This window comes from Desulfobacula sp., assembly GCF_014237455.1.
Taxonomy (GTDB): Bacteria; Desulfobacterota; Desulfobacteria; order Desulfobacterales; family Desulfobacteraceae; genus Desulfobacula.
The window spans coordinates 1-115,343 of the sequence record NZ_JABZFL010000041.1 but is presented as its reverse complement, the minus strand read 5'-3'; the positions used below and the strand labels follow the sequence as shown (position 1 = coordinate 115,343).

Annotated in this window: 93 protein-coding genes and 1 riboswitch (1 of these 94 running past the window's edge); of the genes, 56 read left to right on the top strand and 37 right to left on the bottom strand. The window is 42.5% G+C overall.

The features are described from left to right. Window positions 1-550 carry the 5' portion of a TRAP transporter TatT component family protein gene (locus HGJ91_RS06375; RefSeq protein WP_291346875.1) on the bottom strand. It extends 350 nt beyond the left edge of the window, so 550 of the gene's 900 nt are visible here — the first part of the coding sequence; the start codon lies at window positions 548-550; the stop codon falls past the left edge of the window. Between the two features lie 113 nt (window positions 551-663). Beyond that, entirely contained in the window at window positions 664-1,503 is an 840-nt protein-coding gene (locus HGJ91_RS06370; protein ID WP_291346874.1) for a DMT family transporter, read from the bottom strand. Between the two features lie 115 nt (window positions 1,504-1,618). Here HGJ91_RS06370 and HGJ91_RS06365 point away from each other — a divergent pair, with 115 nt between their 5' ends. The 5 genes from HGJ91_RS06365 to HGJ91_RS06345 all read left to right on the top strand — a co-directional run bounded on the left by HGJ91_RS06365 (window position 1,619) and on the right by HGJ91_RS06345 (window position 6,098). Further along, on the top strand, window positions 1,619-2,554 hold the full coding sequence (locus tag HGJ91_RS06365) for a LysR family transcriptional regulator (RefSeq protein ID WP_291346873.1): 936 nt from the start codon (window positions 1,619-1,621) through the stop codon (window positions 2,552-2,554). A gap of 6 nt (window positions 2,555-2,560) precedes the next feature. Beyond that, window positions 2,561-3,418: a DMT family transporter gene (locus HGJ91_RS06360; protein WP_291346872.1), complete on the top strand. Its 858-nt coding sequence runs from the start codon at window positions 2,561-2,563 to the stop codon at window positions 3,416-3,418. Between the two features lie 120 nt (window positions 3,419-3,538). Then, window positions 3,539-4,000, top strand: coding sequence for a CBS domain-containing protein (locus HGJ91_RS06355; RefSeq protein ID WP_291346871.1), 462 nt, complete (start codon window positions 3,539-3,541; stop codon window positions 3,998-4,000). A 178-nt stretch (window positions 4,001-4,178) separates the two neighbouring features. Further along, complete coding sequence (locus tag HGJ91_RS06350) at window positions 4,179-5,531, top strand: sigma-54 dependent transcriptional regulator (RefSeq protein WP_291346870.1); 1,353 nt, start codon at window positions 4,179-4,181, stop codon at window positions 5,529-5,531. A gap of 21 nt (window positions 5,532-5,552) precedes the next feature. Further along, complete coding sequence (locus HGJ91_RS06345) at window positions 5,553-6,098, top strand: archaemetzincin (RefSeq protein ID WP_291346869.1); 546 nt, start codon at window positions 5,553-5,555, stop codon at window positions 6,096-6,098. On the opposite strand, the gene HGJ91_RS06340 is transcribed toward HGJ91_RS06345, so the two are convergent. Next, on the bottom strand, window positions 6,082-6,999 hold the full coding sequence (locus HGJ91_RS06340; protein WP_291346868.1) for a glycine cleavage system protein H: 918 nt from the start codon (window positions 6,997-6,999) through the stop codon (window positions 6,082-6,084). The genes HGJ91_RS06345 and HGJ91_RS06340 overlap by 17 nt on opposite strands. 17 nt (window positions 7,000-7,016) lie before the next feature. Next, window positions 7,017-7,922, bottom strand: coding sequence for a glycine cleavage system protein H (locus HGJ91_RS06335; RefSeq protein WP_291346867.1), 906 nt, complete (start codon window positions 7,920-7,922; stop codon window positions 7,017-7,019). Window positions 7,923-8,314: 392 nt separating this feature from the next. Here HGJ91_RS06335 and HGJ91_RS06330 point away from each other — a divergent pair, with 392 nt between their 5' ends. From HGJ91_RS06330 to HGJ91_RS06315, 4 genes are all read left to right on the top strand, one after another. Next, window positions 8,315-9,517 (top strand): ATP-binding protein, encoded by a 1,203-nt coding sequence (locus tag HGJ91_RS06330; protein WP_291346866.1) that lies wholly within the window; start codon window positions 8,315-8,317, stop codon window positions 9,515-9,517. A 22-nt stretch (window positions 9,518-9,539) separates the two neighbouring features. Next, window positions 9,540-10,022, top strand: a complete 483-nt coding sequence (locus HGJ91_RS06325) for a pyridoxamine 5'-phosphate oxidase family protein (RefSeq protein ID WP_291346865.1) — start codon at window positions 9,540-9,542, stop codon at window positions 10,020-10,022. A 125-nt stretch (window positions 10,023-10,147) separates the two neighbouring features. Beyond that, complete coding sequence (locus HGJ91_RS06320; protein ID WP_291346864.1) at window positions 10,148-11,200, top strand: efflux RND transporter periplasmic adaptor subunit; 1,053 nt, start codon at window positions 10,148-10,150, stop codon at window positions 11,198-11,200. Beyond that, window positions 11,201-14,323, top strand: a complete 3,123-nt coding sequence (locus tag HGJ91_RS06315; RefSeq protein WP_291346863.1) for an efflux RND transporter permease subunit — start codon at window positions 11,201-11,203, stop codon at window positions 14,321-14,323. Between the two features lie 32 nt (window positions 14,324-14,355). Here the strand turns inward: HGJ91_RS06315 and HGJ91_RS06310 are convergent, their stop codons facing one another. Beyond that, a complete protein-coding gene (locus HGJ91_RS06310) occupies window positions 14,356-14,643 on the bottom strand; it encodes a DUF503 domain-containing protein (protein ID WP_291346862.1) in 288 nt (95 codons plus the stop codon). Between the two features lie 224 nt (window positions 14,644-14,867). Between HGJ91_RS06310 and HGJ91_RS06305 the strand changes: the two genes are divergently transcribed. The 8 genes from HGJ91_RS06305 (at window position 14,868) to HGJ91_RS06270 (ending at window position 22,274) form a co-directional block, all read left to right on the top strand. Further along, window positions 14,868-15,119, top strand: coding sequence for a hypothetical protein (locus tag HGJ91_RS06305; RefSeq protein ID WP_291346861.1), 252 nt, complete (start codon window positions 14,868-14,870; stop codon window positions 15,117-15,119). A gap of 468 nt (window positions 15,120-15,587) precedes the next feature. Further along, on the top strand, window positions 15,588-16,562 hold the full coding sequence (gene wtpA / locus HGJ91_RS06300) for a tungstate ABC transporter substrate-binding protein WtpA (protein ID WP_291346860.1): 975 nt from the start codon (window positions 15,588-15,590) through the stop codon (window positions 16,560-16,562). A 9-nt stretch (window positions 16,563-16,571) separates the two neighbouring features. Further along, the gene (locus HGJ91_RS06295; protein WP_291346859.1) at window positions 16,572-17,357 is read left to right on the top strand and encodes an ABC transporter permease; all 786 of its coding nucleotides are present in this window, start codon (window positions 16,572-16,574) and stop codon (window positions 17,355-17,357) included. Between the two features lie 3 nt (window positions 17,358-17,360). Beyond that, entirely contained in the window at window positions 17,361-18,410 is a 1,050-nt protein-coding gene (locus HGJ91_RS06290) for an ABC transporter ATP-binding protein (RefSeq protein WP_291346858.1), read from the top strand. Between the two features lie 357 nt (window positions 18,411-18,767). After that, complete coding sequence (locus tag HGJ91_RS06285; RefSeq protein WP_291346857.1) at window positions 18,768-20,228, top strand: NfeD family protein; 1,461 nt, start codon at window positions 18,768-18,770, stop codon at window positions 20,226-20,228. Window positions 20,229-20,244: 16 nt separating this feature from the next. Further along, window positions 20,245-20,721: an NfeD family protein gene (locus tag HGJ91_RS06280; protein ID WP_291346856.1), complete on the top strand. Its 477-nt coding sequence runs from the start codon at window positions 20,245-20,247 to the stop codon at window positions 20,719-20,721. Window positions 20,722-20,736: 15 nt separating this feature from the next. Next, the gene (gene floA / locus HGJ91_RS06275) at window positions 20,737-21,717 is read left to right on the top strand and encodes a flotillin-like protein FloA (RefSeq protein ID WP_291346855.1); all 981 of its coding nucleotides are present in this window, start codon (window positions 20,737-20,739) and stop codon (window positions 21,715-21,717) included. 65 nt (window positions 21,718-21,782) lie between these two features. Beyond that, window positions 21,783-22,274 carry a hypothetical protein gene (locus HGJ91_RS06270; protein ID WP_291346854.1) on the top strand — a complete coding sequence of 164 codons (492 nt, stop codon included), beginning with the start codon at window positions 21,783-21,785 and terminating at the stop codon, window positions 22,272-22,274. A gap of 17 nt (window positions 22,275-22,291) precedes the next feature. On the opposite strand, the gene HGJ91_RS06265 is transcribed toward HGJ91_RS06270, so the two are convergent. From HGJ91_RS06265 to HGJ91_RS06230, 8 genes are all read right to left on the bottom strand, one after another. Beyond that, window positions 22,292-25,603, bottom strand: a complete 3,312-nt coding sequence (locus HGJ91_RS06265) for an AAA family ATPase (protein WP_291346853.1) — start codon at window positions 25,601-25,603, stop codon at window positions 22,292-22,294. A gap of 36 nt (window positions 25,604-25,639) precedes the next feature. Then, a complete protein-coding gene (locus HGJ91_RS06260; protein ID WP_291346852.1) occupies window positions 25,640-26,629 on the bottom strand; it encodes an SPFH domain-containing protein in 990 nt (329 codons plus the stop codon). Between the two features lie 212 nt (window positions 26,630-26,841). Further along, entirely contained in the window at window positions 26,842-28,257 is a 1,416-nt protein-coding gene (locus HGJ91_RS06255) for an aminotransferase class V-fold PLP-dependent enzyme (RefSeq protein ID WP_291346851.1), read from the bottom strand. A gap of 39 nt (window positions 28,258-28,296) precedes the next feature. Further along, window positions 28,297-29,301 carry a methyltransferase gene (locus HGJ91_RS06250; protein WP_291346850.1) on the bottom strand — a complete coding sequence of 335 codons (1,005 nt, stop codon included), beginning with the start codon at window positions 29,299-29,301 and terminating at the stop codon, window positions 28,297-28,299. 137 nt (window positions 29,302-29,438) lie between these two features. Continuing rightward, the gene (gene nadA / locus HGJ91_RS06245) at window positions 29,439-30,485 is read right to left on the bottom strand and encodes a quinolinate synthase NadA (RefSeq protein ID WP_291346849.1); all 1,047 of its coding nucleotides are present in this window, start codon (window positions 30,483-30,485) and stop codon (window positions 29,439-29,441) included. Between the two features lie 2 nt (window positions 30,486-30,487). Then, entirely contained in the window at window positions 30,488-31,102 is a 615-nt protein-coding gene (gene metW / locus HGJ91_RS06240) for a methionine biosynthesis protein MetW (RefSeq protein WP_291346848.1), read from the bottom strand. Next, complete coding sequence (locus tag HGJ91_RS06235; protein WP_291346847.1) at window positions 31,092-32,258, bottom strand: homoserine O-acetyltransferase; 1,167 nt, start codon at window positions 32,256-32,258, stop codon at window positions 31,092-31,094. The genes metW and HGJ91_RS06235 overlap by 11 nt, the downstream gene beginning before the upstream one ends. A 3-nt stretch (window positions 32,259-32,261) precedes the next feature. Continuing rightward, entirely contained in the window at window positions 32,262-33,515 is a 1,254-nt protein-coding gene (locus HGJ91_RS06230; protein WP_291346846.1) for an aminotransferase class I/II-fold pyridoxal phosphate-dependent enzyme, read from the bottom strand. A 174-nt stretch (window positions 33,516-33,689) separates the two neighbouring features. Here HGJ91_RS06230 and HGJ91_RS06225 point away from each other — a divergent pair, with 174 nt between their 5' ends. Further along, the gene (locus tag HGJ91_RS06225) at window positions 33,690-34,112 is read left to right on the top strand and encodes a universal stress protein (protein ID WP_291346845.1); all 423 of its coding nucleotides are present in this window, start codon (window positions 33,690-33,692) and stop codon (window positions 34,110-34,112) included. Here the strand turns inward: HGJ91_RS06225 and HGJ91_RS06220 are convergent. Genes HGJ91_RS06220 through HGJ91_RS06210 form a run of 3 tightly spaced genes read right to left on the bottom strand, consistent with a single transcriptional unit; the run spans window position 34,083 to window position 37,884 of the window. Continuing rightward, window positions 34,083-35,318: a nucleotide disphospho-sugar-binding domain-containing protein gene (locus tag HGJ91_RS06220; protein WP_291346844.1), complete on the bottom strand. Its 1,236-nt coding sequence runs from the start codon at window positions 35,316-35,318 to the stop codon at window positions 34,083-34,085. The two genes, HGJ91_RS06225 and HGJ91_RS06220, sit on opposite strands and share 30 nt — an antisense overlap. 49 nt (window positions 35,319-35,367) lie before the next feature. Next, entirely contained in the window at window positions 35,368-36,000 is a 633-nt protein-coding gene (locus tag HGJ91_RS06215) for a LysE family translocator (protein ID WP_291346843.1), read from the bottom strand. A 15-nt stretch (window positions 36,001-36,015) separates the two neighbouring features. Next, window positions 36,016-37,884, bottom strand: coding sequence for a bifunctional acetyl-CoA hydrolase/transferase family protein/GNAT family N-acetyltransferase (locus HGJ91_RS06210; RefSeq protein ID WP_291346842.1), 1,869 nt, complete (start codon window positions 37,882-37,884; stop codon window positions 36,016-36,018). A gap of 338 nt (window positions 37,885-38,222) precedes the next feature. Here HGJ91_RS06210 and HGJ91_RS06205 point away from each other — a divergent pair, with 338 nt between their 5' ends. The 3 genes from HGJ91_RS06205 (at window position 38,223) to HGJ91_RS06195 (ending at window position 40,489) form a co-directional block, all read left to right on the top strand. After that, window positions 38,223-39,065: a restriction endonuclease gene (locus HGJ91_RS06205; protein WP_291346841.1), complete on the top strand. Its 843-nt coding sequence runs from the start codon at window positions 38,223-38,225 to the stop codon at window positions 39,063-39,065. Between the two features lie 102 nt (window positions 39,066-39,167). After that, window positions 39,168-39,632: a GNAT family acetyltransferase gene (locus tag HGJ91_RS06200; RefSeq protein WP_291346840.1), complete on the top strand. Its 465-nt coding sequence runs from the start codon at window positions 39,168-39,170 to the stop codon at window positions 39,630-39,632. After that, window positions 39,629-40,489 (top strand): DMT family transporter, encoded by an 861-nt coding sequence (locus tag HGJ91_RS06195; RefSeq protein ID WP_291346839.1) that lies wholly within the window; start codon window positions 39,629-39,631, stop codon window positions 40,487-40,489. Before HGJ91_RS06200 ends, HGJ91_RS06195 begins: the two co-directional genes overlap by 4 nt. A 2-nt stretch (window positions 40,490-40,491) precedes the next feature. Here HGJ91_RS06195 and HGJ91_RS06190 read toward each other — a convergent pair whose 3' ends face one another. From HGJ91_RS06190 to HGJ91_RS06180, 3 genes are all read right to left on the bottom strand, one after another. Continuing rightward, window positions 40,492-42,222, bottom strand: coding sequence for a YcaO-like family protein (locus HGJ91_RS06190; RefSeq protein WP_291346838.1), 1,731 nt, complete (start codon window positions 42,220-42,222; stop codon window positions 40,492-40,494). Window positions 42,223-42,246: 24 nt separating this feature from the next. Continuing rightward, on the bottom strand, window positions 42,247-42,681 hold the full coding sequence (locus tag HGJ91_RS06185) for an MOSC domain-containing protein (protein ID WP_291346837.1): 435 nt from the start codon (window positions 42,679-42,681) through the stop codon (window positions 42,247-42,249). Between the two features lie 147 nt (window positions 42,682-42,828). Continuing rightward, on the bottom strand, window positions 42,829-43,716 hold the full coding sequence (locus HGJ91_RS06180; RefSeq protein WP_291346836.1) for a cation diffusion facilitator family transporter: 888 nt from the start codon (window positions 43,714-43,716) through the stop codon (window positions 42,829-42,831). 196 nt (window positions 43,717-43,912) lie between these two features. On the opposite strand from HGJ91_RS06180, the gene HGJ91_RS06175 reads away from it, so the two are divergent. Next, window positions 43,913-51,658 carry an autotransporter outer membrane beta-barrel domain-containing protein gene (locus HGJ91_RS06175; RefSeq protein WP_291346835.1) on the top strand — a complete coding sequence of 2,582 codons (7,746 nt, stop codon included), beginning with the start codon at window positions 43,913-43,915 and terminating at the stop codon, window positions 51,656-51,658. An 80-nt stretch (window positions 51,659-51,738) separates the two neighbouring features. On the opposite strand, the gene mutY is transcribed toward HGJ91_RS06175, so the two are convergent. Both mutY and HGJ91_RS06165 read right to left on the bottom strand, forming a co-directional pair. Then, on the bottom strand, window positions 51,739-52,839 hold the full coding sequence (mutY, locus tag HGJ91_RS06170) for an A/G-specific adenine glycosylase (protein WP_291346834.1): 1,101 nt from the start codon (window positions 52,837-52,839) through the stop codon (window positions 51,739-51,741). A 34-nt stretch (window positions 52,840-52,873) separates the two neighbouring features. After that, window positions 52,874-53,455 (bottom strand): hypothetical protein, encoded by a 582-nt coding sequence (locus HGJ91_RS06165; protein ID WP_291346833.1) that lies wholly within the window; start codon window positions 53,453-53,455, stop codon window positions 52,874-52,876. A gap of 187 nt (window positions 53,456-53,642) precedes the next feature. Here HGJ91_RS06165 and HGJ91_RS06160 point away from each other — a divergent pair, with 187 nt between their 5' ends. The 8 genes from HGJ91_RS06160 (at window position 53,643) to HGJ91_RS06125 (ending at window position 60,655) form a co-directional block, all read left to right on the top strand. Further along, complete coding sequence (locus HGJ91_RS06160) at window positions 53,643-54,776, top strand: HAMP domain-containing sensor histidine kinase (RefSeq protein ID WP_291346832.1); 1,134 nt, start codon at window positions 53,643-53,645, stop codon at window positions 54,774-54,776. Beyond that, window positions 54,769-56,109 carry a sigma-54 dependent transcriptional regulator gene (locus tag HGJ91_RS06155; RefSeq protein ID WP_291346831.1) on the top strand — a complete coding sequence of 447 codons (1,341 nt, stop codon included), beginning with the start codon at window positions 54,769-54,771 and terminating at the stop codon, window positions 56,107-56,109. The genes HGJ91_RS06160 and HGJ91_RS06155 overlap by 8 nt, the downstream gene beginning before the upstream one ends. 205 nt (window positions 56,110-56,314) lie before the next feature. Further along, window positions 56,315-56,824 (top strand): heavy-metal-associated domain-containing protein, encoded by a 510-nt coding sequence (locus HGJ91_RS06150; protein ID WP_291346830.1) that lies wholly within the window; start codon window positions 56,315-56,317, stop codon window positions 56,822-56,824. Between the two features lie 14 nt (window positions 56,825-56,838). Next, entirely contained in the window at window positions 56,839-57,309 is a 471-nt protein-coding gene (locus HGJ91_RS06145) for a DUF2318 domain-containing protein (RefSeq protein WP_291346829.1), read from the top strand. A gap of 167 nt (window positions 57,310-57,476) precedes the next feature. Continuing rightward, a complete protein-coding gene (locus tag HGJ91_RS06140) occupies window positions 57,477-57,917 on the top strand; it encodes a hypothetical protein (RefSeq protein WP_291346828.1) in 441 nt (146 codons plus the stop codon). Next, complete coding sequence (locus tag HGJ91_RS06135) at window positions 57,904-59,064, top strand: FtsX-like permease family protein (RefSeq protein ID WP_291346827.1); 1,161 nt, start codon at window positions 57,904-57,906, stop codon at window positions 59,062-59,064. The genes HGJ91_RS06140 and HGJ91_RS06135 overlap by 14 nt, the downstream gene beginning before the upstream one ends. Window positions 59,065-59,084: 20 nt before the next feature. After that, window positions 59,085-59,765 (top strand): ABC transporter ATP-binding protein, encoded by a 681-nt coding sequence (locus tag HGJ91_RS06130; RefSeq protein ID WP_291346826.1) that lies wholly within the window; start codon window positions 59,085-59,087, stop codon window positions 59,763-59,765. A gap of 83 nt (window positions 59,766-59,848) precedes the next feature. Beyond that, entirely contained in the window at window positions 59,849-60,655 is an 807-nt protein-coding gene (locus HGJ91_RS06125; RefSeq protein WP_291346825.1) for an alpha/beta hydrolase, read from the top strand. Between the two features lie 53 nt (window positions 60,656-60,708). On the opposite strand, the gene cobT is transcribed toward HGJ91_RS06125, so the two are convergent. The 9 genes from cobT to HGJ91_RS06080 all read right to left on the bottom strand — a co-directional run bounded on the left by cobT (window position 60,709) and on the right by HGJ91_RS06080 (window position 71,280). After that, window positions 60,709-61,770 carry a nicotinate-nucleotide--dimethylbenzimidazole phosphoribosyltransferase gene (gene cobT, locus HGJ91_RS06120; protein ID WP_291346824.1) on the bottom strand — a complete coding sequence of 354 codons (1,062 nt, stop codon included), beginning with the start codon at window positions 61,768-61,770 and terminating at the stop codon, window positions 60,709-60,711. 85 nt (window positions 61,771-61,855) lie between these two features. Continuing rightward, window positions 61,856-62,033, bottom strand: a riboswitch (cobalamin riboswitch). Between the two features lie 44 nt (window positions 62,034-62,077). Beyond that, window positions 62,078-62,695, bottom strand: coding sequence for an FmdE family protein (locus HGJ91_RS06115; protein ID WP_291346823.1), 618 nt, complete (start codon window positions 62,693-62,695; stop codon window positions 62,078-62,080). Between the two features lie 22 nt (window positions 62,696-62,717). Continuing rightward, window positions 62,718-63,488, bottom strand: coding sequence for an ABC transporter ATP-binding protein (locus tag HGJ91_RS06110; RefSeq protein WP_291346822.1), 771 nt, complete (start codon window positions 63,486-63,488; stop codon window positions 62,718-62,720). Continuing rightward, window positions 63,485-64,555: an iron ABC transporter permease gene (locus HGJ91_RS06105; RefSeq protein WP_291346821.1), complete on the bottom strand. Its 1,071-nt coding sequence runs from the start codon at window positions 64,553-64,555 to the stop codon at window positions 63,485-63,487. The genes HGJ91_RS06110 and HGJ91_RS06105 overlap by 4 nt, the downstream gene beginning before the upstream one ends. A 12-nt stretch (window positions 64,556-64,567) precedes the next feature. Then, window positions 64,568-65,677, bottom strand: a complete 1,110-nt coding sequence (locus HGJ91_RS06100) for an iron ABC transporter substrate-binding protein (RefSeq protein ID WP_291346820.1) — start codon at window positions 65,675-65,677, stop codon at window positions 64,568-64,570. Between the two features lie 350 nt (window positions 65,678-66,027). After that, window positions 66,028-68,406, bottom strand: a complete 2,379-nt coding sequence (locus tag HGJ91_RS06095) for an adenylate/guanylate cyclase domain-containing protein (protein WP_291346819.1) — start codon at window positions 68,404-68,406, stop codon at window positions 66,028-66,030. 79 nt (window positions 68,407-68,485) lie between these two features. Further along, window positions 68,486-69,598 (bottom strand): branched-chain amino acid ABC transporter substrate-binding protein, encoded by a 1,113-nt coding sequence (locus HGJ91_RS06090; protein WP_291346818.1) that lies wholly within the window; start codon window positions 69,596-69,598, stop codon window positions 68,486-68,488. 412 nt (window positions 69,599-70,010) lie between these two features. Then, complete coding sequence (locus tag HGJ91_RS06085) at window positions 70,011-70,193, bottom strand: hypothetical protein (protein ID WP_291346817.1); 183 nt, start codon at window positions 70,191-70,193, stop codon at window positions 70,011-70,013. Window positions 70,194-70,287: 94 nt separating this feature from the next. After that, window positions 70,288-71,280 (bottom strand): YhdH/YhfP family quinone oxidoreductase, encoded by a 993-nt coding sequence (locus HGJ91_RS06080; RefSeq protein WP_291346816.1) that lies wholly within the window; start codon window positions 71,278-71,280, stop codon window positions 70,288-70,290. A gap of 174 nt (window positions 71,281-71,454) precedes the next feature. On the opposite strand from HGJ91_RS06080, the gene HGJ91_RS06075 reads away from it, so the two are divergent. From HGJ91_RS06075 to HGJ91_RS06050, 6 genes are all read left to right on the top strand, one after another. Beyond that, window positions 71,455-72,609 carry an MFS transporter gene (locus HGJ91_RS06075; RefSeq protein ID WP_291346815.1) on the top strand — a complete coding sequence of 385 codons (1,155 nt, stop codon included), beginning with the start codon at window positions 71,455-71,457 and terminating at the stop codon, window positions 72,607-72,609. Window positions 72,610-72,621: 12 nt separating this feature from the next. Then, window positions 72,622-73,512, top strand: coding sequence for a DUF4438 domain-containing protein (locus HGJ91_RS06070; RefSeq protein ID WP_291346814.1), 891 nt, complete (start codon window positions 72,622-72,624; stop codon window positions 73,510-73,512). Window positions 73,513-73,541: 29 nt separating this feature from the next. Continuing rightward, window positions 73,542-74,747: a class I SAM-dependent RNA methyltransferase gene (locus HGJ91_RS06065; RefSeq protein ID WP_291346813.1), complete on the top strand. Its 1,206-nt coding sequence runs from the start codon at window positions 73,542-73,544 to the stop codon at window positions 74,745-74,747. A gap of 24 nt (window positions 74,748-74,771) precedes the next feature. After that, a complete protein-coding gene (locus HGJ91_RS06060; protein ID WP_291346812.1) occupies window positions 74,772-74,939 on the top strand; it encodes a hypothetical protein in 168 nt (55 codons plus the stop codon). A gap of 263 nt (window positions 74,940-75,202) precedes the next feature. After that, on the top strand, window positions 75,203-75,670 hold the full coding sequence (locus tag HGJ91_RS06055; protein ID WP_291346811.1) for a mobile mystery protein A: 468 nt from the start codon (window positions 75,203-75,205) through the stop codon (window positions 75,668-75,670). Further along, window positions 75,670-76,251: a mobile mystery protein B gene (locus tag HGJ91_RS06050; RefSeq protein WP_291346810.1), complete on the top strand. Its 582-nt coding sequence runs from the start codon at window positions 75,670-75,672 to the stop codon at window positions 76,249-76,251. Before HGJ91_RS06055 ends, HGJ91_RS06050 begins: the two co-directional genes overlap by 1 nt. A 122-nt stretch (window positions 76,252-76,373) precedes the next feature. Here HGJ91_RS06050 and ctlX read toward each other — a convergent pair whose 3' ends face one another. Further along, a complete protein-coding gene (gene ctlX / locus HGJ91_RS06045) occupies window positions 76,374-77,339 on the bottom strand; it encodes a citrulline utilization hydrolase CtlX (protein WP_291346809.1) in 966 nt (321 codons plus the stop codon). A gap of 317 nt (window positions 77,340-77,656) precedes the next feature. Beyond that, entirely contained in the window at window positions 77,657-78,778 is a 1,122-nt protein-coding gene (locus HGJ91_RS06040) for an ABC transporter substrate-binding protein (protein ID WP_291346808.1), read from the bottom strand. A gap of 604 nt (window positions 78,779-79,382) precedes the next feature. On the opposite strand from HGJ91_RS06040, the gene HGJ91_RS06035 reads away from it, so the two are divergent. After that, the gene (locus tag HGJ91_RS06035) at window positions 79,383-82,406 is read left to right on the top strand and encodes a PEP/pyruvate-binding domain-containing protein (RefSeq protein ID WP_291346807.1); all 3,024 of its coding nucleotides are present in this window, start codon (window positions 79,383-79,385) and stop codon (window positions 82,404-82,406) included. Here HGJ91_RS06035 and HGJ91_RS06030 read toward each other — a convergent pair. Next, the gene (locus tag HGJ91_RS06030) at window positions 82,393-83,340 is read right to left on the bottom strand and encodes a threo-3-hydroxy-L-aspartate ammonia-lyase (protein ID WP_291346806.1); all 948 of its coding nucleotides are present in this window, start codon (window positions 83,338-83,340) and stop codon (window positions 82,393-82,395) included. The genes HGJ91_RS06035 and HGJ91_RS06030 overlap by 14 nt on opposite strands. A gap of 189 nt (window positions 83,341-83,529) precedes the next feature. Here HGJ91_RS06030 and HGJ91_RS06025 point away from each other — a divergent pair, with 189 nt between their 5' ends. The 11 genes from HGJ91_RS06025 (at window position 83,530) to HGJ91_RS05975 (ending at window position 97,872) form a co-directional block, all read left to right on the top strand. After that, the gene (locus HGJ91_RS06025) at window positions 83,530-84,567 is read left to right on the top strand and encodes a proline racemase family protein (RefSeq protein ID WP_291346805.1); all 1,038 of its coding nucleotides are present in this window, start codon (window positions 83,530-83,532) and stop codon (window positions 84,565-84,567) included. Continuing rightward, window positions 84,567-86,177 (top strand): amidohydrolase, encoded by a 1,611-nt coding sequence (locus HGJ91_RS06020; RefSeq protein ID WP_291346804.1) that lies wholly within the window; start codon window positions 84,567-84,569, stop codon window positions 86,175-86,177. Before HGJ91_RS06025 ends, HGJ91_RS06020 begins: the two co-directional genes overlap by 1 nt. Further along, window positions 86,167-87,573, top strand: coding sequence for a sigma 54-interacting transcriptional regulator (locus tag HGJ91_RS06015; RefSeq protein ID WP_291346803.1), 1,407 nt, complete (start codon window positions 86,167-86,169; stop codon window positions 87,571-87,573). Before HGJ91_RS06020 ends, HGJ91_RS06015 begins: the two co-directional genes overlap by 11 nt. A gap of 310 nt (window positions 87,574-87,883) precedes the next feature. Then, window positions 87,884-88,753, top strand: a complete 870-nt coding sequence (locus HGJ91_RS06010; protein ID WP_291346802.1) for an ABC transporter permease — start codon at window positions 87,884-87,886, stop codon at window positions 88,751-88,753. A 12-nt stretch (window positions 88,754-88,765) separates the two neighbouring features. Next, window positions 88,766-89,566 carry an ABC transporter permease gene (locus HGJ91_RS06005; RefSeq protein WP_291346801.1) on the top strand — a complete coding sequence of 267 codons (801 nt, stop codon included), beginning with the start codon at window positions 88,766-88,768 and terminating at the stop codon, window positions 89,564-89,566. A gap of 69 nt (window positions 89,567-89,635) precedes the next feature. Then, entirely contained in the window at window positions 89,636-90,796 is a 1,161-nt protein-coding gene (locus HGJ91_RS06000; RefSeq protein ID WP_291346800.1) for an extracellular solute-binding protein, read from the top strand. Between the two features lie 90 nt (window positions 90,797-90,886). Beyond that, window positions 90,887-91,990 carry an ABC transporter ATP-binding protein gene (locus HGJ91_RS05995; protein WP_291346799.1) on the top strand — a complete coding sequence of 368 codons (1,104 nt, stop codon included), beginning with the start codon at window positions 90,887-90,889 and terminating at the stop codon, window positions 91,988-91,990. Then, complete coding sequence (locus tag HGJ91_RS05990; RefSeq protein WP_291346798.1) at window positions 91,990-92,322, top strand: hypothetical protein; 333 nt, start codon at window positions 91,990-91,992, stop codon at window positions 92,320-92,322. The genes HGJ91_RS05995 and HGJ91_RS05990 overlap by 1 nt, the downstream gene beginning before the upstream one ends. Window positions 92,323-92,411: 89 nt before the next feature. Further along, a complete protein-coding gene (locus HGJ91_RS05985) occupies window positions 92,412-94,871 on the top strand; it encodes a 4Fe-4S cluster-binding domain-containing protein (protein ID WP_291346797.1) in 2,460 nt (819 codons plus the stop codon). Between the two features lie 12 nt (window positions 94,872-94,883). Further along, complete coding sequence (locus tag HGJ91_RS05980; protein WP_291346796.1) at window positions 94,884-95,549, top strand: peptidoglycan DD-metalloendopeptidase family protein; 666 nt, start codon at window positions 94,884-94,886, stop codon at window positions 95,547-95,549. Window positions 95,550-95,673: 124 nt separating this feature from the next. Beyond that, on the top strand, window positions 95,674-97,872 hold the full coding sequence (locus tag HGJ91_RS05975; protein ID WP_291346795.1) for an acetate--CoA ligase family protein: 2,199 nt from the start codon (window positions 95,674-95,676) through the stop codon (window positions 97,870-97,872). Window positions 97,873-97,923: 51 nt separating this feature from the next. On the opposite strand, the gene HGJ91_RS05970 is transcribed toward HGJ91_RS05975, so the two are convergent. Next, window positions 97,924-100,899, bottom strand: a complete 2,976-nt coding sequence (locus HGJ91_RS05970; protein WP_291346794.1) for an insulinase family protein — start codon at window positions 100,897-100,899, stop codon at window positions 97,924-97,926. Window positions 100,900-100,915: 16 nt separating this feature from the next. Next, entirely contained in the window at window positions 100,916-101,278 is a 363-nt protein-coding gene (locus HGJ91_RS05965) for a hypothetical protein (protein WP_291346793.1), read from the bottom strand. A 289-nt stretch (window positions 101,279-101,567) separates the two neighbouring features. Here HGJ91_RS05965 and rsmA point away from each other — a divergent pair, with 289 nt between their 5' ends. From rsmA to HGJ91_RS05945, 4 genes are all read left to right on the top strand, one after another. Further along, window positions 101,568-102,407, top strand: coding sequence for a 16S rRNA (adenine(1518)-N(6)/adenine(1519)-N(6))-dimethyltransferase RsmA (rsmA, locus tag HGJ91_RS05960; RefSeq protein WP_291346792.1), 840 nt, complete (start codon window positions 101,568-101,570; stop codon window positions 102,405-102,407). Between the two features lie 56 nt (window positions 102,408-102,463). Further along, window positions 102,464-103,708, top strand: a complete 1,245-nt coding sequence (locus tag HGJ91_RS05955) for an LL-diaminopimelate aminotransferase (protein WP_291346791.1) — start codon at window positions 102,464-102,466, stop codon at window positions 103,706-103,708. Then, entirely contained in the window at window positions 103,705-104,931 is a 1,227-nt protein-coding gene (gene glp, locus HGJ91_RS05950) for a gephyrin-like molybdotransferase Glp (RefSeq protein ID WP_291346790.1), read from the top strand. The genes HGJ91_RS05955 and glp overlap by 4 nt, the downstream gene beginning before the upstream one ends. Window positions 104,932-105,036: 105 nt before the next feature. Continuing rightward, a complete protein-coding gene (locus HGJ91_RS05945) occupies window positions 105,037-106,986 on the top strand; it encodes a molybdopterin biosynthesis protein (RefSeq protein ID WP_291346789.1) in 1,950 nt (649 codons plus the stop codon). Between the two features lie 158 nt (window positions 106,987-107,144). Here HGJ91_RS05945 and HGJ91_RS05940 read toward each other — a convergent pair whose 3' ends face one another. Further along, window positions 107,145-108,308: an OmpA family protein gene (locus tag HGJ91_RS05940; protein WP_291346788.1), complete on the bottom strand. Its 1,164-nt coding sequence runs from the start codon at window positions 108,306-108,308 to the stop codon at window positions 107,145-107,147. A 197-nt stretch (window positions 108,309-108,505) separates the two neighbouring features. On the opposite strand from HGJ91_RS05940, the gene HGJ91_RS05935 reads away from it, so the two are divergent. From HGJ91_RS05935 to HGJ91_RS05920, 4 genes are read left to right on the top strand one after another with little or no spacing between them, the layout of a single operon-like run. Then, window positions 108,506-109,333 carry an undecaprenyl-diphosphate phosphatase gene (locus HGJ91_RS05935; protein ID WP_291346787.1) on the top strand — a complete coding sequence of 276 codons (828 nt, stop codon included), beginning with the start codon at window positions 108,506-108,508 and terminating at the stop codon, window positions 109,331-109,333. Between the two features lie 10 nt (window positions 109,334-109,343). After that, window positions 109,344-110,702, top strand: a complete 1,359-nt coding sequence (locus HGJ91_RS05930; RefSeq protein WP_291346786.1) for a phosphomannomutase/phosphoglucomutase — start codon at window positions 109,344-109,346, stop codon at window positions 110,700-110,702. Between the two features lie 42 nt (window positions 110,703-110,744). After that, entirely contained in the window at window positions 110,745-112,607 is a 1,863-nt protein-coding gene (locus tag HGJ91_RS05925) for an ATP-dependent helicase (RefSeq protein ID WP_291346785.1), read from the top strand. Continuing rightward, the gene (locus HGJ91_RS05920) at window positions 112,595-113,785 is read left to right on the top strand and encodes an MFS transporter (protein WP_291346784.1); all 1,191 of its coding nucleotides are present in this window, start codon (window positions 112,595-112,597) and stop codon (window positions 113,783-113,785) included. Before HGJ91_RS05925 ends, HGJ91_RS05920 begins: the two co-directional genes overlap by 13 nt. A gap of 491 nt (window positions 113,786-114,276) precedes the next feature. Here the strand turns inward: HGJ91_RS05920 and HGJ91_RS05915 are convergent, their stop codons facing one another. Continuing rightward, window positions 114,277-114,939 carry a LicD family protein gene (locus HGJ91_RS05915; RefSeq protein ID WP_291346783.1) on the bottom strand — a complete coding sequence of 221 codons (663 nt, stop codon included), beginning with the start codon at window positions 114,937-114,939 and terminating at the stop codon, window positions 114,277-114,279. Window positions 114,940-115,343 lie beyond the last annotated feature (404 nt).

Genomic DNA, 115,343 nt, shown 5'->3' with positions numbered 1-115,343 from the left:
CAATATGTGACATGTCTGCAATGGCATTAAAGTCATTTTTATTGGTCATGATCCAGCCGGCCCAGGCATTGCCGAGAGCAAAAAGGGCGGGGACATGTTTTTTTTCCATAGTTGACATAATTTTTTCAAAGTCTTCAAATGTTCCTGATTTAAGCATACAGGCATTCTTTTTTTCAAGACAAATGGATCGATTGGCATAATTCAAGGCTTTGGCAGCCATTTTTCGGGATCGATCAACATCTTTTACAAACAGATCTGCATAGGCAGTGTACAACATGCTAGCTGTGGACAGCATGTTTTCATTCTTCGGGTCTTTGCTGATCAGGCTGTCGATCATCAGCAAATAAGCCGGGGCACCGGTTTTTACCAGGGTTAAATCGTCATTGTTTAAAATCGTGTCGGAAAGATGTTCCATCATGTCTGATGTGGCGGATGATATGATGATCGCGCATCCTGACGAGAGAAAGAGACTGATGATACAAAAAGTAAAAATAGCAGCAGATGATACGGATTGTTTGAAATTATGGTTCACCACCCGAAGAAGAATCATCAATAAATCAAATCCTTTATCTGTTTGGGGATTTTAATAACACCAATTTATTATTCAGATTGAAAATTAACTTGTTTGATAAAAAAAAGCAACTATGGATTCACGGTAAATCATTAAAATGCAGATATAAGTGCGATACCTGTTATGGCGAGAAGGACTCCGGAAAACTGGATTTTCCGTATTTTTTCACCTGCGATCATCATTGAAAGAATAATAGTAACTGCAGGATACATGGAGCTTATGACAGCAACTTGGCTGAGCATTCCTTTTGAGGTTGCCAGGGCAAAGCAAAACGCAGCCATGGTGTCCATAAAGCCCATTAGAAGAATATAGGGCAGTTGAACTTTTCCGACGTTAATACTGACGTTTGCAAAAAAGAGCGCAGGGATCAAAATGATGAGTGCGGATGATCTCATGATCATGGATGCCCAGATCGGGTGATGGGTGCAGGCCTTGTCCATTGTTATGAAATAGAATCCCACTAAAAATGCCGAGCCGACAGCAAGCCCGACTCCTTTGGTAAGTTTTTTTCCGGTTTTTTCCGAAGTGTTCTCCATGACAGCCATTAATGACCCCAAAATAGCAATGACAATACCCAACATGCTTAAACCGGATAGAGTGTCTCCAAAAAAAATTCCCCAGATGACCGGCAGAATAACGCCTGTTGCACTAATGGGAGCCAGTATGGACATGGTCCCCACAGCAAGGCTGCGGTATAATAGAAATATGGCGACAACCCCTATCAACCCTGCCGGGATGGCCCAGAAAAGTAGCGGATCATCGGGCAGGGGCTTGTTCAACAAAAAAAGAATACCGCCAAGAAGAAAAGTCCCCATCAGGGAGGAGATCATCAAAATGCTGAGTGTGGGCAGGTTACGGCTTTTAAGCCCTCCTATAAAATCTGCGATGCCCCAGCCGAAACAGGCAAATATGGATAATGTAATCGGTAACACTTTCTGGCCTTCACGGGTGTTTGTAATTAAATAGTTCTTTTGCTTGTTTTAAAAGTAGAGTAAAGTTATAAATTAGTAAAATTAATCTTTGTTATCGATTGGATAAGTATTAATTATGCTACCTGATTTAAACAGATTAAGAGTATTTTACCATGTCTATTCATTGCAAAGCATTAATATGGCGGCAAAAAATCTTCATCTTACCCAGCCGGGCGTCAGCCAGCACATAAAAAAACTTGAATTTGAAATAAAAACTCCTTTGTTTATCAGACGTCACAAAAAAATTATTCCCACCTGGGCAGCAGATAAGCTGTTTGCCATGGTCAAACCATTTATGGAAACCTTAGGCAGTGAAATCAAAAATATTTCAAAACCAATGGATCACCCCTATGGACTGCTCAGAATTGGTGCGCCTCTTGAATTTGGAAAGACATATTTTCCGGCCATTTGTCAAGCCTTTAGGAAAAAATACAATCAGGTGACCTTTAAAATAAGACTTGAAGAACCGGACCAGCTCTTGGATATGTTAAATAAAGGGATACTTGATTTTGTGGTGATTGATTATTTTTCAGCCAAAGACCAGTTTTTTGGAAGACCGGAACAATACAAAATAGATTCCCTGGCAGAAGAAACCTTTATTCTGGCAAGTTCAAAAGAGTATTTTGAAAATATGATGGGAAAAAATATTTCTTTTGAAACCCTTATGTCAATGGATTTTATTACAGACGAACATGAACCCTTTATTTTGAAACACTGGTTCTGGCATTATTTCAAAAAATCGATTTCAAAATTTAATATCATTATGGCCATTGAAAGCCACCAGGCACTCTTAAATTGTGTCAGGCTTGGAATGGGGCTGGCCATTACGGCAGATCATCTGATCTGGAATGAGATTGAAACAGGAAAAATAGTTCCGATTTTTCCTACTAAAGAAAAAGTGCTTAATAAAATTTCTTTAGTGCAACTCAGAGATAAGAAAGCCACACTGACTGAGGAAACGTTTCAAACTTTTTTTAAAAAACAGATAAAAGCAAAAGAGAATTTGAAATAATCAAATATGGGTCATTTGCTGGGAATAGGGTTAATATTGATTTCAGCGGCATCCTTTGGTGCCATGGCCATTTTTGCAAAGTTCGCATACTTGTCCGGGATCAGTACCCACTCCCTGCTTTTTTTCAGGTTTGTCATTGCAGTGATGGTTATGCTGCCCATTGCAGTGTTACAAAAAAGAAAATTTCCAAAAGGAAAAGACCTTTATACGCTCATTGCCATGGGCGCCATAGGATATGCGGGGCAATCCTATTGTTATTTTAAGGCACTGACACTCATTCCACCGTCGCTTGTGGCAATTTTGCTCTATTTATATCCGGCCATTGTTGCGATTCTGTCTGTTTTCTTCCTGGATGAAACCTTAACAAAAAACAAACTTTTTGCTTTATGTATTGCCATTTCAGGGACCATACTGGTCATCGGGGTTGATACCAATGGAAATATGAAAGGAATCATGCTCGGGGTCGGTGCTGCATTGATTTACTCCGTTTATACCATTGCCGGAGCCAAAGTGATGAAAAGAAATGACACATTTACATCCAGTCTTGTTGTCATTGCTTCTGCTGCATGCTTTTATCTTCTCTATAATATAAAGGCAGGGTTTTTCTTTCCAACGGCAGAGTTCTACTGGATGAATATCATGGCCATTGCCATTCTTTCAACCGCGGTTGCCGTATATGCCTATTTTCAGGGAATAAAATTGTCCGGTGCCATTAATGCATCCATGCTCTCCACCTTTGAACCGGTAACGACAATGGCCCTTGCATCACTTTTTTTAGGACAGTATATCGGCTGGTTACAAATGGCAGGAACAGTATTGATCTTGTTTTCTGCCGTCCTTGTAGCCCTACAGTTAAAATCTTAATAAAAAATTGACTTTCCCCAAAAAGATTTGATTTTACAATAATGGACTTGCTATTTTAATATACTATGCATTATATAGTTGCGCATAATAGAACGTAGGTTAATATTCGCGGAGGAAACCATGAAAATATTTGTTAAAGATATTATGGTCACTGAATTTGATACAATCCGTTCTGATGAAACTGTTGAAAAAGCCATTCAAATGATTTTAAATGGCAAAGTTAGAGAAACAGGTGATAAGACCGCCAGCCTTATGGTACTTGATAAAGTGATGATGTTTGTGGGGATAATAACAATGGCTGATATTCTTTATCATCTGCGGCCCACTTTTTTAAATTATGGGATAAGCGGGGAACAAGTATCATGGGATGAACAATTTGATATAGCCATGAAAAATCTTAAAGGAAAAGAAGTACGTCAGCTTATGAGCATCAATATAGTTGGCGCTTCAGTTGATGAACATCTCATGGTTATACTGGATCGTATGGTAAAAAATAACTACCATAGACTTCCCGTATTAAAGGGTGGCAGGCCGATTGGTATTGTATATATCTCTGATATTTATTTTCATTTTTTTTCATAGATTTAAATTTATCCTAAGACTTGTGTTTGATTTCTGCTACACTGGACATACGTCAGGCAAGACGGAATAGTGTTGGATCGCCAAGACAATTTGTTTGACAACAACCATTTAATATTTATATACTTTCTTTAAAATTTGTCTTTATTTTCAAATCGTGTCAACAAAGAAGGAGACTTGGATGGAACAAACAAGAATTCTGGTCGTTGATGATGAGTTGATTATTCGCGAATCCCTTTCCGGCTGGTTGAAAAGAGACGGGTATCATGTCAGCAGTGTGTCAAGTGGTGAAGAGGCCCTTGAAACGCTAAAAATTAATAGCTTTGACATCCTTTTACTGGATATTCAGATGGATGGCATCAGTGGAATGGATGTTCTTACGCATGTAAAGGAAGACTATCCTGATATTGACGTGATTATGATCACGGCTTTTGGGTCCATCCCTTCAGCAGTCCAGGCCATGAAATCCCATGCCTTTGATTATCTTCTCAAACCGTTTGATCCGGATGAACTCGGGGTGCTCATCCAGAAATTAATTGATCACAGGGCCAGAATAAAAGAAAACCTGTTTTTAAAGGAAGAGTACGAGCAAAGGACCCGGTTTGAAAGTATGATCGGTCAGTCCAGGCCCATGCAGGAAATTTTTAACCTGATAGAAGATGTCAAGGACACGGCCACAACGGTTCTGATCACGGGTGAGACCGGAACGGGAAAAGGCCTTGCCGCAAAGGCCATTCATTCCAACAGCAGGGTTTCCAATGGCCCGTTTGTCAGTGTGAATTGCGGCGCCATTCCTAAACATATCATGGAAAGCGAACTCTTCGGTCATCAGAAAGGGGCTTTTACAGATGCCAAAGAAACCCGGAAAGGCCGTCTGGAACTTGCCGGTGGCGGGACATTATTTCTGGATGAAATCGGTGAGATCAGCATGCGGATGCAGATTGATCTTCTCCAGGTTCTGGAAGATAAAATATTTTACAAGGTTGGGGGAACCCAGCCCATTTCGGCCGATTTCAGGGTGATTGCGGCGACCAATGCGAGTCTCAAACAGGCCATTAAAAATCGAACATTCCGGGAAGATCTGTATTATCGCCTGAATGTCATTACTTTTACCATGCCGACGTTACGGGAACGAAAAGAAGATATCCCCTTGCTGGCCGAACATTTTTTGATGAAGACCACCCAGGAAATTAACAGGGGAGTGGAAAGAATCAGCAGGGATGCCATGGATGAACTCATGCTCTATGAATGGCCCGGAAATGTAAGGGAACTTTCCAATGCCATTGAAAGAGCGGTGGTGGTCTGTAAAACCGGTACCATTACCCCCTTGGATCTTCCCATTGTAAAGACGTTGGAAAACGAACTGAAAAAGAAGTATTTCTCACTGACTGATGTGGAAAAACATCATATTACCAAAATTTTGGATGAAACCAGTTGGAATATTACCAAGAGTTCCGCCATCCTTGGTGTTGACAGATCAACCCTGTACAATAAGATCAAACGATATGGCCTGAAAGACTATCGTGACAAATAGCTATGGTCACAGCATTGGCAAATGAATAATATTGACACCATTATTGTTTCGCCCATTGGGGATATCCCGCCCTGGATGAGTGACACCATTGCAACGGATGTAGGGAAGTTTTTCGGATTCAAGGCCTGCGTGGAGAAGGTTTTAGACGATATTTTTTTTGCATATAATGCAGAGCGCAACCAATATCATTCAACGAAAATCCTTGAGAAGCTTTCGAAAAATGCACCAGATGATTGCATCAAGGTTATTGCCGTGACCAAAGAAGACCTTTTTATTCCTATTCTCACCCATGTCTATGGTGAGGCCCAGCTTGGGGGAAAAGCCTGCATCATATCGATCTCCAGGCTGATTGCCGATCTTGAAATCGAGATAGTTAACAAGGGGTGCAAACGGATTGTAAAGGAAGCCATCCATGAACTCGGGCATACCTTTGATCTTCGGCATTGTGAAGATGAAAAGTGCATTATGCATTATTGCAGAAGGGTTGAGGATGTTGACAGGAAATCAAGCCGGTTTTGCCGGTATTGCAACATTTTTTTGGCCGACAGCATCAGGAATCTTTGCTGATAAAGAGTTTTAAGAGCCTGTTCCAGGAAATTTCTGGCAGGTTCCCGAAAAGATCGGAACCCAGCCTTCCACCGTCGGCTGCCATCAGTTGAGTCTCTTTTTCTAAAAATGAATACAGCCTGTCTACTTCCTTGTTCATGAATGATTTGTTAGACTCCATGAACATCAATTGTTTCAGGTCTTGTTTCAGGTTCGGGCAATAAAGACTTAATACCCATCCGTCTATATACGGATCATGGTTGATCAGACCCGGGTTCCCACGCACCTGTGAATTGGCTTCGGTGATCACTCCACTGACAGGGGATAAAAATGATGCCTTATGCCCATTCCTGGATATATGAATGGCATTTTCCCCCTGGAAAACCTGTTTGCCCATCAGAGGGGTTTTTATGGCGGTAAATTTTCCCAGAACCCTTGAAGCAAAGTCATCAATCCCGATACGAACAGTGTTGCGGTCTTCTATTTTCACCCATGTATGTCCCGAATGGAGATAATATCCCACAGGCAGAGATACCCCACTGATATCATTGAACTCTACAGGTTTTAAGACCGTATATACCTTAAACTGATCATGGAAGTATTGGTCAAATTCACAATCAATACAATTATAGGCTTTGGGGCAGCTTTTAAAATCAATATGGCCTTTCATATGATGGATGCACGGCCTTCCGGCCAGATGCTGATTTTTAAGTCTTTCCTGCCAGAAAACAAGCGTCCCCCTTTTTCCCTTTAGGGTCATGCCCTGTTTTTGAAGAAGTTCATTTTCATGACAGGCTTTTCTCAGGGCCCGGTCAAATTTACAGGTCGTACAGGAAAAATCTTTATAACACATTTTTTTATTTACGACCCCTGCCTGCATCCAGAGACAGGCAGGAGTTTTTTCTTTTAATCTTGTTTCCATTTGTTGCATCCTTATCTTTAAGTTTTAAAAAAGGTGCGGGTCAGGTTGTGCCAGCCAAGGGTCGGCAGGTTTCCGTAGACATCCGCTTTTAAGAGACCGCCGTCTGCGCTTAAAGGACCTGTTACTTTTTCAATCATGTTTTCAAGGGTGGTCACTTCCTCTCCCAGCCATTCTATGCTGTCGTTGTCGGCCATAAGATTTTTTACGGCTCCCTTTATATCGGAGTTATGAATGGTAAAGAGCCATCCATCGCCATAAGGATCGGTTTTTGAAAGATCCGGCGATTTCCTGATAGTGTTGTTAACCTCGGTGATGACCCCATTTACAGGGGAGAGAATATCGGCCAGATTTTCTTTTCTTTTCAAGCCCCAGCCCTTCTTGTCTTTGTTCAGTTCCTGGCCGGTCAAAGGCAGATCAAAGGCGTCCGGACCGCCCAGCACCTTGAAGGAGAAGTCATCAAGCCCGATACGGATAAAGCCGCCGCTGTCGATGCTGGCCCATGTATGACCGTTGTGAAAATAATATCCGTCGGCAATATCAAAGCCTTTGACATCTTTCATAACCACCATGGAATGACCGGTTTTCGGGGAAAGGGTGTCTTCAAAATATTGATCAAAATCACAGCGCTGACAATTGTAGTTCATGGGGCAGATCCTATTTTCGGTCCTGCAGGTCAGCGCATGCCTGCAGGTTCTATCTTTGCTGTCTCTGTTTCTCATCGCCTCCTGCCAGGAGATGTGTTTGCCGGCCTTTGCCATTTTGGCCATGGAATCATCATACTTGCAATGGGTGCAGTCATAAAAATTATTGCAGTTTTTTTTCTTTGCAACGCCTGCCTGCATCCAGATGCAGGGATGATCATTTTTATCTTTTTTGGCTTTCCAGATGTTTCCGGATTTTTTGGTTCTCATTAATTGTGTCATTGTCTTTTCTCCTTTTTAGGAATTATTGTTTTCTCCTTTTGCCAATTTTTAGAAGAGCAAAAAGGATACCAGATCGGGAAAAAGGAGAAATATAATATTGATACCCGCGCAAGTTGCGGGATTTGAGATTCGATGACAGGATGGATGCTGCAGAGTATGGGAATTTAAATTGTAGAATTTTACCACAGCTCATAATACTCTTTGTGAATCAAGGCGATGAAATTGACTCATCAGCAGGTATCTTCAAATCTGTTGAATTTTCCAACACACGATTCTAATTTTCCAACACCTTATTTTTTTTCAGGACCTTGCTTTCATAATTCATCCCATGGTAGAAATTAATCATATTTTCGATTGCTTAGAACTTTTTTTAAAAGGATGTGATTGTAAAAATGCCTCAAAAAGAGTTACAAACCATTCTCAGTGGTATCAAAGATTTCGTATTAATCATATCCCCGGAAAGGGAGATCCTGGAAACAAATGCGGCGTTTTTAAAACATATGAGATGTTCCAGAGAGGATGTCATCGGTCGCAAATGCTTTGAAGTGCTAAAAGAGGATAAAAGAAAACCCAGCAATTGTCATAATATATGTCCCCTTGAAGAAGTCATCAAGAACAAAAGACGTTGCCAGGTTGAGCTGACAAGGCTGGACAGTAATAACAAACCCCGGTACACGGAGCTGACCATATTCCCCATCTGGGAAAAAAAAGGAAAGATTGCCAAATTCATTGAAATCAGCCGGGATATTACCCAGCGCAAACTGGACGAAGATTATCTTGTCAGCATGGTGGAGGAAAGAACCCGCCAGTTAAAAGAAACCCATGAAAGACTTCTTCATCAGGATAAGATGGCTTCTTTGGGCAAATTGTCCTCGTCTGTTGTCCATGAAATCAACAATCCCGTTGCCGGCATATTAAATCTTGTGATACTCAGCAAACGGATATTAAAAGAAGACACAATTGATCAAAAAATGATTGATCTTTTTTTACAATACCTGGAACTGATGGAGATCGAAACACGGAGGGTTAGCCGTATTGTCAGCAATCTTCTGGTGTTTGCGCGTCAGTCAAAAATTGAACTGGTCAAGTTTGATGTCAACGATTTGATCGAACAGACCTTGATATTAAATTCCAATCTTCTAAAAATAAACCACATCCGTATTATAGAAGAGCTTGAACATAACCTGCCTTTGGTCAACGGTTCTGAGGATCAGTTAAAGCAGGTGCTGATGAACCTGATTTCCAATGCCGTAGAAAGCATGTCAACCTCCAGGACAAAGTACCTGACCATTAAAACCTTTAGTAAAAAAAATCAAAAAGCCATTGGACTGCAGATTAAAGATACCGGATCTGGTATTCAAAAGGGAACCGAATCAAAAATTTTCGAGCCTTTTTTTACCACAAAGAAAAAAAGCAAGGGTGTGGGACTGGGCCTTTCCGTAGTATATGGGATTATCCAGGAACACGGTGGGAAGATTTATGTGGATTCTGTACCCGGAGGGGGAGCCTGTTTTTCAATCACTCTTTACCAGGAGCTGAATCCCCAAAAAATAAAATCAAGCCTCCCTTTGTCCACGGGGAACGCCACCGGATAAAAAGACCACCGAATGGTGAAAGATGGAAAAAAAAATTAAAGAAAAAGCAAGGCGTCTGATCAATGAAACAAGGGTCATGACCCTTGCGGTTTCAGATAATGATATCCCGTGGTCATCCCCGGTCTATTTTGTGTTTCATGACAATGCCTTCTGTTTTTTTTCCAATGAAAATTCCAGGCATATACAATACGCAAAAGACCGGAAAATCATTTCTGCTTCTATTTTTCATGACTCAGACCAGATGGACCAAATTTTTGGATTCCAGATGTCAGGAAAGCTTGAAAAAATATCAAGAAGGGCTTTATATCTCACGGTTGTTAAAAAATATATTACCAAGTTCAGTTTTTTAGAACAGATATTCGGTCCCCAGATTATTGAAAACAAACATTTTTTTTTAGAAAAATTCAAATCACATCTTTATTGTTTTCATCCGGATAAAATTTTTCTGTCAGACAATTCCAAGACAATATCTTTTAATCTTGACTTTTATTCCGGTAAAAAATAACTATTCTAAATTGATTTATACTTTGTTTCAAGTTCGTGGCGGCAGGTATTATCCCGGTCAAAAGCCGGTTCAAATAATATGGGAACGATGGAAAGTGAAATCTTAATAGTATAATGAGAGGATGTATGCGTGTTTTTCAAGCTTTGTTGATTCTGGCCATCATTAATGGCTCAATGGTTTATGCCCGGGAGCAGCCCCCTGCCAGGGTGGTCATTTCAAAAATTGTTTTCCAAAAGGTGGCCCAGAATCGGTCTTTTATCGGTACGCTCTATTATGAACGAATCAGTCATGTCTCTTCAGAAGTCTCCGGTCTGGTAACCCAAATTGATGTCAGAGACGGAGATCAGATTCAAAAAGGAACGCCTCTGGTATACCTGAATACTGAAATTCTTGAAAAAGAAATTTTAATTCGCAAAAACCAGATTGATCAGGCTGAGCTTCATATAAACCATTCAAAAAAGAATTATCAACGAATGGAGTCTTTATATAAAAAAGGCGGGATCAGTGAAAAAGGTTATGATGATGCCAGGTTTGTTTATCAAGAGGCCCTTTTAAAAAAAGTGTCTGCCAGGACAATCCTTGAAAAATTGCTGATTCAAAAAAGAAAAAGTGTGATTAATGCGCCTTTTGATGGCATTATTCTTGAAAAAAATGTGGATTCAGGAGACTGGGTTCAGCAAGGGAAACAGTTGATCAGTATCGGGTCCGTCAATGATCTTTTTATAAAAGTACCGGTGGCGGAAACTTTGTTAAAGTTTGTTGTTGTCGGACAGAAAGTGCCGGTAATTATTAATGCCTATAATAAAGAACTGACCGGAATCATTGATAATCTGTCTCCCATCGCAGATGAAAAGACCAAAAATATTTTCTTAAAAATACGGATTCCCATGTTAACCAAGGTGGCCCAGAACATGTCGGCTACTGTGTTTATTCCCACGGGCAACGGGCAAAAGATGGCCATGATACCAAGGGATGCAGTAATCAAATTTCAGGGCAATGATGTTGTCTATACGATCAAAGAAGAAAAGGCGGCCATGCTGCCGGTCAATATCGTGACTTATCTGGGCAACACGATCGGCGTGGATAATGAGCATTTTATTGAGGGTATGCCGGTAATCGTTGAAGGGAACGAACGGTTGCGCCCTGGTCAGTCCGTTACCATTGTTGGAGAAAAATAGATGGACATCATCCGTTTTTTTATCCATAAACCGGTAACTGTAGCAGTGGGTGTCATCCTCACAGTCATGTTCGGGCTGATCGGGTTTCAAAAGCTTCCTGTCCAGTTGACACCGGATGTTGAAACCCCATTGATTACCGTGAATACAGCCTGGTATGGTGCCACACCCTATGAAATTGAAAAAGAGATCATTGAAAAGCAGGAAAAAGTTCTGAAAGGCCTTCAGGGACTCACAAAGATGGAGAGTTCCAGTTACAATGGTTTGGGTACGATCACCCTGTCTTTTAAAATCGGAACTAACCTTGACGAGGCTCTGCTCAGGGTATCTAATAAAATGTCTGAGGTCGGTAATTATCCGGAAAACGTCACCAAACCCACCATAGAGTCATCCGGAGCCAACAGCTCGCCGATTATCTGGATGGTCCTAAAGACAGTGCCAGGCAATCGCGGACACATCAACCAATTCAGGACGTTTTTTGAAGATAATGTTCGTCAGCATCTGGAGCGAATTAACGGTGTAGGCGCCCTTCTAGTTTTTGGTGGTACCGACACAACCCTGGATGTGGTCATTGATGCCGGAAGAATGGCTCGTTATAATGTGTCCATCAAGCAGATTATTACATCCATCCGCAGAACAAACCAGAATATTTCCGCAGGCATTCTGGGCATGGCTAAGAAAAATTATCGTATCCGGACCATCAGCCAGTTTCAAACACCTGAGGATGCCCTTGATGTGGTCATCTTTGATGATGGAATAAAGCGGGTCTACCTGCGGGATGTGGCCCAGGTTAAAAAAGGGTATAAAAAAGAAGCTGCTTCGGTTCTTCACAATGGCGAACAAGTGATTGTGGTTGCTGTCAGAAAGGAAAAGGGAGCCAACGTTCTGGATATGACGGATGCAGTGGAAAACGTGGTTCATGAGTTGAATAAAACTATTCTTGCCCGCAATAAATTGGCCCTGGAAATGGTTTCTGATCAGCGTCCCTACATTAACACGGCAACCTATCTGGTGAAACGCAATATCCTCATCGGCAGCATGCTGGCAATCTGTGTTCTTCTGCTGTTTTTAAGAAGTGTACGGACAACATTGATCACCGGCATTGCCATTCCCATTTCAGCTATTGGCTGTTTTGTTTTTCTCTGGCTGCTGGGAAGAAACCTGAATGTTGTGAGTATGGCAGGGATTTCGTTTGCCGTGGGTATGCTGGTGGACAACTCCATTGTCATTCTTGAGAATATTGACCGCCACCGCAAGACGGGTAAAAGCGCTTTTGATGCCGCCTATGAAGGGACAAAAGAGGTGTGGGGGGCAGTTCTGGCTTCTACTGCAACCACAGTGGCTGTGTTTTTACCGGTCATTTTTATCCAGGAAGAGGCCGGACAATTGTTCCGTGACATCGCTATTGCCATAACGTCTTCTATTTTTTTGAGCCTTATTGTTTCCATTTCCGTGATTCCCACCCTGTTTCATCTGTTTTACAGAAAAAAAAACAACATCAAGACCAATAGGCTGCAAAAGAGTATTATTGGTCCATTTCTGGCCGACAATATATTGAAATTCAGCAAATTATGCATGAAAAATACCGGTACCCGGCTGTCAGCGGTTATTCTGTTTACCAGCCTCTCCATTGGTTTGACGTCCTGGCTGCTGCCAAGTGCTGAATATCTGCCCCAGGGAAACAGAAACCTTATCCTGAATATTCTTATTCCGCCCCCTGGTTATTCTGTAGCCAAACTCAAAAGCATGGGCAAGGATATATACAAAGCGACCGAACCTTATTTCAAGGAAGATGGAAAAGACGGTTTTCCCCAGATTCAGGGTATGTTTTTTGTGGGGGCTGACCGCATCACGCTTTTTGGCGGAACCAGCACCCATGAAACCCGTGCCCGTGAACTGATCCCTCTGTTCAGGCGGGTAATGGGCTCCATTCCAGGGGTTTTTGGTGTTAGTATCCAAACGGGACTTTTCCAGTCCGGTATCGGAAAAGGCAGAACCGTGGATGTCAATATTTCAGGAGAGAATATTCAGGATATTATCCAGGCGGCATATGCCCTGTTCGGAACCATCACCGCAAAGATGGAGCGCACCCAGGTTCGCCCGGTACCCTCCCTTGAAGCCAGTTATCCGGAAGTAAAAATAATTCCAAATAAGGAAAAGCTGGCTGCCAATGGCCTTACAGCAGAAGATTTGGGGGTCTATGTCGATATCCTGATGGATGGCCGCAAAATTGAGGAATACCGTCCTGAAGGGATCAAACAGGTTGACCTGGTACTCAAAGGCCGGGATTCTTTTGGCAGTTCGCCGGAAGATATTTTGAACTCCACCATCGTCAACAGCTTTGGAGACCTGATCCAGGTCAAAGATGTGGCAGGGATCTCATACGGTGAGGGCATGCCTCAGATCAATCACCTGGAGCGGGATCGTACCATTACCCTTCAGGTTACCCCGCCTGCCGATCTGGCCCTGCAGAGTGCCATGGACCTGATTGAAAATGATATTATCCCCTCATTGGAAAAGACAGGAAAACTTACAAACGTCAGGGTGGGCGTCGGCGGTAATGCAGATAAACTCGTGGAAACCCGGCAGGCCCTTCAGTGGAATCTTCTTCTGGCATTGGTCATCACCTATCTGTTGATGGCAGCCTTGTTTGAAAATTTTTTGTATCCCTTTATCATTCTTTTCACCGTCCCCCTGGCTGCTGCCGGTGGTTTTGTAGGTCTTTGGGCCGTCAACACCTTTATTGCTCCCCAGGGCTTTGATGTCCTGAGCATGCTGGGGTTTATCATTCTAATCGGTACAGTGGTAAACAATGCTATTCTCATTGTTCATCAATCATTAAATAATGTCCGCTATAACGGCCTCGTTGGGAAAGAAGCAGTGGCAAATGCCGTTGAAATCAGGATCAGACCTATTTTCATGAGCGCCACCACCAGCCTTCTGGCCATGATGCCCATGGTATTGTCTACCGGTTCAGGCAGCGAACTGTATCGCGGACTGGGATCGATCCTGCTTGGCGGTCTTGCCATGTCAACGGTTTTTACCCTCTTTGTGATCCCTTCCCTGCTGGTTTTTGTTATTGGTTTTGAAACAGCTAACCGTATAAATCCGGACAGACCAGGCTAATGTATGATAAAAAATTATTCTTAGTTCATAATTTATAGATGAATGATTTCCATTTGAGTGTCTGTAATCTGTGCAAGACCCATATCATCGGCCAGATTAAAGACCTTGTCCAGTTTTGAATTCACCACCCTTGAATCGTTGCCGATGATTGAAAACCCGATTTGAGCCCACGAATGACTGTCATTATAGTCAGTTTCCGCAATGGAAATATTGAACTTGTTTTTAATTCGGTTGATAATGGATTTAACGACCCTGCGTTTTCCCTTCAAAGAACTGACACCATACAGTTTAAATTTGATTTTGCCTGTTCCGACCACCATGAATATTTCCTTGAATAGGGTTAAAAATTCAGACAACCAAGATCTGTTTGTTTTTTAACCATAAACAAGAGGTTGATTTTTTTCAATCTTTTTTCAAATGATCATTTTATGCAAACAAAAAAAATAAGAGATTTTAACGAAAATAATGTGATGTAAAAAGATTTTCAAAGCAGAATTCTGATTACTCCAATAAAATTTACTGTTGCGCTTGGGGGAAATAAATCATGGAAATAACCGTTTGTAATATTGCCAAAAGCAGGCTTGAGACAATTGATATAAATATCACCCAGGATAATACGACCCGGTTTGATTATAGTGAAGAAAACACAAAGATCCATATGCTGACCGACATTGAACATGGATTATTAATCACCGAACATAACTTTAACTATCCTGTTCTAATATATGACGTCACAAGAAAAGATATTGGCAATGATACAGACAAAGCCTGGAAATTAAAGGAATCATACATGTGAAATTGACAAAGCCATTGGGGTGGTCATGACCACCCCAATGGCTTTCCCCAAAGCTGAGACAGGCTCAATTTTGAAAAATATTTTTTTAATCAAGGTGGGTCAAATTTGGGTTGTAAAAGGGTCAATTTTCGGTTGTAAAAAACAAACAATTAATGGATAGACTTGATCATGCTATTTTGGATGTAATTGACAATCAAAAAAACAATCAAAAAATGGCTTCAATCGGAAAGTTATTTTGAGAATCGCTATATATTCGAAATCAGTTTTTTATTACCTCAACTCTTTAATCTTTTAAATAAATTAATAACAAATTTAATTGATGATTTTCTATCCGACATTCTAAAAAAATAATTTATGGTTTGTTTTAGTTAGTATTGGTAAGTATTTGCTTTCTTTTATTAATTGATTGACATAAACAGAGTCATAAAGTATAAGCGCTGGGGATTAATTATACTAAAAGGAGAAAAAATGAAAAAAACATTTATCTTAAAACTGATTATCACATTTATTGTAATGACTCTGCCATTATCCGTTCAGGCAGGATCAAAAAATAAGCTGACAATATTCCATGCAGGAAGCCTGACGGTTCCATTTGCAAAAATTGAAAAGGATTTTGAAGCACAACACCCTGATATTGATGTGCAGAGGGAAGCAGGTGGAAGTACTAAAATGGCGCGTATGATATCAGAAGTTGGTAAGCCTGCAGATATAATGGCTTCGGCAGATTACAAAGTCATTGATAACAACTTAATACCAAAATTTGCAAATTTTAATATAAGATTTGCCACCAACCAGCTTGTTCTGTGCTATACAGATCAAAGCAAAGATAGTGATAAAATCAATAAAGACAACTGGCATGAAATATTACAAAAAAAAGGGGTTAACTGGGGGCATTCCGATCCCAACCTTGATCCATGCGGATACCGCAGCCTTATGGTGCTCCAGCTTGCTGAAATATTTTACAATATTGACGGGCTTTATCAAAAAATTGTTGATAACAGACCAAAAAGAAATATCAGACCTAAATCTGTCGAACTTGTCAATCTGCTTAAAACAGGGAATATGGATTATGCCTGGGAGTATTTATCAGTTGCCATTCAGCACAATTTAAAATTTATTAAAATGGATGAGCATATTAATCTTGGTCATTATCAATATGATGTTTTTTATAAACAGGCCAAAGTAAAAGTTACAGGTAAACAACCTGGAACCTGGATTACAAAAAAAGGCAAATCATGCACCTATGGAGTTACAATGATAAAAGATGCTCCAAACCCTGAAGCCGCTAAGCTGTTTCTTGCATTTCTTTTGTCTCCGGATCATGGTTTGAAAACATTAAAAACAATGGGACAGCCGCCATTTATTCCCTGTCGTGTACCAACACAAAAAATGGCAGATTTTATCCCAACTGATTTTGCATCTTTTGTACAGGTAAAAGAGTAAAAAAAGCAGATGAAAAAAACTGAGCCTTTAACATGGCTGTTTGCTCTACTCAGCCTGCCATTGATTCTTCTGTTAACTTTGCCTCTTTTAAAGATGACATTTGAGCCTTCTATGGCGATGTTACTGGAAACAATATGCGATAAAGATGTGCTTGCTGCCATGGGAAGATCCATTGGCACAGCTTTAAGTGCATCTTTTATTGCATTTGTATTGGGTACTCCCCTTGCTTATCTGCTGGCAAGAAAAAAACTTTTTGGCAAAAAAATTATCGAAGGTATTATTGATCTTCCAATCATGATACCTCATCCTGTGGTTGGTATTGCTATTTTAAGCCTTGCTGGTAAAAATCATCCCATTGGCAGGTTTATTTCTGACCTTGGAATACAGATAATGGGCACTAAAACAGGCATTATTCTGGTACTTTTATTTGTTGGAATGCCTTTTTATATCAATACAGTAAAAGCAGGATTTGAAAATGTGCCAGTACGTCTTGAAAAAGCTTCCCGTACCCTTGGAGCAGGAGCGTTTTCAACATTTTTACGTATTACATTCCCCTTAACCTGGAGACATATGATACTTGGATTTATCATGTCCACGGCAAGGGCAATAAGTGAATTCGGGGCAGTGGTGATTGTGGCATATCATCCCATGACAGCTCCTGTCATGATTTATGAAAGGTTTACAGCCTATGGGTTAAAATACTCTCAACCCATAGCTGTCTGGTTGATTGTTCTATCGTTTATTCTGTTTATTTTTTTGCGACTGTTTTCAAAATCAGTTAACAATTATAATTAAGATATGATTCAACTTGAAAATATAAAACTCTCTTTTGCTGATTTCAGCCTTGATAATATTTGCCTTGATATTAAGAAGAATGATTTTTTTGCTTTAATAGGCCCCACAGGATCAGGCAAATCTTTACTGCTTGAAACAATCGCAGGACTTCTTCCAATTGATGAGGGGAAAATTTTTCTTAAAAATAATGATATTACAGATTTTTCAGTTGAAAGACGTAATATTGCAATTGTTTATCAGGACTTTGCTCTTTTTCCACATCTCAATGTTACAAACAATATATTATATGGTGCCAGGTATCATAATATCTCTAAAAAAACTGTAATGGAACGATTTGACATGCTTGTCAATACTCTCGGGATTGGGAAAATTATCAAAAGAGGCACTACAAATTTAAGTGGTGGTGAAAAGCAGCGTATCTCCCTTGCCAGAGCTTTAATATTAAAGCCGAGCCTCCTTCTTCTTGATGAGCCTTTATCAGCACTTGACCCTATATTTCATGAAGAGGCAAAAGAGCTTTTAAAAAAAATACATCAAGAATTTGAAATTACAACGATAATGGTCTCCCATAATTTTTCTGATGTTCTCTATCTTGGGAACAGGGGGGCAATTATAAAAAACGGCAAAATAATGCAAAAAGGAGAAATTGAGGATATATTTGAAAGACCAAACTCTATTTTTACAGCTCAATTTGTTGGGATGAAAAATATTTTTCCTCTCTATACAAACAAGGATAAAATCTTTATTCAAACTAATGGTAAAGATATTGCGATTGTTTTAAACCGAAATTTAAAACAGACTCATACTCATATTGGCATTCGCCCTGAAGATATCTCCATTATTGATACAAACAGTGATAAATATGAAAATATATTTAATGGTACAATTGAAAAAATTTCAAGCTATGGGATATATTTAAATGTCTCAGTTGTAACTAATAACAGTTTGAATTTTGATATTATTGTGCCCAGAATTTATATGCGCGATCATAAACTTGAAATCAAAAAAGATATTGTTTTTGGATTCCCTTCCAATATAGTCCACTCCTTTTGAGGTGGCTCGACTTAAAAGTCAAGTTTACTTGCATTGGCCATCAACCACATCAAACTAAACAATACAAATATTATTCATAAAAATAAATTTGATCGCCAGTGCAGAATACTTGCCAGTCCGGGGTTTTTTGAATCAAAGCCCTACACAAGATCTTGTGGTTGGAGGAAAATTTTATTTGTCACGCAGATAATCAACCCTTTATATATAACACCTCCTGTAGAAATGCTTCAGTACACCTGAGATTTTATAAATTTACTTGCAATCACCCTGTTAACTCGGAACAGTTCTCTTGACCTTAAAGACAAAATTATTTATTCTGTAAAATAAGATAGTCTTTATTTAAAGAGAACGGCTTAAATGAATCAAAAAAAATATTTAATCTTTATCCTGATCAGCTTTTGTCTGCTTTTTTCGGCAAGTATGCTGTATGCGTCGCAAAACAAGCAAAAAGTTTATATCATCCCTGTTTCAGGGCCAGTGGAGCCGGGCATGGCAGCCTATGTCAAAAGAGCACTGGAAGAGATTGAAAACGAAACAGACGCTGTTTTTGTGTTTAAAATGGATACATTTGGCGGCAGGGTGGATGCAGCCCTTGATATCGTGGACACGATTTCCAATGTTCCAAAAGGAAAAACCATTGCATTTGTGGAAAAAAGAGCCATTTCCGCAGGTGCCCTGATTGCTTTGTCTTCAAATCTGTTGTTTATGAAAGGAAATACCATTATCGGGGATTGCGCACCCATTATCCAGACCCAGGAAGGCCAGAAAATGGCCGGAGAAAAAATTCAGACGGTTCTCAGGGCAAAATTCCGGGCTCTTGCAAAGAAAAATAATTATCCCGTAGTACTGGCAGAATCCATGGTCACCATTGATATGGAAGTCTACCAGGTGGTGATGGACGGTCAAAAAAGCTTTATGAGGAAAAAAGCCTATGATGATCTGACAGAAGATGAGAAAAAAAAGATCAGTGCTAAAAAGACCATCGTTGCCAAGGGAGAACTTTTAACCATGGACGATGCAGAAGCCGTTGACTTCGGGTTTTCCCAAAAAAGCGTAAAAGATATAGAAGAAGCATTGTCATTATTAGGTTATGAATCAACCGATATCATTACCATTGAAGAATCCTGGTCTGAAAGCATTGTAAGGTTTCTACAGCCCTTTTTACCCATGTTGATGCTCATCGGAATCGGTGCCATATATACGGAAATAAAGGCCCCCGGATTTGGCATACCCGGGATTGTCGGCATTACATGTCTTGGACTGGTATTCTTTAGTCAATATCTGGTGGGCCTTGCAGACTATACGGAATTACTGCTCCTTCTCATCGGTGCCCTGCTCCTTGGCGTAGAGGTGTTTGTCCTTCCCGGGTTCGGTGTTGCAGGTATTACCGGACTCTTGATTATTGCAGCGGGTCTTGTCCTTTCTTTCCAGGGGTTTGTCATCCCTGACCCTTCATTTCCCTGGGAAGGCGCGTTGTTGATGAAAAACCTGGCACTGGTACTGGGCTCTTTTATGTTTGCCTTCCTCATATCCTTATTCATGATCCGGTTTGTTCTGCCGCAGTTGTCAAAAATTATGAAAGGGCCTTATCTTGATGCCACTCTTGAGCACTCCCATGTGGATGCCACAGCAAAATTAGCGGTGAAACCGGGAGATACGGGGATTGCCCACTCATTTCTCCGCCCGTCAGGAAAGGTAATGATACACAATAAAAAGATCGATGCTATTACCCGGGGTGAATTTATTGACCGGGGAACACCGGTTCTGATTGACAAAATAGAACAGAATCGAGTAATAGTTAAACCCAAGATATCCTGAAATATAAAGGTTTGGAATGAAACTCTATCTCTTACCCCTTTTTCTTCAAGTGATCGGAATTCTGGTCATCATTGCTGAAATTTTTATTCCGTCGCTGGGGTTGTTATCCGTTATCGCGCTGGTCACTTTTTTTTATTCCTTATACCTGGTGTTTACAACCATATCCACAACCGCCGGGATGGTCCTTGCAGGTCTGGATATCGTCCTGGTTCCTGTGTTGATTATTTTGGGGCTGAAAATACTGGCCAGGTCGCCTTTGACACTAAAGCGGGAGTTATCAAAACAGGATGGAGTGGTTTCCCAAAAAGAGAAGCTTGAAGCATATATAAATATGAAAGGAAGATCTGTCACTGATCTTCGCCCGGCAGGAATGGCACAGATTAATTCACAACGCGTGGATGTGGTGACGGATGGAGAATATATTGATGCGGATACGCCCATTGTTGTAACAGGTGTGACCGGCAATAGAATTATTGTAGAAAATTCAGAATAAAAGGAGAAAATTTCAATGAATCTTATGTATATTTTGTTTATTATTGCAGGCATTATCGCCCTGGTGCTGTTTTATTTTATTTTTTCATACCTGGCCTTATGGCTCCAGGCATTGGTGTCCGGCGCAAAGGTAGGGCTGATCAATATTATTTTCATGCGGTTCAGGAAAGTTCCGCCCAAGCTGATTGTTGAATCCAAAATCATGGCGGTTAAAGCCGGCATTGAAATTCCCACGGATGACCTTGAATCCCACTTTCTCGCAGGGGGCAATGTCAGCCGTGTTGTCCAGTCACTCATTGCAGCCGACAAGGCCAATATCGATCTCGCCTTTAACCGTGCCGTGGCCATTGATCTTGCAGGAAGGAATGTGCTGGAAGCTGTTCAGATGTCTGTTAACCCGAAAGTCATTGAGACCCCTCTTGTGGCTGCCATGGCAAAGGACGGTATTCAATTGAAAGCCATTTCAAGGGTCACGGTCCGTGCCAATATCGACCGTCTGGTCGGCGGAGCCGGAGAAGAAACCATCCTTGCCAGGGTGGGAGAAGGTATTGTAACCACCATCGGGTCAGCCATCACCCACAAAGAAGTGCTTGAAAATCCGGATTCGATATCAAAAACAGTTCTGAAAAAAGGGCTGGATGCAGGTACTGCCTATGAAATTTTATCCATAGATATTGCTGATGTGGATGTGGGTAAAAACATAGGAGCAGAACTTGAAACCGATCGGGCCGAGGCAGACAAGAAGATTGCCCAGGCAAAAGCCGAGGAGAAGCGTGCCATGGCCTTTGCCCAGGAACAGGAGATGAAAGCCCGTGTCCAGGAAATGCGTGCCAAGGTAGTAGAAGCAGAGGCCCAGGTGCCCCTGGCCATGGCAGAGGCTTTCAGAAGTGGTAATATGGGTATCATGGATTATTACAGGATGCAGAATATTTCCGCTGATACTAAAATGAGAGACCAGATTGCCACCCCGGAGTCAGACTCAGATCCTAAACTATAACTCAACCAAGCCGGTCCCTTCACCTTTTCAAAGGCAGGGACCGGTGAGCAACAAAGGATTGATCCATGGATTTTGATTCAATCATAATGTTTCTTTTTATTATGGCTTTTTTTGTTTTGCCTTCAATTTTAAAGCAGATTCAGGCTAGAAAGAAAAAAACCGCAAAACCAAAAAAAACCAAGAAGATGCCATCCATATTTGGCCGGATCGGTGAACGGATCCAGCAATTTGTTCAGGAACTTGAAAATCAGGCTAAACAGCAGAAAAAGGAAGTCCGTGAGCAGGAGATTATTTGGGAAACGCTTGCAGAAGATGAAGATTCATCCCCTGTCTTTGAAAGTGTTGAGGATGCTGCTGATTTCAGTGAGCCTGAACCTAAAGAAGTAGAACGCCCACTAAAAAAGAGGATTCACTCTCGAAGATCCGGACAAGAACCTTACATTAAAGAGCCTTTGTATCCTTTGCAGGAAAAGTATTGTTTTAAGTCTAATCCATTACAAAATGCTATTATCTGGTCTGAAATCCTGTCCAAACCCTTGGCATTGAGGGATAAATAGAAAATTTTTTCGGGACGTTATCTTGCCATATAATTTTTAAATATTTTTTCATGGGCGATATATATTTCCCTGTCTGGATCAGTCAGATATTTGCGAATGGCATCGACCCGTTTTAACATTTCACCTTCTGCCCGTTTCCTCATTTCCTTTTTTGTCTGAATAATATTTTCTTTAAGATTTGGTGTTCTTTTTCCGGCATAGTATTTTTCTTTTTTCAGCTTTATCCTCATTTCAATCAAATTTTCCCGCTGTTGGTTATGATTTTCATCCAGGAACAGGATTTCAGGCATTAAATCGGCGAAATGGGTGACGGCAATAATATCTTTTTTGCGTTGCCAGTAGCCTAATAAAAATTCAGGTTCAAGATCTTTATAGTTTTGTAATGGCATGTACATTCTTCTTAAATATAAAAGAACTTTTTCCGTTTTTTTCCTGTGGCCGCCGATAATGACGGAACCGCCGACCTCATCTTTTCTGACGCCTTTGGTCCAGGGAGCGCCGGTGATACCGAAATCAATGCATAAGGGAATCCTTAAAAGTGCGGAAAGTGTATTCAGGGCAAGGGCATAACCGGCTGAGGGCCCGCCCACATTATATGAAGCGGAAAGCAATTGATGGTGAAGGGAATATCGCTGTAAAAAATCACCAAAAATCCAGGCAATACTATAATTAGGATTCAATTCCTGGATATAGTTTTTTACCATGGTTAATGCTTCCTGGGCAGATTGTTTTGTCATTTGAACGGCCATGTCAAGCTCAGCCGTACTTGCTGAAGAAGAAGATACGGCTCCGGTAACAATAATGGGAGATCCTTCCACTCTCCCGGTCAGGCTGGTGGCAATGGGCAGCAGCATTCCTGTAAGATCATTGGCACCTACACCAATGATAAACCCGACCTGGGGTTCTTTGCTCAACTCTGTTTCAAGAAATTCATTGAGCTGGATAGATCCTTTTCTTACAGGACTTTGGGATATCTCTCTTCGGGCGGACTCAAGATGGGCTTCTACAAGCGGGTAAGCTTTTTCCGAGGTGATATGATCCACATAGACCAGGATCTGATCATAATGCTCTACAAAGTTTTTTAAATCATTTTTGATTTTTGATTTGATCAAGGGTGGGGCTTTGACAGCATCAAGAATGCCTATGAGGGTTTTAAAATTAAGTTTGATAAAATCATATTTTTCCTGCTGGGTGGATTCTTTAAGCTGCCGAAGTTTTAACAATACCTTATATTCCGTACTGCAAAGAGCAATGGCTTTTTCCGTGAACGATGTGTAATCAGCCGGTGTGTTACAGATCTCCTGGGCAGTCTCAATAATCTTTTCAATTTCAAACTGGCGTTTATGGGGGATCTTTTCAAATTGTTTTTTTATAATATCAAAAATATCTTTTTGTCTCATATGACCTGATATTTCAAGCGTTTTCAGTCGTTTTGATCGGATCAGGGCAGGGTCTAAGATGTCCAGGCGGTTGGTGGTCAGCGCTGTAAAGACCTTATTTAAGGGAATTTCTCCATCAATAATATTTAAAAATTTATTGGTCAAAGCATCTGACGGTTGGCCGCCTGTGGCACTTCTTCTGGGTGCCAGAGCATCACCTTCATCAAAGAAGATGATGGTGGGGGCGATCATTTTTGCAATATCATAGACCTTTTCAAGATTGGAAATTGCCCCGTGAACCGGGCTTGACGGGTCTTGAAGTGCAGAAGGACTTGTGGCAATATCATGAACCTTCAGGTTGGAGGAAAGCCAGGTTCTGACAAGAAAGGTCTTTCCACTGCCCGGAGGCCCTGTCAGAACAACCCCCTTATCCTCGCTGATACCGTAGCTGAAACAATTGTTGGCCATTTCTGAGAATTTATCTTTTATATTCCCCACATACTCATCCCATTGAACGTCTCGATCCATGCGATCAACAACTTTGTCGTATAATTCACCGTATACGTTTTTGGCCACCAGTTGAAAAGCACTTCTGACCAGGATGCTGTTATCCAGGAAATCAAGGATGAAATCTCCCCGGATGTTAATAACGGATTCGATGAGTTTTCTGACATAGGCAGGGCTGATTTTAAGGCTTCTTTCTTTAAAAATGGCATATATTATTTTTGCGGCTTCATCAAGGCTTTTGGAATCCTGGTGATATTTTGTGGGAATCTGATGGCGTTTGATTTCAAGGAATATGATTTTTTTAAGATTATTCGGATTCATCCAGTACTTGGACATATCAATGATACACCCTTTTTCCACAAATCGTCTGTATATGGCTGAATCAAATCGACGGGTCTGGTCACTGGTGGCAATGATAAAGCAGTCCCTTCTTCCTTCAATTATTTCATCCAGGACGATATTGGAGGTGTCAATCAGGGTCCTCTGCTGTTTTTCAATCCCTCCGCTGTGGCTTCCTTCAGATTTTCCAAAAGCGGAATGGGCCTCTTCTATGTGCCGGATGGACGTTACTTTGGGGTGGCCCATGGCTCGTTTAAAATAATTACCAGGCTCGCCTGATAAAGCGGTCTGATAATCATTGGGTGTGATAATAGAGGAATCAACGGTGATCCCCCGTTCTTCAAAATAAGTCAGGTTGTTCATAATTCGTTTTTTCATAATACGTCTTAAAATCGGAATTCGGGCAAGACGGTTGTAAAATGCCTGTTTCCGCTTTCTTGTAATTTTTATGGCAAACTCGGGATCTACCTCTTCGAGGCTTGTGAAAAGAGTGTGATGGGCAAGAATTTTTTCTTTTTTCTTTTTCCAGTCAACCATGGGGATGATTTCATTTCTGAATACCACTTTTTCAAGTGTTTCTCTGACCGTAGCACTTTTACCACTGCCGGATGTGCCTTCTATCAGAACAATCGGAGCTTTGGGAACATCCGGATCTTCAATATGTTCCTTCCTGATATGGGCCCTGTATATTTTTTCAAAAGTTTCTTCAAGTTCCATGGGAACATGGAGGTCTGTCAGCTCCTTGTCCAGTACGGCGATCAGATAGTGGTATTCCGACTTTGTCAGTTCTTTTTCAATAATGGTATTCCAGGAAGCCCCGGGATTGATTTCCCCTGAGTATAAAAATCGTTTTTTCCAGTCCCTGAGGATTTCAGGGTTGTTTAACACATTCATTTTTCTTTTTTTCCATTTCATAAAAAAGAAAAGGAAAAAGGATTCTTTCAGGAGTGAAATCAAGGGATGGGGCGGTTTGTACTGATTCAGACGGGATCTGACAAAGGCTTTGGTGTCATAACTCCATGTCGCCACAAGCGCTTCTATTTTTTTTATGGAGTCTTCAGGAAGCCTGATAAATGTCTTTTCTTTTGTGGTCCTTTTTGCCATACCCAACTCCTGAGGCAAGATAAAGTCAGCTTGCAGTTAAGGTGATATTAAAATGGCCCGTGGTGAAGTCTCCTCTTTGTTGTTTATCAAGGGGGCGTTCATTTTTTTTTGAAACAGAGGAGGCAGTGTTAGAGATGGCGGCTGCCCTGCTCCATGAAGGACAAATGTTTTTTGCTCTGACTGGTTCTTTTCATAGGCAGTGGCCCATTTTTGCTGGGAAAGAAATTCAAATAATGCCGGGTTCACGTTCTGTTTATCAGATCCTCCCAATGCAAGGTGAAGGGATTGGATGCCTTCAAGATATGCCCTATACAGTTTTTTGATTCTGTCAGCTTCCTGGTCTGCTGCATAATTGTCTGCTTCTGCAATAAGCTGACGTCGCTTTTTTTCCTCTGTTGCTTCAACCAGTTTGTCGCCGAAGCGGGTTTCGTTGAGCACGAAACTGACTACCTCAATGCCGTATTTGCCTTCAATGGTCGGGCCGTTTTTGTTGATGGGGCGATTTTTCAACGCCTGGAAAATTTCTTCTTTTATTCTTTCTCTTTCACTGATCAGGTTATTGACTTTTTTGGCCTGCAGGGTGTCTTTGGCAATACCGTCAAAGTCCCCCTGAAGTAGAATTTCAGGAGAAAGGTTCTCAATTCCCCAAACCTTTAAATCTTTTATTTTAAAGGTCATCAAAGCAGAAGTCCAAAGGGCCACGTTTTCTTTAGAAATAATTTTTATGGGGGCGGAACTTCCACCCAGATACAAGTTCTGATTCATTAAAGGAACTTCTTTTTCAAGCTTTGTAAAAAAGGGAAGCCTGAAATGCCAGCCAACATCTGTTACCGCCTGTCGTTGCCCGCCGAACTGCTCAAGGATAACCGCATAGTTGAGCTTGACCTTATAAATGACTTTGGTTGAATAAACAACAGCAGCCAAAGAGTAAAAAAGTGCGACAATAAAACAGATAAATGCCATTCTTCTGATTAAAGTCATCACCCTGGCCCGTTGAAGAAATACCTGCGAAGACTGATTCTTCATAACTGATCCTTTCTTATTGATAAATGCCAGGTGTTGTATAAAAAACTGGTGAACTTATAAAATATTAACGCTTGAAGTTATTACTGAATTTGAGATCAAATGAAAAAATAATAAATATAGCAGGAAGCTCAATATATAACGCAAGTATACATCAAGACATATAACTAGTCAAAAATTATTTACAGTAATTCGTTTAAGAAAGAAGAGGAAAATTAAGCTGCGGCCGCACTTCGGATTGATAAGACCAGTTTTTTGATATCACTCATTTTTGTTGCAGGATTGATAATAACAATTCTAAGATACCGTTTAGCATTTAATTCAGTGGAGGAAATATAAAAATTGCCCTCTTCAATTAAATGATCCCGCAGCATGATCTGGACATCATCAGGCGCCTCAAATCTGAAACAGAGAATATTGCTTTCAGGTCGCACAGGCACTTCAAAATCAGGTTGTGCACTTATATAATCAAACGCCTGCCGGGTAAGATCATATGTGTTGTCAATATAGGCTTCCATTCCTTTTTCACCAATGGCTGCAAGTGTCATATAAAATTTTAAACCAAGTCCCGCCTTTGTACATTCAATCACCTGTCCGATAAAATCAAACCCAGGCTGTTTTTTTTCATGAAAAAGATAGCTTGCCTTGTGTTCAAATGTATGGTCCAGGGCAGCAGCATCTTTTACCAGCAAAGCAGCACATATGCCAGGGGTTCTTAACATTTTATGCGCATCAATGATCATGGAGTCTGCTTTTAGGATGCCATGAAGATAGGGTTTGTATTTATTGGAAAAAAGCGCGCTTCCGCCATGGGCACCGTCAACATGGAACCATATCCCTTTTTCTTTACAGAAATCAGCAATTTCATCAATGGGATCATAAAGGCCCGTGCCTGTGGAACAGGCATTGGCAACAAGGGTGACAATCCGTTTTCCATTGTTGACAGTTTTTTGAAAGGCGTTGTCTAATCTTGAAACCATTACACGGCCATGGATGTCTGTCTCAAGGCGAATCACGTTATTTTCACCAATTCCGATAATCCCTGCCGCCTTTGCGATTGAGTAATGGGAGGATTCAGGGGCAAGGATAACAAGATCAGATGGATTGCCGTTTTCTCTAATGGTGTTGTCCAGATGATTTCTGGCGGTTAAAAGTGCGGTCATGTTAGCAAGAGAGCCCCCATGGGTTAACACGCCGCCACCGTGAAAAAAGGTCAGTCTTTTTTCAATATCAGTGGGCATGGGTTTCCACCCGATTTTTTCCAATAAATAGTTGATCATAAAAAATTCAATGGCCGCGGCTGCCGGACCCATTTCGTAGATGGCCATGGCATTGTTGGTAAATCCGTCAATCAATGATCCAAGAGCTCCGGTTGGATGGGATATCCCTACCTGGTGGGCCAGATACCCCGGATGGTGCAACCTTGTTGTATTGTCAAGATAGTCTTTCAAAAAAGAATCAAGCCTTTCACCGGACAAGTCCCCGTTTTTCAAGGAGGCGGCAAGCCCAAATTTTTCATGAAGTTCACTGATGGTCAGCTGTCTGATGACCGGTCTTTCTATATTAATACTTTGATTGTAATATTCATCAAGGTGGCTTAAAACATTTTTCCCGTCTTCATAGAAACTCATAGTTTATCCCAATTTCTTCATTTTTTATCACGTTTTTCTTTATGAAGTGACACCGCTTAAAATACCGGATTGCGTCGGCCCCTCAAAAGAAAGCCGTTTAATGTTTTTTACTCCGTGTGCCTTGAGCATGTCTGAAATCTCAGTTTCGCTGTATGACTGGCCTTCTGGTGTTCCCAGATACATATTGATGGAAAAAAGAGCTGGAAATAACGGGCCGTCCATATTGTCATTCAAGATAAAATCATGGATATAAATTTTGCTTTTGGGTTTTAAAGCCGAAACTGCCTTTTCAATTATTTCTTGAGCCTGTTCCGGCCCTTCCCCATGGAGGATGTGGGAGAGCCAGGCAGCATCAAACGAATCAGAGTAAGCAAATTCATCTTCGATATAATTTCCTGATATGAAATCGACCCGGTCAGAAACATTAAATTTATTGATTGTTTTTTCAGCAAAGGGACGGGTGGTCTCAAGGTCATAGACAGACGCGCTTAATTCAGGGTTGGCAAGGCAGAAATGAATGGCATAGGTTCCAGGGCCTCCGCCAAAATCAAGAAGCCTTTTACAACCGGACAGGTCAAGCTCTTTTGACAGCCCGGGCGCAACAGCCATGCCGATATTGAACATACCCATTAAAAAGCTTTCACGCCGTTCTTCATCGGAAAAAGAAGACCGGCTTCGGGTTGGTCTGCCTTCAATAATGGCTTTGTCCATTTTATGCCATGATTCCATGAGATGATGGTGGTGCATGATCATAAACCCGATATACTGTTGTGATCCTTTTGAAAGAAAGGTTAAGGCAGGAGGTGAATTGGAATATTTTTTATCTTTTTTCACAAGAAGCTCTAATGCAGACAGGGCATTTAAAAGCATGGAAAGGCCTCGTTTGTCTACTTCCAGCTTTTCATTGATATCATCAACAGATAAGGCATCCGATCCGATAACTGTGAAAATATCAAGCTTTACACCGGTATGAAGTGCGCAGGTTTTCCAGTAATATCCTGACATTTCAAGAAGACTTCCCGGATTCCAGTTAAACTGTTTCATATGTCCCCCTTTTTTAAAAAACCATGGGTTATCAACTATGTTAATCCCGATGATTGCTTTGTCATAAGAATGGTGCAAAAGGATTATATCGGACAACCCGGATTCAAACAAGACAGAATGTAAAGCTCTTTATAATCTTACAAGTTCAGCATATTCTCAAGTGCAATAGAGGCATCCTTTTTTATGGTTTCATCAACCGTGATAATGTTTGTTTTTCCAACATTTTCAAGGCAGGTTAAAAGGTTTTTTAAATTGATTTTATACATGTTTGGGCACAATGATTCTTTTAACGGGAGTATCTGTTTGTCTGGATATTCCGTGGCAAGCCGTTTGATTAAATTGATTTCCGTGCCAATGATGATCGTGGAACCTGTCGGGGCATCGGCCACATAGGTGACGATAAAACTTGTAGAACCTACTGCATCAGATGCTTTAACAACTTCCTGTGTGCATTCCGGGTGCACAACAATTTTTGCGGCAGGAAAGTTTTTTCGAACGGCTTCCATGTCATCGGTGGTAAACCGTGTATGAACCAGGCAATATCCTTTCCATAAAAAGACTTTGGCCTTTTTAATATCTTGTTCAGTATTGCCGCCCAATGGTTTTTCAGGGTCCCAGACAATCATCTTGTCCTCCGGGATACCGAGATGGTTTCCTGTATTTCTGCCAAGATGCTCATCCGGGAAGAAAAAGATTTTTTCTCTTTGTCTGAAGGCCCATACAAAGGCTTTGGGCGCGTTGGAAGAAGTACAGACAGCTCCCTGGTTTTTCCCGCAATGGGCCTTGATAAAGGCGTCAGAGTTCATATAAACCAAGGGAGTTATAGTATCGTTTCCCACAATGGCGGTAACATCATTCCAGGCCTTTTCAACCAGGTAAGAATCTGCCATATCCGCCATCCAGCAACCGGCAGCCATATCAGGGATTTGTACGGTCTGGTGGTCTTTGGCAAGAATTGCTGCACTTTCTGCCATAAAATGGACTCCGCAAAAAATAATGTATTGAGCCCTCTCATCCCTGGCCGCCTGCTGGGAAAGGCCAAAAGAGTCTCCCCGGTGGTCTCCGAGATCAACGATCTCTTTTCTTTGATAATGATGGGTCAAGATGATAAGTTTGTTTTCAAGTTTCTGTTTGATTTTGATGATTTTATCAATTATTTCTTTGTCTGGTTTAGTGTTTTCCATGTTTATTCCTTACCGATTAAAAAGATGCCATAGGTGGCAAACAGGTTGGGCAGAAAATTTACCATTTTGCCTTGGCGATGGTTGTTCTTTGTATTAATGGCAGCCCTTTTCAGAATTTTAAATCCGACCTGACTGGAAAATTTTTCAAAATCATTCAGGCTTAAGACCCGGATATTAGGGGTGTCATGCCATGAATAGGGAAGCTCTTTTGTCACCGGCGCTCTGCCGGTAAATGCCAATTGCATCCTGACCTTGATATGTCCAAAATTCGGGAAACTGACCACACCCATTTTTGCCACCCGCATCATGGAATGGATCAGGCCTGGCGGTTCATAGACCTGTTGAAGGGTCTGGGAACAGATGGCATAGTCAAAGGCATTGTCCGGGTAATCTTCAATTTCCTCATTAATGTCTCCCTGTAAAACCGAGATTCCCTTTTCAATACTTTTTGCGACTTTTGACTCTTCTATCTCTATGCCCCTTTCCTTGACATTTTTTTCTTTTTTAAGCCAGTAAAGCAGATCTCCTTCTCCACAACCAAGACCTAATATTCTGGAGTCAGGCTTGATCCATGAGGCAATGATTTTTAAGTCATATCGTAAGCGATCAGGTGTCATGGGATGCACTCCTTAAAAAGCCCTTGATCAGGTTGTCGAGTCTGTCGCTGGGAAGTAAGAATGCATCATGCCCCCACTGGGCATCAATTTCGCAAAAGCTGACATCCAGATTATTTTTTTTCATGGCTTTGACCATTTCTTTTGATTGATAGGTAGGGTAGAGCCAGTCAGAGGTATAAGAGACGACAAGAAACTTTGATTTGCATTTTGAAAAAGCCTTAACAAGAGATCCTGAACCATATTGTCTTGCCAGATCAAAATAATCGGCAGCCTTGGTGATATATAAAAAAGAATTGGCATCAAACCGTTCAATAAATTTGTTGCCCTGGTGTTGAAGATAACTTTCCACCTGGAATTCAGCACCGAATTCAAAACTTAATGCAGACCTGTTTTGAAGCTTCCGGCCGAATTTCAGGCGCATGGACTCATCGGAAAGATAAGTGATGTGTCCGATCATTCTGGCAATGCTAAGACCCATATCCGGTTTTTTGCCTGAATAATAATGCCCGCTGTTCCAGTTGGGATCAGCCATGATGGCCTGCCGTGCAACTTCATTAAAGGCAATGGCAAGGGCTGAATGTCGTGTGGTTGTTGCGAGGGGAATGGCGGATTTGACCATATCCGGATACCGGACACACCATTCAAGAACCTGCATGCCCCCAATTGATCCACCAATCATTGATAAAAGAGATTTGATTTCCAGGTGATCGATCAGGGCTTTTTGAGTTTCAATCATATCGCCAATGGTGATGAGGGGGAAATCGGTTCCATATGGTTTAGTGGTTTCAGAATTTGTGGATGAGGGGCCTGTTGATCCGGCGCAGGATCCGATAATATTGGAGCAGATCACAAAATACTTGTCCGTATCTATCCCTTTTCCAGGACCCACCATGATATCCCACCAGCCCGGCTTGGTATCTTCAGGATCATAATATCCTGCCATGTGGGAATCGCCTGAGAGTGCATGCAGGACAAGAATAACATTAGTTTTGTCCTTGTTCAGGGTGCCGCAGGTTTCATAGGCGATGGTGAGAGGACCGATGCTGGCACCGCCTTCAAGCTTCAGTCTGTCAGGCGGAGCAGCAAAGGTAAAAAATTGTTTTTCAACAATGCCCACACTAGTTCCGGTCTGATCCCGGTCGATATACTCACTCATCTGTCAAACAGCCTCCAGCGCCTGTGCCAGATCATTGCAAATATCCTGTGCATGCTCAACGCCGAGGGAAAGTCTGAGTAGCCGGGGATCGGCAAGTTTATTTTTCAAGTCTTCGGGAAAGGAGATGTACTGTGATGAGTAGGGATGGATAATCAAGGTTTTGCAGTCCCCGAGATTGGCCAGGTTTAAAATTATATCAAGATGGTCGATGAGCCTGAAACATAATTTCTGGTCTTTTAGCCCGAAAGTAAGCATGGCACCGTAACCCTTGTTCTTAAACTGAGTTCTGGCGATTTCACGGCATTTGTGGTCTTTAAACCCCGGGAAATTAACCCATTCAACCTTTGGCTGTTTTTTTAGAAAGTCGGCAACCTTTATCGCATTATCCATGTGGCGTTCCATGCGAAGGCCTAATGTGTTTAATCCAATGGCGGTAAGAAAAGAATGAAACGGAGCTGGAGTGGTGCCAAGGTTGATATGATACTCTTTGAACAGTCTGTGCAGAAATGCAAGATTCCCTTTTTGTTCAACAAAGGGAGCAAAATCAGAGAATTTTTCCCGGGCCCAGTCAAAGTTCCCGCCGTCCACCACCACACCCCCCAGGGCTGCACCATGACCTGACAGGTACTTGGTTGTTGAATGCAACACAATGTCTGCACCCAGTTCAATGGGTCTGCAAAGCCAGGGTGAAGCTAATGTATTATCCATCAGAAGCGGGATACCCCTTTCATGGGCAATGCCGGCAATGCTTTTGATATCGGTAATTTCCATTCCCGGATTGGTAATGGTTTCCATATAGACAAACCGGGTCTTTTCGTTGATAGCCTGCTCAATTTCATCAGGATTCAGCGGATCAACAAGCTTTACACTGACGCCGTATTTTTTAAAAATAGTTGTAAACAGCGTATATGTAGACATGAAAAGGGACTGGCTGGCGACAAATTCATCTCCGGAGGAAAGCAGGGTCATGCAGGCATTGTTAATGGCTGCCATGCCGGAGCCGGTCACAACAGCGCCTGCTCCTGATTCCAGGGAGGAAAGTTTCTGTTCAAGAAACCGATTTGTAGGATTGCTCAACCGCATATAAATATGATCCTGGGTCTGGCCGGCAAATGTTTTGCTCAAGCTGTCCGCACTCTCATGGTAATGGGCAGCAGTCTGAAAAATAGGAGGGAGAGTGGCGCCTTCCCAGGGAGTATCTTTTAACCCTTCATGAATCACTCTTGTTTCAAAATGGTAATCTCCTTTTTTGCTCATGATTGTTTCCCTTAATTCGGAAGGTTGTTTAAAGGGATTCTAAGTATCACATTGTGGTAGGCATTGTCAATATTTACTTTGTTTTTTAATAAATTAAGTGACATCGTGTTAGGACAATAGTATACTTATCCTATATCTATGCCAGCCTGACAACAGGCTGGAAAGGAGGATATGATGGAAATCAAAATAATACTGAACCCTGTTGACGGGTCAGACCATTCAATCCGTTCAACCGAGTATGCCATTAAACTTGCAAAACTTTTAGATGCCAGGATTGTCCTGCTGCATTGCCATGCCAGGTTCCCGATTGTCTTGGCAGAACCCTATTTCCAGCAGGCGATTAATGAAATCAACAAAGCATCTGAAGAGCTTGTTGAACCGTTTATAAAAATCCTTGAGCAGGGAGAAGTGAAGTTTGATGTACGGATTCTTGAAGGGGCTCCGGGAAACCGAATACCTGATGTGGCAAAAATTGAGAAAATCGACCTGATTGTTATGGGGTCAAGAGGGATTACGAATTTTACCGGATTGTTTCTTGGCAGTGTTGCTCACCAGGTGCTTCATAAATCAGAGTGCCCTGTTTTTATAGCAAAATGACCGCTCAATTGTTTTAACGGTTAATTGTAAAGATTTGTTCCGATTAATTGATTCTCCTGTTTTTTTAGCAGCTTGTTTAATTTTTGGGTTGGAAAGGCAATTTTCCAGAGCCGAGGCTAATTTATCTGCGGTTAATTTTGAACGCCAGATAGGTTTTGCTCCCATATTGGATCTATAAATTTTTTGTCCGTGAAAGTATTGATCCAGGATATGTGGGATAATCACTTGAGGAACACCTGATATGGCTGCGGCGGCAGTTGTCCCGGCACCTCCGTGATGGATGACTGCGGCTGTTTTGGGGAAAAGTTTTAAATGGGGATAGTTTTTAATAAAAAAGACATCCCGGGAAAATTTATGTTCTGACAAGTTTTCCCAGAACTTAGCAATAATAATTCGTTTGCCAACGCGCTTTGCTGCGGTTACAAGCAAAGGGATATTTTTGGCCTGGTCTTTGGGGGGCATACTTCCAAATCCGGCATAGATTGGCTTTTCTCCCTTTTTAAGAAATCTGTCAAGCTCCGGTTGGGTTTCGGCGGGTAAGTCCAGGTGCAGATATCCGGTTTGAACAAAGGTCTTTTTAACATCCAATGGCACCTTGGCAACCTCTTCGTCGCAGGCAACAATGGTATGGTCTCCTAAAATATGATCCCATGCAGTATCAATGGGTGCCAACCCCATTTTTTTTCTGTACCGGTTTATCAAAAAGGTCAAGTTGAACTTGTCCAGCAGGGTGGCAATTTTCCAGGACATTCCATTGCACCAATGAGGAAGCATTTGAGTTTTTATGGTTAAAAACGGATGATACGCGGAGGGGAAAAGCTGCGGGGTAAAGGCCACAAAACGATACTTTATATTCATGGCCTGCGCAATTGAGGACAAAGCAAACATTAGCGATGACCCAATGACCAGATCTGTATTTCTTATGATTTGGGGCAGGACTTTAAATTGAGAATGCAACTCCTGCCGTACTAAAAAAAAAGAAGCAATGTTCGTACGAAGGCTGACAGCATCCTTCATATCGTTTAAAATAGCGGTAATATCCGCGCCGAATTTTTTGTATGGACATCCCAGTTGCCTTGCCCACAGAGCTTTTTCCGGGGGGCCCACAAGAAGAACATCATGTCCTGCAGATTGTAAAGCCAGGGAAAGAGCGATCATGGGCTGAACATCTCCTCTGGACCCACAGGTTGCAAGTACTATTCTCATTTAAGTCACCTTTAGGATTTGATATCCGTATTATTACCCAGGAAGAACTTCAGTCCTTTGATGCTGTGGCGAGCAATACTCCAAAACTAATAAAAACAGATCCCGTGACTTTTCTAAATAGATTTATCCTTGAGGGGTCTATTAACCAGTCTTTTATTTTGTGTGCGACAATGGCATAGAACATTAAAAAGCAGAATGAAGAGGTCATCAGCACAGATACCAAAATGAAAAACTGCGGGGCCAGAGCTTTACTTACATCAAGAAACTGTGGGAATAAGGCGGTCAAAAATATAATGGCTTTTGGATTGCTGATAGCAACACCTAATGCCTGAAAAAAGATTTTCTCGGATGAAACAGGCTTTGCGGGTAAGGGAGTGCCTGCCAGGGCATTATCAGAGTTTTTGGTGAAAAATTGTACCAATCCTAAATAGATCAGGTAGGCGGCACCTGCGAATTTTACCATATCAAATATAATCGCAGACGTTTTCAAAATTGCCCCAAGACCAGTGACTGCAATAATCCCAAGGCAAAAAAGACCGGTAATATTTCCAAGTGCAGCAAAGCCTGCTTTTTTCCATCCATATAATGTTGATTTTGTCATGATAAAAAATACAGCAGGCCCAGGTGTGAAGGTTGCCACAAAGACCAGAGTCAGGTAAATCAGCCAGGATTGCAAGGTCATTTTTATTGTCCTATTCTAGTTTTTTGGGGTGGTTAAATCAATGGTTAATGCATAAACACCTTGTTCCACTTTGGCCTGAACCGGGAAATCGCCTTTTTCAAATACTTTGAGCATGGCCCGGTTTGATGCGAGAACATCAGCGGTCATGCCCTGTGCACCCCTGTCTTTCGCCAATCTTGCCAGCATCTGATACAGGTAGGTGGCAATCCCGTATCCCTGATATACCTCATCAACGACAAATGCAATGTCCACAAGAGGTTTGTTTTGATGCTTGGCAAATCTGGCTTCGGCAATAATGGTCTGTTGTCCCGGTTCACCTACAAGGGCAACAATGGAGAGTACATCCCGATAGTCAACATTTACGTATTCCTGCGTTTTTTCATGGGGCATGGTTTTTATGGGGCTGAAATACCGGTAGTAGATGGCCTTATCGGAAAATCTATAAAATAATCGTCTCATCTGGTCTTCATCAGACGGTTTAATGGCCCTGAAACGGATATTAATATTATTTTTGAACATATGCCGGGTCTCAATATCGGCAGGATAAAAACGAGTGCTGTCTGCTAGAAAGATTTGATCCTTATACAGGATATTTATTTTTTTTGCCCCTTCAACCAGTTCGGGCCGGTCCTCAGGGTGGGCAATTTCAATAAGGGCCTGGGCTCGTTCTCTTAAGGTTTTCCCCCGTAAATGGGCAATTCCCTGTTCTGTTGCCACAAGATCAATGGATTCGGGAAGGCTTAGTAAGTCAGGAGAGTCTTCTACTGAGAGGCGGATATTGGGAGTTCCCTGACGATTTTGGCTGGGAAGGGCTATAATGGTGTAGCCACCCTGGGAGATTTCAGCGCCATTAAAAAAGTCTGCCATCTGACCGGGACCTGCCGTAACATTTCCTTTGCTGTTATGCAGGGTGACACGGCCTGAAAGATCAACGCGTCTTGCCGGGATAATCAGTACAAATCGATGATTCTGTCCAATCTCCATGGGGTTGAAGACTTTGTCAATGCTTTGAAATTCAACAATGGGGTTTTTGTCAAGAAACTGCATCAGCTCTCTGCTGCCAAGGGCATAAGCTGTTAAAGACCTTCCCTTGAAAAGGCCTTTTTTCCGGTTGCTTACCGCACCACTTTTAACCAGTTCCATTAATGCATCTGTAAAAAACGGGGTATGAATTCCCAGATCTTTTTTATCTGCAAGGTGTTTGGGCAGGGCCTCGAAAATCGGGCCAAACGTAAAGGCAAGGCAGCTGCCGTCCTCAATGACCGATGCAACAGTGGCAGCCAGCTTGTCAAAGACAGGGTCCACCGGGAACCGGGGGAAATAAAACGGAGGATCAATGGATTCAATGATCATGTCAAATGCATCAAAAGGAACAAAGGTATCTCCAAAAGTAAAAGGGATTTCATGGTTGACTTCACCCACCACAAGATCAGCCTGTGCCATTGCCCTTCGGGCCACATCAACTCCTACACCCAGACTGCAATAGCCGGCCCGGTTGGGAGGTGTTATCTGAACAAAGGCAATATCAATGGGAATCTGTCCTTCCTTCATGAGCAAGGGGATGGCTGAAAATCTTGAGGGGACCAGATCCACCTGGCCGGCTGAGATGGCTTCAGCCGATACCCACCCGGAGAAAAAGGTTTTAAGGCGGTATCTTTTAGATTGTAATGCCTTATATGAAATGGCATCTCCGAAACTGACAAGCTGGATCAGGGTCAGATCCTGCAGCCCGTATCCTTTGGTATGCATGAGGCAGTTCACAAGGGTTCGGGGTTCTGCAGCACCCGTGCCGATGAAGATGTTCATTCCCGGTTCAATTTTTTTTAATACATCGCCCGGAGAGACAACCTTTTTTTTCCATGAGGGTGTTTTTTTAAGCATCATATATCCTCTGTCTTTACAAATTCAGACCTTTAAACTCGACTTCATGACGTGATATCTCCATTCCCGGCCCAATCTGAGATTGCAGAATCTCCCGGTTCTGATCCATCGATTTGAGCTTTGGATTGGAACGAAATTTTGATTTGTTTTCCATGCCGAATATGATAATAGCATGATAAATGGAAAAAATAAGTAAAATTTTATAGCGCCATATAATTCTCCATATTTTTGTCATTATTATGAAAATAAGTGGAAAATTATAGTATCTATTACAACCAATATCATGGAAAGTTTTCCATTTATTAACGCCGTTAAATGTCTAAAGCTAAAGGAATTTCAAAATGTCTATTTTTAAATACAAATATGATGACCTTTACAACCCATTGCTGAAAGCTCTACATCAGTTAGGTGGGTCTGGTACAAATTCGGAAATTGAAGAAAAGATAGCTGAAATCCTGAAACTTTCTGATGAAGAAGTTGAAGACATTCATCGAGGGAATAGAAGCAAATTAACTTATAGGACAGCATGGGCGAAAAACTATCTCAAACGATTTGGGCTCATTGAAAATTCTGCAAGGGCTGTTTGGGCGCTGACTTCAAAAGGACGATCTATTGAAATTGTCAAAAAAGCAACGGTTAATCGCTTTGTAAAGAATCTTGATGATTCAAAAACTGTTATTGAAAAAATTGTATCGGAAAAAATTGATAATTCTGTCGAAGAATTGGGCTGGGAAGAAGAGTTAGTGTCCGTTTTGAAGTCGGTTGAACCGGATGCTTTTGAAAGGTTAAGCCAGAGACTTCTTCGTGAGTTGGGTTTTTCCAATGTTGAAGTTACCGGAAAATCAGGAGATGGGGGCATCGATGGTGTTGGTGTTATAAAAATGGGAGGAGTTCTTTCCTTCCATGTTGTCTTTCAATGTAAAAGATATTCCAAACCAGTGTCATCATCTGCTATCAGAGACTTTCGAGGTGCAATGATAGGGCGCGCAGATAAAGGCCTTTTTATAACAACTTCCTCTTTTACAAGAGGTGCTAAAGCTGAAGCTCATAGAGATGGCGCACCTCCAATAGATTTGGTCGATGGTAATGAATTTGCCCAGAAGCTAAAAGAATTGACTTTAGGTGTCGCAATCGAAATAGTTGAAAAGGTCCAAATCAATAAGTCTTGGTTTGCCGACATTTAACCCTTTCATTGCAGCGGACCGCGGGGAGCGGCTTTGCCGTCCCCATTCCCTTCCGTGGGTCGGCGGTCCCTGAACTCAACCGTTAGGAGTTGTGAGTATATCATGAAACTAAACATCAGGCCATTTGTGCTGTCAGATGAAAAAGCCGTTGTTCAATTGTGGAGTGACTGCGGTCTTGTTGTTTCCTGGAACAATCCGCATCGTGACATACAACGAAAACTCAAGGTGCAGTCAAACCTTTTCCTTGTCGGCTGTTCCGGGGACCATATCATTGCCACCGTCATGGCCGGATACGACGGTCATCGTGGCTGGATCAACTATCTTGCTGTCCGTCCACAGGATCAGCGTACAGGGATTGCCAGGCAGATGATGGATAAAGCAGAAGCCGGGCTTCGGGCACTGGGCTGCCCCAAAATCAATCTTCAGGTCCGACGTACAAATGCCGGGGTAATCGAATTCTACAAAACCATCGGGTTTAAAATTGACGATGTCGTGAGTTTTGGCAAACGTCTGGAACCAGATCAAAGGTTTCCTTTCATAAAAATGAATGATAATAAAATGGAATGAACTGGTTTGTTCTTGCGTTTATATCGTCCATCACCCTGAGCTTAAGGGAAGTTGCCGTAAAAAAGGCCGGGAAAGACCTTTCTTCAGCATTTATGAGCTGGGGGCTTAATTTTTTCATGTTCCTTATTATTTTTGCCCTTAATGTTATTTTTTTGAATTGTCATACCGTCACAATATCGTTTGTAGGGATTTTGATTATTGCAGCCATTCTGGATTCCCTGGCAACCGTATTATACCTTTGGTCCATTAAAACCGGTGATTTGTCAAAAACTATTCCCATGCTGTGTTTCATTCCAGTGGTTCAGCTGTTTGTAACACCGGTACTTGTCCATGAAAATTTATCATTGACCGGTATTTCAGGCGTCCTGGTAGTGGTGTTTGGATCTTATATCCTCAATATGGAAACATGGGATGGGTTTTTATCTCCGGTTAAGAGCGTTTTCAAGGATAAAAGTTCCATGGTGATGCTGGCGGTAGCCTGTATCTGGGGTGTGAGTTCAAGTTTTCATAAAATCGGTGTGAATCAGACCGATGCTTTGTTCTGGGCGGTGTCTGAGACTGGCCTGATTTCCCTGCTTTTATTTCCGTTTGCTGTCTGGTCGGATAAGGGCAATTTTTCTTTTTTTAAATTAAAAAAGACCCTGTGGCCGGCTTTTTTCAGCACATTAACTGTTTTATCATACTATACTGCCATAAGCCTTGGGCCGGTGGCATATGTCTCTTCGGTAAGGCGGCTGGGCGTATTGTTCACTATGTTGATCGGCATTCTGGTGTTTAAAGAGAACATCAAAACGCTTGGTTTTGCCGGCGGCATTATCATGATCACAGGGGCTGGAATTATCAGCCTGTTCGGATAAAGCTATTTAGTTTTCAATTTTTTAATATTATCTCTGGCAAATGTAATGGATGGATCTATTTTCAGGGCCATTTCATAGTATTCAACAGCCAGCTTGATGTCTCCCAGTTCCCTGTAATTTGAACCGATATTGGCATAGTTGATGGCAAGGGAGGGGTCCACTTCAAGTGCATTTTCAAAACAGGTGATGGCGGTTTCATGGTTTTTCAGCATAAAATGGCAGACGCCCATGGTGTTAAATATATCCGGCCGCTGTTCGTCAATTTCAAGGCCTTGTCTGCATATTTCGATAGCTCTTTCATATTGTTCAAGATCTTTTAAGCATGCCCCCATGTGAGAACAGATATCCGGCAGGTTTAATTTTTCAGGGTCTCTTTCCAGGGCAGTTTCGAATTCTTCTAAAGCGCCCGCCTGGTCATAAATGGCGTTGAGCATCAGGCCCTTGTAAAAACTTGTATAGTATTTTCCGGGTAAGGCCTTTTCCAGATCATCCAGTCTTGACAGGGCCTGTACAGGATCAAAACTTTCCGTAATTAATCTGGCGGAAAACATACCCACGCTGGCGGCAGCCGCTCTTTCTCTGAAATGTGCCCCGGGAATGATGGCATAAAAAGCCGGAACCTCAAGTGTTTCATGCAGGGTGCTGATGGCAAGAACCTGATATCCTTTTTTATCCAGTGTCTGGATCAGGGTTTCCACCTCGGTTTTAATATTATTGTCTGAAAGGTCAGGTAATGTATTTATGTTGATCATTTTTTCAGGACGGGTGATAAATCGGGCATTTTCAATGTTGGTGAATTTGGGTAGACCGCTGGCCACATAATTGGCGCCTGAATTAAAGTCTCCGGCAAGCTGGGCTGTTTCCGTAAGAGCACGGCTCATGGCCTTTTCGGGGTCGGGCGATGTTCCGGCAGTCCAGACGATTTCACTCATGTCAGGAAAGGTGGCAGGGTCCCAGGCAAGAACACCAATGGTGGGTATGCCTGTATCCAGAGAAAAATCAGACGCATAAACCTTTATGCCTTCTTTTTTATAATTGTTCAGCATTTCAATGACCAGAGGATCGGTAAAAGAATCAAGGTTGATTCCGGGAACAGTTAAGGTCTTATGGCTGATAAGGGAAGAGGTATGACGTTCGACCAGTTCGCAAATCCCCTGGCTTAAAGCTTCTTCCGTACAATTTCCGGCACTGGGTCCATTAAATTCATTAATCATGTAGAACCAGTTAAAGGGAATCAGGACGTCTTGTTTTTTTGTCAGATTATATCCTCTGGTCCATTTTAAGGGCAGGCTATCAAAGATTTGTTTTACTTTTAATGCATCTTCTTTGTTGTCATGAACAGATTTAATGATCTGTTCGTAGGAAAGTGCTTTTTCTCCCAACTCCTTTGAGGTAGAATAAAAGAAGTTTTTCTCTTTTTTCATAAAAGAAAAAAAGCTGAACCGTTCTGCAAGTTCCATCACTGCACTGGCTTCTGCCTGCTCGGGTGTCCCGCCTTTACCCATCTGTTTTTTGGTTCCGACCACATTTTGGGCGTCAGTGCCGCATTCACTGAAAAAAACCGGTATGCCCAACCGTCCGTTATCAATCCTCCGGGTCCGGTTTAAAATATCAAGATTCAGTTTGGCTGTTTTTTCTTTAAATTTTGCCACCGTCTCTTCAGGAGACACGATCTTGTCCTGGTCATATGTATAGCCTTTGAGGGCATCCTTCAGCTCAATTTTATAATCCATGAATTGTCCTTCACACGGTTTCCTTTATTTGTTGACCCGCTTTATTTTATCCCCGACCTTAATTGTTCCGCCTTTGAGGATCTTAGCGAATACACCTTCTTTGGGCATAATGCAATCCCCGGTTCGATAATATATGGCACATTTTTTATGGCATTCTTTTCCGATCTGGGTAATTTCGGCAAGCGCTTTTTCCCCGAGTTTGAAAACCTGGCCGATGGGCTGGCTTTTCCAATCAATCCCGGTTGTGGCAATATTTTCAGCAAAATCTCCAAAGTTTAATTTAAACTCCTCGCTGCTGGCATTTTTAATGCTTTCCGAAGCCAGAAAGCTTAACTGCCTGTGCCAGTCGCCTGCGTGGGCATCATCTTTGATCCCGTGGTTTTCAATTAGTTCAGCTTTTTCAATACATTTTTTGGTTGTGCCTTTTTTTTTGCTGATGGCTATGGAGACTATCTTCACCTGTCTTCTCCTGAAAAATAATTAAATTAATAAATTTTAACATAGGGGTGTGTTTATATCACATTGTAGTATAAAGATACAATATAAAACAAGTCGGACAAAAATTCGCAAAAAACACCTTTGAACGTATGGTGGGAAAAACCCAATTTATTCTAAATCGGATGAATTTCTTTCAGGTTCCAGATGAATCATGACATCGATGATTTTCGGATTGTTTTGAATAAGCGTCTGTTTTACCTCTTCAGATATATCATGACCCCGGATAACAGACAATTCCCCGTCAACTTCCAGGTGAAGATCAATATAAATATAATTGGCAAGTTTCCGGGTTCTTAATTTGTGAACCCCCCTGACATTTTGTATCGTGTTTATGGTTTTTTCTATTTCAATAATTTTTTCCTTTGAAATTCCAGTGTCCAAAAGATCATTGATATTGGTGAAAAATATTTCCAGGCCTATTTTAATGATAAAAGCCGATACTACGATGGCACCGATATGGTCCAGAAATCCTAATCTTGGATCTATTAAAGATGCAACCACTGCAACAAGGACGGGAATGGAGGACAATGCATCGGTTCTATGGTGCCAGGCATTGGCTTTAAGGGAAGAAGAATTGGTTTTAATTCCAACCTTGTATGTTACCCTGAAAAGGAGTTCTTTTATAATAATTGAGATAAGCGGACCGATAATGACGATCCACTTTAATTGATGCTGGTTTCTTTCCTGTAGTGAAATAATACCGTTATATCCAATTGTGCAGGCCACAAGAATAAGGATAAGCCCGATAATAATGGTAATAAAAGATTCAATTTTCTGATGTCCGTATGGGTGGTCGTCATCCGGAGGAGCAGTCCAGTATTTTACCCCGAACAAAATGACCAGGTCGGAAGTTGTGTCTGAAAAGCTGTGCAGGGCGTCTGCCACAACCGCCTGGCTGTTGCCAAAAAATCCAATTAAAAATTTAATGGCGGAAAGGAGAATATTTACCACAAGACCTATCAGGGTGATATTTTGGATTTGGATTTTTTTATTCATTTAAATAGTATAGTCCAAAAATAGGCTTAAATAAAGTGGCTTGGTTAAAAAGGTTTGATCTTGAAAAGATATTATATCGGTGCTATTTAGAACTGAAATAAAGGCGTTGAGAAGGACTGTAGGTGATTTGATCGGATGCAGTTTGACAAGATGATTTTCTTTTATTCCAGCCCTATAGCCCTGCCTCGGAGCATTTTTGCTTTTCTATAAACAGCAGGCTTTCCATAAAGGAGAAAGCGATATGAAGATGTTTTGTCTTTCGCTACTGTCGTTGTGTATTTCCTTTTATTCTATTATTTTTTACTTACCCGTCAGCTATGCAGAAATTCTGCACGGTACCCCACAGGACGATACTATTGTCAGTACAAGCATCCATGAAGGTATCATCAGTTATGAAGGCGATGATACAATTTTAATTGAAGGCAGCTCTCAGATTATAGGAGATAGCTTGCAGACATCTGAATCGACTGCTGATGCAGATGTTACTGCGGTTGATGCCGGAATTGGGGATGACCAGATTACAAACAATGGTGCGGTCAGCGCGAATGCTGATGCAGTTGCATTGCCCGTATCGGAAACCGCATCGACTGCCACTTCACGAGCAACCGCAATCAATACCGGAGACGGCGTGGACGGAGTGGAAAACACCGCGATCATTGAAGTGACTTCAACTGCCACTGCGACCACAGATGATATGGTCTTTACGGCTGCGGGTGATAACAGCGTGGATGTCAGTGCCAGCGCCACGGCCGCTGCAACTGGAATAGGCAGTGGTGTTGGGAGTCTTACGATTACCAACATTGATACGCTTACAGTCAGTGCAGAAGCGAACGCTTCTGCAGGAGAATTTACGACGCAGCTCGTGGACAAGGCCAGTATGGATGCGGGCGTCACAGCAGAAGCAACATCAATAGGAATTATAGGCGGTCCTGGCGAAGATGATGGTGTTAGTCCTTCCGATATCATTACTAACGAGGGTTTGATTAAATCAACCGCTACAGCAAAGGCCGATAACTCAGATTTCAGAAATGAGGTGATGGACTGGTCGGTCGCAGATACAACTGCATTAGCCAGTGGCGAGGCCATTGGAATAAAAACAGGTTTGAAAAACAACAGCGTTGAAAACCATGGGACGATTGAATCCACTGCTACAGCGCAGAGCGAACTTTGGAAAGTTGAGTTTAATATTACAGACTGGGGTCTTGGGTCTTCCGGCCTGACGGTGGAGTCGAAAGCAACCGGAATCGAGGGCAACGACGGAGCAGATCAAATCACCAACACCTGGTCCATTACTTCCACTGCGACATCCGGGGTGGACAAGGTGGGCATAAATTTCACTTTCGTTGATCTCACTGTCGGTCCCGGCTTCTGGGGGGAGCTTCTGGGCACCAGTGCGGGCAGCGCGGACACCCTGTCCACGGCGACTGCGGTGGGGATAAGCGGTGAGGGGGGAGATGACACTATCTCCAATACAGGTACAATAAATGTTTCGGCCACTTCAACTCTTGAAGGAACTACAGTTTCAATTGGTGCCGAAGGTATCCCGAGCTCTGTCATTGATGTCCTTCAAGGAAAATCGCTCGCCAGTGCCAGCCCAACAGCCGAGACTTCCGCCATTGGAATCCGTGGTGGGATTGGCATAGATACCATCATCAATGAAGGCCCAATCACAGTGCAAGCCAATTCGACTGCTGAAGATATCAGTGTGAATCTGAGCCTGCCTATTCTGGAACCGGTAATGGATATGCCCTCTCCGGCATTTGCCTTGGGAGGAGCGGGGGTTACTGCTTTGGCAGAGTCAGCAGGGATTGAAGGGGGCGAAGGAGACGATAACATCACCCATAATGGGAATCTGATCGATGTTGACGCAACGTCAACGACGACGGGGGTGACTGTTTCGGCTGCTCTTCAGGGAGTATTCGATGATATCGATAAATTCGACCTTCAGGCCTCGGTTGCAGATACTTCTATAAAATCAGAGTCCGTGGCCGCGGGCATAGATGGTGGGGAGGGGAACGATACCATTTTGATTACTGATTTGCGCACACTAAACTCTGATGCAACAGCCACTGCAGCGAGTACTGCAGTATCCGCAGGGGTCCAGGGGAAAATTGATGGGGCGCTCAATGTTGGAGTCTCGATGGCAAGGGCGGATACTACGGCCTCTGCTATTGCAGCGGGTATTGAAGGAGGTGAAGGTGACGACACGATCGATACTGCCGGAATAGTGACAGTTACCGCTGATCCTTCCTCAACAAGTACAGAAGTCGTCGCTGAAGTTCAGTTGTCCGTAAAAGACTCTGCCAGTGTGAGTGGCGCTATAGCTGATACCTCGACACGGGCAGCAGGTGAAGCAGCGGGAATCATTGGCGGTGAAGGAGATGACAGCATCACCAACTCCGGCCTGCTCAGTGCAACCGCTACGCCGGAAGCAGAATCTAAGGATATTATTGTCGATTTTCAGAATGTTGACCAAGGACTGGTGGCCGGATTGACCTATATCGATGCTGAAACACGGGCGGAGGCAGAAGCTGTAGGCATCGAGGGGGGCAAGGGGCAGGACAGCATCACAAACACAGCTACAGGACAGATCGAGGTTAATGCGGATTCAAAAAGCACCAGTACATCTGTAGGAGTGACGGCCGCAGTCGGTTTCACCAAGGAGATGAACGCAATCTTCGGTGGTTCGGTTACCGACGGCACCACCACAGCTGTATCAACCGCGATCGGGATTGATACAGGTGATGAGGATGATACGGTTAACAATTATGGCCTGATAAAGGTCCAGGCCAACGAAGAGGGAGGCGATCCGGACGCCGATTCCACTATGGTATCAGCCACTGTAACTGGAACCCGAGAAGGACTTACGGCCGGATTCAGCTATGCTGATGCTCAGACAAAGGCCGAGGCGACAGCTATTGGTATAGACACCGGTAGTGGTGATGACACAATCACAAATGCAAATATGGAGCTTGAAGACGGATATTCATTGGACAGCTCTGCTTATGCAGTCTCTTTGAGTGATACTGTGGCGGTCACTGTCAGTGGAGCGTGGAAGGGAGTTGCCCTTGGTGCATCATTGGTTGACACCAGCACTTTGGCCACTGCCAGAGCTTCCGGAATAGATGCCGGAAGTGGAAACGACAAGATTACAAGTGAGTCGGCTATCCGGGCAAATGCCGAGGCAGACGTATCTTCAACCAACGTTTCCGTTGACGTGGCCGTTGCGATAAAGGGCGTTAGCGCCGGAGCGGCAATATCACTCGTGGAAACAAATTCGGAGGCCGTTGCTGCTGGTATCGACAGTGGTGACGGGGAAGATCAGGTCACCAATCGATCAACAGTTGAAGTATCGGCCGAAGCAACAACCAAAACAGATACGATCACGATCAATATCTCTACGGCCGGAGCCGGTATAACTGAAGCTTCTTCAACGGCCAGTTCTGAAAGTGTAGGCATAGACGGTGGCCTGGGCGTTGATACTTTAAAAAACGAGGGTGACATCAATGTTGAATCGACCTCGACTGTTGATGGTTTGGGAGCAACCGCCAATTTTTCGGGTTACGCATCCGGAGATGTCAGCAATACAGCTCTTTCAGGAGCCGTTGGTATACGTGGAGACTATGGAAGTGACGAGTTGGCATCAGGTGACACAATATCCAACCTCTCCGGCGGATCTGTTACAGTAGATTCTCACGCCAAAATAGATGCCGAAAATTATGTAGTACAAGGCGGTGGGGCTTTGTTTGCAAAGTCTGTGTCAACAGTCGATGCGGATGCAATCGGTATTGCCGGCGGTATGGGATCAGACACATTATTGAATGAAGGGAACATAGATGTAGCATCAGATGCAGTGGCTGATGTAGTAGGTCTGAATTTTCAGCTTTTAGGGGTAACCCTGGCAAGTGCTGGAATAAATTCAGACGCAAGCGCCACTGGTATTTATGGTGGCAACGGCAGCAACGAGATTACCAACAGCAAGGACGGTGTCATAAAGGTAGTGGCCGAAGTTGATACCCTGGCTGGCTCGGTGAGTGCAGGATTCAGTGCCGGAGTCGATCTTACGGGTGTTACGGCTAAAGCAATTGCTACAGGAATTCAAAGTGGTGATGCAGAGGACGACATCAAAAACCACGGTGACATCAACGTTACTACCAGTGCTTTAGGAGAGGCAGGCAATGGAGCCATCGGGCTTGCCTATCTGACCAACGCGACCTCGTTTACTGAGGCAATCATCCATGGGATAAGCAGCGGTGGTGGCAAAGACTTGATCGTAAACACCGGATCGATGACCATTGGGTCTGTTGAACCGGCCAGCGGACCTCTGGCCAAGGCAGACAGCGAGAGTTTTGCAGCCAGTTTATTCTCATTTACCATCTCCAGCATGGGAGCCAAGGCGCAGGCAACAGGCATCTCAGCCGGTGATGGCGATGACACGGTTCGCAATTCAGGTAACATAGATGTCGGGGATCCGGTCAACTGGATGGTCGAGGGAGAGTCGTTAGGATATGCAGGTATGTTTATAGGGTTAGAGGTTGGAGTTGCCGGCACCTCGGTATCAGTGGACTCTTTCGGTATTGACGGCGGCGAAGGGAATGATGTGATCATCAATGAAAAAGTTGATGAAATAGCTGGCAAGATCGATGTACATGCCCGCGGATACGCATACGCTGATGCGGAAGCAAAGGTCAGTACAATTGGTGGTGGAGGGGCAGATAGTAAATCGGTAGCAAATACCTCTGCGACAGGCATTTCAGGCGGGATAGGCAACGACAGCATTGAAAATAACGGCGAGATATCGGTGGATGCATACGGTCGGGCTGAAGGTGAAGCTACTGTTTGGATTGGGTGGGGTGGACCTGAAGCCACGATGAAAGCTGAAGTGAACGCCGATGCATTTGGTATTGATGCAGGAGCCGGTAGCAATACTATTTCCAATTTTAGTACCATTGACGTTCATTCAGGTGGCGATACATGGAGTTATTCCGAAGCAGATACAGACATTGGAGACAACAAATCCATTGCAACCTCGGACATGACAATTAACGCCTTCGGTATTGCGGCAGGAAATGACAATAATACGGTGACAAATTCGGAAACAGGAACTATTGATGTCACAGCCCGTGCCGGCAAATCACCCATTGCAACCGTCGTTAAATCTTATGCAGACGAGGATTCGACCGCCTCAGCTATTGCCCATAGCAGCAGCGCCGGTATATCTTTGGGCGACGGCGGCAACACGGTGGTCAATAATGGTCAGATTACCGTGGCATCTGAGGTGATTCAGAAATCCCACGGATTAGCAAAATCTGTTCCATCCGATTCCTTTGCCAGATCAAAGACCGATGCCTCGGCAGATGCCGCAGGGATCAAAGCAGGGAATGGAGATAATTCAATAATAAACACAAACACCGGGACAATTACAGTGACTGCCGTAAATACGGGTATCGCGCTATCAGACTATCCCTCTGCGCACCTCATGAATTCGTTGGCATACGCCGGCATGGAGGACACCGCGCTGACCTCCAATGCTGCGGGTATTTCAGCTGGAGACGGTGTCAATATTATTGAAAATCATAACAATATTATCATATCATCCTCCGTCGATGCTGACGCTTGGGCATATGCCAATACAGCAGGCGCCACAAACCATGCTGAGGCATATGCGGGGGGAGATGCAAAGGCTGAAGGAATTCTCGTTGGAAATGGTCAAAACATACTCAGGAATTACGGCAATATGACTGTTAGTGCTGCAGCAGATGCCTATGCATATGGCCACGGGGAGGATTATGGCTGGGCATTCATCGGAAGTGAAAGTTCACCGGGTGTCAGTGCTGAGGCGCTCGGGATTTCAGCAGGTCAGGGTATAAACGAGATCATCAACTACGACACCGGCACCATAGAGGTCAATGCCACCGCAATCGCCCATTCGTATGGCTATGCCGATACGTATGCCGATGATCCCCATGGAAAGGCCATTGCCAATTCCTATGCGACTGCAATAGGAATCCAAACAGGAGACGGAGGGAACACCGTCAAAAATTACGGCACGATTAATGTAACTGCGGATGCAGATGCCACGACGGCTTTGCATGTTGATTCGACCTGGGGTGATGAACATCGATATAGATTTTCTTTTGCAGACACCTGTGCCATGGGGATTCAGACAGGCGATGGGGATGATATGATCACGAATGAAGGCACAATCAGCGCGACAAATATTAAAAACGGCATTTCAAGTTTACGAGTGGGTATCACCTCGGGCGGCGGTAACGACTGGCTTTTTCTTATAAACGATTCTGAGACGAATGGGCACATTGATTTGGGTGAAGGAGACGATAGGCTGACACTTTCCGGCACGCCACTGGTTGTGGGCGACGTAACAGGAGCGGCTGGAATTGATACGTTAATATTTGACGGACTCGGCAGTATTGATTTTGTTCCCACGGCCTTTGAAAATGCGGTTAAACAGGGCGCTGGAATCTATTCTGCGACAAGTCTCCCAACCATGCAGCGAATCGAGGTCAATCAGGGAACCCTTCAAATAGACAGCAATTATGCCATGGCAGATGATGCCAGCTTTAAGACATATGTGAATGGGGATGGAAGTCACGGCCAGTTGAACGTGAACGGCAAGGCGCAATTGAACGGGGAGCTGAATGTGGTCAAAGAACCGGGCGTTTTCATAAACGGAACCCGGTACGATGTCGTATTGGCCGACGACGTTGATGGAGTATTCAGCAGTGAAACGCTGCCGGAGGATAAGCCGCTGCTGAGTTTTCAGGCATTCACCTATTCTGACCGAGTGGAAGTCGAAACCTTGGCTAAGAGCTTCACCACCGTAGCTGACAATTCTTTGCAAAGGACAATCGCGCAGCATCTGGATGATATCACACCTCATGCTAACGGCGACATGTCGCTGATCCTAGGAGAGTTTCAGTCTCTGTCAGAATCTGACTTCAACAAAGCGTTTGCCAGCTTAAGCCCCGATCTTTACAATAACTCCACCAGAACTACCCTCAGCAGCACACAGCAATATATTAAAACTATTCAGCAACGCATGCACAGCCTGCGTGCCAGCCTGAAGACGGCCGCAGCTGAAACCCGTCCCGGATATGGCGTGTGGATGCAGGGGTTCGGACAGTGGGGTGACCAGGACGGTGAGGATGGTTTCATCGGATATGACTATGAGCTTTATGGCGGGACGCTCGGGGCAGACCGTTTTTTGAATGATCATATGCTTTTCGGCATCAGCCTGGGCTTTTCAAGAGCGGATATCGATTTTGAGCACAACATGGGTGACGGTGACATCGATGCTTCCATGGTCTCGCTATACGGCAGCTGGTTCACCGGGCGCTATTACCTGGATGCCTCCCTTTCCTATGGCTACCAGGAATATGATACCATCCGCAACATTACCATCGGTGACATTGAGCGCACCGCTGCCAGTGATCATGACGGAACCATTTTTTCCGGTTACCTGGAAGGGGGATACAATTTCAGCTTTGATCGCTGCATGCTGGGGCCGTTCGCCGCGTTGAACTACCTTTCTCATAGTGAGGACAGTTTTACAGAATCGGGAGCAGGTGCTCTCAATCTGAGGGTGGACGATCGCCGGACTGAGGCATTATTTTTCCAGATAGGTGCTGTAGCGGCCAGACGACTGACGTACGAGAACTTTGAACTGATGCCGGAGCTTCGCCTGGCCTGGAAGCATGATTTTGCCATTGATGACCAGGTCATCACCGGGGCATTTGCCGGTGCACCTGGTACCAAGTTTTCAATTGATGGCCAGAATATAGACTCAAACAGCCTTTTGCTCGAAGCCGGGGCCACATTTTTTTATAAAAACGGTCTATCTTTCCCGATCAAGTATACAGCCGAGTTCCGAGATGGTTACATGGCACAGGAAGTGTTTTTCCTGATCCGCTATGAGTTTTAAAAGAATGAGCACAGAAAAACCCTATAAATTCAACATCTGGCCGGTGGGATCACCTGTGGTTTTTTTAAATCTACAGGTGATCACTGTTCTTCTTCAATCATGGGAATGAACTTTAAGTTGGCTTTTGGAAATGCAAAAGTATCAATATCTTTGAGCCTGATCCATTTAAAATCAATGGGTCCGGTTAAGTGAATCCTGCCGGAGATATAGCGGCAATAGAAAATGTCCATTTGAATTTTAAAATGGGTGTAGGCATGGTGTATGGTTGTCAGATGAGATTCTATTTGGGTGGTAATACCGGTTTCTTCCTGTAGCTCTCGGATGCAGGCAGATGAGGCATCTTCATGTTTTTTAAGTTTTCCCCCTGGAAATTCCCACAATCCTCCTAAAAGACCCTCAAGCTTTCGCCGGGTGATCAGGATTTTTCCATTTTTCCGGACAATTCCAGCGGCAATATGATAGGTGGGAACCTTTTTGGCCCTAACCCGCCTGGGGAACGCATTCACTTTATCAGACAAAACTGCTTTGCAAAATTCAGAAACCGGACAGGTGTTGCATTGTGGGTTCCTTGGAGTGCATAATAATGCGCCCAGCTCCATCATGGCCTGGTTAAATGTTCTCGGTTCGTTTTTATCAAGAAGACTGTCGGCATAATCTTTGAACTGTTTATGGGAAGAGGGTTTATTGACAGGATATTTGATACAATACAGTCTTGCTAAAACCCGTTTGACATTTCCATCCACCACAGCAAATGGGTGACCAAAAGCAATACTCTGGACAGCCGCACCAATATAGTCCCCTACTCCGGGCAGCTTTTTAAACTGATAAAAGTCATCCGGGATGGCACCGTTTAAGTCATTTGTGATGATAGCAGCAGCTTTATGAAAATTTCTGGCCCGGGCATAATACCCTAGTCCTTCCCACATTTTGAGAACCGTTCCAAGATCAGATTCAGCCAGATCCTGAAGGGTGGGGAAATGATCGATAAAATTTAAAAAATAGGGGATTACCGTTTTGACCTGGGTCTGCTGGAGCATGACCTCTGATATCCAGATACGGTACGGGTCATGGCTCTCCCGCCAGGGAAGCTTTCGATGATGTACCTGATACCATTTTGCAAGGTTTGCTTGAAACCGGCAGATGTCTGTTTGTTGTTTCAGATGGAATAATACGTCTTTCACTATCCGGTCAGGGTAGCGGATAAAATAGGTTAACTTAATTTATGGGCGTAAATGAGAATTTTTGTCCGCCAATGGATACTTCATACATCAACCCCCCCAGAGTGTGGACAAATATGGCCATTCCTTTAGTGTATTTGGTTTCTGCCTGGGTGCCGGTGGCGGGTCCTATGCTTGCCCCGGCTGTAGTACCCTGGGTACTTGCCTGTGCCTGGGCTGCCGCTGTGATGACGACGGCAGACGCAGAACCGTCAAATTCAAAGTTTCCGCCTGTAAACTCATTATAGGCGCGTTTATCCTGGAAGAAAATGATTTGACTGAAGGCCTGTCCTCCCAGTTGGAAACCAATACTTATTTTCATCAGCGTGGCTGTACCTGAAATTTTTGCCTGTTTGTATACTCTGCCTGAACCATAGGCGCCCCCCAAACCAATTCCACCCTTTCCAACAGTTGGAAACACGGCATATCCATATGCCTTATTAAAAAATGGTTTTACAGCATCCGACTTATTAAACACGTTAATGGCATCTGAATATTTGTCTGCCATTGCATTGTTTGGAACGAATAATAAAAGAATAGCAAAGAACAAAGATAAGCTTAGTTTAATCAATTTCATCATCTGCCTCCTTGAGGGTTAAATGTTATTTGTTATAGTTCTTTTTTAACAGTATTATTGTTTTAATTCCAGTTATTTTGGATGTTCTGAGAATAAAATAACAGCTTTTTATTAAGGAAAAATATAAATTGGTTCTTGAAAAGTTCATATTTGATAAATATAATACGACTTTGACCCCCTTGGATTTATTATGAAACCAAATATGAAACGCCTCTTATTTTTTTTGCTGCTGGTTTTTGTTGTGGTGATTGGTGTCCTTCACACCCTTACCCCTGGACACATGATTTTTTACCATGATACTTATCGGAGGCTATGCTATTTTCCCATTGCTATCGGTGCCATTTTGTATGGTTTACGGGGAGGGATTTGTCTTGCTGTTCTTTCCTGTATGGCATTTGTCCCTCATCTTTACATGTTCTGGGCAAGGGGACCGGAAGCTTACTACAGTGAATTGTCGGAAATATTATTTTATCTTGCTGCCGGGGTTGTGATCGGGCTTATTTCAAGCAGGGAGAATAAATTAAAGGGAAAATATAAGAATCTTTCGGAAAAATTGGCTGGATCGTATAAACGTCTTCACGATCAGGCTTCCCAGCTTGTAGAAGCAGAAAAACAATTGGGAGAAAGTCAAAAGCTTTCCCTGCTGGCCCATGTGTCGGCATCTCTTGCCCATGAAATAAAAAACCCTTTGGCTTCCATAAAGGGGGCAGCTGAAATCCTGGCAGATGAGGTGCCTGAGAATCATCCAAAACATGAATTTATTGAAATTATGCGCTCTGAAATTTCAAGGCTGAATCATTCAGTGGAAGATGTCCTGAAATATTGCAGGGGCCAACAGCAACATGACAAAGTGAGAAAGGAACCGGTTGGAAAAATTATAAACCAGGTGGTCTTACTGCTTGAAGCGGGACTGGAGGAGAAATCCATCCGGGTTTCCATTCAGACGGAACCCGAAGAGAAGGAGTTTGTGACAGACGAAGCCGCCATGATTCAAGTTTTGATGAATATTATGATCAATGCCGTTGATGCCGTTGAAAAAAACGGCAGAATCATTATTGAACTTGGTAAATATGAAAGGGGGTGTCTCATTCGTATTTCAGATGATGGACCCGGGATAGATGAAGGCTTGTTTGAAAAGGTGTTCCAGTCATTTGTGACATTCAAGGAAGAGGGAACAGGGCTTGGACTTTCTATTTCAAAAAGGATAGTTGAAAGCTTAGGGGGAAAAATATTTATTGAAGAATCAACCCTTGGCGGTGCAGCTTTTTCAATATTTTTGCCTGAAAAAACACTTGGAAATAATGAGAGTATCAAACATGTCTGAAGTCATATTATTAATTGATGATGATCAAAGTTTAAGACGGGTCACAGAATACAACCTGACCGAAAAAGGGTTTAATGTTGTAACAGCAGCTTCGGGCGGACAGGGGCTTGAATATTTTAAAACAACCTCTCCGGATCTTGTGGTGACTGATGTTAAATTAGGGGATATGAACGGGCTTGATATTCTAGGAAAAATAAAAGAAGACGCACCCGATATCCCAGTGATTATCATGACGGCATTCGGATCCATTGAAATGGCTGTTCAGGCTATGCATAAGGGCGCTTTTAATTTTATCACCAAACCGTTTGATCGGGATACCCTTATTTTGTCCTGTAAGAAGGCACTGGAACTTAAGAAGTTACGTTCAAAAACAAAGCTGCTGGCAAATGAAATTAATCGCCTTACCGGTACGGAAGGCATTGTGTCAGCCAGTTCAGTCATGAAAGAGTTGCTGGATACGGCATCCAGGGCTGCAAACAGTGAGGCAACGGTTTTAATTACCGGTGAATCCGGTACCGGTAAAGAAGTTCTGGCACGGTTGATTCATCAGAACAGCCCCCGAAGTAATGGCCCCATGGTTGCTGTCAATTGTGCGGCTATTCCGATAGGATTATTAGAAAGTGAGCTTTTTGGTCATGTGAAAGGATCTTTTACCGGTGCCATAAAAGACAGGAAAGGCCATTTCCAGACTGCTTCCGGCGGGACACTTTTTTTAGATGAGATAGGAGAGCTGGCAACCGATATCCAGGTCAAATTATTAAGGGCTATTCAGGAAAAAGAAGTCCAGCCCGTGGGATCGGAAAGGGTAAAGACTCTAGATATCAGGATTGTTGCAGCCACTAACCTAAACCTTCAAAAAAAGATTGTCCAGGGAGAATTCAGGGAGGATTTATATTACAGGTTGAGTGTGATCCCTTTATTTATCCCGCCGTTAAGGGAGCGAATCGAAGACATTCCTGCTCTGGTAAAGCACTTTTTAAAGAAATTTGATGCGCCCCGGGATGTTTTTTTCTCTCCCAAAGCCCTGGAGGTACTAAATGCTTATCAATGGCCGGGGAATATCAGGGAGATGCAGAATATTGTCGAACGATGTATTATTTTAAGGAAAAAGACGGTGATTGAGCCTGAAGATCTTCAGTTGCTTGATCATAAATCATTGGTGTTACCCCTTACTCCTGTAATTCCTAATGAAGGGATTGCTCTGGAGGATATTGAAAAAAGTTATATTTTAAAAGCCCTTGAAAAGGCTGGGCAAAATCGGTCGGAAGCTGCCAGATTGTTAAAAATTCCCAGACACGTTCTTTTATACCGACTGAAAAAGTATGGCCTGTAAGATTGTAGACTATTCTACATTTGTATGTGGAATAGTCTTCGAATCAATTTTTTCTTAGGTGGGCTTTTCTCGCTCACAATCAAATAATTTCTTATCTTTTCAATCTGTTAGAATTTAATCCAATCAAATTGAACCATTGGCACGGGTCTTGATTTATAGGTGGAAGTAGATTGCTAAAAAAACACTTAAACACTTGGAGGATAATGTGAAAAAAACAAAGCGTATTATCTTTTGTTCTGTTGTATTGGCTCTGGTTTTAATGGCAGGATGGGTCATGGCAGAAAAATCCCAGATCCGAAATTTAAGCCGGGTAGTTCTGAAAATAGACAGTCTGTCCTGCGGGGGATGCTTTCCCACGATCAATGCAGGGCTTACGCCTTTGGAAGGGTATTCAGGCATGGGCGCAAATTTATTCAGAAAATTGATTGCAGTAGATTTTGTCGCACCGTTAACGGCTGAGAAAATAACCCAGACACTTTTTGACATCGGTTATCCTGGGAAACTGGAAACGGTTGATGCCATCTCACAAAAAGAATCTTTTGCCTATATTGAATCCAAAAGAACCGGGTTTTCATCTGGCGGCGGCAGTTGCTGCAGTGCCGGTGGGCTCCCTCCAAACAGCAATAACAATCAAGGTTCACCCGGCCGGATAGCACCGCCTTCCGGCTCATGCTGTTCACTTCCGGGCGTTTCTCAACCAACAGAAACTCTTTAATCCTAAGGAAAAGAATGATGAAATTATATCAGAAAATACTCGCTGGATTTATGATCCTTTTGATACTGCTTTTAGCAGGTTCAAATGCTTATGCACTTTTTGGGAGCAAATTCAAAACCTTGAAGCCCAAAGATGGAAATGTCTATATTCCTATAAATGAAGTGAATGACGGAAAGGCGCATTATTTTAAAACAAAGTCAGATGACGGGACCCTGGTAGACTTTTTTCTGGTTCAAAGTACTGATGGGGTAATCCGTGCTGCCATTGATTCCTGTGATGTCTGCTATCGCTCCGGTAAAGGATATGTCCAGGATGGCAATGTCATGGTCTGTACCAATTGCGGCAGACGGTTTGCCACGGACAGGATCAATGAAGTCAAAGGCGGATGCAACCCGGCTCCGTTAATGCGGGTGGTCGATGGGGATAATCTTGTGATCTCTATGCAGGATATTAATACTAACGCATGGTATTGCAAGTATAAATAGTGCCCATCGAAAATCGCCAATTTCCCCGATTACTGCGTTGGCTTTTAATTTTTATCCTCGAAATACTAAATGTATTCCTCCGGTAAAAATTAAAAGCCCGCCTTGTACTCGGAAAAATTTTCAAATTTTCGATCAGGCACTAAATGGCTTAGATAAAGGGTGTTTATATGGCATATGATCCGGAAAAATATCGAGAGAAAAGAGAGAAAGTCCTTGGGATAAGGAAAAGAGGCTTGGGATTTGGCACCATCGCAGTGATCGTATCTTTGGTTATTATCGTGGGACTGAGTGTTGTGACGGTTCCCCAGGCAATTTCTTATATGGCTACGCGTCATTTGGATGATGCGATTTTTAAGCTGGAATCGGATTCAACCTGGCCTGAGAGTGTTATTACAGGGATCAATACGATTCAAGGGGTGAAAAACACGGTTACAAACAAGCATACCACACGTCTTGTTGTTACCTATGATCGGCGTCTGGTCAACCTTTCCAAGATCACGGCAAAGTTTGAGCAGCCTAATTTGAATGTAACCCTGCTCAATCAGGTCAACCATCGTCAGCATCAGAATACAATGAAAAAAGAGGAGGAAGAACTTGAAGCTTCATAATATCTCTTTTGGAAATATTAAACGTAGAAAAGGAAAAATGTTTTTTCTGGTGTTGGGTCTTGTGATCGGTATTTCAACGGTTGTCACTCTTCTTTCCATTACCCAAACCATGACCCGGAATATTGAGGAGCGTCTCAATCAGTTCGGCGCCAATATTGTCATGGTTCCTAAAAGTGAGAACCTGTCACTCAATTACGGTGGTATTGATGTGGGGGGTGTCAGTTACAAGGTCCGAGAATTTGACCAGGAACAGCTGGAGGACATCAAAACCATAAAAAATTATAAAAACCTTTCTATTATAGCGCCTAAAGTTTTGGGGCCTGTCACGGTAAATGGTAAAAACGTTCTGTTAATGGGAGTGTTGTTTGAAGAAGAACTGGCCTTGAAAACCTGGTGGCATAAAACCGGCGGCACCTTTCCTGAAAAAGAAAACGAGGTAATGCTGGGGTCTCAGATAGCAACCCTTTTGGGGTTTAAAACAGGTGGTATCATAAATCTTTCAGGCAACTCCTTTAAAGTGGCAACGATTTTAAAACCCACAGGTGCTTCAGAGGATGATGCCATTATTGCAAGCTTAGGTGCCAGTCAGAGACTTTTAGGAAAAGAGGACAAGCTCTCAATGGTTGAGATATCTGCCTTTTGCCAGGGATGTCCCATCTCGGAAATGACATTACAGATTGCAGAAAAATTTCCCAATGCAAAAGTGACCGCCATGAAGCAGGCCGTCATGTCCAAAATGCAGTCCATTGATATGTTTAAATCCTTCAGCCTGGGTGTATCTATTATTGTGATTCTCATCGGCTCATTGCTGGTCCTGGTCACCATGATGGGATCGGTTAACGAGAGAACAAGGGAAATCGGAATTTTCAGGGCCATCGGGTTCAGAAGTGGGCATGTTATGCAGATTATTTTGCTGGAAGCTATGCTGCTGGGTATCATTGGCGGTATCCTGGGATTTGTCATCGGAAACCTGATTGCATACGGTATTATTCCCGTTATGATCAAAGATGGTGCGTTTGCCGGAATTAACGCAAACTTAGGGATCGTCTCCATATTTATGGCTGTGGCTTTAAGCCTTCTGGCAAGCCTTTACCCTGCCTTTAAAGCCAGTAACATGGACCCGAGCGAGGCATTAAGAGCGCTTTAAAAATTAGAAAGAAAATAAAAATGACACAGGTTAATCATTTAATCGAAATTCACGGATTGAAAAAAATATATCAAAGTGGCGACATCAAAGTAGATGCCATTAAACAGATGGATTTTTTTATTGATGATGAGGAATTCATTGCCATTATGGGACAGTCCGGCTCAGGTAAGAGTACGCTGTTATCCATCATGGGGGCGCTTAATCACCCGACAGAGGGCCAGATCCTTGTGGATTCCCTTGATCTCTATTCTTTAACCGCTGAACAGCGGGCTGATTTCAGGAGTGAGTATATTGGATTTATTTTTCAGTCTTTTCAGCTCATACCCTATCTGACAGTGCTGGAAAATGTTAAACTTCCCATGGCGGTCACAGGTCAGAAAAAGAAGATCAAAAACCAGATGGCCTTAGAAATGATTGACCGGGTCGGGCTTGGGGCCAAGTCCCATCGGCTGCCGGATCAACTGTCAGGCGGAGAGCAGGAAAGAGTGGCTGTTGCAAGGGCCATTGTCAACAAACCTCCCATTATCCTGGCAGATGAACCCACAGGAAATCTGGATTCAAAAACTGCCGAAGAGATTATGCTGCTGTTACAATCTTTAAATAAAGACGGGCATACGGTTATTGTTGTAACCCATAATCAGGACATTAAGGCCTATGCAACCAGAAGTATCAAGGTCCAGGACGGAGAATGCTTTGCATGAAATAATTATTTTTTTTGATGGCAGGGTTAAATGGTTTTAAATCCTTGTTGACAACACGGCTATGATTGCAATAGAAATTGTAAATGAAATTAATCATACAGGTAATCAGCTTTGGCATCGTGTGCTACAGTCTTATTCTGGTTGTACTCTATTTTTTTCAGGACAAACTTTTATTTTTCCCCGGCCCCACCCCATTTGGGAACTGCCCTGAAATGGAGCAGCGCAATGCCAGGGCAGAAACAGTCGGGGATATCCGTTACTATCTTAAGACAAAATCAGATCCTGACTCCTGGATTATCATTTTCCACGGAAATGCCGGCAACGCATGCGATAGGGTCTATTTTCTGGATTTTTTAAAGGAGTTTAATTCCAATCTGGTTGTATTTGAATACCCTGGCTATGGGAAAGATTTAAATACGCCTGGTGAAGCCATTTTTCTTAAACAGGCGCTTGAGCTGATTTTTCATATCAAAAGAAAGGATCAGGAGAACCTGTCCGTATATCTTATGGGGGAGTCCCTGGGAACCGGAGTGGCCACATGGATAGCAACCCGAACCGATATCAAAGGTTTGATTCTTATTTCTCCATATACCTCCATTGCACAGGTTGGCCAGCATCATTATTTCTGGCTGCCGGTTAAATTTTTAATGAAACATAAATTTTTAGCTCACACCTGGGCCGGACAAACCCGGACACCGGCCATCCTCTTTCATGGCATTAATGATGATATTATTCCGATTCATTTTGCCCGTCAGCAAATTTTGAATTTCAAAGGAGAAAAAGAACTGGTTGAGATAAAAGATTGCGGGCATAACGATATTATGGATACAGGAGAAAAGATCCTTCAGGGGAAAATCCACGATTTTATATTAAAGGCCAGGGGTAATTAAGGCCTGAATATCAGGCCATGACAGACATTGCCATGGCTTGATACTGTTAATTCTTATTGGGCGTCATTGATTCCCACTTCTTCAAAGGTTTTAATGTCTGCCAGAATTCTTGTAGAAAGATCCATAAGCTCCATGCAGACCGCAGCACCCGTTCCTTCTCCCAGTCTGAATTTTAAATCAATCAAGGGGTCAAGTCCAAGTTTTTCATGCATGAACCTGTGACCCATTTCCACAGATTTGTGGCTGGCAAAGAGATACTTTTTTGCAGCAGGTGCAAGTTCGCAGGCAATCAAGGCCCCGGCAGTGGAGATGAACCCGTCACAGATGACGGGAATGCCTCTGGCAGAAGCTCCCAGGACAAGACCGGCAATGCCGCCGATTTCAAGGCCGCCGACTTTTGACAGAACATCAATGGGGTCATCGGGATCAGGCTGGTGAAGGGAAAGGCCTTTTTTTATAACGGCAATTTTGTTTTTCAAGGCCTGATCATCTATGCCGGTGCCGCGATCCGTAAGTTTTTCAACTTCAATGCCGGAAAAGGCTGCAATGATGGCAGAAGACGGGGTTGTGTTGCCGATCCCCATGTCACCGGTTCCCAGGAGATCAACAGGAGTCTCTGCATCAAGTTCATTTACAATTTCAATCCCCGCTTCAATGGATAAAATAGCCTCTTCCCGGGTCATGGCAGGTTCTTTTGTAAAATTGGCTGTCCCATATCTTACTTTTTTATGAAATATGGGAAGGTCGGGTTCAAAGTCATGGTTAACCCCCAGATCAGCTGCTTTTACAATGGCTCCAGCATGCTTTCCAATCACATTGACTGATGCTCCGTTGTTTGCAAAATTATATACCATCTGAGGGGTGACTTCAGACGGGAAAAGACTGACCCCTTCCTGGGTCACCCCGTGGTCACCGGCACAGGTAACGATTCTCTTATTGGAAAGTTTCACATCAATGGTGCCTTTGATGGCTGCAAGCCTTGCAGAGATATCTTCCATGACTCCCAGGCTTCCGGCTGGCTTGGCCTGGTTGGCAAGTCGTTCCTTGGCCGCATGGAATGCGTCCTCATTGAGTGTTTTAGAGATAGATTGGATGGTCTGTTCTAATACTGTCATAGTCTCCTCGCTATTGGACCTCTTGCAAAATCAAAAAAGGGTTTTGCAAGAGATGAATTCTTACAAAACCCTTTGCCATTGGGTTTCACAAAGATTGTTACCTGGCTCGTCTTCTGACTTCCGGCATTAAATCTGTTTTTTTGGCCTTCCCGCTTTCACAGTGGCTATAGCAAAAAACAGATGTTTCCGATCACAGCGGCGGGACCGTCACGGAGTTTCACCGTATTCCGTTGGCCAAGGCAACCATAAAAAATTACGATAATTATTTACAAAACAAAGGAGATCAAGTCAATATTTTTTTGTAAAACTAAATTTTTTGTTCCACATTCTGAAAGCAGGGGATACACAGGTTTTTGTCATCAAACAGCCGGATGCGGGATTCCATCGTTGTTTCACCACAGGAGTCACATTGAATGCTTTTCAGAATCCGGGCAGGTCTTACCGGAGGGGTGTCCACATCTTCTGTCAAAAAAATATTTTTTAAATCAGCCTGAAGTATCCGGTTGATTCGGTCGTTCCGTAATTTTTGAAGCTGTTCTTCTTCTTGCTTTGTGGCATTGCCTTGGATCATTTTTTTCATTAATACTCTTGTGTCATCCGTTTGCTTTTCATCATCAGCAAAATTATCCATGAATACGGCTCGAAAACCTTTTTGAGAATCTCTGTCATAAAAGGTAAATGCGGACTTGCCGTAATCTTTGTGGATCAGGTTGCCCTTGCCATAAGAACATCCTGTCAGAAACTGGATGGCATCCACACCGCACATGTCTGTTTCAGTAACGCATACAGGTGCTTTTGCATTTTGGATATCAAGTTTTTCCATTGCAAGTTCGGATACCCGAATGCCTATAGCCAGGCCAGGGCAACTATGGCCGTGAAACTCTATCGTTTTTTCAATCACTTCTTTTTTAATTGAACACGTCATTTGTAATCTCCTTTTTTTCAATTCAGGCTGCTTTTTTATTCTCAATGGGGATGACCAGGGGGAATCCTTTGTGATAAACGATTTCAACGCTGACGCCATAAACGGCTTCTATCATTTTTGCGGAGATTTTATTTATTTTTCCAGCCCCATAAATTGTTTTATCCTTTAAAAATAAATACTGATCTGAAAACCGCAAGGCTGTATTCAGGTCATGCATGGTCATTACCGCAGCAATATTATGTCCTTTTACAATATGTTTTATCAACCCGAGAATATCTGTCTGGTTTTTCAGGTCAAGACTGCTTGTGGGTTCATCCAGCAACAGAAGGTCTGTCTGTTGGACAAGGGCCCTTGCAATGGATACTTTCTGCAGTTCTCCCCCGCTCATCTGATCCAGGTATTTCAGGCACAGATGGGAAAGATCCAGCCTTTTTATGACGGCATCTACTTTTTTTAAATCATCGGGCCTTGTTTTATAACGGATATGGGGATGTCTTCCCAGGAGAATGGCGTCAAATGCCGTAATCCTTGCCGTTTCATTCTTTTGTGCCACATAGGAGATTTCTTTTGCGATTTGGTTAATATCCATTGCCCTGATGTTTTTGTCCTTAACAAGGATATCCCCGTTCTGGGGAGTAAGGATGGAATTCAGGCATTTAAGCAGGGTTGTCTTGCCAACACCATTGGGCCCGAGAATCACGGTTGTTTCACCCCGTTGAATAGAAAAACTGACATTTTTCAGGGTTTTATGGCTATTATACTGAAATTCAAGATCATTCACTTTAAGAATCATTTTCTATATCCTTTGATGATGAGATAAATAAACACGGGCGCTCCAAGGAATGAGGTAAAAATAGAAACAGGAAGTACATGGGGTAAAAGGACCAGCCTTGCCACAATATCAGCAGACAGCAAGATCAAAGCACCCACAAGAATGGAGGCCGGCATGAGAAACCTTTGATCATCACCGATCACCCGCCGGACAATATGTGGGGCCACAAGCCCTATAAAACTGATAATACCGATAAAAGAGATGATTACAGATGTAGCAAGAGATGCCGCCATCATGGCTGAAAGCCTTACCATTTCAACCTTTACGCCCAGTCCTTTAGCTGTTTCATCTCCCATATCCATTGCATTGTAATTTTTTGTGTTGGCCAGAAAATAGACCAAAAGACAGAAGGTTACCCCGGAAAGGAAGTAAAAATCCTTCCAGTCTGCCCTGGCAACATCTCCAAATGTCCAGAACACCATGGCAGCAAGTTGAACATCATCGGCAAAGAATTGAAGGAGCATGGTTCCGGCCATAAAAAGTGAGCCTAATGCAATCCCCGTCAGCACCATGATTTCCGGAGAAGATCCCCTGATCTTTGAGATGTAGGTGATAATGCAGGCCGTTACCATGGAAAAGAAAAAGGCAGATGATAAGGTAATCACGGGGTTTGAAATATTTAAGGCATCATTTAAAGAGCTTGCCATTACACCCGTCCCAAGGATCATGACGGAAAAGGCAGCACCAAATGCAGCGGCATGGGCAATGCCAAGGGTAAAAGGTGATGCCAGAGGATTTCTCAAGACAGACTGCATGACAGCACCGGAAGCGGCAAGACCTGCACCGGCAACCACGGCTGTCAGGGTCTGGGGCAATCTTATGTTCCAGATGATCAGCTCAAATTGCCTGGAATCGGAATTGTTCAAAAGAGTTTTAATAACTTCAATAAAGCCTATATGGACTGACCCAAGAGATATGCTGATAATAATCATCAGGATAAGGACAATAAAAACCAGGAAAATAAACACCGTTTTTTTTCTTATATAAGCAGAATATTCCTCTGATATCTCACCATTTTCAAAATGCATTGTTTGCAGCCTTTAATTTATATCCACGGGTTTAAAAACCATGTTTTTGAACAAGGAATTCATTGAATCAAAAACAGGCTTTGAAACAAGGAATTCATAGATATCATCAGCTTTTTTTTCAGGGTCTGTATCGGCAAACCTGTCAGGATATAATATTTTTCCAATATACCAGGCATCCGCAAGGATAGATCCAAAATTTTGAGTGTACCAGTTATAGGGAAGTACGCCGTATACATTATTAGTGGTTACAGCAGTCAGTCCCTTGTAAACCGGGTCATTTTTGAGTTCATGAAGACCGCCATGATCTTCTCCCATCTGAAGGGTGGATAGATCCAGAAACAGGATATCAGGGTCAGCCTGTAGTATTTTTTCTTTGGAAAAGTTGCTGTGATGGAAACTTTTACCTGTCATATCTCCGGTTGAGGCAATATTTTTTGCATTGATAAATTGAAAAGGAGGGTAAGAGGGCTCTGTGGATTGAAACCCATGGGGACCCTTGAATGCAATTCCCCCGATAAAGCAGGTCTTTTTATCAGCAATATTTTTAGTCCTATTTTCAAGCTCATGAATATGTTCATTAAAAAAATAGATCAATTCTTTAGCCCGGGATTCTTTTTGCAATACCTGACCGATGATATTCAGTGCATTGAAAAATTTTTTCCTGCCTTTGAAAAGGTCGCCATATTCAAGGATGACAACTGGAATCCCGGTTTTTTGTTCAAGCTCAACCGGATCATATCCCATGGTGGCGTATGTTTTAAAAATAACCTGGGGGAAATTTTTTAATCCCAGTATTTTTTCAGGATCATCATACCCTCTGAATCCCCCGAAAACAGGAAGTTCTTTAAATTGTGGATTGGCCAGAAAATAAGGGCGGGCATCAAATTTCCTCTTTTTTGTTTCCATATCATCAACAGCCACAACAAGATCCTGGGCATCGAAATAGGTGATCAGCCTTAAACTTCCTGGGCCGGAACAGATTATCCGGTCAATTTTCTGGGGTAAGTTGACTACTCGCAGGTTGGCATCTGTTACCTGTCTTAACGGCTGAGCAATGGCAAGACACGTAAAGACAGCCAAAAACAGAAAAGTAAATAATGGGGTAAAATATATTTTTTTCATCGTCCTCTCCTCTAAAAATAAAAAAGCCACAAAGGTATAATCCCTCTAAAAAAGGAATTACTAGCCTTCATGGCTTAATTTTAATATTATATTTTTACAATTTTATTTTTTGTCTTCAGACAAAAGTTTTATTATTTTTATTAGATTCCTGCTTTATTGTCAAGACAAGACAAGTTCTTTGCTATTTCAGATCAATCGCATGTAAATTGAAATATTTTTTCATCTCTATTTATATCATAAATCAAAACGAAGAAAGGGTATTGATGGATCCCAATCAGAATTTAGTGAAATGATCAAAGGTGGTCAATTATGATGGAGAAGTTACTCCAATCTGACCGATATAGAAAATTTCAAGATTCAGGAGCTATTTCCACTTCAGGCTGTAGAACACGGTAAGTCTGAATGGGATAGTGGAACCCTTTAACCTCAATAGTGCCGACTTCCTCGCAAAGGATCTCATCGTTAACCAAGGCCCACGAGGCATGTGATAGATATATCTCACCTGGTTGACAGGCTTGTTCCAAGCGAGAAGCAAGATTTGTATTAAGGCCGATGGCTGAATATTCCATAAATCCTTCAGAACCATAATTGCCCACATTGGCCATACCCGTATGAATGCCGCAGCGAATTTCGAAGGGAAATTGGACACCCTGGTTCCACCATTTCTCTCGAATAGATTTCATTTTCTTTTGCATCTCCAACGCCATACGTAAGCACGCTAAAGCATCTTCTCGCTCTCCCTTTGAATCCGGTGCCCCAAAGATTGCATAAATGCTGTCCCCGGTAAATTGCGGGATGGTTCCACCCCATGTACGAACTATCTGGGCCATCTCCCCTAAATATTCATTTAGCAACTTTGCCACGTCTTCAGGATCGGCAGCGTCGGTAAATTGGGTGAAATCCTTGATATCGGAGAAAAACATGGTCAGCTTTTTTCGCTGGTGAGATAACTCAGCGGTAAATTCACCTTTAAATATTTTTTCCGTCACATGCGGATCAATGTACTTCGAGATTTGTACTTGAGCTTTTTTTAGTCTCTCGTTGGTTTCTTCCAAAGCGTTTGACTTAGTGGTGAGCTCCTCCTCGCGACGCTTCAGGTCTGTAATATCGGAGTAAATTGCAACAATTCCGCCATCCCCGGTTTTGCGTTCAGTGATCAGAATCCACTGACCACCACTACGTTGCTGAATCCTTGGTTCACCAGGGTCATGATGAAACGCCATACGATCTGCAAACCACTCGTCTATACGGCCCTCTGCGTCAACAATGTTTCCATTTTCGGCAGATCTTCGAATGATAGTTTCAAACGCCGTTCCCGGTTCAATGTCGATGTCCGTATTCGGGAAAAGTATTTCCTTATACCTGGTGTTACAAAGCACCAAACGGTCATCAGGATCAAAGAACGCGAAGCCTTCAGATGAATTTTCAATGGCATCGACCAGCCTTCGACGCGCCGTTTCAATGTTGCGCAGATTGTTTTCTTTAACTTCGATCGCAGTATCACGAAAGACGACCAGAGACTCTGCCATCCGGCCGATCTCGTCACTGCTGCCGGAATCCGGCAAAGGCGCTTTGAGGTTACCTCCGGCAATCGCGAGCATGCTATCACTGAGTGCTGTTAGCCTGGCAATCAGGTTACGCCCAACATAGAGCCACACGATGAGGAAAGAGCTTAAGAGACTCAGAGCGGCGATGCCGATCAAAATATTTCGGTTGAGCACCTGGATCGCTACAGCTTGAATGTTCGATTTCTCAATATCCGAACTCGCACTATTTACCAGGAAGTCTACCCTGTTAGTCAAAAAGTTTGACAATTTCACGTTGACAGCCAAGAGCGCTTCGGCTTGGGCGATGACGGTCAATTCATTCTTTCTGATCTCCGAGAGACTCTTTTGGCCGAATGTCAGGTCCTCAAGTAAAGCGACTTTCCTCGCCAGACGTCTTTTCGCTTGTTTTGAAACTACTAGAGAAACCTCATACAGTTCCTTGAGATATTTTTTCAGAGGAAATATCAAGACATCAATCCGTTCAGTGGTGTCAGCGTCTGTGATTTTCAGGAGGTTGTTGTGAATTGAGTCGACCAGAAGCACGGCCCTTTGTTGTGGAATTAAGCTGATTATCGAATTCACAAGATCTGACTTTTCGGTTGATAATTTGTTTGATTCGGCCGCTTCCTGAATCCTGTTCAAATCCGCCATCTGGGCATCGAGTATTCGCTCACCAGGTGCCAGCATTCGCTTGGCTATACTATTGGCCCTTGATAGGTCGCGAATCCGTTTTCCTTTGAACGCGACAATGGTAAGCCTTTTTTTTACAAGCTCATCCAGGCTTAAGAGATTTTGAGCCATATCGGCAAACAAATTCAAGACATTAGCCATTGCTGTCTTTTCATCTTCTGTCTCATAGCTTCTGCTTTGATGCAGAAACGGCTCAAGCTGAGAAATTTGTGAGGTGATTTCTTTCGAAATTTCTATCCGTGCGCTATCGGTGTTCACTGCCAGCAAGGCAGGTGCCGCGTGCACGACACTTTCCACGCGCCGTGACAGCTCCAACCAAGACAAAGCTTCGGGCACGCGTTGCTCAGTTATCTTGTTGAGTGCGCTACCAACCTGCGTTAGGGAATACAAACCGGAGGCCGCAGCGACCAGTGAGAACATAGAGATTCCCAGAAACGCAAGCAGCAGCCGCCCTCGAACACCCATTGATGCAAATTTGTATGGTTCATTCACTCGTCATAAATTCCCGTGGTCAGCATCTCGATGGATTACAGCACCTATATGGAACTGGGTGAGCTACTATTCAATCCGCTCATTTAGCCAGCGAGTAGTCTTCCTTGTCGAAGACATACCAAACAAAGGTGCTGATACCCGTAACGTCACCCTTTTCATCAAAGCCGATCTTACCCAGCACGGTGTCAAAGCTGTTTGTTTTCAAGGAATTAATGACAGCTTCAGGTTTCAAGGAGCCCGCTATGATAACTGCCTGTGCCCAGGCCTGCACAGCGCCATAACTATACAAGGTATAACCTTCTGGCTCGTAGGCATCTTCTTCCCGAATGGCAGCAACGACGTCTCCGGCCTCCGGCTTCAAGCGCATATCCGGGCCAAAGGTAAAATAGGTGCCTTCACTTGCTTCGCCCGCGACGAACATGAACTGGGCATTTACCAGCGAGTCGCCGGAAAACAAACGAAGATTGGGTAGCTCCTTTTTGGCCTGGCGCAGAATGATTCCAATATCGCCAGAATAACCACCGGCGTAGAGAACGTCAGTTTGTTTAGAGACTAGTTTGTCTACAATCGACCTGTAGTCCTTTTGATCTGTTATGTAACTGCCTAACATCACTTCGGTAATGCCTCGTTTGTTCAGCTGGCTCTTTGTAAACATTGCCAAGCCCAAACCATAGGCCTGACTGTCATGGATGATCGCAATATTGCTTTTGCTGTGATTGTCGGCCAGGTAGTTGGCTGCGATCGTTCCTTGCTGGTCGTCTCGGCCTATCACCCGAAATACATTGGGTCCCCCTTCATCGGTGACCTTGGGATTGGTCGAAGCTGGCGTGATCATTATGATCCCGGCTTCTTCATAGATCTTGCTGACAGCAAGGGAACAGGCGGAACAAAGGTGCCCGACAACGAGAATTACGCCTTCACTCACCAGTTGCCGCGCCACTGCCTTGGCTTGTCGCGGTTCACAATTATCATCTACTGAAATAACGACAATCTCTTTACCAAGGAGGCCGCCTTTGTCATTCAGATGCTCGAACGCCTTTTGGGCGCCGACTTCCTGCTGCTCACCAATAGCGAGTGAGCTGCCGGACAAAGGCCCGGCGATACCAATCTTAATCTCGGCCTGACCCGCAGCAATTCCACAAGCTATCAATATAAATGCGCCTATTAGGCTTCCAAAAATTATAGTTTTCATAACCCCCTCCGTTTTTCCATTCCTGCCACGTTTGATTCTTTATATCTCCCACCAATAGTGTGCTGTCATATTTTGCGATTACACCATTGATGGTTCAAAGCATCGAGAAGATTCAATAGGTATTAGATATGTTTATTATCTTCAAGTTCTTAAGCATAAAGAAGGAGAAGCATCTGATAGTTCGAGGATGGGGTTAAATCATGTTCAAATTTGGATATTCAACTTAAGATACGGCGTAATTTAAGCACATTATAGATATTGATACATGAGTTGGAAGGACGGGTCAAGAGAGTAGTATTATTTTTTAACCGCCGGTTTCAATAGCAAACATCCTGGTTTTTTATAATTTAAGTCGGGAAATTAGACTACAGGTAAAAACCAGGATGTTATAGGGTTCGTAATGACAGGCTTATTAGCCTGCATCATAGGTGCATGAGGTGAAATCTATTTCCTCGCCGCATTTGTCGCATTTATGGGTTTTTTCAAATTCATCCGAGAAAATTTCCTTTGTCGCATTGCATTTAGGGCAATTGCAGGTAAAAGATTTTAAATTTTTAAATTGCTCAAAACCTGGGCAATGTGCTGGAGTTGTCATAATATCCTCCTTTTTTTAGATTTGATTGCTGGAACGAGAGTTCCATTAAAAATTAAAGATTAATTTGTCATCATTGTCAAGATAAATTAAAGATTTAATCTAAATTTACCAGGGTTCTGCCTTTCAGCTCTCCTTTTAATATGCGCTCGATTTTATCATTTAATTGATCTATAAAAATTTCATCATAGATGCTTTCAAGCATGTCAAATTTCCATTCCACGGCCAGTTTTTCCCAGACGTTTGACCGAAATTCCATGGGACAATTCTGTGAATCTATCCCGAGAAGAGAGATGCCCCTTAATATGAACGGGAACACATTAATGGGCAGATCTGGAGATGCCACATTGCCGCAGCAGGTTACGATGCCATTCGGTTTCGTTGATTTTATAGCTGTTGCCAGAATTTTTCCTCCCACCGTATCAATGACGCCTGCCCATTGGGGTTTTAAAATGGGCGGTTTCGTGTTTTCAAGAAAATCATTCCTGTCAATGACGGTTTTAACGCCCAGATTATTCAGTAAGGTGGTATCTGTTTTTCCGGAGACAGCAGTTACTGAATATCCAAGGTGGGACAAAATTCCTGCAGCAAGGCTTCCCACACCGCCGGTAGCACCGGTGACGAGAATATCTCCATGCTCGGGGCGTATGGTTTGAGTCAGTTTAAAAATTGACATTCCTGCCGTAAATCCAGCTGTTCCAAAAACCATACTCTGTTTCAGACTAAGCCCTTCCGGCAGTTTAACCACCCATTCCCCGGGCACACGGATATATTGCCCAAAGCCTCCTGCCGTGTTCATGCCAAGGTCATAGCTTGTAACAATGACTTTTTCTCCTTTTTTAACTGTGTCAATATGGCTTTCTTCAACAATCCCTGCCGCATCAATCCCTGGTGTATGCGGATATTGCCTTGTGACACCGCGATTTCCCGTGGCGGATAAGGCATCCTTATAATTTAAGGAAGAATACTTAACCCGAACGAGAACATCTCCTTTTGGCAGGTCCTTAATATTAATATTTTTAATTTGCTGAATAAATTTATTTTTTTCAGGTTCTTCAACAGTCAATGCTTTGTACGAAAAATTATCCATGTGCGCCATCCTTATAATATTAATGATTGGAAGACTTTAATAGGGGTTGTAAATATTAATCTATCAGAATTTCATGGGATATCCCATTTTTTTTTAAAATTGTTTGAAATCGGGTGGAATACGTTTGGCAGAAACATTTTTACTTTCTCAAATAAATCTGATAGTTATGCCGGGATGAAAACTCAAAAATTCCAGACTGGCAGGGTAACGCTTGTCGCCTTCTCCCATTTTATCCATGATGTGTATACCAGCTTTCTGGCGCCTTTACTGCCCTTAATTATAGAGAAGCTCTCCCTGACCTTAACCCAGGCAGGACTTTTATCTACTGTTATGCAGATTCCCGCACTGCTAAACCCTTTTATCGGGCTGTTTGCAGACAACAAAGGCCTTGCTCGATGGCTGGTCATCCTTTCACCAACGTTCACGGCCATATTCATGAGCCTTATTTTAAGTGCATCCTCCTATTATGTATTGCTGGTTCTTCTCTTTTTGGCAGGTATCAGCGTGGCAGTATATCATGTCCCGACACCTGTTCTGATTGCAAAGTATTCCGGGGATAGAAAGGGCCGCGGCATGAGCATTTTTATGACAGGCGGGGAATCTGCCAGAACTGTTGGGCCCATATTTGCCGTCGCTGCTGTATCATTTCTAGGGGAAGATCATTTTTATGTTGTTATGGGATTTGCCATATTAACATCCGTGCTGCTCTATTTTACCCTTGAAAAAGAGGAACAAAAGACATCTATTAAAAGAAACGGGTCTTTAAAAGCGGCATTTCATGAAATTAAACATGTGCTGATTCCCTTGTCCGGTATTTTAACGGCACGATCTTTTATGCATGCGTCCATGGGAGTTTTTCTCACGGTCTTTGTGGAAAGAGAGACCGGAAGCCTCTGGTTTGGGGGTGCTGCCCTTGCCTTGTATGAGGGCTTTGGGGTAGCGGGTGTGTTATGCGCGGGAACCTTCAGTGACTGGCTGGGAAGACAAAGAGTATTGTTCTGGGTATTGATAGTCGCACCTGTCGCCATTTTGATCTTTGTTTTTTCAACAGGGATTTTAAAAATTCTTATGCTGGCTGTTACAGGGTTTACTGTCCTTTCAACCACCCCTGTCATGCTGGCAATTATCCAGGAAAATGCAGAGCACAACCCTTCGGCAGCCAATGGCCTGTTTATGATGGTCTCTTTTGCTGCCAGATCTATTGCAGTCGTTCTTGCAGGAATAATCGGCGATATGGCAGGGCTTGAGAATATGTTTATTGTGAGTGCTTTAATCGGGTTTACTGCGATTCCGTTTTTATTAAAACTTGGCACTAAAACGTATCATTAAAATATGGAGATAATGATGTTAAAAACCAATGAAGACAGACTTGTTGTATTGGCCATGCAGTGCAAACCCGGGCCTCCCAGGATCAGGCCCGGCTGGAAGGTGGATCATGAAGGCAAGCCCTTTATTCTTCCGAGTATTGGCGGTATTACTTTAAATATTCAGGTGGGAGATTCTGCTTTCGGACTTGCCGGAGACCATATAGAACCTGGTGTCAGTTGCTCGGCAAATGCGGAAAAACCCTTTGAGTTTCCCAATAATTCCCTCCAGCTTCTTTCCTGTGTAGGCAATGAGGCCATTATCGTATCCGGAGATATGAAAGGTGAAAAAGGAACCGTTATCGGTCATCATGGCGGATCAGAGCATGTGATTGTTGATTTTCCCCAAAAGGTTTTAAAACAGCTGACCTATGATGACAAAATAATGATTCGGACAAAAGGTCAGGGCCTGAAATTGATGGATTACCCGGATATCAAGCTGTTTAATCTTGATCCCGGTCTTTTGAAAAAAATGAAAATTAAAAAAATAAAAGGCAATAGACTCAAAGTGCCTGTTACAACCGTAGTGCCGGCCCGGTGCATGGGATCAGGTCTTGGGTCCGCCCATGTTGCAGTCGGAGATTACGATGTGATGACCAGTGATTCCGACACTGTAAAAGAATATAAATTGGACAGGCTCAAATTCGGTGATTTTGTGGCATTGCTTGACCATGACAATTCTTATGGCAGGGCGTTTGTAAAAGGTGCGGTCAGTATCGGTATTGTGGTTCATTCAGATTGCCTGCTCGCAGGCCATGGGCCTGGCATAGCCACGTTGCTGACCTGTTCAACACCTTTAATTGAACCGGTACTCGATGCAAATGCCAACATTGCCAATCTTTTGAAAATAGGAACAAAAAAAGTATAGCCTGAAAATAGTAAGGCGGGATAAAAAAATTGAATACAGGAAAGAAAAGTATCCTTCAAAAAGGAAAAGGCAAGACAAGAAAACAGGCAAAGCTTGAGTATCTGTATGAAAAAAAATCATTGTATTTTGCCCAGGTTGCCGAAAGTGTAAAAGACATTGCCATAAAAGAGATCAAAGAGCTTGGCGCCTATGATTTAAAACCGGTTTTCAGAGGGGTATGGTTCAAGGCATCCAAAAAGGATTTTTATCGGGTCACTTATTTTTCAAGGCTTGTTTCAAGGATACTTGCGCCTCTTGTTACGTTTGAATGTCATGACAAGGATGATTTGTATAAGGCTGCCAAAAAAATAAGATGGGAAGAGTTTTTAACGCCTAAAAAAACCTTTTCCATTGCAGCCAATGTGTCTGAGTCGGAAATTACCCATTCCAATTTTGCCGGCTTGCGGGTCAAAGATGCCATAGCAGATTATTTCCGGGACAGGACCAACAAAAGACCGAATGTGGATGCAAAAGAGCCGTATATCATCATCAATCTTCATCTTCATAAAAATCTGGCAACCCTTGGTATTGATGCCTCAGGCGGGCCGATGCACAAACGCGGTTACAGGGAAGAATCTGTATCCGCCCCCATGCAGGAGACCATAGCCGCATCCATTATTCATCTGTCTGAATGGGATGGCAAAGTACCATTGTATGATCCCATGTGCGGATCAGGCACTCTTTTGATAGAAGCGCTCATGAAGTATTGCCGGATACCGGCACAAGTTTTTCGAACCGGGTTTGGATTTGAAAGACTGCCTGATTTTGATGCCGGTTTATGGGAGCAGATTAAAAAAGAGTCCCGGGATAATTTCAGGGAATTGAAAAAAAATATGATTTCCGGAAGCGATGTGTCTGAACATTCGGTTAATGCCGTAAAAACAAATATTATGGGACTTCATTTTGGCAGCGAAATTACCATTGAACAAAAAGACTTTCAGGATATCGAATCCATAGAAAACAGTGTGATCGTCACCAACCCTCCCTATGGTATCCGAATGGGGAAAGACCAGAATCTTAATAAGTTCTATCAAAATTTTGGTTTTTTTTTAAAAAACAACTGCAGCAAATCAACAGCCTTTATCTATTTTGGAGAGCCTAAGTACATTAAGAGGGTTCCCCTTTCCCCATCCTGGAAACGGCCTTTGAAAATTGGCGGTCTTGATGGTAAACTTGTAAAATACGAATTATATTAATAATAGTTTGAGAACTAAAGAGATATGGAAAATCCAAAAACCAGTGGACAATATACCTGCACCGAGTACAGGGAGGAGATGATCCTTTTAGGGCTGCAAAAAAGGCTTTCTTCCGAAGGATTAACACCTGAAGAAAAAGAAAGTTTATTAAAGGAGATTGCCAAAGTTGAAAAACAGATGGGAATAGATTAGCAAAGGCTCTTTTTTCTGGTTCTTTGTAAATCCTTGCTCAATTAAATATTCAAATACTGGGTGTTCACCATGCGAACAAACTGATTATAAATTAAAAACTGAGAATCCAATTTTTTTGCGTTTATAATAAAAAATCGAAAACCGTGCATATATATATGAATTAATTACTGCTATGTGTACACATATATATGTCTTGACAATCGATAATCGTTTATATATATGTATACTAATAACTATTTGACGTATATATAATTATGAACGATATGCAGAAAAAACAAAAAAAAATAATTCGAGAACAATTGGATGACACTTTAAGTCGTTTTTCAAGTATTGCCCCGTTAAACAGGCCGATGAAAGGCTGGATTCGTGCCATACGAGATGCTTTGGGTATGAGTATGCGACAATTTGCCGACCGGCTTGGAGTCAGTAAATCTCGAATCCCCAGGATAGAGCAGGATGAGATTACAGGAAGCCTTACCCTTAAAACCATGAATCGGGTTGCGGATGAGCTTGATTGTATTTTTGTTTATGGATTTGTACCTCGGACAAGCTTAGACGATACTGTCAGAAAACAAGCCTTGATTGTTACTCAAAGACGAATGAACAGGCTTATGCACACTATGAATTTGGAAGATCAAGGGCTTTCATCGAAAAATACTAAAAAAGCTTTTAATAATATGGTGGAAGAAATAATCGATTCGCCTTCTATGTTGTGGGAAAAAGATAAATAATGGTAGAGTATGCTGATGGTGCAACTCCTCTCGATTATGAAGAACTCAAAGGGCTTTTGCCGACACATATTACAACCCGTGGCGAACTCGATTTTTTAGAAATGGAAAATATCAATCAGGCGATCATTTGGAGTGAAAATCTAAAAACTAATGATATTTTAAATATCGAATTTATTTGTAAACTTCACAAAAAAATGTTTTCCAATGTCTGGAACTGGGCAGGAAAATTCAGGAAATCCAAGAAAAATATTGGAATTCCATATATTCAGATTGCAGTGGAATTACAAAAATTATGTGATGATTCACAAGCATGGTTAGAGTATGATACTTATCCTCCCGATGAATTCGCGGTCAGATTTCACCACAGATTAGTCTTCATTCATCCATTTTCGAATGGGAATGGCAGGCATGCAAGGCTTATGGCAGATTTGATTCTTGAAAAATTATTCACCACAGAAGTTTTCTCTTGGGGAGGACAGAGTATAGCGAACCACAATAAAACCAGAGAAAAATATATTAAAGCTTTAAAACTGGCAGATGAGCATGATTATTCTCAGTTGCTTGAATTTGTTAGATCCTGAAATTAAGAACAAAAAACTGAGATTAAGGGATATCTTGTTTAATCCCATCGGGATAGGATGATACATCCGGCAACAAGCAAAATACATTTTTCAGCGATATCTCAAATTATTTTATTGATAGATTAGTTGTATGTCTTTCTTTTTTCCCTGACAGAAAAGATTTCCGCCATCATGCACCTGGCACTGCCGCCACCGATTTTTTCAATGACAGTCAGATCAAAGCTTAAGATTTGCCCATATTGTTCCAGAAACCTTTTCTGGTTCTTTGTAAATCCCTGCCGCGCATTTTCAGACATTACAATAAAGGCGTCATTTTTCTGGTTTCTCACTTCAAGAATATTGCCGCAAAAATGGTTTTCCATCTGGTCCAGGGTTATTTCCATGACATCAAAGGATTTGTTTAAAGTCGCAAGGACATGGTTCCTCTGTTTTTTATCCGGTATGCACTCCAAACAGATAACAGCATATTTTTCTCCAAGACTCATCATGACATTGGTGTGGTAGATCGGGTTTCCCAAAGAACTTTTTGTATCAAACAAAATCCCTTCAAGGTAAAATCTTAAACGGATAAAATTGTCAAACTGATCAGGGTCACATCGCTCGGACCGGGCGGCATACACCACTTCATCCACAGGATCTATGATCAGGCTGCCCGTGCCTTCTAAAAACTTTTTTTGTTCATCAAGCCTTCCTACATTAATGCAGTTACGAATGATATATCCGTTTTTATTAAGAAGCTTCTCTATTTCCATAAGCCTTCTTTCGGCCTTTCTATTTTTTGCCATCATGGGATAGGTCAGAATGGTGCCGTCGTGTTCCGTGGAAAACCAGTTGTTAGGGAAAATAGCATCCGGTGTTGTAATATCCTGGCTGATAGGCGGCTCCAGAATCAGCACGGTTATCCCCTTGCTGCGAAGGCCATCCGCCATGGCTTGAAATTCTTGATTGGCTTTTTTGTTAATCAACTCCGGGCTCATATCCGGTTTGTTCTGGAATTCATTGTCAATCCCGGTTTCTACATTATACCCAAAATCTTTGGGCCTGACCATGAGGATAGTATCCGCCGTTCTGGTAATTTTTATTTCCATATTTTTATTTGTCCCGGGTTTAAATATTTAAAATATCAGTTTGATTTTAACCCGGCCGGGGCATGGATTGCAACCATCCGATTGAACTTTCTACAATGTCTAAATTTAAGTTCCGCTAACCCGCTAAAACTGGTATCTTTCAGAAAAAATTTCAAAGTTGAGAATTAGAAAAATCAAACACAATAGATAAGGTGGTTAGTAAATTGTTAAAAAAGCAAGGGCTTCACGTTATAAAGCTCGCCCACTCCTCAATGGTAGACTCCTCACATTGCTTCTGCCAGTCCTGCCTTTTTAAAATCATAACCGGTAAAGATTGATTAAGGTTTTATACTTTTAAAATACACTTGATCCTTCTTTTCCAATTTAATAATGACTACTGGTTTGTTTAATGGGTCGCCTTGTTCATCAAATGTGATGGGCCCTGTTACACCTTCAAATTCCTTTGTTTCAGCCAGTGCTTCTCTTATTTTTGCTCGGTCAAGAGAATCAGCACGACGAATAGCATCGGCTAAAACCATAACTGCATCATACACCAATGGTGCATCTATAGTGGTGCTCTCTTTTTTGTATTTTTGTTTATATATATTCTGTAAATGATTTTTTTTCTTAGATGGGACATCAGGATGCCAAAAGGTAGAATAATAGCTTCCTTCTACTGCATTACCTCCATAATCATGAATTTGAACAAAACCATCTCCTCCGAGAAAAGTCGTTCTTATTCCCATTGAAACAGCTTGTTTGATTAATAACCCACTATCTCTTGAAAATCCAGGAACAAAAACAACATCAGGATTTAAATTTTGTGCTTTTTTCAAAATGTCTTTAAAATTTACTGCTTTTCTCGTGTAGCCTCCTTCAAAAAGCACTTTGCCACCATACTGCTGGAAAGAATTAACAAAAGATTTAGCAAGTGTCAGACTGTATATTTCGTTTAATATTTTCAAAACAATCACTGTTTGAGCTCCGAGTTCTGTATAGGCAAATCGTGCCATAGCTTTTCCTTGGATTGAGTCGGTAAAACATACCCGGAAGATACAATTTCCGACACGAGTGATTTTTGGGTTGGTAGCAAGCGGGGTTATCATGGGAATTCCTTCCTGCTGAAGGATGGGCGCCATTGCCAAAGCTTGAGAACTCCAGCTGGCTCCAATAACCGCTGTTACCTGAAGCTGCAAGGCCTCTTTAGCGGCTAAAGTTGCTCCAATCGGTGTGCTTTTATTGTCAATAATAATTAATTCTACAGGTCTCCCAAGCAATCCACCTTGACTATTGAGTTCCTCGACAGCAAGTTCTATCATTAAAACATAAGGAGCATTTTCCTCAGCTGAAATACCTGTTTTTGCAATAATAGCAGCGATTTTAACAGGCTCGGCTGCCATAACAGGAAAAGAACATATCCCGATTAACCACAAGATACCGAAAATATATAATTTTTTCATAATTACCTCCTGGATGTATTTATGAAAATACAATCTGTTGTAGCATTATTCTAAACGAGATAGTGAGTGACATCACCAGAACAAGAAATGTTTAGCAATTGAGATAAAAATGAGATGAAGATCCATTACCAGAAAAAAATCTCTACAGAACAGAATATAGTAAATCCATATTAATATCAAATAAAATAGAAATCAAGATTCAACCTAAGTGTGTCATACTTACCATATTCCATACACTTACCAAACTATAAAAATCATGAGAACATTTTGGGCATTCAAGGTTAAAACGAAACTGAAAATTAAACGTGTACGTGCCTCTCTTGGGCGTTGGCTTGTTGTGTAATTGCTTAGGGTGTTACAAAATTCGGGAGCGAGCATATGTATTCAAAATCTGGAGTTTTTCAAATTGTTGTTTTTAATTCCGCTGGTATGAGTCAGGGGTGTCATCCCTGGGCATTTTCCCACATTCAACCAGACTTTAAATAATCTTTGGGCAAGGCAGGGGCTCTCTTCCATTGCATTCTATGGTTGTTTTTAATATAGTTTAATACAAAAAAGATCTTGAACTGAAATATATATCAATTATTTGCAAAGGCTCATACAGATGGACACTCTCTATAGTTCGACCAAAGCACCGACGCTTAAAATATATCATGAATTAATGGCCAACAAGGTGGGTGACATCCTCCTGGTATCCTGCCCGTACGATGCATTTATCATGGAGGAGGAAGGCCGCCTTTCAACAAGGATTATTAATGAGTACAAAGGGCTTAACCTTTCAAAGCCCCCGAGACTTACATGGGTGTCTTCGGCATTAGAGGCATTTGGGATGCTGGAAAGCAAGAGATTCGATTTGATTCTTGCCATGCCGAGCCTGGATGGAATGGATGTATATTCCTTTGGCGAACAAGTAAAGGCAAAATATTCCGACCTGCCCTTTTTCATGCTGCTGCATAATACCTGCGATATTGATAAATATATTAGCGTGAATCATTCAACGGCTATTGACCGGACATACATCTGGGGGGGGAATGCAGACCTTTTGCTGGCGATTATCAAGAATTTTGAAGATGAAATGAATGTTGCCTTTGATACCAAGAATGCCAACGTCAGGGTGATTATTCTGGTGGAGGATTCACCCTATCATTATTCTTCTTTTTTACCGGTGCTTTACAAACAGATTGTGATGCAGACCCAGTCTGTTATCGAGGACTCCATTAATGAAGAACACCGGCTGTTAAAAATGCGGGGCCGGCCCAAAGTATTGGTTGCCCATAATTATGAAGAGGCCATTGCCCTTTATGAAAAGTATAAACCATACCTGTTGTCAGTCTTTTCAGATATGCGGTATCCCAGAAACGGAGTGGAGGATGAATCTGCAGGATATAAGCTTCTCACAAAGATTAAAAAGGAAATTCCGGATCTGCCGGTATTGATTCTGAGTACAGAGGATCGTAATAAGGAAAAGGTGGTGGATATCCCGGCGGTCTTTATTAATAAGAATTCAAGTACGTTAAATGACCGGATTAAGAATTTTTTTGTATCATATCTCGGGTTTGGTGCCTTTGTTTTCCGGCTGCCCAATGGGGAGGAGATTGCCAGGGCCAGTGATTTAAGGGCCATTGAAAAACTGCTGCCCGAAATTCCCGATGAATCCATTGTCTATCATGCCATGAACGATGATTTTTCAAGATGGTTCATGGCCAGAAGTGAAATTAATTTTGCACTTAAGCTCAAGCCTTATAAGATCAGTGACTTTCTAGACCCTCAGGATATGAAGAAATTTTTAGTTGAGAGTATTCATGCCAGGCGGAAGGGATCAAGACAGGGGCAGATCATTGATTTTGATTCTGAAAAGTTTGATTCAGATACGGATTTTATGAAAATCGGGAACGGGTCTCTTGGCGGAAAGGCCAGGGGACTGGCTTTTATGGCATCCCAGATAAGGCGGGATTCTTCTTTGCGTGATATGTTTCCGGACGTGGACATTAGTATCCCCCAGACCTTTGTGATTTCAACGGAAGGGTTTAAAACATTTATCGAGGAAAATGAACTGGCAACGTTTCTTGAATCTGATGAGAAACTGGAAGACGATCAGATTGTTGAGCAATTCCTTCAAGCCAGGTTTCCTGACTGGTTGAAGAAAAGCCTGCAAACCTATTTACAGAGTGTCAGATATCCCATTGCCGTCCGGTCCTCCTCTCTTTTTGAAGATGCGCATTATCAACCATTTGCCGGACTTTATAATACCTATATGCTCCCCAATTCACATCCAAATCTTGAAAAACGGCTTGAACGGCTGATTATAGCAGTTAAGCTGGTATATGCCTCTACCTACCTCAAAGCGCCAAGATCCTATGCAAAATCAACCATGCATCGAACCGAAGATGAGGAAATGGCTGTAATTCTCCAGCAATTGACCGGTACGGTCCATAAAAACTTTTTTTATCCTACAGTTTCAGGCGTGGCCCAGTCCTATAATTTTTATCCCATCTCCCATTTAAAGGCAGAAGAGGGTATTTCCTATATTGCCATGGGGCTTGGAAAGATTGTCATGGAAGGCGGTAAGACCTTAAGATTCTGCCCTAAATATCCCCAGTTCTTACCCCAGTTTTCTATTGTAGATGATATCCTTGAAAATTCCCAAAAATATTTTTATGCGCTGAAACTCGACGAATTTCCGGACGCCGATAAATTTATATCCGGCTCCACTGAAGACTCAACCCTTGCAAAACTTGATTTAAGTGATGCAACCGATCATCCGATTGTCAGGTTTTTATCCTCCACCTTTTATGTCCAGGATAACAGGATCAGGGATTCTTTTTCCAATAAAGGCTTTCCCGTATTAACCTTTGCCAATATTTTAAAATACAATTCTTTTCCCTTGGCCCAACTTCTTGAAGAGGTCACCAGAATCGGCAGCAAATGGATGGGGTCTTCTGTTGAAGTCGAATTTGCAGTTAATTTACCGGAGGATAAGAGTCGGAACCCTCAATTCTCGTTACTTCAAATCAGGCCCATGGGGCGGTATAAACAAAATCTCAGGGTTAAAATAGGAAAAAAAGAAATTAAGGAGGCTTTTTGTTATTCTACGCTGTCACTGGGAAATGGTGAATATAAGGATATCTATGATGTGGTGTATGTGGACCCTGAAACCTTTGATTCTGGAAAAACAATTGAAATAGCTGCAGAAATAAACAAAATCAATGCCCTGTTTAATGAAAATAACAGAAAATACGTTTTGATTGGACCTGGCCGGTGGGGATCATCAGACCGGTGGCTGGGGATTCCCGTGGTCTGGAATGATATCTCAAATGTGGGGGTGATGCTGGAAACCACCATTGAAAGCATTAAGGCCGACCCTTCCCAGGGATCCCACTTTTTCCAGAATATCACTTCCCTTGGTATCAGTTATATTACCATATCAGATAAGGGAGATGATTTTATTGATTATGAATTTTTCAGGTGCCAGGCCTGTGAAAACACAACAAAGTATCTAAAACATATAAAATTTGAAAACCCTATAAAAATTCTGGTGGATGGGAAGACATCACTGGCAGTATTGATGCCCTATAAAAACGATGAGCCGGATGACACAATGAATGACATCCCGGTCATTGATTCATGATAAAGCCCATGGTTTTCGCATCAATATTTCCCCCGCTTAAAATAATCCCGGTCTTTTTTCGGGGCGCAATCTTTTTGCTGAAAAGGGCTGCAAGGCCAAGGACACCAGAGGGCTCTACTACAAGCTTCATTCGAAAGAATAGAAATTGTACCGCATGGATAATATCTTTTTCCGAAACCGCTACCATATCGTCAACATGTTCCAATACTAGGGGGAAGGTGATTTTTCCTAAGGACGAGGTTCTTGTACCGTCGGCAATGGTAGCGGGATTTTTCACCGTGTGAAGGGTCCCGGTTTTAAACGACCTGCAGGCATCATCTGCAAGTTCCGGTTCTACGCCAATAACGGTGCAGTCAGGATTCACACCCTTTGCAGCAATGGCACTGCCACTTAAAAGCCTTCCGCCGCCACAGGGGGTTAACAGCATATCAAGGGGGCCTGCTGCCTGGTCAAATAATTCCAAAACAGCGGTTCCCTGACCAGCGATGACATCCAGATGGTCAAATGGAGGGATCATTGTCAGCCCTTGTTCCTCCTGGATTTTTAACGCAATATCTTCCCGGCTTTGGGTTTGAGGGTCATATTCAATTACATTGCCGCCATAGCCTTTTGTTGCGGCAAGCTTTATGGCAGGGGCGTTACCGGGCATGACAATGGTTGTTTTAACATTGAGCATCTTTCCCACCAGGGCCACAGCCTGGGCATGGTTCCCGGATGAATAGGTAATGACTCCGTTTGATTTTTCTTCGGCGGAGAGCTTTGAAATACTGTTAAACGCACCCCGAAACTTAAACGCACCCATTTTTTGAAAATTTTCACACTTTAAATGAACATCGGCACCCACAAGGTTGTTCAATGTCCCGGATGTCATAGTGGGTGTTATATTGGCATAGCCCTCTAATCTCTTCCGGGCCTTGATGATTCTGTTAAACATTGGTGGGCTCCCTCAAGTTTATTATTTTGGAGCCCATTATTCCAGTTTGTCTGTGATAAGTAAATATTTTTGGTGGATATTTTTTAAAGAATAAAACCTTATGTTTGAATAATAAAACTAATTGGTTTAAGTTAAAGAAAGTTCTTTATTGTAAATATTATGCAGCCTTTTTCTAAGGATCTTTTTCTAATGGAATTTTTTAATGATTTTTCAAATTTTTCAAAGGGGTTTGATAAATGCATTACAACCATTGATTCCCATACTGAAGGGGAATCCACGCGTCTGATCATCAATGGTTTGGAGGACATCAAAGGAAAAACCATGATGGATAAGCTTGAATGGTTTAAATCCCGATATGATCATATCCGGTGTCTTTTGACAAAAGAACCCAGGGGTCCCAAGATTCTGGCAGCTCTTGTGACCGGGAATGTCACTCCTAATGCAAAGTTCGGACTGATATACATGGATGCCAAACGATATCCCTATCTTTGCGGGCATGCAACCATTGGTGCTGTGGCAACCCTTGCAAGAGCAGGTTTCCTTGTGCTTGAACAGGGGGAAAATTCTGTGCTTGTGGATACCCCGTCAGGGCTGATGGAGGCCAGAGTGTTTGTTCAAGAAGATACGCTCGATGCTGTGGCCATCAATATGGTGCCTTCCTTTGTTTATGCTACAGGTCAAGAGATTAAGGTTGAAGGATTTGGAACGATAAAAGTGGATCTTGTCTGTACAGGCGGTTTTTTTGCCATGGTCGATTCACGTCAAATTCGAATGGAGCCGGTTTTGGAAAATAAGGAATTTTTAACGGATCTGGGCATGAAGATTATTGATGCTGCCAATGAACAGCTTACCGTATCTCATCCTGTCAGACTGGATGTCAGAACCATTGATGTCACAGAATTTTATGATTCGCAATACGATGAGGGCAACGCCTTTGGCAAAGGCATGGTCATTTACGGGGAATCCCATGCAGACCGGTCTCCCTGCGGCACGGGCACGGCTGCAAAACTGACGCTTCTTCATCATTATGGGAAAATTAAAATGAATCAGAGATATATCAATCACAGTCCTTTGGGTACGTCGTTTGAGGCCATGCTTGTAAAAAAGGAAAAAATCGGGCCTGTGGACGGGTTTATTGTGCAGATTAAAGGCATGGCTTACTTAACCGGTGTTCATCATTTTATTGTTGAAGAAAAAGATCCCTTTCAACAAGGATTTATCATGTAATGAAAACAGTGGCAGACATTATTTTGCATAATGGCAATATTCAAACCCAGGATGATTTTCATCCAAAGGCCCGGGCCGTTGCCATATCAGGCAAGAGGATTTTAAGTATCGGGTCTGACAGGGATATCTTGGGGTTGGCTTCAAACCACACACAAGTGATTGATCTTGATAACAGATTGGTATTACCGGGATTTATTGATACCCACTTTCATTTTTATGAGTGGGCGTTGAACTATGACAGTATCGATTTTTCACGGGTCGGCTCGTTTAAGGAAATGGAAAACGCTGTTTCAAAGAAGGCCCTGGCCGCGAGCATTGGTAACTGGGTGTTGGGCCAGGGGTTTAATGAATCGGACTGGCCTGAAAATAAAATACCGGATCGGTATGATCTTGACAGGATTGCACCCAATAACCCGGTCTGTATCTGGAGATGTGACCTTCATTTGTCTGTTGCCAATTCTCTTGGCTTAAGGCTTGCCAAAATCGATTCTGAAACCCCTGATCCCAAAGACGGTGTGATTGCAAAGGATGCATCCGGCCGTCCCACAGGTGTTCTAAAGGAGCTTGCCTCAAACCTGATCAGGAATGTCCTGCCCGAACCTTCCCGGGCAACCGTGCTTGAAAATATGCAAAAAGCCGTAGGTGATGCCCATAAACTTGGACTTACATCCATTCATGATATCCGGCTCATGGGAGGACTTGACGGCGCAGATGCGTTAAAGGCATGGCAACAGCTTCATCGGGAAAACAGGCTTCATATTCGTTGTCATGTGGCTCTTCCCGGGGAAATGACAGACCAGGCCATTGATTTAGGGATTTGTACAGGGTTTGGGGATGATCTCTTAAAGATCGGTTATTTAAAGTTTTTTTCCGATGGCGGCATGGGCGCAAGGACCGGCTGGATGACCAAAAAATATCTTGATGCGGGATTTGGCATGGCCCTGACCTCGGTTGCGGATATTGAAAGGGCTGTGTTAAAAGCCGATCAGGCTGGACTAAGCGTTATGGTGCATGCTGTTGGTGATCGGGCCAACAAAGAAATTATAGCCATGTTCCAGAGGATTGAAAGCAAAGCACTGACCCGGTGTATAATTCCCCATCGAATCGAGCATGTCCAGATGGTTCTGCCTGAAGATCTTGAAAAACTTTCAGCGTTGAAAAACATGGCTGTCTCCTGCCAGCCCAACAATTTAAGTCTTGATATTTCCATGATTGATTCCTGTGCAGGGCTTAGGGGAAAGTATGCCTATACCCTGAAAAGTATTTTAAAAACAGGTGTTCCCCTGATGCTCAGTTCTGATGCCCCTGTGGCAGACCCCAATCCTCTGGCAGGGATTTATTCTGCTGTTACAAGAAAAAGAATGAATAAGACCCCGGAACAGGGATGGTATATGGAGCAGGCACTCAGTGTTGAAGAGGCGGTAAAAGGGTATACGATTACCCCTGCTGCGGCATCAGGAACAGGCGATCAATTGGGGTCCATTTCGAAAGGCAAGCTTGCGGATATGATCGTTCTTGACCAGGATATCTTTAAGATTGATCCTGATGGGATCGCAGATACAAAAGTCGATATAACCCTTTTTGATGGAAGAATTGTCCATGAAAGATAATTCATCACAGATGATCATGACATATCTTGAGACGATTTTTAATCGATCGGCTGATGGTTTGATGATTTGTGATGCTGAAGGGAAAATTCTAAAGCTTAATAAGGCGGCTGAAATCTTAAACGGGGTAAAGGCATCCGAGGTGTTGGGAAAAGATGTTAGAACTCTTGTAAAAGAAGGGCAGATTGACAGGTCAGCCACCCAGGAAGTCCTTGAAACAAAACGCCAGGTCAGTGTAATTCAGACGACACCACGGTCAGAATACACTTTACTGGTGACAGGAACCCCGGTTTTTGATGATCACCATAATCTGTCTTTTGTTGTTGTAAATGAACGGGATATTTCTCTTATCGAAGGCATGAGAAAACAGCTTGCACTTGTAAGGCAGGAGTCTGAAAAGATAAAAGATGAACTGACCGAGTTGACCCTGCTTGAATTAAAAGAGAACAATATCGTGGCCCAGAGCGATTCAATGAAGCAGACACTTCGACTGGCCTTGAAACTATCTGCCATTAACGCTTCCAATATTCTGATCCAGGGAGAATCCGGGACAGGCAAAGGGTTGCTGGCAAAATTCATTCACAAACACAGGGCCGGCAGTAAAATGCCGTTTATTCAGATCAATTGTGCGGCTCTGCCTGAAAACCTTCTAGAGGCTGAACTGTTTGGATATACAAAGGGAGCGTTTACCGGAGCCAGTGAAAAGGGGAAGATTGGATTGTTTGAATTGGCATCCGGGGGGACGCTTTTCCTTGATGAAATCGGGGAAATGTCCATTGGGGTACAGGCCAAGCTGTTGAAGTATCTGGATGATCACGAAATTATGCCCATTGGCGGTATTACCCCCAAAAAAATAGACTGCTCGATTATTGCCGCCACCAACCGGGACCTTGACACCCGGACATTCAATAAGAAGTTCAGGCTGGATCTTTTTCATCGGCTTAATACTTTTACACTTTTGATCCCGCCATTGAGAAACCGGCCTGAGGATATTTTTGAACTGGTTCGAATCACCCTTAAAAAATATAACAAGCAGTACAATCGCAGAGCAAGGATCGGTTACAAGGCCTTTGACAAGCTTCAAACCTATGATTTCCCGGGGAATGTCCGGGAATTGGTCAATATCATTAAGCAGGCCATTGTCATGTGTGACAGACGGTCTCTGGATGATTACCTGGTAAAAGCATTAAGCAAGACCAAGCCCTTTGGAATAAAAGCGCAGCCAATGGAAGAAAACAGCAGTCTGGCGGATAAGATTCGGGCGGTTGAAAAGGAAATGTTGGTGCAGGCAGCGATGAAATGCCGTACCACCCGGGAAGCTGCCGGATTTTTGGGGATCAGTCAGCCCTCTGTGGTCAGAAAATTTAAAAAGCATGGGATTAGTATTACAACAAAATAATATCGATTCATTTTTGTATCAAACAGCCAAGCGAGCCTTTCTTTTAAGCATTTCAATGTAAATTAATTTGATTCATTTTTAAATCGTATTATATATTCAATTATTTTAGGGAGTTAAGCTATTATTGATGATTCATATGTGAATCAAATCTGATTTTATATAATTTTTAAAACTTCTCATCCATTAAAATCCTTTTTATTTTCAGTTAGTTAATAAAACAATTTAATATATGGTACAAGAATTGCAATAACTTAAAGTTTTAAATGCAGCTAAAATCGTAATGAACGAGTAAAAGTTACAGGATGGTTGAATGAAAAATAAATCTTGGAAGCCCTGGATTTTATTATCCCCCTCTTTGACAGCCGTCTTTCTCCTTTTGGTTATCCCTATCTGTTTTGTGGTTGTATATAGTTTTTGGCTCAGAGCCCCAAGCGGGCAGGATATACCGGCCTTTCAATTTGGTAATTATGCTAAATTTTTTGCAGATTTTTTTTATCCGTCCATCCTTTTAAATACACTTCGTGTTGCCCTTGAAACGGTTATTTTATGCCTGATCCTGGGCTACATCCCAGCATACTTTTTTTATAAGACGGAATCCCGGTTCAAACCCTTTCTCATGATACTGGTCATGCTGCCATTCTGGATCAGCTTTATCATCCGGACCTTAAGCTGGATAAACATCCTGGGAGATTCCGGGTTGATCAATCACCTTCTGCTGAAGTATAATATCATCTCCACTCCTTTGGCCATGCTGTATAACGAAGGGGCCGTCATCATGGGCCTTTTACAATACCTTCTGCCTTTCATGATTTTAAATATTTACGTCAGTCTTGACGGCATTGATAAAAGCCTGGCTGAAGCGGCAAAAAGTCTTGGATGCACAGAATGGCAAGCGTTCAAAGAGGTGACACTTCCTTTAAGCCTGCCCGGGGTGAGTGCCGGGTGCCTGCTTGTTTTCGTGTTGACCTGCGGGACATACCTTCCCCCGATGATTCTAGGCGGTCCCGGAAATGAAATGATTGCAAACCTGATCTTCAAGCGGATAATCGGAACCCTTGACTGGCCGTTTGGTTCGGCTATCAGTACTATTCTGATGTTGCTTTTGATGGTCATTGTCTACACCTACAACCGGTATATGGGGATCAACCAGATATTTAAAACTTTAAGCAATGAATCGTAACAGGTAAGAAATATGAAAAAATTTATTTCAGGATGGTCATTGATAAAAATATTTACATTCCTGGTTTATGTCTGGATGTTTACCCCGATTATTGCCGTTGTCATTCTCTCATTCAATCCCCAACAGTTTGGATCATTCCCAATGGAGGGGTTCAGTTTCAAGTGGTATGTAAAGCTCTCGCATAATTCAACTATTTTGGATGCTTTTAAAAATTCCCTGGTGCTGGGGTCCTGCACAGCGGTATTGGCCACTGCTTTTGGCGTGCCTGCCGCCATGGCGTTTATTCGATATGAGTTTAGGGGCAAGGAATTTTTAAACACCCTTTTAATTGCGCCCATCATGATTCCGGAGGTTGTATTGGGGGTTGCTTTATTGTTATTTATCAGGTGGCTGCAACAACCAAAGAGTTTTGCCCTGCTGCTCATTGGTCATGTGGTTTTAACCCTGCCCTATGTCCTTCTTATTGTCCAGGCAAGGCTTGTAGGAATTAAGAAGGAATATGAGGAAGCCGCATTATCCCTTGGTGCAAACCCATTTCAAACATTCAGGGAAATTACGTTTCCCTTGCTGGCGCCTGCGATATTAGCGGGGATGCTGTTCGCCTTTACCATTTCCTTTGATGATGTAACAGCAACGCTTTTCTGGGCCACGGCACAGAACCAGACCGTTCCTGTGAAAATATTCGGTATGCTGCGAAATTCCATAAGTCCTGAAATTAACGCCCTTGGTGCAGTCATGATTGTTCTGACGGTTTCGACTCCTCTTCTTGCAGGATATATCTCAAGAAAGTTTGCAAAAGGAACAGGAAAATAAACAAAGGTTTAAGTATCAAGGCGGCACATAATATTATTAGTTTAATTCTAAGGAAAAAGGAGAAAAAGAATGGGAAAAGATTTGAAGAGAAAGTTTGATGATGTTTATGAAAGTTATCAGCAAGGCAACATTTCAAGACGTGATTTTGTAAAATTTCTTGGCATTTCCGGCGCTGCATTGGGACTGATTGGCGGTCCTTTTGGGCTTGTACAAAACGCATTTGCTGCAAAATCAATTACCTTACATTCCTGGGGCGGGTCAACCTCTGAAGCATTAAGAAAATTTGCCTTTGATCCTTTTACCAAAGCCACTGGAGTTAAAGTGATTGATGCTGCATTTACGGGAATGGCTGCATTTTTAACACAGGTAAAAGCCTCTTATCCACCCGGCGGAGAATTTAATATCGCCCATTTAAGTGCTGTTTATGATTATGCCCGCTACACAGATCTCGGGTTTGGTGTTGAATTGGATGAAAGTAAAATACCAAATCTCAAGAATGTAATGAGCAAAATGACGAACACCCTGAAAGGAATCAGCAAGGGAACTCTTTCTGCAGTGCCTTATGATTTAGGTCAGACAGGTATTGCCTATAATACGGATAAAATATCCAAGGAAAAAGCTGAAAAACTTGGTGCATCTTTATTATACGACAAGAGCCTTAATGGAAAACTTGGATCATGGGGGGGAGATCACATCACCAACATGTGGTATGCAGCGCTTCATACGGGACAGGACCCAAATGCTATCAAAGACGAGAAAGCAGTCTTTGCAGCTTTGAAAGAACAAAGAGGCATGATTAAAAAATATTGGGCATCCGGTTCTGAGCTGATGAGTCTTCTGGGAAATGGTGATATTTATGCAACGGTTGCCTGGTCAGGCAGGGTAGGATTATTGCAGAAAGAGGGTCATCCAATTGGATATCTTGCACCGGAAGGTACTTATTCCTGGATGGAATACATGTATGTCCTTAAGGGGACAGACCTTGACGTGGCCCAAAAGCTACTCAATTTTATGCTTGAACCCGAGGCGATAAAAGCGGTTTCCATAGGCATGGGCTATCCGCCAAGTCTTGACCCGACAAAAGTTGCCATGCCGGATGAAATCAAAAAATTACCGGCATTTGACCCTACAGGCAAGTTAGAGGGGTATAAGTTTGCAGATCCTGCATATTGGAATGCCCATCAACTTGACTGGGCTGAAAAATGGGACAGGATTATGGCCGGCAAGTAAGTTAATCACAAATGTCTTCAGACCCTGGCCTGGCCGGGGCCTGAAGATTAATTTGCCCGAAGATTACTTTAATGGATAATTTGGGAGCATATGGCTTTGAAACAGGAAAAAGACCCTGCATTTGTAAAATTTACCGGGATTGAAAAACGGTATGGCAAAGTTGTTGCAGTTAAAAAGATGGACCTTGAAATTCCAGAAGGGTCTCTGGTAACACTTCTGGGTCCCTCTGGATGCGGCAAAACAACACTTTTGCGAATGCTTGCAGGCTTGGAGGAACCAACCCATGGTGATATTTTTATCAAGGGTAAACGGATTAATGACACACCCATTCACAAAAGAAACCTGGGTATCATTTTTCAGAACTATGCACTTTTCCCCCATAAAACCATTTTTGATAATGTGGCGTTTGGACTCAAGTACAGGAGTGCGTCAAAAGCCATTATGAAAGAAAAAGTTGAAAAAGCCCTGGAAACAGTCCGGCTTCCCGGAGTCGGGAACAGGATGCCATCCCAGTTATCCGGTGGCCAGCAACAGCGTATTGCCCTTGCAAGAGCCATTGTTATTGAACCGGATGTTTTGTTGATGGATGAACCCTTATCTGCTCTTGATGAAAATTTAAGGGAAGATATGAGAAGAGAGATTGACAATCTCCAGCAGGCTTTGGGAGTGACCACTATCTTTGTTACCCATGATCAGAGAGAGGCATTGTCCATGTCAGATAAAGTTGTGGTTATGAAAGACGGTTTTGTTCAGCAGGAAGGTGATCCTGAAGAGGTTTATAACAACTCGGTCAACCATTTCGTTGCAGATTTTCTAGGGCATTCCAATTTTCTCAATGCCGTTGTAAATGAGCAACAAGGCGATTGTTTGAGTGTAACCCTGGAAGACAACTCTACCTGCCTTGCTATTCCGGCGGGAACATTTAACAAAGGGGACAAGGTGGAAATGGTAATCCGGGCGCAAAAATTTAACCTGGGTTACAGAGCCGACCATGTTCCGGAACAAGGGGAGAATGTTTTTTTCGGAAAGATTGTGGATCGCAGTTATATGGGAGGAGAAGTCAGTTATTTTATAGAACTTGAAAACAAGCTTGTGCTGCATGCAATAAACTTTGTCAAACGATCTCCATATCGGCGGGGTGATGAGGTGTGTATGAAAGTTATGCATGAACATTGCCGGTTACTTAAAATTTGATGACGATAGATTTTTCAGGGCATGAAATGATCCGAAAAAGTTTTGGCTGGATTAAGAAACATCTTGATCCTTCAATGAGCTATATTATTTTTGAAAATGATTTAACCAAACAGCTTCTTTCTATTTTTTCCGAATCCCTTATCGCATATCAATATTTAAAAAAGGGAAATTATGCCTGGAAAAAGGTTTATGATTCCAAAGACTCAAAAGAATACCTGGTCATACAAATTGATCCGGGAAATGAAGATGAAGCATTGGGAAAAGTTATGGGATACGGATTTCCAAAAGATACTGTATACTATTTGTACAAGGCAGAAAAGAGGTTGTATTGAGTTTGATGGAACCCGTTAGGAAAAAGATCCGTAATGTGGATGTTTCCGGACGGCTTGGAAATGAAATTTTTGTTTAAAGGAATATGGAAATGGAAAGTTACGATCGTTCAATAAACATAGTGTTCAAGCATTCAGGGAAAAAAGTAGAAGTCGGTCTTGCCGCTTTGACAAAAACCGTGATTGAATTTTTTGATATCTATGGGACGATAACGCTTGCAGGAAAACAATTCTGCAGGATCACAAAAGAGGGCGATGGGGTACACAAATTTTCAAACCTTTTGGAAAAAGCAGGATACCCCAATGACCCGGAAGGGTTTTTTACCCAAATTTTCTCCGCTATTGTTAATGGGGAAATGAAAAAAATAAGAGTAAATCAGATTGAGATTCCTCATCTTATGCTTGTGGTCATCCTTGAGCAGGCCTTGCCGGGACATGGATATATTTCCATTAAAGATACCCATCAGCTTGAGAAAGCCACTCATATTGAAGTTCCTGAGAAGGACCGTGCCGGACTCCAGCAGGTGATTGAAACATACCCGGTAAGGTTGTCACGCCATACCATTCGTCAGATGCTGGTATCAAAGGATGTGGCTTATCAGTATTTGCCGTTTATTGAAGAACTGGATACGGGCGGTCATACCAACACCTGGATTGGCCAGTTCCATGACGGCCTTCTGGAACAGATGTACCAGAATAGGGTCATCTTTCTCTTAAACATGAGTTGTCCGGTTTACTGCAGGTTTTGTTTCAGAAAACATAAAGATTCCAGGAATGAAAAAAATCCGACAGTGCCGGGTGTTCAAAAAGCAGTCCAGCATGTAAAGGATTCTCCATCCATCAAAGAGATTGTTGTTACCGGAGGTGATCCCTTCATGAACCGGGCCAATATGGCAGCTGCCATAGACGGGCTTATGCAGGTGGACCATGTTCAGACGCTGCGTCTTGCCACACGATCCATTGCTTATTATCCGGATCTTTTCCTTGAAAATGAAGCCGCTTATCTCAAATATTTTAAGCAAAAAAACCTTGAACTTCAGCAGCACGGAAAAAGGATGGAAGTGGCCACTCATTTTATTCATCCGGATGAAGTGTCTCCTGAAAGCCTTGATATTATATCCGATCTTGTCAACAATGGGATTGCCGTGTATATCCAGACTCCGTTTTTGAGTGACTGCAATGACAAAGGCCCTGAACTGGTAAGACTTTTTGGCCTGTTGCGGGGGGCCGGCGCAGAACTTCATTATATTTATATTCCCTGCAGCCCCATCCACGGGAACAGCATTTACTGGAGCTCCCTGTCAGAAGGGATAGGAATTGCCAATCATCTTCGTGCCCACCTGTCTGACAGGGTCATACCTAGGATCTGCACGGCAACCCCCATAGGAAAAATGGACTGGTATACCAGCGGATGGGCCGTGGAAAAGGTGAAAGACAATGAAAATTTTGTCTGGATCAGGACCCCTTATACACCGGATTATTTTAAAGCCTTTGCCCCTCTTGCCAATGAGCTTACCAATATAAGGGTAAATGATGAGGGCACCATTGATATTCAGTATATGGCACAGATCGGAGATGAATCTCTTCTTCATGGGCTCCGTCCCAAAAGAGTCGTCAAAGAAAAAACATCTGCTTCAACAAATGATATTGAAAAACTTAAATCCATATTAATCAATGAAAGGCAAATAGGGCCGTCCATTGTGGGCACGGGTTTTGAAAAACTCTTGAGGCTCCACGAAACAAGGGTTGAGATTGATGCCAGGGCTTCCGCAAGCGAGATCGATTACATCAGATCAGATGACAGGATTAGTGATGTGATCATATCCTCATCAACGGATGCCGTAGAGTCTCTTTTTTACATTAAACAACTCATTAAAAATTTAAAGGATATTCCCCATGTGAATGCTGTCCGGCTGTTCAGCATGAAGTTTAACTCTGAACCCGAAGCATATACAAGGGCCGTGATCAATACTCTTGGGGATTTGAATACGCTTCGTGTGGTGAATCCCTTAAGGCTGGAAATCGAAACCTGGTTTACCTTAGGCAATGAGATAACAAATGAGCATGAAAAACTTGCCAGAAGGCTGAACAACAAGGGAATAACCGTGTATTGCAACACGGCCCTTTTAGGGGGTGTAAATGATTCTGATGAACACATCCATTCCCTTGCCTATAGTGTGCGAAAAGCAGGGATCGAATTTCATCACCTCTATGTCGCAGGGCTTCCCATTCAGCAAAACTGGAACATCGACCATCCCGTGGATTCCTACGATGTAATTGATATTGCCACAAAAGTCAGAAGAGAAGGATCTGGAAGGGAAATCCCGCGATATATTATTTCAACGTTGCTGGGTGAGGTGGATTATGGTTTGACGTCATCTTTTGTTCACGACAATGGTCAGGTAAACATAAAGCTTGGCTGTTATGACGTATCCTATTATAAAGGCATGGATAAAAATTTTGTGCTTCCAAAAGGAATTACTACAGAGGATAACTCTCCTGTGGTGCCGATCCAGGGGCTCATAAAAGCAAACAGGTTCCCTGTTTCATAGGTAAAGATAAAAATGATGAGATACCCCTATATTGCTTACAGTGAAAAGATTGAGATTCATCCTGTTTTTAAAAATCTGGCGGGTGATCCCCTGATAGTAGACATGTCGGTTGACTCCCCCCTTTTTGATATCATTAATGTCAGGGATCAAAAAGGGTTTCAAAAGCTTCTGGATGACATGATGAAAGATCAATACGGTTGGGGCGTTTCATCCTATCTTGAAAACCGGGAAATTGTCCTGTCACAATGCCCTCAGATGGTTGAAGAACAACGGTTTTATCATCTGGGGCTTGACATTATTGTTCCTCTGGGAACCCCCTTGCATGCCCCTTTGGATGCAAGGGTCATGGAAAGCGGATATGAGGCGGGCGAAGGAAATTACGGTGGCCATGTCCTTTTAATGCATGAAAGCCCATATTTTGAAACTTTTTACAGCTTTTACGGCCATTTGAACAAAGGAAAGCTTCCTGTCATCGGTACCAATTTTGGGCCCGGAGAAGCCTTCTCCTGTATCGGGGATTTCCATGAAAACGGGAACTGGTTTTACCATACTCATCTTCAGATCATTACCCAGAAAGGACTTGAACAGGGATATCTTTCCAAGGGGTATTGTGCGGCCAAAGATTTGGCTATAATGGATGAGCTCTGCCCGTCGCCTCTGTCCCTGTTTAGAATCTGAACCAGGCCTTTCCACAGATTGATCATCCTTGAATTTTTTGTGAGTAAGTGTTACCTACCGTTTTGATATTGACGAGGTGTCAATCGGCATCACAAACATTGTATTCAACGGGGTAAGCACATAAATGAAACTGACAGATGTTCAAAAACTGATCAATGAAAGATTGCTGACATCTTCAAAAGTTTTGGTTGAAGATGAGGCTAAAAAAATATTTAAATTGTTTGATATCCCGATTGTGGAAGAAAAGCGGGAAACAGATGTAAACCGGATCCTGGAGGCCTGCCAAAAAACAGGTTTCCCTGTGGTGATAAAAGGCATTGGTGCAAATATTTTACATAAGACGGAATCAGGCCTTGTTCGTGTTGGATTAAACACTGAGGATCAGGTGTGTGATGCTGTCAGGGAAATGAAAAAGTTTGCTGAAGATGATATTGAGGCCTTTCTCATACAACCTGTGGTATCAGGGAAAAGAGAATTTGTTGCCGGTATGTTTAAAGATTCCCAGTTTGGCCCGGTCATTGTGTTCGGTCTGGGTGGGATATTGACCGAGGCATTAAAAGATATTGTCTTTAAAATTGCTCCGTTAAATGATGCGGATATGGATGATATGTTTGAGCAACTATCTTCAAAAAAACTTTTAAACGAGTTCAGGGGTGAAAAAGCAGTCAATAAAGAAGCAGTCAAGAAAATTCTAAAAGGACTGTCAGATATTGCTTTAACATACCCAAATATCAGGGAGATCGATATCAACCCTCTGATTATTCAACCGGACGGTTCTCCTCTTGCCGTGGACGGTCTGATTGTCCTGGAAGAGATAAAAGAAGAAAAATACAAGGCCTATGATATTGATTTAAGTGTATTGGGTTCCTGTTATTATCCAAAGTCCATCGCCTTTATCGGGGCATCTGCCACCCCCGGGAAATGGGGGCATATGCTTTTAACCAATACCTTGTCCCGGGATTATAAGGGCAAGGTTTTTTTGGTAAATCCCAAGGGCGGGAAAATAACCGGGCGTCATGTGTATAAATCCGTCACCCAAATTGAAGAGGATGTTGAGCTGGCAGTGGTGACCATTCCGGCAAACAAAGTGATTGATCTGATACCGGATTTGAAAAAGAAACATGTCAAAGGGATGTTGTTAATCACTTCCGGGTTCAGGGAGGTGGGTGAAGAAGGGGCAAAATTAGAAAAAGAACTGGTGAAAGTTGCTCATGATGCTGGAGTATTAATTTTTGGGCCCAACACCATGGGAGTATGCAATCCCCATATTGATTTTTATTGTTGTGCTGCCCATGCTTATCCGCTACCGGGTTCTACCGCCCTTGTATGCCAGTCAGGAAATATGGGGACCCAGCTTCTGGCGTTTGCCGAGCAGCAGGATATTGGTATCCGGGCTTTTTCAGGGTCGGGAAATGAGGCCATGGTTACCATTGAAGATTATATGGAGGCTTTTGAAATTGATGATCTGACAAGAACGGTGGTGCTTTATATTGAGAGTGTAAAAGACGGTTCAAGATTTTTTAAAAGTGCAGCAAGAGTCTCCCGAAAAAAACCTGTGGTTGTCTTAAAGGGCGGCAGGACCAGCAGGGGTGAAAGGGCTGCGGCAAGCCATACCGGGGCCATGGCCTCGGATACAAAAGTATTTGATGCCGCCTGTAGGCAGGCCGGTATTATTCAGGCAGATCAACCCATGGAACTTCTGGATCTGTCTGCCGTGTTTTCATCCCTGCCCCTGCCAAAGGGAAACCGGGTGGCCATAATGACCCTTGGGGGCGGCTGGGGAGTGATCACAACAGATCTTTGTGCGGAACACGGACTTGAGGTCCCAAAGCTTTCCAGGAATATTATTGAACGGCTCAACAGGATTCTGCCACCATTCTGGAGTCACGGAAATCCTGTTGATATTGTGGGGGAAGATGATCCTGATATTCCCAAAATCTGTTTGGAAGAGCTGCTCAAATGGGACGGATGCGATGCAGTCATTCATCTTGGTATTCATGGAAAAAGGGTGCTGGTCAATAATATGATTGAATCGGTGCTCAGAACAGATCCTGATATTGACAGGAAAGCGGTACAAGTTTTTAAGGATGCAATACTGCAATTTGAAGAGGACTATACCCGGTATGTGATCAAATTAACCCAGAAGTATGAAAAACCGGTTCTGGGTGTAAGCCTTTTGACCGATGAAATCAGCAGAACCCTTTACAGGCTTGAAGGATATGAACATAAGAGTGTGTTCTTCCCTTCGCCGGAAAGAGCGGTTAAAGCGCTTTGGGGAATGTGCCAGTATAATGATTGGCGTAAAAGCCACGCAAATCAGTGATCAGGCATGGGGAAAGCCGGTTCGGTCCGGATCCAGGCCTGCCCTGCCCGTTTAAATTTTAAACAGGGCTAAGGGTTTTTTCGATAGCTGCTTGTTGGCTTTTTCAAGGTTTGTCCTGCTTGATATGATGGCTGTCCCTTTTTGAGTTTCATCAATGGTGAAATACTTTTTGGCAATGTCCTGGATTCTTTTTTTGTCAAGTCGCAATAGTGAATTCTTGAACTGCCGGCGAATGTCATCATCAAGTTTTGTGATATCCCTGTAAAAGGCTTTCATTGCTGACGGCCCGGGAGTTTCAGGCTTGTCGATTTCTGAACAGACCTGTAATATGGCTTCTTTGACATCGGTCTGGGTATAGTCTCCATTTATAATGAAGTCGCAGGCCTTTTTATAGACATCCAGGGTTCTTGCAATGTGGGGATCCCTGTATGATCCAAATGAAAAAATCCCTTCTTCAGTGTTATAGATGGCAAATCCACCGTAGGCCCCACCCTTTTCCCTGATTTCACGGTGAAGATATAACGATCTGAGTATCTTGCTGATCACTGCCAGTCCCGGGGAGTCCTCATGGGTGATTCGAACGGTTTTAAAGGATTGCCCCACGAAAGAGACCGATGTATTGGTATACCAGCCGTCATAGGGCAGGTCTTGTTCAAAGGATATATCCGGTGTAAAAAAAGAGTGTTGAGAATCATTTAAAAGATTTTCATGGATGGAGTTAAACTGTTTGTCCGCACGTATGATGGCACCTGAATCACCAATTACAGCAGGTTTGAAATTTCCTCTTTTTAAAATAGATTGAGCAATTCTAATCAAGTTTTCCGAAAGGGTTTCAAGAACGTTGTTTTTATTTCCGGTTGTGTTGAATTGTTCGGTAATCTCTTTGATGAGCTGATACTGGGCAATACCATGCCAGAGCTCATTAATATACGAGGCTTTTGAAAGATGCCTGGAGGCAAGGGAGATGGCATACCTGTGACCGGTTGAAACAATGGAGGCTTCCATTCCAGCCTGGTATTGCAACAAAAGGCTTTTCAGCCTTTCAAAATCCTGGAAATTGTATTCTTCAATAAACTCTTTTATCAAATCAAATAGTTTTTCAACATTCCGGTCCAGGGCCTTTCCCTGGATGGCAAGGAATGAATGGGGTTCGGCTTTTTTTGAAAAGTAAGATCCTGAAAACGGGGAGACAGATACCCCTCCAGTATAAAGATCCATAATTTCTGCTATTTTGTCATAGGAATTTTTCTTTGTCCCGCTGTTTGTAAACGATTGGCAGAAAAACGGTATAAGGGCAAAAAGATCCGATGGGATGCTGCCGGCACCCACAGGGCAGGTAAAATAGAAGATACCTGAAGTAGCTGTGTCATAACAGGTGGAAAGACTAACATTTTTGATAGTGTCAGGTTTTATAATTTCTATTTCAGGAGGAATATCAACAAGATCCAGAGTCGGCAGGATTGAAACATCTTCTTCTTTTTCCTGAAGTGCTTCAAGGGTTTTGGCATCTTTTCGGATCTGTTCAAGGTCCTGTTTGGTCATTTGCTTTAAAAGATTTTTGAGTTCCTTTTTTGTCTCTTTAATCTCTTTTTGCTCAAGATCTGTATCCGGTTCAAGGGTGAAAAGGACCCTGTGAGGATTTTCAAGGAAATATTGTTTTAATTTATTTTCAAGAAACCCTCCTTTTTTTATATTTTCTTTTAGTTTGTCCAAGTCCTCATCAATATTAATGCAGGATATAGGATCGCCATCATGGATAACCGTACTGGCAAATGAAAGCAGTAATTTTATACCGAACGGGTAAGGGGTATTGGTGATTTCTTTTCTGTGAAATTCAATCTGATGGATGGCCGAGTCAATCAGGTTCTGCTCAATCCCTTTGTCTGCGATCTCTTGAATGGTTGAAAAAATAATAGTTTCAATTTTTTCAACAGAATCTTTGGAGATATCCTTTAAACCACAGGCAAACAGGGTATCCCGATTATCTGAGTCAAATCCGGTTGAATCTGATAAGGCCGATCCTAGGGTTGAGTCGATCAGGGCTTTTCTTAAGGGAGAAGCAGAGTTTCCTAGAAGAATCTGTTCCAAAACAGTGAGGACAAGGACTTCAAAAAAATCTTTGACATCACAGGTCAGCCAGGCCACACAGGCCTGGTATTTCTTTGAAGCGTCTTCCGGGTCGGAGTAAGCATAGGCTTGCGTGGCTTTTTGGGCAGTGACCCATCTGGGTTGGGAGGGGACTTTTGAGTCTATCTCAATTTTTCCAAATTGGTTGAGTGCTTTCTCACAGATGAATGAAAGGGTTTCTTCCAAAGGCAAATTGCCGTAGGTGTAAAAATACGCATTAGACGGGTGGTAATATCTGGCATGGAAATCTTTAAGGTTTTCCCAGGTGAGTGTCGGGATGTCAGATGGTTCGCCGCCCGAATTATTCCGATAGGTTGTGTCAGGGTACAGGGCTGTGAGAAGGGATCTTCCCAGAACCTGACCGGGAGAGGACATGGCACCTTTCATTTCGTTGTAGACAACGCCTTTGTATTCAAGTTCAATATCCGTGTCATCCGCTTCAAGGATTTCCAGGCGATGCCCTTCCTGTTTAAAGCTTAATTCATCAATCTTTGGAAAAAAGGCAGCATCAAGATAAACGTTCATCAGGTTATAATAATCTTTTTGATTTTGGGTGGAAAAAGGATACATGGTCCAGTCAGACGCGGTAAAGGCATTCATAAATGTAGACAGGCTTCTTTTGATCATGGAAAAAAACGGATCGCGGACATTAAATTTTTTTGACCCGCATAACACGGTATGCTCAAGGATATGGGCCACACCGGAAGAATCCGTGGGAACCGTTCTGAAAAACACGCCAAAGGTATTTTCCTTGTCCTTATTTAAGATATGGATGTGTTTTGTCTTTGTCTTTATGTGTTCAAGCTGAACCATCACGGAATCTATAGTTTCAAGCGGAGTAATTTTTTTTATGGTATATCCGCAAAGTTCCTGCCCCGGTTTAAATGCAATAATTTCCATCTTTTTGTTTTTCCCATTAAACTTTTTTGTAAACACCACGTTTTACCCGTTTGATCCTCTTTATTTTATCCAGTCGGAAAATGATATTTCTCAGTTTTTTTTTCTCAAATCCCGTGGCAGCCTTAACCGTTTTAAAATTAGTGCCTTCAGGGTGATTTGCAAACACATCGAGAACAATGGAAGAAGCACTTTTGCCTTTGCCTGCCGGTCTTGTTCTCCCGCTTTTATCAGCCGGTTGCTTCTGATAAAGCAATTGCTCCAGCTTGTCAAGCCTGCCATGTAAAGAGATAATATCTTCTTTTGTCGGAATATCAAGCCTGTCCAATAACATTTTTATGAAATTTTCCCAATTGGTTCCATGTTCTGGTTTTTCTACCATGATAAGCCCCCCTCCCCAAAAAAGGTTTGTTGTGACATAATAAAGATATTAAAAATATCAACGCCAGATGCAACTGATATGAAAACAAAGAAAAATAAAGCTTGAAACGCTGGTAAAACAGCTTAGTTTGTATTGGTTGTTGAATCTTATTTTTTGTTGAAGTATATATATAATAACTACTTGCAAGGGTAAAGAAAGTCAAGTAGTGATTTTTTGTGAGGTATATTTAAGTAAACTTTATTACTAAGCTGCGTAGAAAAAAATTAGTAAGAATCTAAAGGGTTATAACATGACACATCCCGGGCAGTTGTTAAAACAAAGAGAGTTGTATGCTGGCAAAGAGATGGGGCAGAACTTTCTCTCAAATCCCGGTACGGCAAGAATGATTGTTGAAAAAATCGGGATATCAACAGATACTCGGGTGTTGGAAATTGGGTCCGGCCTGGGCGCTCTTACCATCCCTGTCGCACAGACAGCATCCCATGTGACGACTGTTGAAAAGGATTCCCGCCTGATACCCCTTTTACAGCAAGAGCTTGATAATGGAAACTTAAAAAATGTAGAGATCATCAATAAGGATATTTTCAAAGTTGATATAAAAAAAATAGCCAAAGACAAAAAACTTGTAGTCATAGGAAATCTTCCTTATAATATTTCATCACAAATCCTGATTAGACTGATTGAAGAAAGAAGCTGTATCGAGAAGGCATTTTTGATGTTTCAAAAAGAACTGGCAAAAAGGATTGTCGCACCTCCTGGCGGAAGGGATTATTCAAGACTGTCCGCAGTGGTTCAATATGCAGCTGATATCAGTTTTGTTGCCCAAATCGGGCCGTCATCTTTTTTCCCAAGACCTGATGTAGACTCTACTATTTTAAAATTCAATTTTTTTGAAACTAAAGAGTTTAATAAAGAACAGGAAAAAATGTTATTTAATGTAATTAAGGCCGCCTTTTCAAAACGAAGAAAGACATTAAAAAATTCAATGGCAGGCGGCGAGCTTGAGTTTAAAAAAGAGTTTGTTGTTCATGCATTGGAATTAGCCGGGATAGATGCTCATAGACGGGCGGAAACACTGACTGTGGAGGAATTTAAATCTCTTTCCCGGGCCGTATGGGAAACAAGCTGAAGGAAGGCGAATACGAATACAAGAACTTCTATATATATGAATTGAAAGGACGTTTTATGATCAGAGCAAATGATAATTACAGCAAATTAAAAGCATCCTATCTCTTTTCAGATATTGCAAAGAGAGTGGATGAATACCAACTTAAAAATCCGGAAGCACACATCATCCGCCTGGGGATTGGTGATGTCACAAGGGCCCTGGTTCCTTCGGTTATTAAAGGATTCCATGAGGGGGTGGATGAAATGGCCAATGATGCTACATTCAGGGGATATGGACCGGAACAGGGATATGCTTTTTTAAGAGAAAAGATTGCAAAAAATGATTTCCAGAACAGGGGTGCAGATATTTCAGCAGATGAAATATTTGTCAGTGACGGGGCAAAATGTGACACCGGAAATTTTCAGGAACTGTTTGCGACCGATATCAAGGTGGCTATCCCTGATCCGGTATATCCGGCATATCTGGATACAAATGTCATGGCCGGCCGAACGGGTGAGTGTGAGGACGGCAGATATGACAGGATTATTTACATGGATTGTTTAAAAGAAAACAATTTCCTTCCGGGGCTTCCTGATGAAAAAGTGGATCTGATTTATCTTTGTTTCCCAAACAATCCTACAGGTTCCACGGCTACAAAAGAAGAACTCAAGGTGTGGGTGGATTATGCCAAAGAAAATAAGGCATTGATTTTATTTGATGCAGCCTATGAATCCTTTATCCGGGATGAAGAACTTCCCAAAACAATTTATGAAATTGAAGGGGCCAGAGAAGTGGCGGTTGAATTCAGGAGTTTTTCAAAGACAGCGGGATTTACAGGGACTCGATGCGGGTTTACTGTCGTGCCCAAAGATTGTATGATTTTTAATTCAAAGGGAGATAAAATTTCCCTCCATGCCATGTGGAACAGGCGGCACACAACAAAATTCAACGGGGTATCCTATCCGGTTCAAAAGGCTGCGGAAGCGGTCTATTCACAAGAAGGAAAAGCCCAGATTAAGGAACAGGTTGCCTATTATTTGAACAATGCCGATATCATCAGGGAAACCGTTGAATCCCTCGGATTTGATTATATTGGTGGGAAAAACTCCCCATATATCTGGGTGGATGGGAAAGGCAGGGATTCCTGGGATTTTTTTGATTTGCTTTTAACCAAATCTTCTGTAGTGTGTACACCGGGCGCAGGTTTCGGCAGATGCGGCAAACAATATATTAGAATCAGTGCATTTAATAGCCTTGAGAATGTAACAAAGGCTATGGATAGACTTAAAGAGGCATTAACCTGGAGGTCACACGTAAAATGAGTTATTTTTTCAAGGTGAAAAGTCTTGAAGAGGTGATGGCATTGACAGGAGAATTTTCTCCTGTTGAATCTGAAAAAATACTGGTATCCGAAGCTTTCTCAAGGGTCCTTGCCCGGGATCTGGTTGCCAAACAAGATATGCCGGGATTCAAGAGGGCCACCATGGACGGATACGCTGTTGTAGCGAGTTCCACATTCGGTGTATCTGAATTCAGTCCTGCCTGGCTTGATATAGCAGGAACCATTCTCATGGGTGACATTCCGGATTTTATTCTTCAGTCCGGACAGGCTGTCAAAATTTCAACCGGCGGAATGCTTCCTGACGGGGCGGACAGTGTGGTCATGGTGGAACATACAGAATTAATTGATGACACTTCCGTTGAAATTTATAAAAGTGTGGCCCCTTTGCAGCATGTGATTGATGCATCCGAAGACTTTGCAAAAGAAGAGACGGTTTTATCCAAAGGGACCTTTATCCGGCCACAGGAAGAAGGCCTTGCAGCAGGACTCGGGTTTTCGCAAATTGAAACCTATAAAATACCAAAGGTTGGCATCATTTCAACCGGGGATGAAATCATTCCCATAGAAGAGGAACCTGTTCCCGGTAAAATCCGGGATATCAACTCTTATACCCTGTCAGGCTTTATCAGGGAAGCTCATGCCAAACCGGTTTGTTACGGTATTATCAAAGATGATCTTGCCGCCTTGAAAAAAGCCGTTGCAAAAGCCCTCAAGGAAACGGACATGGTGCTCATTTCCGGGGGAAGCTCTGTGGGAACAAGGGATTTTACCATTGATGTCTTATCGGCTTTACCGGATACAGATATTTTAGTCCACGGCATGTCCGTGAGCCCAGGGAAGCCGACAATTCTTGCTAAGTCCGGGAGGAAACCCGTATGGGGACTACCCGGCCAGGTGGTGTCTGCCATGGTGGTCCTCAAAATTGTGGTCATACCATTTTTAAACAAGCTTAAAGGGCTTGAAACCCGGGACAGAACGATCAGGATTCCCGCGAAATTGACCCGGAATGTATCCTCCGCACAGGGCAGAAGGGACTTTATCCGGGTCGAGCTTGCAAAAAAGGGAAACCTGCTGCTGGCAAAACCGGTTTTGGGCAAATCCGGATTGATCAGAACCATGATTCATGCAGATGGACTCCTTGAAATCGGCGATCATGTTGAAGGTCTGGAAAAAGATACCATGGTAGATATTATCCTTTTATAACATATGGTATAACATATGGGGTCAGGCTTTCCTTATTGGCGTTGTTGTACTCAATAACGCCAATAAGGAAAGCCTGACCCCGCCTACACAAGAGAGATGGGACCAATGAATTCCAAAAGAAACGTATATCTTGATATGAAAAGTATTGAAGAGGCAAAAAAGATTCTCTTTGAACATTTTGGCCATATGGTGACAAAAATTGAAACCCTTGATGTGGCAAATGCTAAAGGCAGAGTTTTAGCAAAACCGGCTGTCGCAGCCGTATCTTCACCTAATTTTCATGCAGCCGCCATGGATGGCATTGCCGTGGAGGCAAAAGTCACGTTTGGGGCCAGTGAAGAAGTTCCAATAACCCTTTCCCCTGGTAAAAATGCCTTGTGGGTCAATACCGGTCATGTCATGCCGGAAGGCACCAACGCTGTCATTATGATCGAGCATCTCAATATTATAGATGAAAAGAGTGTTGAGATTGAGGCACCGGTGTTTCCCTGGCAGCATGTCAGGAAAATGGGTGAAGATATTGTGGCCACCCAATTGCTGTTTCCAAGAGGGCATCAGATTAATTCCTATTCCCTTGGCGCGCTATTGTCGGGTGGAATATTTACAGTGGATGTTTACAAACAGCCTAAAGTTCTGATTATCCCAACCGGATCGGAACTCAAACAATGGCATGAGATCAGGATTGATCAGCTCAAACCCGGGGATGTGGTGGAATCCAATTCTTCAGTACTGGGCGGGCTCTGTGAAGATCATGGCGCCCAGTTTGACCGTCACCCCATGCTCAAGGATAATATTGAAAATATTAAAAGGGCTGTGGAAACAGCGGCAAAACAGGATTATGATTTGATTTGTATCATTGGCGGGTCTTCGGCCGGGTCTGAGGATTTTGCAAAACCTGTGATTTCCTCTCTGGGTGAAGTTTATGTTCACGGGATTACCATGATGCCCGGGAAACCCATACTGTTTGGCAAAGTGTTTGATACCCCGATATTTGGCATCCCGGGTTATCCTGTATCGGCCATTGTTGCCTTTGAACAGTTTACAGGCCCTTTGCTGTTAAAAATGCAAAAGCTTCCTGAAAGAGAAATAACAAAGGCTTTGGTTTCCCCAGCAAGAAAAATTGCTTCAAAACTTGGCCAGGAGGAGTTTTTAAGGGTGAAAATCGGTTCGGTGGACGGACAGCTTATGTCTTCCCAATTGCCCAGAGGATCAGGAAGTATCACCACCCTGACTGAAGCGGACGGTATTATCAGGATACCTCGAAATATTGAGGGGATATCAGAAAATGAGAAAGTCCAGGCCCAGTTGTTACGACCCTTATCTTCCATTGAAAATACCATCGTGATTACCGGTTCACATGATAATACCCTGGATCTGCTTGCCGATCAGATAAAATCAGTAAGCGGCAATGTCAGCATTTCATCAAGCCATGTGGGCAGCATGGGTGGTTTGATGGCCGTTAAAAAAGGTGCCTGCCATATGGCTGGTGCCCACCTTTTGGACCCTGAGGACGGCAGCTATAATATATCCTATATTAAAAAATATCTGTCGGATCAAAAGGTTTGGCTGGTCAATCTTGTCATGAGGGATCAGGGACTTATTGTGCCAAGGGGAAATCCTGAAAACATTCAATCCATTGAAGATTTAAAAAACAAAGACCTGCAGTTTATCAACCGCCAGCCGGGATCAGGCACAAGAATTTTATTTGATTATAAGCTGAAGATACTTGGTTTATCGCCTGATGATATTCAAGGCTATGAAAATGATGAATACACCCATATGTCTGTGGCTGTTTCCGTTCTTTCAGGAAGGGTGGACGCAGGGCTTGGTATCCAGGCGGCAGCCCGGGCACTTGATCTTGATTTCATCCCGGTTGTGACAGAAGAGTATGATCTGGTCATTCCGGACAGGTTTTATAAGACCCGGAAAATTCAGGTTTTACTTGAAACCATCCAGACCAGGGGGTTTCAGGATCGGGTCATGTCCCTTGGGGGATACAGCACCCAAAATACTGGTGAAGTGATTTATACATCAGGCGAATTTAATACACGTTAAAGAACGCATTTAAAGTAGTTTAAAATAAAAAAGGCCACAAAGAAAGTCCCTTTCTTTGAACTTTGAAGAAAGTAACATTTCTTTGTGGCCGAAAATAAACTGAATGGGAAAAAAACTGTTCGCTAAAAAAGCAGTTCCTTCCCAGGTTTGTCTTTCAATTAATACGGGTGAAGTTCAACCCTTCTGTTTAATGAACGGCCTGTATCCGTACCGTTTAGCGCGACAGGCTTAGTAAATCCGAATCCTTCGGTTGCCATTCTGTTTTTTAGGATGCCTTTTCCAATCAGATAATTTTTAACGGCATGGGCACGTCTCATGGAAAGATCCATGTTATATGCGTCAGTACCGACATTGTCGCAGTGGCCTTGAAGTTCAACACCCATGACAGGATTTTTTTCAAGGATTTTGGCAACATCATCCAATAAAGGATAGGCTGCAGGTTTTATCACATCTTTATCAAAGTCAAAAAGAACATTGTCAAGCACCCAGCATCCAACCGGATTGACTGTCGCACCAAGCGGGGTTCCAGGGCATTGATCATCCTCATCATAAACTCCGTCTTTGTCACTGTCTTTTTTTGGTGCCACAACCGGGGCGGCAGGAGCAGGGGCAGGAGCAGCAACCTTTTTTTCAAGGAATACTTTTTCAACAAAACTTCCCAGGCCTGCGCTGGTTGACAATTGGTCTGCAGTTGAATAAAAACCGCATCCTCCGATGGTTGCAACCTTTTTTAAAAGAGCCTCTCCTTCTTTTGAATCCCCCACGAGGATGGGATAAAAACAGATGGAAGAGCCATAAAGATCTTTTAAGTTTTGTGCAGAAGCCAATATATCTCCGGGCAGATCAAGTCCGTCAGTAATGATAATAACGGCATTCATAGCACCTGAAAGTCCTTTAAGGTCAGTCCCTGCTGCATTAATTGCTTTATACAGCGGGCTGGTTCCACCCGGTTCAGTAATTTTTTCAAAATTAGTCTCTAAATTGTGAGAAGAATATCTTTCCATCCCGTAAAAGAGTTCTGTTGAATTTTTTGATACTTTAGGAGAGTGACCAAAGGATCTTAGGCCTGCTGTTTGGCCCATTTCAGGAATCAAATCATTCATCCTGTATACAAGGGCCTGTGCAATATCAAATTTTTCATACATGGACATGGAGCTTGATGCATCAAACAGTATCATGAAATTATCTACTTTTGATGCGTACATACTTTTATCAAATTGTGCTGCTTCAAATGACGGCAGGGTACTCATCTGTTTTTGCGCGCATCCAAATAAAAAAAGGAAGGCAAAAAATGTTAATAAACCTCTAATTAAAAGTTTCATGTTTCTTTTCTCCTTTTGTTGTTGTGTATGTAGGTGTTTTATTAAAAAAATATCTGAACGAAAATATATTAACCTATCTTTTACAGAAAAATGGACATGAAATCAAGGTTTCTTTATTATCTTGCAATTAAGGCTTAAGAATTATATACGAATGCTGTTTATGGAAACTGAATGAACAATAAGAAAATTGATAAAATATGGAATACCATCAGGGGATCATTCTTGGCATTTTACAGGGACTTACGGAATTTTTACCGGTAAGCAGTTCCGGGCATCTTGTATTGGGACAGACTTTTTTCGGAATTACCCAATCCCAACTGACTTTTGATATCAGTGTTCATGTGGGAACACTTCTGGCTGTCCTGGTAGTTTATTCTTCTGACATTTTAGCTATGATATCTTCTGTTTTTGGATTTCTCTCTAAGGCAGTTTCGTTTAAGCCGGTCGCGCATTTGGTAAAGGAAGATAAAAACCTTCAAATGGCAGGTTTGATTGTGATCGGTTCTATCCCAACAGCCATCATCGGGCTTGTCTTAAAACAATTTGAGCATGTTCTGTTTACCTCAGAGGTTCTGGTCGGATCGATGTTGATCCTGACAGGAACAATCCTGTGGGTTTCCCGAAATTATTATTTCACGGACACTAAAAAAAGCCGGTTTGGTAATAAAAAGGCGTTTTTTATCGGGATAATTCAGGGGCTTGCCGTCATCCCGGGTATTTCACGATCAGGAAGCACTATTGCTGCCGGGATGTTTATGGGACTTGACAGGCATACGGCAGCTAAATTTTCTTTTTTGTTATCAATTCCCGCAATATTGGGGGCGCAAGTTTTGAGTATAAAAGATATGATAAGCAGTGGTCTAATCATTGATCCTGTAACAATATATGCTACAATTGCTTCGTTTATAACCGGGTTAATTGCTTTAAAAATGCTCTTGACTTTGGTTCATTCGGGCAAATTTCATCTATTTGCCCCTTATTGCTGGCTTATAGGGTCACTGGTCCTTTTATCAAAAATTATCTAAAGGAGGCATCATGAATCCTGGGATTTTCAGAGAATATGACATCAGAGGTGTCGCGGGCAGGGATATTGAGGGAAAGGATGTGGTGAGCATTGGCAAGGCCTACGGCAGTCTTTTAAACCAGCAGAATAAAAAAATAGTCTCTGTTGGAAGAGATTGCAGGCAGACATCTGAAACATTTGCCCAATTGTTTATCCAGGGAATCACCTCTACGGGGTGCGATGTTATTGATATTGGAATCTGTCCCACACCAGTACTTTATTTTTCCATACAGCATTTGAATCTTGAAGGCGGTGCCATGGTGACGGCAAGCCATAATCCACCCGAATATAACGGGTTTAAACTCTTGAGTGGCACAGATTCCATTCACAGCCAGGGATTACAGGATATTCGCAGTATTGTTGAAAAAAAAGAGTTTGTTCAAGGCGAGGGCTCGGTGACCCGAAAAGATGTCATCACTCTTTATAAAGAATATATTTTAAATAATATCAACATAAAGCGCCCCATCAAGATCGGGATTGATGCCGGCAATGGTACCGGTGGGATTACGGCTCTCCCGGTATTAAAAGATTTAGGGTGTGAGGTGCACGATATTTATTGTGATATGGATGGAACATTTCCCAATCATGAAGCTGACCCCACCCAGAAAAAGAACGTACTCGACCTGATAAAGCTGGTGAAAGAAAAGGGCCTTGATCTGGGGGTGGGATATGATGGAGACGCTGACAGGATCGGTGTTGTGGACAAAAATGGTGAGGTGATCTATGGAGACCAGCTCATGGTGATTTATGCCAGGGAAATTCTTGAACGAAATCCCGGGGCTACCTTTATCTCGGAAGTCAAGTGCTCCATGGTCATGTATGACGATATTCGAAACCATGGCGGCAATGCCATTATGTGGCGAACTGGCCATTCATTGATCAAGCAAAAAATGAAAGAGGAAAATGCAGCCCTGGCCGGTGAGATGAGCGGGCATATGTTTTTTAAGGACAGATTTATGGGATTTGATGATGCCCTCTATGCAACCTGCCGCCTGCTTGAAATCATGGCAGATACAGGCCTGGGTGTTGACGAACTCATTGCCGATCTTCCCAAAACATTTACAACACCTGAGATCCGTGTGGATTGCGCGGATGATATCAAATTTAATGTCGTTCAAAAAATTGTTGCTCATTATAAAACCAAACAACAGGATTTGATTGACATTGACGGGTTAAGAGCCGTGTATGATGACGGATGGGGACTTGTCAGGGCATCCAATACCCAGCCGGCCCTGGTGCTTCGATTCGAAGCGTTGACCGCAAAAAGACTGGATGAAATAAGAAATGAAATTGAATCAGTATTAAAAATCATTATAGAGGAGACAAAATAAGATTTTAAATTTCATAGTATAAAATCTTATGGACCACATTTTATGGAGTTATCGGTACAGCAGCAGGATGCAGTAAATCATACCGGCTCCCCGGCACTTGTTGTTGCGGGAGCCGGTTCAGGTAAGACCAGAACCTTGACAGCCAAGTTTTCACACCTTGTGAATCTGGGCCATGATCCCAAAAGGATTCTCGCCATCACATTTACAAACAAAGCCGCCGGTGAGATGAAATCACGACTCATTGAGATGACCGGTCTTCCGTATCAAAGTTTTCAATGGGTAAGAACCTATCATTCAGCCTGTCTGATGATTTTAAAACGCCATTGCGAAAAATTGGGATACGCACTACCCATACTGGTGTTTTCAGTCTATCAACAGCAAAAGCTGGTCAAAGAACTCTGTGTAAAAAATAATATTGAAAAAAAGCATGCCAATAAAATTTTATCCGCTATTTCAAGGGCTAAAAATTTTGGTAACCCGGGAAAATATTTTGATTTAAAGCCTGTCTTTTTTAATATCAAAATTGAAGATCTCTTTGCTCAATATGAAGAACGATTAAAAGAGATGAACAGTGTGGATTTTGATAATATCCTTTTAAAGACAAGGGACCTTTTAAGGGATCACACTAAGATTCGGGATTACTATCAAAATTATTTTTCCTATATTCTTGTGGATGAATATCAGGATACCAATAATCTTCAGGAGGATTTAACCAACCTGCTGTTGGGTGCGCACCAGAATCTTTTCTGTGTGGGAGATGACTGGCAGGCTGTTTATGGATTCAGGGGTTCCAATGTAAACCATTTTCTAGGGTTCCCTGAAAAATACAGGAATTCAAAAATTTTCCGACTTGAGGAAAATTATCGATCTGCAAATGAAATTGTCCAGGTGGCAAATGATTTAATCGATTATAACCCGGATAAGATGGATAAAAAATGTTTTTCCCAAAAAAAAGGCGGTGTGGTTGAAATTTATGATTTTATGTCGGATTCCCATGAAGCCGAATGGGTTGCCGGAAGGATTAAGGGATTAAACCGGCAGGGCCAGGGCGTAGGCTTTGATAAAATAGCAGTGGTCTACAGGACAAAATTTTGTTCCCTTCCCTTTGAAAAGATTTTCAGATCATACCGAATACCCTATAGTTTGAAGGGATCACAGGGGTTTTTTGAAAGGATGGAAGTCCTGGATATTAATTCCTATCTGAGTGCGGCCTTTTTTCCCAATGATGATGTCTCGTTTGAGAGGGTTGTGAATACACCCAAAAGGGGCATCGGGCCGGCAATGATTAAAAGAATGGCAAACATCCGAACAGAAGGGACAAGTCTTCAGGATGCTGCAAGGATCATGGTCAAAGACAGGGTCTTAAGCAAGAAACTCCATGAAAATCTTTCGCAGGTTCTTGAGATCCTGTATGAAATAACGGATCTGGCTCCTGCCCGGGCCATGGAAGTTGTCATAGAAAGAACCGGCTATTTTGAATACCTGGAGAAAAAAACAAAAACAAAAGCAGAGTTTATTTCAAAAAAAGAAAATATTGAACAATTGATTTATACGGCAAGAGCGAAAGATGATCTTCTGGAATATCTTGAAGAAGCGGCCCTGATCAGGGAAGACAAGGAAGATGAGGATGGACAGGATTCATCAGGCGTATCCCTTCTCACCATTCATTCGGCCAAAGGACTGGAATATGATACGGTTTTTGTTGTGGGGTGCGAAGACCGCCTGTTTCCCCATTGGCGGTCTCTTGAAGCGGGCGATAATGCGATTTTCGAGGAAAGACGCCTGATGTATGTGGCAATGACAAGGGCAGAAAGATTTTTATATCTGACACACGCCAATTATCGGAAAGGTGAATTTGCAATACCCAGCCGGTTTATCGATCAAATTCAGGAGTGCTTATCCTGATCCCCACTCATCATAAAGGTATTTTCCTAACCCTGTTTTTTGCCATTTTTACAACGGTTACAGGGGTTGGTATTGTAGTCCCGCTACTGCCTGTTTATGCTAATGATCTGGGTGCTACAGGTATATATGTAGGATTGATATTCGGATCATTTTCCATATCCAGAACCCTTCTTTTGCCCCTGTTCGGGAGACTGTCAGATCAAAAAGGGCGAAAACCCTTTATTGTGACAGGCTTATTTGCCTACACATTGATTTCCATTGCCTTTGTATTTTCAAACACTATCGAGACCTTGATACTATTACGATTTATCCAGGGGGCAGCATCTGCCATGATTATGCCGGTGGTTCAGGCTTATGTGGGGGAAATAACCCCGGAAGGTTCGGAAGGGTATTCAATGGGATTGTTTAACCTGTCCATGTTTTTGAGCCTGAGTCTCGGGCCTTTGATGGGAGGCGGGATAAAAGATGTATGGTCTCTTGATGCTGCGTTTATTTGTATGGGCTTGCTGTCAGGCATTGGCCTCCTGTTATGCATCTTTTTTTTGCCGGCAACATCTCAAGAAAAAGTAAAAAATAAAAAGAACGAAATAATTCCATGGTCAAATCTTTTAAAAGACAAAGGGATAATTTCCATTTTTATATTCAGGTATGCGTATACTGCCTGTATCGGGGTGATATGGTGTTTCCTTCCGGTGTTTGCAGATACTGAGTTTGCTCTGTCCAGTTCTTTGATCGGTGTGCTGGTCATGCTGGGTGTATTTGTATCAGGACTTCTTCATCTCCCCATGGGGTATGCGGCAGATAGAGTGAATAAAAATATGATGATCATTTTCGGGGGAATTCTTTCAGCCATTGGGATGATCCTGCCGTTCTGGGCATCCTCTTTTTATGACCTTGTTATTGCCGTTTCAATATTTGGACTCGGAGGCGGTGTTTCCATGCCGGCAATCATGGCGTATGCGGTCATTAAAGGCGATACAAAAAAGGCCATGGGATCGGTCATGTCCATCATAACGGTGGCACACAGCCTGGGGATGCTGACAGGTTCCATGGCTGCTGGGCTTGCCATGGATTTTTTAAGTTTAAGGCTGTCTTTCCCCTGCGGAACCCTTATCATGGTTTTTGGAACACTTGTTTTCTGGGCGTTGGTGGATAAGAAATCTTTTATAAAAAATTAGTCTCAACCCCAATATTTTGAGTCATGGGCTATTGGAAAATGGAGAGTATATCGAATACAAGTCATCGTTATGGAATTCTCCTGACAATTACTGGGGAAAATAGAAAATTTCGCCATCCAAAAAAATCACAGCTAAGTCTGATATCCTTATTATGGAGGGGGATAGCTATCGAAAGAAACTATAAAAAAATGATTAAAAACAAGTAGGACCATTCTGTTTGGGCCTAAAAAGGGGGACTTTTGACTTTGGTTTATTGCCAACGCCGCCCAGGTGCGTTCATGAATTTGGGTTGCTGGTTTTAAAACGGTGATTTTGGCTGGATTTTAAACCGCTGTTTCCAATTGTCTAAGCACCCAATTCATTTTATTATCCAATGAACATTTTTTATCCATATCACAACTGGATTTATCAAAATCTGGTCATGCATGGATGTCAACTCTATCTTGTCAGCGGGAATTGGGCCACAAACAATCATTATTGTTTTCATGCCACTATGAACGCCTCTTAATAAACAACTGAGTTTCCTGATCAAATTCAAAATCCTCGCCTATGTAACCTTGTTCAATTTCTGCGAACTCTTTTGGTTTGTTCGGGCAAGGACATTTGATACCTTCAAACATAATAGAACCTAATGGGAAAATCACATCTTCCGGAATCCATTTCGGATTCCCTTGTGGATCACGCCCGACCCTATCGTGATCCAATCGGAAGGATTTTTCTTCTTCGCTATAAATGTAATTGTAAATATCTACCATATTCAAAGGCCATTCCTGACCGTAAGAATCAACAATTTTTTCCCCGTCTTTCGGAAAACAGCCCACTGCATTTGTAAGACAACCCCCGATGTCTGTTCTGTGATAATATGTCACCGTATCCGGCAGGTTGCGATCTAAGACTTCGCGTACTTTGACAAACTCTTTGTTGACACAGCCAATATCTATATCATTATCATGATAAATGAATTGACCGTTTCTGTACGCTCCCAGCAAGGTTCCGCCCTCTAAAAAAAATTCAATGTCGGCATCTTCCAAAACTCCTTTGATTATCCGAAACAATTCTAATCGTTCGCCAATTATTTCTTTATTCTTTTTAATGGTTTCTTTTTTATTACCGGTCGTTACATCGCCCCACCAACTTAATTGTTTTTCTTCCATCATAACCTCTTTTCAGCTTCTTCTGTTAAAGCCATGTTAAACAACTACATGGTTGTTTGGTCAAACCACATTGTCATTTTATTGAAATTTTTTCACAGTATCCGGCCATACATAAACAGCAAATTCGTCGTCTTTCCATTATGAACTATTATTGCTGGGTTTGGGAAAAGTCAATAAATTTATGTCCGTATAATGATTTGAATGCCAATTAATGTTTTGCACCGGGGCACACATTCTTCCTATAATTTGCGTGAATACATGATACACAGCAACAAGAACGCTAATGCGGTGCTGACCGGCGCCGTGCGCCGATCAAGCAAACGTAGTTTGATTGATCGGTGTGCGGTGACCGGTCCAGTTCCTTGTTCTGGCGCCAGAGGCGACGGAACAAGGGGCTGGACGTA

What these genes read in the sequence shown, in the direction of transcription:
- HGJ91_RS06060 (WP_291346812.1), top strand. Translation starts at nt 74,772, where the DNA reads ATGGAAAATCCAAAAACCAGTGGACAATATACCTGCACCGAGTACAGG.
- HGJ91_RS06015 (WP_291346803.1), top strand. Translation starts at nt 86,167, where the DNA reads ATGAAAGATAATTCATCACAGATGATCATGACATATCTTGAGACGATT.
- HGJ91_RS05965 (WP_291346793.1), bottom strand. Translation starts at nt 101,278, where the DNA reads ATGGTAGAAAAACCAGAACATGGAACCAATTGGGAAAATTTCATAAAA.
- HGJ91_RS06180 (WP_291346836.1), bottom strand. Translation starts at nt 43,716, where the DNA reads ATGAATAAAAAAATCCAAATCCAAAATATCACCCTGATAGGTCTTGTG.
- HGJ91_RS06145 (WP_291346829.1), top strand. Translation starts at nt 56,839, where the DNA reads ATGATGAAATTATATCAGAAAATACTCGCTGGATTTATGATCCTTTTG.
- wtpA (WP_291346860.1), top strand. Translation starts at nt 15,588, where the DNA reads ATGAAAAAAACATTTATCTTAAAACTGATTATCACATTTATTGTAATG.
- HGJ91_RS06265 (WP_291346853.1), bottom strand. Translation starts at nt 25,603, where the DNA reads ATGGCAAAAAGGACCACAAAAGAAAAGACATTTATCAGGCTTCCTGAA.
- HGJ91_RS06235 (WP_291346847.1), bottom strand. Translation starts at nt 32,258, where the DNA reads ATGAGTGAGTATATCGACCGGGATCAGACCGGAACTAGTGTGGGCATT.
- HGJ91_RS06115 (WP_291346823.1), bottom strand. Translation starts at nt 62,695, where the DNA reads ATGACGTGTTCAATTAAAAAAGAAGTGATTGAAAAAACGATAGAGTTT.
- HGJ91_RS06290 (WP_291346858.1), top strand. Translation starts at nt 17,361, where the DNA reads ATGATTCAACTTGAAAATATAAAACTCTCTTTTGCTGATTTCAGCCTT.
- HGJ91_RS06055 (WP_291346811.1), top strand. Translation starts at nt 75,203, where the DNA reads ATGCAGAAAAAACAAAAAAAAATAATTCGAGAACAATTGGATGACACT.
- HGJ91_RS05945 (WP_291346789.1), top strand. Translation starts at nt 105,037, where the DNA reads ATGAATTCCAAAAGAAACGTATATCTTGATATGAAAAGTATTGAAGAG.
- rsmA (WP_291346792.1), top strand. Translation starts at nt 101,568, where the DNA reads ATGACACATCCCGGGCAGTTGTTAAAACAAAGAGAGTTGTATGCTGGC.
- HGJ91_RS05935 (WP_291346787.1), top strand. Translation starts at nt 108,506, where the DNA reads ATGGAATACCATCAGGGGATCATTCTTGGCATTTTACAGGGACTTACG.
- HGJ91_RS06205 (WP_291346841.1), top strand. Translation starts at nt 38,223, where the DNA reads ATGTCTATTTTTAAATACAAATATGATGACCTTTACAACCCATTGCTG.
- HGJ91_RS06160 (WP_291346832.1), top strand. Translation starts at nt 53,643, where the DNA reads ATGAAACCAAATATGAAACGCCTCTTATTTTTTTTGCTGCTGGTTTTT.
- HGJ91_RS06315 (WP_291346863.1), top strand. Translation starts at nt 11,201, where the DNA reads ATGGACATCATCCGTTTTTTTATCCATAAACCGGTAACTGTAGCAGTG.
- HGJ91_RS06070 (WP_291346814.1), top strand. Translation starts at nt 72,622, where the DNA reads ATGATGTTAAAAACCAATGAAGACAGACTTGTTGTATTGGCCATGCAG.
- HGJ91_RS06025 (WP_291346805.1), top strand. Translation starts at nt 83,530, where the DNA reads ATGGAATTTTTTAATGATTTTTCAAATTTTTCAAAGGGGTTTGATAAA.
- HGJ91_RS06050 (WP_291346810.1), top strand. Translation starts at nt 75,670, where the DNA reads ATGGTAGAGTATGCTGATGGTGCAACTCCTCTCGATTATGAAGAACTC.
- cobT (WP_291346824.1), bottom strand. Translation starts at nt 61,770, where the DNA reads ATGACAGTATTAGAACAGACCATCCAATCTATCTCTAAAACACTCAAT.
- HGJ91_RS06230 (WP_291346846.1), bottom strand. Translation starts at nt 33,515, where the DNA reads ATGAGCAAAAAAGGAGATTACCATTTTGAAACAAGAGTGATTCATGAA.
- ctlX (WP_291346809.1), bottom strand. Translation starts at nt 77,339, where the DNA reads ATGGAAATAAAAATTACCAGAACGGCGGATACTATCCTCATGGTCAGG.
- HGJ91_RS06035 (WP_291346807.1), top strand. Translation starts at nt 79,383, where the DNA reads ATGGACACTCTCTATAGTTCGACCAAAGCACCGACGCTTAAAATATAT.
- HGJ91_RS05955 (WP_291346791.1), top strand. Translation starts at nt 102,464, where the DNA reads ATGATCAGAGCAAATGATAATTACAGCAAATTAAAAGCATCCTATCTC.
- HGJ91_RS06130 (WP_291346826.1), top strand. Translation starts at nt 59,085, where the DNA reads ATGACACAGGTTAATCATTTAATCGAAATTCACGGATTGAAAAAAATA.
- HGJ91_RS06305 (WP_291346861.1), top strand. Translation starts at nt 14,868, where the DNA reads ATGGAAATAACCGTTTGTAATATTGCCAAAAGCAGGCTTGAGACAATT.
- HGJ91_RS06365 (WP_291346873.1), top strand. Translation starts at nt 1,619, where the DNA reads ATGCTACCTGATTTAAACAGATTAAGAGTATTTTACCATGTCTATTCA.
- HGJ91_RS06110 (WP_291346822.1), bottom strand. Translation starts at nt 63,488, where the DNA reads ATGATTCTTAAAGTGAATGATCTTGAATTTCAGTATAATAGCCATAAA.
- HGJ91_RS06330 (WP_291346866.1), top strand. Translation starts at nt 8,315, where the DNA reads ATGCCTCAAAAAGAGTTACAAACCATTCTCAGTGGTATCAAAGATTTC.
- nadA (WP_291346849.1), bottom strand. Translation starts at nt 30,485, where the DNA reads ATGGAAAACACTAAACCAGACAAAGAAATAATTGATAAAATCATCAAA.
- HGJ91_RS06310 (WP_291346862.1), bottom strand. Translation starts at nt 14,643, where the DNA reads ATGGTGGTCGGAACAGGCAAAATCAAATTTAAACTGTATGGTGTCAGT.
- HGJ91_RS06280 (WP_291346856.1), top strand. Translation starts at nt 20,245, where the DNA reads ATGAAACTCTATCTCTTACCCCTTTTTCTTCAAGTGATCGGAATTCTG.
- HGJ91_RS06000 (WP_291346800.1), top strand. Translation starts at nt 89,636, where the DNA reads ATGGGAAAAGATTTGAAGAGAAAGTTTGATGATGTTTATGAAAGTTAT.
- HGJ91_RS06340 (WP_291346868.1), bottom strand. Translation starts at nt 6,999, where the DNA reads ATGGAAACAAGATTAAAAGAAAAAACTCCTGCCTGTCTCTGGATGCAG.
- glp (WP_291346790.1), top strand. Translation starts at nt 103,705, where the DNA reads ATGAGTTATTTTTTCAAGGTGAAAAGTCTTGAAGAGGTGATGGCATTG.
- HGJ91_RS06105 (WP_291346821.1), bottom strand. Translation starts at nt 64,555, where the DNA reads ATGCATTTTGAAAATGGTGAGATATCAGAGGAATATTCTGCTTATATA.
- HGJ91_RS06255 (WP_291346851.1), bottom strand. Translation starts at nt 28,257, where the DNA reads ATGAGTTTCTATGAAGACGGGAAAAATGTTTTAAGCCACCTTGATGAA.
- HGJ91_RS06125 (WP_291346825.1), top strand. Translation starts at nt 59,849, where the DNA reads ATGAAATTAATCATACAGGTAATCAGCTTTGGCATCGTGTGCTACAGT.
- HGJ91_RS06350 (WP_291346870.1), top strand. Translation starts at nt 4,179, where the DNA reads ATGGAACAAACAAGAATTCTGGTCGTTGATGATGAGTTGATTATTCGC.
- HGJ91_RS06090 (WP_291346818.1), bottom strand. Translation starts at nt 69,598, where the DNA reads ATGAAAACTATAATTTTTGGAAGCCTAATAGGCGCATTTATATTGATA.
- HGJ91_RS05980 (WP_291346796.1), top strand. Translation starts at nt 94,884, where the DNA reads ATGATGAGATACCCCTATATTGCTTACAGTGAAAAGATTGAGATTCAT.
- HGJ91_RS06210 (WP_291346842.1), bottom strand. Translation starts at nt 37,884, where the DNA reads ATGATGCTTAAAAAAACACCCTCATGGAAAAAAAAGGTTGTCTCTCCG.
- HGJ91_RS06165 (WP_291346833.1), bottom strand. Translation starts at nt 53,455, where the DNA reads ATGATGAAATTGATTAAACTAAGCTTATCTTTGTTCTTTGCTATTCTT.
- HGJ91_RS06040 (WP_291346808.1), bottom strand. Translation starts at nt 78,778, where the DNA reads ATGAAAAAATTATATATTTTCGGTATCTTGTGGTTAATCGGGATATGT.
- HGJ91_RS05990 (WP_291346798.1), top strand. Translation starts at nt 91,990, where the DNA reads ATGACGATAGATTTTTCAGGGCATGAAATGATCCGAAAAAGTTTTGGC.
- HGJ91_RS06080 (WP_291346816.1), bottom strand. Translation starts at nt 71,280, where the DNA reads ATGGATAATTTTTCGTACAAAGCATTGACTGTTGAAGAACCTGAAAAA.
- HGJ91_RS05925 (WP_291346785.1), top strand. Translation starts at nt 110,745, where the DNA reads ATGGAGTTATCGGTACAGCAGCAGGATGCAGTAAATCATACCGGCTCC.
- HGJ91_RS06075 (WP_291346815.1), top strand. Translation starts at nt 71,455, where the DNA reads ATGAAAACTCAAAAATTCCAGACTGGCAGGGTAACGCTTGTCGCCTTC.
- HGJ91_RS06140 (WP_291346828.1), top strand. Translation starts at nt 57,477, where the DNA reads ATGGCATATGATCCGGAAAAATATCGAGAGAAAAGAGAGAAAGTCCTT.
- HGJ91_RS05930 (WP_291346786.1), top strand. Translation starts at nt 109,344, where the DNA reads ATGAATCCTGGGATTTTCAGAGAATATGACATCAGAGGTGTCGCGGGC.
- HGJ91_RS06270 (WP_291346854.1), top strand. Translation starts at nt 21,783, where the DNA reads ATGGATTTTGATTCAATCATAATGTTTCTTTTTATTATGGCTTTTTTT.
- HGJ91_RS06190 (WP_291346838.1), bottom strand. Translation starts at nt 42,222, where the DNA reads ATGGATTATAAAATTGAGCTGAAGGATGCCCTCAAAGGCTATACATAT.
- HGJ91_RS05970 (WP_291346794.1), bottom strand. Translation starts at nt 100,899, where the DNA reads ATGGAAATTATTGCATTTAAACCGGGGCAGGAACTTTGCGGATATACC.
- HGJ91_RS06355 (WP_291346871.1), top strand. Translation starts at nt 3,539, where the DNA reads ATGAAAATATTTGTTAAAGATATTATGGTCACTGAATTTGATACAATC.
- HGJ91_RS05985 (WP_291346797.1), top strand. Translation starts at nt 92,412, where the DNA reads ATGGAAAGTTACGATCGTTCAATAAACATAGTGTTCAAGCATTCAGGG.
- HGJ91_RS06345 (WP_291346869.1), top strand. Translation starts at nt 5,553, where the DNA reads ATGAATAATATTGACACCATTATTGTTTCGCCCATTGGGGATATCCCG.
- HGJ91_RS05940 (WP_291346788.1), bottom strand. Translation starts at nt 108,308, where the DNA reads ATGAAACTTTTAATTAGAGGTTTATTAACATTTTTTGCCTTCCTTTTT.
- floA (WP_291346855.1), top strand. Translation starts at nt 20,737, where the DNA reads ATGAATCTTATGTATATTTTGTTTATTATTGCAGGCATTATCGCCCTG.
- HGJ91_RS05995 (WP_291346799.1), top strand. Translation starts at nt 90,887, where the DNA reads ATGGCTTTGAAACAGGAAAAAGACCCTGCATTTGTAAAATTTACCGGG.
- HGJ91_RS06005 (WP_291346801.1), top strand. Translation starts at nt 88,766, where the DNA reads ATGAAAAAATTTATTTCAGGATGGTCATTGATAAAAATATTTACATTC.
- metW (WP_291346848.1), bottom strand. Translation starts at nt 31,102, where the DNA reads ATGACACCTGATCGCTTACGATATGACTTAAAAATCATTGCCTCATGG.
- HGJ91_RS06285 (WP_291346857.1), top strand. Translation starts at nt 18,768, where the DNA reads ATGAATCAAAAAAAATATTTAATCTTTATCCTGATCAGCTTTTGTCTG.
- HGJ91_RS06250 (WP_291346850.1), bottom strand. Translation starts at nt 29,301, where the DNA reads ATGAAACAGTTTAACTGGAATCCGGGAAGTCTTCTTGAAATGTCAGGA.
- HGJ91_RS06335 (WP_291346867.1), bottom strand. Translation starts at nt 7,922, where the DNA reads ATGACACAATTAATGAGAACCAAAAAATCCGGAAACATCTGGAAAGCC.
- HGJ91_RS06215 (WP_291346843.1), bottom strand. Translation starts at nt 36,000, where the DNA reads ATGACCTTGCAATCCTGGCTGATTTACCTGACTCTGGTCTTTGTGGCA.
- HGJ91_RS06195 (WP_291346839.1), top strand. Translation starts at nt 39,629, where the DNA reads ATGAACTGGTTTGTTCTTGCGTTTATATCGTCCATCACCCTGAGCTTA.
- HGJ91_RS06295 (WP_291346859.1), top strand. Translation starts at nt 16,572, where the DNA reads ATGAAAAAAACTGAGCCTTTAACATGGCTGTTTGCTCTACTCAGCCTG.
- HGJ91_RS06320 (WP_291346864.1), top strand. Translation starts at nt 10,148, where the DNA reads ATGCGTGTTTTTCAAGCTTTGTTGATTCTGGCCATCATTAATGGCTCA.
- HGJ91_RS06020 (WP_291346804.1), top strand. Translation starts at nt 84,567, where the DNA reads ATGAAAACAGTGGCAGACATTATTTTGCATAATGGCAATATTCAAACC.
- HGJ91_RS06100 (WP_291346820.1), bottom strand. Translation starts at nt 65,677, where the DNA reads ATGAAAAAAATATATTTTACCCCATTATTTACTTTTCTGTTTTTGGCT.
- HGJ91_RS06325 (WP_291346865.1), top strand. Translation starts at nt 9,540, where the DNA reads ATGGAAAAAAAAATTAAAGAAAAAGCAAGGCGTCTGATCAATGAAACA.
- HGJ91_RS05975 (WP_291346795.1), top strand. Translation starts at nt 95,674, where the DNA reads ATGAAACTGACAGATGTTCAAAAACTGATCAATGAAAGATTGCTGACA.
- HGJ91_RS06200 (WP_291346840.1), top strand. Translation starts at nt 39,168, where the DNA reads ATGAAACTAAACATCAGGCCATTTGTGCTGTCAGATGAAAAAGCCGTT.
- HGJ91_RS06010 (WP_291346802.1), top strand. Translation starts at nt 87,884, where the DNA reads ATGAAAAATAAATCTTGGAAGCCCTGGATTTTATTATCCCCCTCTTTG.
- HGJ91_RS06225 (WP_291346845.1), top strand. Translation starts at nt 33,690, where the DNA reads ATGGAAATCAAAATAATACTGAACCCTGTTGACGGGTCAGACCATTCA.
- HGJ91_RS06220 (WP_291346844.1), bottom strand. Translation starts at nt 35,318, where the DNA reads ATGAGAATAGTACTTGCAACCTGTGGGTCCAGAGGAGATGTTCAGCCC.
- HGJ91_RS05915 (WP_291346783.1), bottom strand. Translation starts at nt 114,939, where the DNA reads ATGGAAGAAAAACAATTAAGTTGGTGGGGCGATGTAACGACCGGTAAT.
- HGJ91_RS06085 (WP_291346817.1), bottom strand. Translation starts at nt 70,193, where the DNA reads ATGACAACTCCAGCACATTGCCCAGGTTTTGAGCAATTTAAAAATTTA.
- HGJ91_RS06030 (WP_291346806.1), bottom strand. Translation starts at nt 83,340, where the DNA reads ATGTTTAACAGAATCATCAAGGCCCGGAAGAGATTAGAGGGCTATGCC.
- HGJ91_RS06155 (WP_291346831.1), top strand. Translation starts at nt 54,769, where the DNA reads ATGTCTGAAGTCATATTATTAATTGATGATGATCAAAGTTTAAGACGG.
- HGJ91_RS06360 (WP_291346872.1), top strand. Translation starts at nt 2,561, where the DNA reads ATGGGTCATTTGCTGGGAATAGGGTTAATATTGATTTCAGCGGCATCC.
- HGJ91_RS06260 (WP_291346852.1), bottom strand. Translation starts at nt 26,629, where the DNA reads ATGAAGAATCAGTCTTCGCAGGTATTTCTTCAACGGGCCAGGGTGATG.